At 74.5% G+C, this 113,647-nt stretch carries 104 protein-coding genes (2 of these 104 cut by a window edge); 57 read left to right on the plus strand and 47 right to left on the minus strand.

Annotated features, from left to right (window positions below):
* Positions 1–1,028, plus strand: the 3' portion of a protein-coding gene (locus tag QWY28_RS09860; protein ID WP_300952356.1) for a hypothetical protein. 517 nt of this gene lie to the left of the window's left edge; only the last 1,028 of its 1,545 coding nucleotides appear in the window; its start codon lies beyond the left edge, outside the window; the stop codon is at positions 1,026–1,028.
* Between the two features lie 95 nt (positions 1,029–1,123).
* Here the strand turns inward: QWY28_RS09860 and QWY28_RS09865 are convergent, their stop codons facing one another.
* On the minus strand, positions 1,124–1,684 hold the full coding sequence (locus QWY28_RS09865; RefSeq protein WP_300952357.1) for a hypothetical protein: 561 nt from the start codon (positions 1,682–1,684) through the stop codon (positions 1,124–1,126).
* Positions 1,685–1,724: 40 nt separating this feature from the next.
* Here QWY28_RS09865 and QWY28_RS09870 point away from each other — a divergent pair, with 40 nt between their 5' ends.
* Genes QWY28_RS09870 through QWY28_RS09885 form a run of 4 tightly spaced genes read left to right on the plus strand, consistent with a single transcriptional unit; the run spans position 1,725 to position 5,504 of the window.
* Positions 1,725–2,981, plus strand: coding sequence for an acyl-CoA dehydrogenase family protein (locus tag QWY28_RS09870; RefSeq protein WP_300952358.1), 1,257 nt, complete (start codon positions 1,725–1,727; stop codon positions 2,979–2,981).
* Positions 2,978–3,751: an SDR family NAD(P)-dependent oxidoreductase gene (locus tag QWY28_RS09875; protein ID WP_300952359.1), complete on the plus strand. Its 774-nt coding sequence runs from the start codon at positions 2,978–2,980 to the stop codon at positions 3,749–3,751. Before QWY28_RS09870 ends, QWY28_RS09875 begins: the two co-directional genes overlap by 4 nt.
* Positions 3,748–4,836: a phosphotransferase family protein gene (locus tag QWY28_RS09880; RefSeq protein ID WP_300952360.1), complete on the plus strand. Its 1,089-nt coding sequence runs from the start codon at positions 3,748–3,750 to the stop codon at positions 4,834–4,836. The genes QWY28_RS09875 and QWY28_RS09880 overlap by 4 nt, the downstream gene beginning before the upstream one ends.
* The gene (locus QWY28_RS09885) at positions 4,836–5,504 is read left to right on the plus strand and encodes a histidine phosphatase family protein (RefSeq protein ID WP_300952361.1); all 669 of its coding nucleotides are present in this window, start codon (positions 4,836–4,838) and stop codon (positions 5,502–5,504) included. The genes QWY28_RS09880 and QWY28_RS09885 overlap by 1 nt, the downstream gene beginning before the upstream one ends.
* Positions 5,505–5,655: 151 nt before the next feature.
* On the opposite strand, the gene QWY28_RS09890 is transcribed toward QWY28_RS09885, so the two are convergent.
* Positions 5,656–6,414 carry an SDR family oxidoreductase gene (locus QWY28_RS09890; protein ID WP_300952362.1) on the minus strand — a complete coding sequence of 253 codons (759 nt, stop codon included), beginning with the start codon at positions 6,412–6,414 and terminating at the stop codon, positions 5,656–5,658.
* A gap of 113 nt (positions 6,415–6,527) precedes the next feature.
* Between QWY28_RS09890 and QWY28_RS09895 the strand changes: the two genes are divergently transcribed.
* The 11 genes from QWY28_RS09895 to QWY28_RS09945 all read left to right on the plus strand — a co-directional run bounded on the left by QWY28_RS09895 (position 6,528) and on the right by QWY28_RS09945 (position 19,724).
* Positions 6,528–7,166 carry a TetR/AcrR family transcriptional regulator gene (locus tag QWY28_RS09895; protein ID WP_336622415.1) on the plus strand — a complete coding sequence of 213 codons (639 nt, stop codon included), beginning with the start codon at positions 6,528–6,530 and terminating at the stop codon, positions 7,164–7,166.
* Positions 7,163–7,960, plus strand: coding sequence for a TIGR03084 family metal-binding protein (locus tag QWY28_RS09900; protein WP_300952363.1), 798 nt, complete (start codon positions 7,163–7,165; stop codon positions 7,958–7,960). Before QWY28_RS09895 ends, QWY28_RS09900 begins: the two co-directional genes overlap by 4 nt.
* Positions 7,953–9,731: an acyclic terpene utilization AtuA family protein gene (locus tag QWY28_RS09905; protein WP_300952364.1), complete on the plus strand. Its 1,779-nt coding sequence runs from the start codon at positions 7,953–7,955 to the stop codon at positions 9,729–9,731. The genes QWY28_RS09900 and QWY28_RS09905 overlap by 8 nt, the downstream gene beginning before the upstream one ends.
* Positions 9,728–10,882, plus strand: coding sequence for an acyl-CoA dehydrogenase family protein (locus QWY28_RS09910; RefSeq protein ID WP_300952365.1), 1,155 nt, complete (start codon positions 9,728–9,730; stop codon positions 10,880–10,882). The genes QWY28_RS09905 and QWY28_RS09910 overlap by 4 nt, the downstream gene beginning before the upstream one ends.
* A gap of 32 nt (positions 10,883–10,914) precedes the next feature.
* Positions 10,915–12,492: an acyl-CoA carboxylase subunit beta gene (locus tag QWY28_RS09915; protein WP_300952650.1), complete on the plus strand. Its 1,578-nt coding sequence runs from the start codon at positions 10,915–10,917 to the stop codon at positions 12,490–12,492.
* Entirely contained in the window at positions 12,489–14,402 is a 1,914-nt protein-coding gene (locus QWY28_RS09920) for an acetyl/propionyl/methylcrotonyl-CoA carboxylase subunit alpha (RefSeq protein ID WP_300952366.1), read from the plus strand. Before QWY28_RS09915 ends, QWY28_RS09920 begins: the two co-directional genes overlap by 4 nt.
* A complete protein-coding gene (locus QWY28_RS09925; RefSeq protein WP_300952368.1) occupies positions 14,399–15,574 on the plus strand; it encodes an acyl-CoA dehydrogenase family protein in 1,176 nt (391 codons plus the stop codon). The genes QWY28_RS09920 and QWY28_RS09925 overlap by 4 nt, the downstream gene beginning before the upstream one ends.
* A gap of 991 nt (positions 15,575–16,565) precedes the next feature.
* Complete coding sequence (locus QWY28_RS09930; protein WP_300952370.1) at positions 16,566–17,138, plus strand: hypothetical protein; 573 nt, start codon at positions 16,566–16,568, stop codon at positions 17,136–17,138.
* Positions 17,135–17,443 (plus strand): hypothetical protein, encoded by a 309-nt coding sequence (locus QWY28_RS09935; protein ID WP_300952371.1) that lies wholly within the window; start codon positions 17,135–17,137, stop codon positions 17,441–17,443. The genes QWY28_RS09930 and QWY28_RS09935 overlap by 4 nt, the downstream gene beginning before the upstream one ends.
* Positions 17,440–19,215: an alpha/beta hydrolase gene (locus QWY28_RS09940; RefSeq protein WP_300952372.1), complete on the plus strand. Its 1,776-nt coding sequence runs from the start codon at positions 17,440–17,442 to the stop codon at positions 19,213–19,215. Before QWY28_RS09935 ends, QWY28_RS09940 begins: the two co-directional genes overlap by 4 nt.
* Positions 19,212–19,724, plus strand: coding sequence for a lipoprotein LppJ family protein (locus QWY28_RS09945; RefSeq protein ID WP_300952373.1), 513 nt, complete (start codon positions 19,212–19,214; stop codon positions 19,722–19,724). The genes QWY28_RS09940 and QWY28_RS09945 overlap by 4 nt, the downstream gene beginning before the upstream one ends.
* A 116-nt stretch (positions 19,725–19,840) precedes the next feature.
* Here QWY28_RS09945 and QWY28_RS09950 read toward each other — a convergent pair whose 3' ends face one another.
* The 3 genes from QWY28_RS09950 to QWY28_RS09960 form a co-directional block, all read right to left on the minus strand.
* The gene (locus QWY28_RS09950; RefSeq protein WP_300952374.1) at positions 19,841–23,194 is read right to left on the minus strand and encodes a M14 family metallopeptidase; all 3,354 of its coding nucleotides are present in this window, start codon (positions 23,192–23,194) and stop codon (positions 19,841–19,843) included.
* Between the two features lie 251 nt (positions 23,195–23,445).
* Complete coding sequence (locus QWY28_RS09955) at positions 23,446–24,618, minus strand: acyl-CoA dehydrogenase family protein (protein WP_300952375.1); 1,173 nt, start codon at positions 24,616–24,618, stop codon at positions 23,446–23,448.
* A 31-nt stretch (positions 24,619–24,649) separates the two neighbouring features.
* Complete coding sequence (locus QWY28_RS09960) at positions 24,650–25,504, minus strand: 3-hydroxybutyryl-CoA dehydrogenase (protein WP_300952376.1); 855 nt, start codon at positions 25,502–25,504, stop codon at positions 24,650–24,652.
* 128 nt (positions 25,505–25,632) lie between these two features.
* On the opposite strand from QWY28_RS09960, the gene QWY28_RS09965 reads away from it, so the two are divergent.
* Positions 25,633–26,310 (plus strand): TetR/AcrR family transcriptional regulator, encoded by a 678-nt coding sequence (locus QWY28_RS09965; protein WP_300952377.1) that lies wholly within the window; start codon positions 25,633–25,635, stop codon positions 26,308–26,310.
* Positions 26,311–26,320: 10 nt separating this feature from the next.
* Here QWY28_RS09965 and QWY28_RS09970 read toward each other — a convergent pair whose 3' ends face one another.
* The 4 genes from QWY28_RS09970 to QWY28_RS09985 form a co-directional block, all read right to left on the minus strand.
* Entirely contained in the window at positions 26,321–27,418 is a 1,098-nt protein-coding gene (locus QWY28_RS09970; RefSeq protein ID WP_300952378.1) for an MBL fold metallo-hydrolase, read from the minus strand.
* 50 nt (positions 27,419–27,468) lie between these two features.
* Entirely contained in the window at positions 27,469–27,615 is a 147-nt protein-coding gene (locus QWY28_RS09975) for a hypothetical protein (RefSeq protein WP_300952379.1), read from the minus strand.
* Between the two features lie 83 nt (positions 27,616–27,698).
* Positions 27,699–28,718, minus strand: a complete 1,020-nt coding sequence (locus QWY28_RS09980) for an LLM class flavin-dependent oxidoreductase (RefSeq protein ID WP_300952380.1) — start codon at positions 28,716–28,718, stop codon at positions 27,699–27,701.
* A gap of 14 nt (positions 28,719–28,732) precedes the next feature.
* Positions 28,733–29,050 carry a hypothetical protein gene (locus QWY28_RS09985; protein ID WP_300952381.1) on the minus strand — a complete coding sequence of 106 codons (318 nt, stop codon included), beginning with the start codon at positions 29,048–29,050 and terminating at the stop codon, positions 28,733–28,735.
* Positions 29,051–29,385: 335 nt separating this feature from the next.
* On the opposite strand from QWY28_RS09985, the gene QWY28_RS09990 reads away from it, so the two are divergent.
* The 4 genes from QWY28_RS09990 (at position 29,386) to QWY28_RS10005 (ending at position 32,307) form a co-directional block, all read left to right on the plus strand.
* Positions 29,386–30,540, plus strand: a complete 1,155-nt coding sequence (locus tag QWY28_RS09990) for an SGNH/GDSL hydrolase family protein (RefSeq protein ID WP_300952382.1) — start codon at positions 29,386–29,388, stop codon at positions 30,538–30,540.
* A gap of 80 nt (positions 30,541–30,620) precedes the next feature.
* Positions 30,621–30,875 carry a hypothetical protein gene (locus tag QWY28_RS09995; RefSeq protein ID WP_300952383.1) on the plus strand — a complete coding sequence of 85 codons (255 nt, stop codon included), beginning with the start codon at positions 30,621–30,623 and terminating at the stop codon, positions 30,873–30,875.
* Positions 30,865–31,662, plus strand: a complete 798-nt coding sequence (locus tag QWY28_RS10000) for an inositol monophosphatase family protein (protein WP_300952384.1) — start codon at positions 30,865–30,867, stop codon at positions 31,660–31,662. The genes QWY28_RS09995 and QWY28_RS10000 overlap by 11 nt, the downstream gene beginning before the upstream one ends.
* An 84-nt stretch (positions 31,663–31,746) precedes the next feature.
* Positions 31,747–32,307: a hypothetical protein gene (locus tag QWY28_RS10005; protein WP_300952385.1), complete on the plus strand. Its 561-nt coding sequence runs from the start codon at positions 31,747–31,749 to the stop codon at positions 32,305–32,307.
* Between the two features lie 6 nt (positions 32,308–32,313).
* Here the strand turns inward: QWY28_RS10005 and QWY28_RS10010 are convergent, their stop codons facing one another.
* Entirely contained in the window at positions 32,314–33,804 is a 1,491-nt protein-coding gene (locus tag QWY28_RS10010; RefSeq protein WP_300952386.1) for an MDR family MFS transporter, read from the minus strand.
* 141 nt (positions 33,805–33,945) lie between these two features.
* Here QWY28_RS10010 and QWY28_RS10015 point away from each other — a divergent pair, with 141 nt between their 5' ends.
* Together QWY28_RS10015 and QWY28_RS10020 are read left to right on the plus strand one after the other, a co-directional pair.
* Positions 33,946–34,476: a SigE family RNA polymerase sigma factor gene (locus tag QWY28_RS10015; RefSeq protein ID WP_300952387.1), complete on the plus strand. Its 531-nt coding sequence runs from the start codon at positions 33,946–33,948 to the stop codon at positions 34,474–34,476.
* Positions 34,473–35,705, plus strand: coding sequence for a hypothetical protein (locus tag QWY28_RS10020; protein WP_300952388.1), 1,233 nt, complete (start codon positions 34,473–34,475; stop codon positions 35,703–35,705). Before QWY28_RS10015 ends, QWY28_RS10020 begins: the two co-directional genes overlap by 4 nt.
* A gap of 20 nt (positions 35,706–35,725) precedes the next feature.
* Here the strand turns inward: QWY28_RS10020 and QWY28_RS10025 are convergent, their stop codons facing one another.
* Genes QWY28_RS10025 through QWY28_RS10040 form a run of 4 tightly spaced genes read right to left on the minus strand, consistent with a single transcriptional unit; the run spans position 35,726 to position 38,660 of the window.
* Positions 35,726–36,493, minus strand: coding sequence for a tyrosine-protein phosphatase (locus tag QWY28_RS10025; protein WP_300952389.1), 768 nt, complete (start codon positions 36,491–36,493; stop codon positions 35,726–35,728).
* A gap of 52 nt (positions 36,494–36,545) precedes the next feature.
* Positions 36,546–37,358 (minus strand): anti-sigma factor, encoded by an 813-nt coding sequence (locus QWY28_RS10030; RefSeq protein ID WP_300952390.1) that lies wholly within the window; start codon positions 37,356–37,358, stop codon positions 36,546–36,548.
* 1 nt (position 37,359) lies between these two features.
* Entirely contained in the window at positions 37,360–37,959 is a 600-nt protein-coding gene (sigK, locus tag QWY28_RS10035) for an ECF RNA polymerase sigma factor SigK (RefSeq protein WP_300952391.1), read from the minus strand.
* 38 nt (positions 37,960–37,997) lie between these two features.
* A complete protein-coding gene (locus QWY28_RS10040; RefSeq protein WP_300952392.1) occupies positions 37,998–38,660 on the minus strand; it encodes a fasciclin domain-containing protein in 663 nt (220 codons plus the stop codon).
* Between the two features lie 178 nt (positions 38,661–38,838).
* Between QWY28_RS10040 and QWY28_RS10045 the strand changes: the two genes are divergently transcribed.
* Positions 38,839–40,410: a molybdopterin-dependent oxidoreductase gene (locus QWY28_RS10045; protein ID WP_300952393.1), complete on the plus strand. Its 1,572-nt coding sequence runs from the start codon at positions 38,839–38,841 to the stop codon at positions 40,408–40,410.
* Between the two features lie 470 nt (positions 40,411–40,880).
* Positions 40,881–41,630, plus strand: a complete 750-nt coding sequence (locus tag QWY28_RS10050) for an enoyl-CoA hydratase family protein (protein ID WP_300952394.1) — start codon at positions 40,881–40,883, stop codon at positions 41,628–41,630.
* Positions 41,631–41,874: 244 nt separating this feature from the next.
* On the opposite strand, the gene QWY28_RS10055 is transcribed toward QWY28_RS10050, so the two are convergent.
* On the minus strand, positions 41,875–42,852 hold the full coding sequence (locus QWY28_RS10055) for a hypothetical protein (protein ID WP_300952395.1): 978 nt from the start codon (positions 42,850–42,852) through the stop codon (positions 41,875–41,877).
* Between the two features lie 168 nt (positions 42,853–43,020).
* Between QWY28_RS10055 and QWY28_RS10060 the strand changes: the two genes are divergently transcribed.
* Complete coding sequence (locus QWY28_RS10060; protein ID WP_300952396.1) at positions 43,021–45,240, plus strand: HelD family protein; 2,220 nt, start codon at positions 43,021–43,023, stop codon at positions 45,238–45,240.
* A 216-nt stretch (positions 45,241–45,456) separates the two neighbouring features.
* Positions 45,457–47,370: an anthranilate synthase family protein gene (locus QWY28_RS10065; protein WP_300952397.1), complete on the plus strand. Its 1,914-nt coding sequence runs from the start codon at positions 45,457–45,459 to the stop codon at positions 47,368–47,370.
* A gap of 82 nt (positions 47,371–47,452) precedes the next feature.
* Here the strand turns inward: QWY28_RS10065 and QWY28_RS10070 are convergent, their stop codons facing one another.
* Entirely contained in the window at positions 47,453–51,949 is a 4,497-nt protein-coding gene (locus QWY28_RS10070) for a lamin tail domain-containing protein (RefSeq protein ID WP_300952398.1), read from the minus strand.
* A gap of 139 nt (positions 51,950–52,088) precedes the next feature.
* Between QWY28_RS10070 and QWY28_RS10075 the strand changes: the two genes are divergently transcribed.
* From QWY28_RS10075 to zwf, 3 genes are read left to right on the plus strand one after another with little or no spacing between them, the layout of a single operon-like run.
* On the plus strand, positions 52,089–52,658 hold the full coding sequence (locus QWY28_RS10075; RefSeq protein ID WP_300952399.1) for an anthranilate synthase component II: 570 nt from the start codon (positions 52,089–52,091) through the stop codon (positions 52,656–52,658).
* The gene (locus QWY28_RS10080; protein ID WP_300952400.1) at positions 52,655–53,911 is read left to right on the plus strand and encodes an anthranilate synthase component I family protein; all 1,257 of its coding nucleotides are present in this window, start codon (positions 52,655–52,657) and stop codon (positions 53,909–53,911) included. The genes QWY28_RS10075 and QWY28_RS10080 overlap by 4 nt, the downstream gene beginning before the upstream one ends.
* A gap of 14 nt (positions 53,912–53,925) precedes the next feature.
* Complete coding sequence (gene zwf / locus QWY28_RS10085; RefSeq protein WP_300952651.1) at positions 53,926–55,377, plus strand: glucose-6-phosphate dehydrogenase; 1,452 nt, start codon at positions 53,926–53,928, stop codon at positions 55,375–55,377.
* 25 nt (positions 55,378–55,402) lie between these two features.
* Here the strand turns inward: zwf and QWY28_RS10090 are convergent, their stop codons facing one another.
* The 4 genes from QWY28_RS10090 to QWY28_RS10105 all read right to left on the minus strand — a co-directional run bounded on the left by QWY28_RS10090 (position 55,403) and on the right by QWY28_RS10105 (position 59,019).
* On the minus strand, positions 55,403–56,251 hold the full coding sequence (locus QWY28_RS10090) for a thioesterase family protein (protein ID WP_300952401.1): 849 nt from the start codon (positions 56,249–56,251) through the stop codon (positions 55,403–55,405).
* Positions 56,252–56,318: 67 nt separating this feature from the next.
* Entirely contained in the window at positions 56,319–56,924 is a 606-nt protein-coding gene (locus QWY28_RS10095; protein ID WP_300952402.1) for a DUF3558 domain-containing protein, read from the minus strand.
* Positions 56,921–58,324, minus strand: coding sequence for a HAMP domain-containing sensor histidine kinase (locus QWY28_RS10100; RefSeq protein ID WP_300952403.1), 1,404 nt, complete (start codon positions 58,322–58,324; stop codon positions 56,921–56,923). Before QWY28_RS10100 ends, QWY28_RS10095 begins: the two co-directional genes overlap by 4 nt.
* The gene (locus QWY28_RS10105; protein WP_300952404.1) at positions 58,321–59,019 is read right to left on the minus strand and encodes a response regulator transcription factor; all 699 of its coding nucleotides are present in this window, start codon (positions 59,017–59,019) and stop codon (positions 58,321–58,323) included. Before QWY28_RS10105 ends, QWY28_RS10100 begins: the two co-directional genes overlap by 4 nt.
* A gap of 235 nt (positions 59,020–59,254) precedes the next feature.
* Here QWY28_RS10105 and QWY28_RS10110 point away from each other — a divergent pair, with 235 nt between their 5' ends.
* A complete protein-coding gene (locus QWY28_RS10110) occupies positions 59,255–61,639 on the plus strand; it encodes a PQQ-dependent sugar dehydrogenase (RefSeq protein ID WP_300952405.1) in 2,385 nt (794 codons plus the stop codon).
* Positions 61,640–61,655: 16 nt separating this feature from the next.
* On the opposite strand, the gene QWY28_RS10115 is transcribed toward QWY28_RS10110, so the two are convergent.
* Genes QWY28_RS10115 through QWY28_RS10130 form a run of 4 tightly spaced genes read right to left on the minus strand, consistent with a single transcriptional unit; the run spans position 61,656 to position 64,123 of the window.
* On the minus strand, positions 61,656–62,528 hold the full coding sequence (locus QWY28_RS10115; RefSeq protein ID WP_300952406.1) for a fructosamine kinase family protein: 873 nt from the start codon (positions 62,526–62,528) through the stop codon (positions 61,656–61,658).
* Position 62,529: 1 nt separating this feature from the next.
* The gene (locus QWY28_RS10120) at positions 62,530–63,030 is read right to left on the minus strand and encodes a low molecular weight protein-tyrosine-phosphatase (RefSeq protein WP_300952407.1); all 501 of its coding nucleotides are present in this window, start codon (positions 63,028–63,030) and stop codon (positions 62,530–62,532) included.
* A complete protein-coding gene (locus tag QWY28_RS10125) occupies positions 63,027–63,419 on the minus strand; it encodes a phage holin family protein (protein WP_300952408.1) in 393 nt (130 codons plus the stop codon). The genes QWY28_RS10120 and QWY28_RS10125 overlap by 4 nt, the downstream gene beginning before the upstream one ends.
* 29 nt (positions 63,420–63,448) lie before the next feature.
* On the minus strand, positions 63,449–64,123 hold the full coding sequence (locus QWY28_RS10130) for a GntR family transcriptional regulator (RefSeq protein ID WP_300952409.1): 675 nt from the start codon (positions 64,121–64,123) through the stop codon (positions 63,449–63,451).
* Between the two features lie 127 nt (positions 64,124–64,250).
* On the opposite strand from QWY28_RS10130, the gene QWY28_RS10135 reads away from it, so the two are divergent.
* Entirely contained in the window at positions 64,251–65,147 is an 897-nt protein-coding gene (locus QWY28_RS10135; RefSeq protein ID WP_300952410.1) for a dimethylarginine dimethylaminohydrolase family protein, read from the plus strand.
* 21 nt (positions 65,148–65,168) lie between these two features.
* Here the strand turns inward: QWY28_RS10135 and QWY28_RS10140 are convergent, their stop codons facing one another.
* Positions 65,169–65,294, minus strand: a complete 126-nt coding sequence (locus QWY28_RS10140) for a hypothetical protein (RefSeq protein WP_300952411.1) — start codon at positions 65,292–65,294, stop codon at positions 65,169–65,171.
* A gap of 148 nt (positions 65,295–65,442) precedes the next feature.
* Here QWY28_RS10140 and QWY28_RS10145 point away from each other — a divergent pair, with 148 nt between their 5' ends.
* From QWY28_RS10145 to QWY28_RS10165, 5 genes are read left to right on the plus strand one after another with little or no spacing between them, the layout of a single operon-like run.
* On the plus strand, positions 65,443–65,772 hold the full coding sequence (locus QWY28_RS10145; protein WP_300952412.1) for an SAV_915 family protein: 330 nt from the start codon (positions 65,443–65,445) through the stop codon (positions 65,770–65,772).
* Positions 65,769–66,077 (plus strand): hypothetical protein, encoded by a 309-nt coding sequence (locus QWY28_RS10150; protein WP_300952413.1) that lies wholly within the window; start codon positions 65,769–65,771, stop codon positions 66,075–66,077. The genes QWY28_RS10145 and QWY28_RS10150 overlap by 4 nt, the downstream gene beginning before the upstream one ends.
* Positions 66,074–67,261 carry a hypothetical protein gene (locus QWY28_RS10155; protein WP_300952414.1) on the plus strand — a complete coding sequence of 396 codons (1,188 nt, stop codon included), beginning with the start codon at positions 66,074–66,076 and terminating at the stop codon, positions 67,259–67,261. The genes QWY28_RS10150 and QWY28_RS10155 overlap by 4 nt, the downstream gene beginning before the upstream one ends.
* A 13-nt stretch (positions 67,262–67,274) precedes the next feature.
* Complete coding sequence (locus tag QWY28_RS10160) at positions 67,275–68,126, plus strand: hypothetical protein (protein WP_300952415.1); 852 nt, start codon at positions 67,275–67,277, stop codon at positions 68,124–68,126.
* 10 nt (positions 68,127–68,136) lie between these two features.
* On the plus strand, positions 68,137–68,688 hold the full coding sequence (locus tag QWY28_RS10165; RefSeq protein WP_300952416.1) for a VanZ family protein: 552 nt from the start codon (positions 68,137–68,139) through the stop codon (positions 68,686–68,688).
* A gap of 49 nt (positions 68,689–68,737) precedes the next feature.
* Here the strand turns inward: QWY28_RS10165 and QWY28_RS10170 are convergent, their stop codons facing one another.
* From QWY28_RS10170 to QWY28_RS10190, 5 genes are read right to left on the minus strand one after another with little or no spacing between them, the layout of a single operon-like run.
* Complete coding sequence (locus tag QWY28_RS10170) at positions 68,738–69,040, minus strand: hypothetical protein (RefSeq protein ID WP_300952417.1); 303 nt, start codon at positions 69,038–69,040, stop codon at positions 68,738–68,740.
* The gene (locus tag QWY28_RS10175; RefSeq protein ID WP_300952418.1) at positions 69,037–69,435 is read right to left on the minus strand and encodes a hypothetical protein; all 399 of its coding nucleotides are present in this window, start codon (positions 69,433–69,435) and stop codon (positions 69,037–69,039) included. The genes QWY28_RS10170 and QWY28_RS10175 overlap by 4 nt, the downstream gene beginning before the upstream one ends.
* Before the next feature lie 4 nt (positions 69,436–69,439).
* On the minus strand, positions 69,440–70,738 hold the full coding sequence (locus QWY28_RS10180; protein WP_300952419.1) for a WXG100-like domain-containing protein: 1,299 nt from the start codon (positions 70,736–70,738) through the stop codon (positions 69,440–69,442).
* Entirely contained in the window at positions 70,735–71,043 is a 309-nt protein-coding gene (locus QWY28_RS10185) for a WXG100 family type VII secretion target (protein WP_300952420.1), read from the minus strand. Before QWY28_RS10185 ends, QWY28_RS10180 begins: the two co-directional genes overlap by 4 nt.
* Positions 71,043–71,363, minus strand: coding sequence for a WXG100 family type VII secretion target (locus tag QWY28_RS10190; protein ID WP_300952421.1), 321 nt, complete (start codon positions 71,361–71,363; stop codon positions 71,043–71,045). The genes QWY28_RS10185 and QWY28_RS10190 overlap by 1 nt, the downstream gene beginning before the upstream one ends.
* A 101-nt stretch (positions 71,364–71,464) precedes the next feature.
* Between QWY28_RS10190 and hisC the strand changes: the two genes are divergently transcribed.
* On the plus strand, positions 71,465–72,535 hold the full coding sequence (gene hisC, locus QWY28_RS10195) for a histidinol-phosphate transaminase (protein WP_300952422.1): 1,071 nt from the start codon (positions 71,465–71,467) through the stop codon (positions 72,533–72,535).
* Positions 72,536–72,601: 66 nt separating this feature from the next.
* Entirely contained in the window at positions 72,602–74,287 is a 1,686-nt protein-coding gene (locus tag QWY28_RS10200; RefSeq protein WP_300952423.1) for a ribonuclease J, read from the plus strand.
* Between the two features lie 12 nt (positions 74,288–74,299).
* Here the strand turns inward: QWY28_RS10200 and QWY28_RS10205 are convergent, their stop codons facing one another.
* Together QWY28_RS10205 and QWY28_RS10210 are read right to left on the minus strand one after the other, a co-directional pair.
* Positions 74,300–75,589, minus strand: a complete 1,290-nt coding sequence (locus QWY28_RS10205) for an MFS transporter (RefSeq protein WP_300952424.1) — start codon at positions 75,587–75,589, stop codon at positions 74,300–74,302.
* A complete protein-coding gene (locus tag QWY28_RS10210) occupies positions 75,586–76,140 on the minus strand; it encodes a helix-turn-helix domain-containing protein (RefSeq protein ID WP_300952425.1) in 555 nt (184 codons plus the stop codon). Before QWY28_RS10210 ends, QWY28_RS10205 begins: the two co-directional genes overlap by 4 nt.
* A 111-nt stretch (positions 76,141–76,251) precedes the next feature.
* Here QWY28_RS10210 and QWY28_RS10215 point away from each other — a divergent pair, with 111 nt between their 5' ends.
* Positions 76,252–77,274: a glutathione S-transferase family protein gene (locus QWY28_RS10215; protein ID WP_300952426.1), complete on the plus strand. Its 1,023-nt coding sequence runs from the start codon at positions 76,252–76,254 to the stop codon at positions 77,272–77,274.
* Between the two features lie 27 nt (positions 77,275–77,301).
* Here the strand turns inward: QWY28_RS10215 and QWY28_RS10220 are convergent, their stop codons facing one another.
* On the minus strand, positions 77,302–78,366 hold the full coding sequence (locus tag QWY28_RS10220) for a family 43 glycosylhydrolase (RefSeq protein WP_300952427.1): 1,065 nt from the start codon (positions 78,364–78,366) through the stop codon (positions 77,302–77,304).
* A gap of 95 nt (positions 78,367–78,461) precedes the next feature.
* Between QWY28_RS10220 and QWY28_RS10225 the strand changes: the two genes are divergently transcribed.
* On the plus strand, positions 78,462–79,412 hold the full coding sequence (locus tag QWY28_RS10225) for a cation diffusion facilitator family transporter (RefSeq protein ID WP_300952428.1): 951 nt from the start codon (positions 78,462–78,464) through the stop codon (positions 79,410–79,412).
* Between the two features lie 75 nt (positions 79,413–79,487).
* Positions 79,488–80,003 carry a DUF1360 domain-containing protein gene (locus tag QWY28_RS10230; RefSeq protein ID WP_300952429.1) on the plus strand — a complete coding sequence of 172 codons (516 nt, stop codon included), beginning with the start codon at positions 79,488–79,490 and terminating at the stop codon, positions 80,001–80,003.
* Positions 80,004–80,262: 259 nt separating this feature from the next.
* Here the strand turns inward: QWY28_RS10230 and QWY28_RS10235 are convergent, their stop codons facing one another.
* A complete protein-coding gene (locus QWY28_RS10235; protein ID WP_300952430.1) occupies positions 80,263–80,736 on the minus strand; it encodes an SRPBCC family protein in 474 nt (157 codons plus the stop codon).
* A gap of 179 nt (positions 80,737–80,915) precedes the next feature.
* Between QWY28_RS10235 and pdhA the strand changes: the two genes are divergently transcribed.
* Genes pdhA through QWY28_RS10250 form a run of 3 tightly spaced genes read left to right on the plus strand, consistent with a single transcriptional unit; the run spans position 80,916 to position 84,544 of the window.
* Positions 80,916–82,082: a pyruvate dehydrogenase (acetyl-transferring) E1 component subunit alpha gene (gene pdhA, locus QWY28_RS10240; RefSeq protein ID WP_300952431.1), complete on the plus strand. Its 1,167-nt coding sequence runs from the start codon at positions 80,916–80,918 to the stop codon at positions 82,080–82,082.
* Position 82,083: 1 nt separating this feature from the next.
* A complete protein-coding gene (locus tag QWY28_RS10245) occupies positions 82,084–83,091 on the plus strand; it encodes an alpha-ketoacid dehydrogenase subunit beta (protein WP_300952432.1) in 1,008 nt (335 codons plus the stop codon).
* 10 nt (positions 83,092–83,101) lie between these two features.
* A complete protein-coding gene (locus QWY28_RS10250) occupies positions 83,102–84,544 on the plus strand; it encodes a dihydrolipoamide acetyltransferase family protein (RefSeq protein ID WP_300952433.1) in 1,443 nt (480 codons plus the stop codon).
* Between the two features lie 61 nt (positions 84,545–84,605).
* Here QWY28_RS10250 and QWY28_RS10255 read toward each other — a convergent pair whose 3' ends face one another.
* On the minus strand, positions 84,606–85,895 hold the full coding sequence (locus QWY28_RS10255) for an ArgE/DapE family deacylase (RefSeq protein ID WP_300952434.1): 1,290 nt from the start codon (positions 85,893–85,895) through the stop codon (positions 84,606–84,608).
* 123 nt (positions 85,896–86,018) lie between these two features.
* Between QWY28_RS10255 and QWY28_RS10260 the strand changes: the two genes are divergently transcribed.
* Positions 86,019–87,329 carry a serine/threonine-protein kinase gene (locus QWY28_RS10260; RefSeq protein WP_300952435.1) on the plus strand — a complete coding sequence of 437 codons (1,311 nt, stop codon included), beginning with the start codon at positions 86,019–86,021 and terminating at the stop codon, positions 87,327–87,329.
* Between the two features lie 20 nt (positions 87,330–87,349).
* Positions 87,350–88,531 (plus strand): hypothetical protein, encoded by a 1,182-nt coding sequence (locus tag QWY28_RS10265; protein ID WP_300952436.1) that lies wholly within the window; start codon positions 87,350–87,352, stop codon positions 88,529–88,531.
* On the opposite strand, the gene QWY28_RS10270 is transcribed toward QWY28_RS10265, so the two are convergent.
* From QWY28_RS10270 to QWY28_RS10285, 4 genes are all read right to left on the minus strand, one after another.
* Complete coding sequence (locus QWY28_RS10270) at positions 88,522–89,994, minus strand: carboxyl transferase domain-containing protein (protein WP_300952437.1); 1,473 nt, start codon at positions 89,992–89,994, stop codon at positions 88,522–88,524. The two genes, QWY28_RS10265 and QWY28_RS10270, sit on opposite strands and share 10 nt — an antisense overlap.
* Positions 89,995–90,220: 226 nt before the next feature.
* Complete coding sequence (locus tag QWY28_RS10275; protein WP_300952438.1) at positions 90,221–91,234, minus strand: Rossmann-fold NAD(P)-binding domain-containing protein; 1,014 nt, start codon at positions 91,232–91,234, stop codon at positions 90,221–90,223.
* Positions 91,235–91,301: 67 nt separating this feature from the next.
* Positions 91,302–92,828: a M1 family metallopeptidase gene (locus QWY28_RS10280; protein ID WP_300952439.1), complete on the minus strand. Its 1,527-nt coding sequence runs from the start codon at positions 92,826–92,828 to the stop codon at positions 91,302–91,304.
* The gene (locus QWY28_RS10285) at positions 92,825–93,403 is read right to left on the minus strand and encodes an RNA polymerase sigma factor (RefSeq protein ID WP_300952440.1); all 579 of its coding nucleotides are present in this window, start codon (positions 93,401–93,403) and stop codon (positions 92,825–92,827) included. Before QWY28_RS10285 ends, QWY28_RS10280 begins: the two co-directional genes overlap by 4 nt.
* A 40-nt stretch (positions 93,404–93,443) precedes the next feature.
* On the opposite strand from QWY28_RS10285, the gene QWY28_RS10290 reads away from it, so the two are divergent.
* Positions 93,444–94,946, plus strand: coding sequence for a serine/threonine-protein kinase (locus QWY28_RS10290; protein WP_300952441.1), 1,503 nt, complete (start codon positions 93,444–93,446; stop codon positions 94,944–94,946).
* Between the two features lie 15 nt (positions 94,947–94,961).
* Here QWY28_RS10290 and QWY28_RS10295 read toward each other — a convergent pair whose 3' ends face one another.
* Positions 94,962–95,615: a hypothetical protein gene (locus QWY28_RS10295; protein WP_300952442.1), complete on the minus strand. Its 654-nt coding sequence runs from the start codon at positions 95,613–95,615 to the stop codon at positions 94,962–94,964.
* A 47-nt stretch (positions 95,616–95,662) separates the two neighbouring features.
* Between QWY28_RS10295 and QWY28_RS10300 the strand changes: the two genes are divergently transcribed.
* Positions 95,663–97,198 (plus strand): amidohydrolase, encoded by a 1,536-nt coding sequence (locus QWY28_RS10300; RefSeq protein ID WP_300952443.1) that lies wholly within the window; start codon positions 95,663–95,665, stop codon positions 97,196–97,198.
* Positions 97,199–97,213: 15 nt separating this feature from the next.
* On the opposite strand, the gene QWY28_RS10305 is transcribed toward QWY28_RS10300, so the two are convergent.
* The 4 genes from QWY28_RS10305 to QWY28_RS10320 all read right to left on the minus strand — a co-directional run bounded on the left by QWY28_RS10305 (position 97,214) and on the right by QWY28_RS10320 (position 101,067).
* On the minus strand, positions 97,214–98,191 hold the full coding sequence (locus tag QWY28_RS10305; RefSeq protein ID WP_300952444.1) for an SGNH/GDSL hydrolase family protein: 978 nt from the start codon (positions 98,189–98,191) through the stop codon (positions 97,214–97,216).
* The gene (locus tag QWY28_RS10310) at positions 98,188–99,069 is read right to left on the minus strand and encodes an SGNH/GDSL hydrolase family protein (protein ID WP_300952445.1); all 882 of its coding nucleotides are present in this window, start codon (positions 99,067–99,069) and stop codon (positions 98,188–98,190) included. The genes QWY28_RS10305 and QWY28_RS10310 overlap by 4 nt, the downstream gene beginning before the upstream one ends.
* A gap of 86 nt (positions 99,070–99,155) precedes the next feature.
* Entirely contained in the window at positions 99,156–99,788 is a 633-nt protein-coding gene (locus QWY28_RS10315) for a fasciclin domain-containing protein (protein ID WP_300952446.1), read from the minus strand.
* 82 nt (positions 99,789–99,870) lie between these two features.
* The gene (locus tag QWY28_RS10320) at positions 99,871–101,067 is read right to left on the minus strand and encodes a PucR family transcriptional regulator (RefSeq protein WP_300952447.1); all 1,197 of its coding nucleotides are present in this window, start codon (positions 101,065–101,067) and stop codon (positions 99,871–99,873) included.
* Between the two features lie 105 nt (positions 101,068–101,172).
* Here QWY28_RS10320 and QWY28_RS10325 point away from each other — a divergent pair, with 105 nt between their 5' ends.
* Together QWY28_RS10325 and QWY28_RS10330 are read left to right on the plus strand one after the other, a co-directional pair.
* Positions 101,173–102,303 carry a ferredoxin reductase gene (locus tag QWY28_RS10325; protein WP_300952448.1) on the plus strand — a complete coding sequence of 377 codons (1,131 nt, stop codon included), beginning with the start codon at positions 101,173–101,175 and terminating at the stop codon, positions 102,301–102,303.
* A 50-nt stretch (positions 102,304–102,353) separates the two neighbouring features.
* A complete protein-coding gene (locus tag QWY28_RS10330; protein ID WP_300952449.1) occupies positions 102,354–103,601 on the plus strand; it encodes a fatty acid desaturase family protein in 1,248 nt (415 codons plus the stop codon).
* Between the two features lie 15 nt (positions 103,602–103,616).
* On the opposite strand, the gene QWY28_RS10335 is transcribed toward QWY28_RS10330, so the two are convergent.
* Entirely contained in the window at positions 103,617–105,032 is a 1,416-nt protein-coding gene (locus tag QWY28_RS10335) for an MmgE/PrpD family protein (RefSeq protein WP_300952450.1), read from the minus strand.
* A gap of 172 nt (positions 105,033–105,204) precedes the next feature.
* Between QWY28_RS10335 and QWY28_RS10340 the strand changes: the two genes are divergently transcribed.
* Genes QWY28_RS10340 through QWY28_RS10355 form a run of 4 tightly spaced genes read left to right on the plus strand, consistent with a single transcriptional unit; the run spans position 105,205 to position 110,148 of the window.
* Positions 105,205–106,401: a CaiB/BaiF CoA transferase family protein gene (locus tag QWY28_RS10340; RefSeq protein WP_439117248.1), complete on the plus strand. Its 1,197-nt coding sequence runs from the start codon at positions 105,205–105,207 to the stop codon at positions 106,399–106,401.
* A complete protein-coding gene (locus tag QWY28_RS10345) occupies positions 106,398–107,219 on the plus strand; it encodes a cyclase family protein (protein WP_300952451.1) in 822 nt (273 codons plus the stop codon). Before QWY28_RS10340 ends, QWY28_RS10345 begins: the two co-directional genes overlap by 4 nt.
* Complete coding sequence (locus QWY28_RS10350) at positions 107,216–108,667, plus strand: MmgE/PrpD family protein (protein WP_300952452.1); 1,452 nt, start codon at positions 107,216–107,218, stop codon at positions 108,665–108,667. The genes QWY28_RS10345 and QWY28_RS10350 overlap by 4 nt, the downstream gene beginning before the upstream one ends.
* The gene (locus QWY28_RS10355) at positions 108,664–110,148 is read left to right on the plus strand and encodes a dihydroorotase (RefSeq protein WP_300952453.1); all 1,485 of its coding nucleotides are present in this window, start codon (positions 108,664–108,666) and stop codon (positions 110,146–110,148) included. Before QWY28_RS10350 ends, QWY28_RS10355 begins: the two co-directional genes overlap by 4 nt.
* A gap of 236 nt (positions 110,149–110,384) precedes the next feature.
* Here the strand turns inward: QWY28_RS10355 and QWY28_RS10360 are convergent, their stop codons facing one another.
* Both QWY28_RS10360 and QWY28_RS10365 read right to left on the minus strand, forming a co-directional pair.
* Positions 110,385–111,239, minus strand: coding sequence for an HpcH/HpaI aldolase/citrate lyase family protein (locus QWY28_RS10360; RefSeq protein ID WP_300952454.1), 855 nt, complete (start codon positions 111,237–111,239; stop codon positions 110,385–110,387).
* Positions 111,240–111,290: 51 nt separating this feature from the next.
* Positions 111,291–112,070: an IclR family transcriptional regulator gene (locus QWY28_RS10365; RefSeq protein WP_300952455.1), complete on the minus strand. Its 780-nt coding sequence runs from the start codon at positions 112,068–112,070 to the stop codon at positions 111,291–111,293.
* A gap of 245 nt (positions 112,071–112,315) precedes the next feature.
* Here QWY28_RS10365 and QWY28_RS10370 point away from each other — a divergent pair, with 245 nt between their 5' ends.
* Positions 112,316–113,533, plus strand: a complete 1,218-nt coding sequence (locus QWY28_RS10370) for an ABC transporter substrate-binding protein (protein ID WP_300952456.1) — start codon at positions 112,316–112,318, stop codon at positions 113,531–113,533.
* A gap of 109 nt (positions 113,534–113,642) precedes the next feature.
* Positions 113,643–113,647: the 5' end (the start) of a branched-chain amino acid ABC transporter permease gene (locus tag QWY28_RS10375; RefSeq protein WP_300952457.1), read on the plus strand. 1,009 nt of this gene lie beyond the right edge of the window; only the first 5 of its 1,014 coding nucleotides appear in the window; the start codon lies at positions 113,643–113,645; its stop codon lies off the right edge, out of view.

Genomic DNA, 113,647 nt, shown 5'->3' on the forward strand with positions numbered 1-113,647 from the left:
TCGTCGCGTGGACCTTCGAGGGCGTGCGCCGCGGCCACCACGGCATCGCGGGCGTCCGGCTGCTCACCCTCGGCCTGCTGGGGCTGGCGCTCGGACTCCAGATGGCCGACCTGTTGGTCTCCCTCCTGGACCGGCTGCCCACGCGGCGGCTCGTGCTCGGCATGCTCGGCGGGTTCGGCTGGACGTGGGCCGCGACGGTGGCCGCGCTGCTCGTCGTGCTCCTCTGCGCGGTCGCCCTGGGCGCCGTGCCCGCCCACATCGCCGCCCGTCGTACGCCGCGCGACGAGCTCCGCGTCGAGTCCGGGCGGTACGCCGCCCGCCGGCTGCCCGGCTCGGACCTGGCCGCCCTGGTGCGCACCGACCGCGGGTCGGTGTGGCGCGCGGTCCCGATGCGCCGCGGCATCGCCGTGCTGGCCATCGGGCCGGGCGCGGTCGCGCTCCTCGGCGGGCTGCCGTGGGAGACGATGACCGTGCTGCCCGGCCTCGTCGCCTCCGGTGGGGCGCTGTTATTCGGCGTGAACGCCTGGTGCCTCGACGCCCGCGGCGGGCTGTGGCGCGAGAGCCTGCCGGTGGCGCCCGGGACGGTGTTCGCGGCCCGGGCGTGGGTGCTGACCGAGTTCCTGCTCGTGGCCTCGGCGGTGACCGTCCTGCTGGCGGCCGTGCGGGCCGGCGTGCCGTCGGTCGCCGAGCTGACCGCGCTGACCTGCACCGTCGTCGTGGTGACCGTGCAGGTCGTCGCCGCGGGGATGCGCTGGTCGGCCCAGCGGCCCTACGCCGTCGACCTCCGCTCGGCCCGGGCCACCCCGGCCCCGCCGCTGACGATGGTCGGCTACTCGACCCGGCTCGCGGTCTCCACGACCCTCACCGGCCTGGTGTTCTCCGGCCTGGCCCGCGTGCCGGCGTGGGAGGTCTCGGTCCTCGTCGCCGTGCCGTTCCTGTGCTGGTCGCTCGCCCGGCTCGTGCGCGCCCACGTCCGCTGGGCCGATCCCGTCGACCGGGCGCGCGTCGTCATGACGGTCGCGGGGTGACCGGAGGGGTGTCCAGCGACCACAGGGTCGCCGCACAGCGCGCCGGAGGCGTGTGAAGCGACAACAGGGTCGCTTGAGTGGGGGCGTCCGCGCCCTCAGCCCGGGTTCGCGGCCGTCGAGCACTCGGCCTGGGCGCGGCTGAGGGCAGCGACGGCGTCGGAGTCCCAGTCGCCGCCGAGCGCGGCGACGAGGGCGGCGCGGACGACCTCGAGGTCGATCTCCTCGCGCAGGCACGCGGCGTACTCCCGCCAGTCGACCGTGCCCTTGGTGACGGCGACCTGGGCCCGCGCGGACTCCTCGAAGTAGTCGACGCAGGCGAACGTCGCGCCGATCCAGTCACCGGCGGTCTCCGGCTCGAGCAGGGGGAGGTCGGTGACGACGGCGCCGTCGACGACCACGCCGACCTCCTCGAGCTCGCCCGGGGCGATCCGCTCGAGCAGGGCGTCGGCGAAGCACTCGCCGTCGGCGGTGTCCTGCGCGCGCGGGTGGTCGCCGGCGTACAGCGCGACCAGCCCCTCCCGCACCTCCGGCGAGACGCCCTCCGACGAGCCACTCTCCGACGCTCCGCCCGACGCGCCCTCCGTAGGCTGGGCGTCCCCCGTGCAGGCGGCGAGCGGCAGGACCAGCAGGACGACGGGGATGACTGTGCGCAGCACCCGGTGAGTCTCCCATCACCTGCTGGTTAGGGTGCGCGACATGGACTTCTCCCCGTCCCCTCGGGCCGCCGACCTGACCGAGCGCGTGCGCGCCTTCCTGGCCGAGGAGGTCGAGCCGGTCGAGCCGCAGTACCACGCCGACCTCGCCGCCGCCCGCGCCCGCGGCGAGTCCTGGACGCCGCTGCCGGTCATCGAGGAGCTCAAGGCCAAGGCCCGCGAGCGCGGCCTGTGGAACCTCTTCCTGCCCCGGGAGCACGCCGGTGAGTACGCCGCGCGGTTCGGCACCGACGGCGGCGAGGGGCTGACGAACGTCGACTACGCGCCGATCGCCGAGCTGACCGGCCGCTCGGCGATCGCCCCGCTGGTCCTGAACTGCAACGCGCCCGACACCGGGAACATGGAGGTGCTGCTCCGCTACGGCAGCGAGCAGCAGCGCGAGGAGTGGCTCGAGCCGCTCCTCGACGGTCGGATCCGCTCGGCGTTCACGATGACCGAGCCGGGGGTGGCGTCCTCGGACGCGACCACGATGGAGGCGACCGCGGTCGTCGACGGCGACGAGGTCGTCATCAACGGCCGCAAGTGGTGGTCGACCGGCGTGGGCCATCCCGACTGCAAGGTCTTCATCTTCATGGGGCTCACCGACCCCGACGCGGACCGGCACCGCCGCCACTCGATGGTGCTCGTCCCGCGCGACACCCCGGGCGTCACGATCGAGCGGCTGCTCGACACCATGGGCATCCACGACGAGCCGCTCGGCCACGGCGAGGTGTCCTTCACCGACGTCCGCGTCCCGGTCACCAACATCATCAGCGGCCCCGGCGAGGCGTTCGCGATCGCCCAGGGCCGGCTCGGCCCCGGCCGTGTCCACCACTGCATGCGGCTGATCGGCCTGGCCGAGCTGGCCCTGGAGCTGGCGTGCAAGCGCGGCCTGGAGCGCACGGCGTTCGGCAAGCCGATCATCAACCTCGGCGGCAACCGCGAGCGGATCGCCGACGCCCGGATCGCCATCGACTCCGCACGCCTCCTCGTGCTCAACGCCGCGTGGAAGCTCGACGTCGGCGGCCCGCTCAACGCGCTGTCGGAGGTCTCCCAGATCAAGGTGGCGGTGCCGAACATGGCCCAGCAGGTCATCGACATGGCCATGCAGCTGCACGGCGGAGGCGGCCTCTCCAGCGACTTCCCGCTCGCCGCGGCGTGGACCGGCGCCCGCGCGCTGCGCCTCGCCGACGGCCCCGACGAGGTCCACCGCGGCGTCGTCGCGCGCCTGGAGCTCGGCAAGTACGGCGCCAAGCGATGAGCCGCGACAAGCAGCGCGTCCTGGTCACCGGCGCCGCGTCCGGCCTGGGCAGGGCCCTCACCGAGGCGTTCCGCGCCCGCGGCGACGAGGTGCTGGCCACCGATCTCGCCGAGGGCGCGGACCTGCGCCTGGACATCACGGAGGACGAGGACTGGGCGGCCGCGGTCGACCACGTCGAGCGCACCTGGGGCGGCCTCGACGTGCTGGTCAACAACGCCGGCGTCGCGGGCGGCGGTCGGCTCGACGTCGCCACCCTCGACGAGTGGCAGTGGATCACCGAGATCAACCTGTTCGGCGCGGTCCGCGGCACCCGGGCGTTCGTGCCGATGCTCAAGCGGCAGGGCTCGGGGAAGGTCGTGAACGTCGCGTCGCTGGCCGGTCTGGTGCACCCGGGCGGGATGGCGTCGTACAACGCGGTCAAGGCGGCCGTCGTCGCCCTCACCGAGACCACCGGCCACGAGCTGGCGTCGTACGGCGTGACCGCGCACGTGGTCTGCCCGTCGTACTTCCGCACCAACCTGATGAGCTCGCTGCGCGGCCACGACACCGCGCTGGGCGCGATCATGAGCAAGCTCGTCGACGAGTCGCCGACGACCGCCGAGGAGGTCGCCGCGGCGGTCCTCGAGGGGCTCGACCGCGGCGACGAGGTCATCCTCCCGGACCAGGCGGCCCGGGACGCGTACGCGCTCAAGGTGGGCGACCGCGCGACGTACGACGCCGTCATGCGCGCGCAGGCGGCCAAGCTCGACCGGATGGGGGGACAGGCGTGAGCGCCACCGACAGCGGCAACCCCGCCAAGCCGGTCCGCGAGGAGGACGCCTTCGACGCGGCCGCGGTGAGCGCCTGGCTCGACGAGCAGGGCGCGGGCGTCGGCGCGATCGACGAGGTCCGCCAGTTCAGCGGCGGCGCGTCCAACCTGACGTACCTGCTCCTCGCCGGCGACCGCGAGCTGATCCTGCGCCGCCCGCCGGCCGGCAAGAAGGCCGCGGGCGCGCACGACATGGGCCGGGAGTTCCGGATCCAGTCCGCGCTCGCGCCGGTCTTCCCGTACGTCGCCGGGATGGTCGGCCACTGCACCGACACCTCGGTGATCGGCTCGGAGTTCTACGTCATGGAGAAGGTCCCCGGGCTGGTCCTGCGCTCGGAGTTCCCGCGCGAGGTGAGCGCCGAGGAGGCCGACGCGCTGTGCGAGCGGGCGCTCGACGTGCTCGTCTCGCTGCACTCCGTCGACGTGGCGTCCGTGCCGGAGCTGGCCGCGCTCGGCCGCGGCGAGGGGTACGTCGGCCGGCAGGTGCGCGGGTGGGTCGGCCGGATGGCCGACGCGCGCACCGACGACACCGGCGACTGGTCCGACGTGGTGGCGTGGATCGAGGAGCACCAGCCCGCGGACGTGGCGCAGGTGCTCATCCACAACGACTTCCGCTTCGACAACCTCGTGCTCGACGACAGCGAGGGGCGGCTCGAGGTGCGCGCGGTGCTCGACTGGGAGATGGCCACCGTCGGCGACCCGCTGATGGACCTCTCCTCGACGCTCGCCTACTGGGTCGAGGCGGCCGACGACGAGCTGTTCCAGCTGTTCCGCCGCCAGCCGACCAACGCCCCGGGCATGTGGACCCGCGACCAGCTCGTCGAGCGGTACTGCGCGCGGATGGGCTTCGAGATCACCGCCGACCAGCGGCTGTTCTACGAGGTCTTCGGCCTGTTCCGGCTCGCGGTCATCGCCCAGCAGATCTGGTACCGCTACGTCCACCAGCAGACCACCAACGAGTCGCACGCCGTGCTCGGCCAGGTGGTGGCCTACCTCGAGGCGCGCTGCCGCCGGCTGATCGCCGAGCACGGCGCCGGGCCGGCCTGATGGGCGTCTTGCTGCTCGTCCGGCACGGCCAGGCCTCCTTCGGCGCCGACGACTACGACGTGCTCTCGGCGACCGGCCACGAGCAGGCGCGGCTGCTCGGCAAGCACCTCGCCGGCCACGGCGTGACCCCGGACGTCGTCGTCCGCGGCGACATGCGCCGCCACCGCGAGACCGCGGAGGGGATGCTCGCGGGCGGCGGCTGGTCGGCGGACGTCGAGGTCGACGCCGGGTGGGACGAGTTCGACCACCTCGGCGTGGTCGCGGCCCACCCGGACCTCGCCTCCCCGAGCCTGGACCGCCGCGAGTTCCAGCGGGTCTTCGAGGAGGCCACCGCGCGCTGGACCTCGGGCGCCGGCGACGCGACGTACCCCGAGCCGTGGCCGGGCTTCCTCGGCCGGGTCCGCGGTTCCCTCGAGCGGGCGTGCGCGCAGGCCGGCCCGGGCGGCACGGTCGTCGTGGTGACCTCCGGCGGCCCGGTCGCGGTCGCCGCCGCGACGCTCGTGGACCCCGACGGCGACCCCGCCACGACCGCCCGGCTGTGGGGCCGGTTCAACACGGTCGTGGTGAACTCGTCGTACTCCCGCGTCGTCGTCGGCTCCACCGGTGCCCGCCTGCTCACCTTCAACGAGCACGCCCACCTCGAGGGGGACACCCTCACCTACCGCTGAGCCGCCGAGGAAGGCCGCGGAGCGTCGAGGAAGGCCGCGGAGCCGCGACATCCCAAGTTCACTTGGGATGTCGAAGGTTCCCGGCCATCGCGATGGCCGCGAAGCGTCAGGAAAGGCCGCGGAGTGCGCCCGGAGGTGAGCGCCCCGGGGCTCACATCAGCTTCTTGAACACCCCGAGCGGCGCGTGCTTCATGACGACCGAGAGCGGCGCCCACGGCAGCCGCGGCACGCAGGCGGAGTCGACCTGCTTCTCGATCGCCTCGACCATCGCGCGGACGCCGACGTCGGTGGGCACCATCATCTTGGTCTGCTGGGCGACCTTCTCGTTCATCTCCGAGGCGATGTAGCCGGGGTAGAGCACGGTCACCTTGACGGTCTCGCCCAGCGGCTTGCCGTGCAGCTCGTTGCGGATCCCCTCGGCGAGGAAGGCCGCGCCGATCTTGGTGGCGGCGTACGTCGTCATCGTCTTGGGCATCCCGCGCATCGCCGACATCGAGGACACCATCACCAGGTGGCCGGCCTCCTGCTCGCGGAAGGCCTCCATGGCCGCCTCGGTCTGGGTCAGCGCCCCGACGAAGTTCGTCATCGCCGTCTCCCGGTTGGCCGCCTGGCCGCCGGTGCCGAGCGGGGCGCCCTTGCCGAGGCCGGCGTTGACGACGACGCGGTCCAGCGAGCCGAGCGTGCGGCGGAAGTCGCGGAAGGTCTCGAAGACCGCGTCCTCGTCGAGCACGTCGAGGGTCCGGACCTCGACCCGGCGGTCGGGGTGGGCGGCCAGGATCTCCGCGCGCAGCTCGGTCAGCCGCTCCTGCCGGCGGGCGCACAGGGCGAGGTCGTCGCCGCGCGCGGCGAGCTGGCGGGCCATCTCGGCGCCGAGGCCGCTGGACGCGCCGGTGATGAGAGTCGTCGTCATGGAGGGGAGTCTGCCCTGCGAGGCCGCCGTCCCGGTCCTGCGGGACCGCCACCTCGGCACGAAACAAACAGTCACGCTTGACTGTTTGTGGCACGAGGGGCCATGCTCCTCGGGTGAGCACCCCCGCCGGCACGACCCGCGTGCCCCAGGAGGAGCGGACCCGCGCGATGCGGGCCCGGCTGCTCGAGGCGACGGTGGAGTGCCTGGTCGAGCGGGGCTTCAGCGGTACGTCGACGACGCTCGTCTCCGAGCGCGCCGGTGTCAGCCGCGGGGCGCAGCTGCACCACTTCCCGACCAAGAACGCCCTGGTCGTGGCCGCGGTCGCCCACCTGTCGGAGGTGCGGCGCGACGAGCTCGCAGCCGCGGCCGCGGCGCTGCCGAGCGGCCGGCGGCGTACCCGCGCCGTCCTGCGGATGCTCGGCGACCACTTCGCCTCGCCGCTCTTCGTGGCCGCGCTCGAGCTGTGGGTCGCGGCCCGCACCGACGCCGCCCTGCTCGAGGCGGTCGCGCCGCTGGAGCAGCGGATCGGCCGGGAGACCCACCGGATGACGATCGAGCTGCTCGGCGCGGACGAGTCCCAGCCCGGCGTGCGCGAGCTGGTGCAGGCGACCCTCGACCTGGTCCGCGGCCTGGGCCTGGCCGACACGATCACCGACGACACCCGCCGGCGCGGGCGCATCCTCGACCAGTGGGCCGACACGCTCGACGCCGCCCTGGCCCGCGGCACGACCACTCCGGGAGGGGACGCATGAGCCTGCTCGACGACCTGCTGGCCGACCTGCGCGCCGAGGGCGACCAGCTGTACGCCGCCGTCGCCGGCCTCGACGCGGACGGCTGGGCCACGCCCACCCCGGCCGCGGGCTGGACCGTCGCCACCCAGGTGGCGCACCTGGTGTGGACCGACGAGGTCGCCGTGCTCTCGGCACGGTCGGCCACCGACGGCGACCCGGCCTGGGACGAGCTGCTCCAGCGGGCGGCCGTCGACCCCGAGGGCTTCGTCGACGACGGGGCGCACGAGGTCGCGCGGACCGAGCCGGCGCAGCTGCTCGGCCGGTGGGACGCGGCTCGGGGCGACCTGGCCGCGGCGCTGACCGGCCTGCCCGCCGGGACGCGGATGCCGTGGTTCGGCCCGCCGATGTCGGCCTCGTCGATGGCGACCGCGCGGTACATGGAGACCTGGGCGCACTCCCTCGACGTCCACGAGGCGCTCGGCCGCGAGCTCGAGGTGACCGACCGGGTGCGCCACGTCGCCCACCTCGGCGTCCGCACCCGCGACTTCGCCTTCGCCACCCGTGGCCTCGCCGCGCCGACCGAGGACGTCCGCGTGCAGCTGACCGCGCCCAGCGGGGAGACCTGGGCCTGGGGCGCCGAGGACGCCGCGCAGTCGGTGACCGGCTCGGCCGCGGACTTCTGCCGGCTGGTCACCCAGCGCGTGCACCGCGACGACACCGACCTGGTCGCCGTCGGCGCCGAGGCCGACCGCTGGCTGGACGTGGCCCAGTGCTTCGCCGGGCCCCCGGGAGAGGGGAGGCAGCCCCGTGGCTGACCCCACGACCACCCCGACGACCGACCCCGTCCGGATCGGCAGCTGCTCCGGCTTCTACGGCGACCGGCTCTCCGCGATGCGCGAGATGCTTGAGGGCGGCCGGCTCGACGTGCTCACCGGCGACTACCTCGCCGAGCTGACCATGCTCATCCTGGGCAAGGACACGATGAAGGACCCCTCGCTGGGCTACGCCCGCACCTTCGTGCGCCAGCTCGAGGACTGCCTGGGTCTCGCGCTCGAGCGGCGCACCCGCATCGTCAGCAATGCCGGCGGGCTCAACCCCGCCGGCCTGGCCGACAGGGTCCGCGAGGTCGCCCGCGGCCTCGGTCTCGACGTCGCGGTCGCCCACGTCGAGGGCGACGACGTCCGCGCGCTCGGCCCGCAGATCGGCGCCGAGGGCGCGCTGACCGCCAACGCCTACCTCGGTGGCTTCGGCATCGCCGCCGCCCTGACCGGCGGCGCCGACGTCGTCGTCACCGGCCGGGTCACCGACGCCAGCCTCGTCGTCGGGCCCGCCGCCGCTCACCACGGCTGGGCGCCGACGTCGTACGACGAGCTGGCCGGCGCCGTCGTCGCCGGCCACGTGCTCGAGTGCGGCACGCAGGCCACCGGCGGCAACTTCTCCGGCTTCCGCGAGCTGATCGCGAGCGGCCGGATGGACCCGACGAAGCCGCTGGGCTTCCCGCTCGCCGAGATCGCCGCCGACGGCTCCAGCGTGGTCACCAAGCACCCCGGCACCGGCGGCGCGGTCACCGTCGACACCGTCACCGCGCAGCTGGTCTACGAGATCCAGTCCACGCGCTACCTCGGCCCCGACGTCACCACGCTGCTCGACACCGTCCGGCTCGCGGAGGTCGGCGAGGACCGGGTGGCCGTCAGCGGCGTGCGCGGCGAGGCCCCGCCGGAGCGGCTCAAGGTCTGCGTCAACGAGCTCGGCGGCTTCCGCAACAGCGCCGAGTTCGTGCTCACCGGCCTCGACATCGACGCCAAGGCCGACTGGCTGCGCGAGCAGCTCGCGCCGGCGCTGACCGCGGAATCGGTCACCTGGACCCGCACCGCGCTCCCGCCGGCCGACGCCGACACCGAGGAGGGCGCCTCCTCGCTCCTGCGCGTCACCGTCATGGACACCCAGGCCGGTCCGGTCGGCAAGGCGTTCACCGGCCCCGCGGTCGAGCTGGCGCTCGCGTCGTACCCCGGCTTCACCATGACCGGCCCGCCCGCCCAGCCCACGCCGTACGGCGTCTACCGCCCGGTGTACGTCGACCGCGCGGCCGTCTCCCACACGGTCGTCCACGCCGACGGCCGGCGCGAGGTCGTGCCCGACCCACCGACGGCCCCCGCGGCCGCGGCCGAGGAGGCCGCCGACAGCGGCCGGCGGCCCTCGCCGTACCCGGCGCCGCTGGACTCCCTGACCCGCCGCGCGCCGCTCGGCACCTTCGTCCACGCCCGCTCCGGCGACAAGGGCGGCGACGCCAACCTCGGCTTGTGGGTCGCCCGCACCGGTGACGCCGAGCTGGACGAGGCGCGCACCACCTGGCTGGCGAAGCTGATCACCCCGCGCAAGGTGCGCGAGCTGGTGCCCGAGGCCGCCGACCTGCCGCACGACGCGGTGGAGGTCTACCTGCTGCCGAACCTCGGCGCGGTGAACGTCGTCATCAAGGGCCTGCTCGGGCGGGGGGTCGCCGCGTCGACCCGCTTCGACCCGCAGGCCAAGGGGCTCGGCGAGTGGGTCCGCTCACGCGTCGTGCACGTCCAGGAAGGATTGCTGTGAGCGTCGAGACCAGCGAGCGGAACGACCACCGGCAGGCGCTGACCGCGCTGGGTGCGGAGTTCACCCGGCGCGAGGTCGCCCCCCACCTCGCCGACTGGGAGGCCGCCCGCGAGATCCCGCGCGAGCTGCACGTCAGCGCGGCCAAGCAGGGCCTGCTCGGCATCAGCTTCCCCGAGGAGCAGGGCGGCGAGGGCGGCGACCTGCTCGACACCATCGCGCTGCAGGAGGGGATGCTCTCCGCCGGCGCCTCCAGCGGGCTGCTCTCGGCGCTGTTCACCCACGGCATCGCGCTGCCGCACACCTCCGCGCACGGCACGCCCGAGCTGGTCGACCGCTACGTCCGCCCGACGCTGGCCGGGGAGCTGATCGGCTCGCTCGGCATCACCGAGCCCGGCGGCGGCTCGGACGTCGGCAACCTGCGCACCACGGCCGTCCGGGACGGCGACCACTACGTCGTCAACGGGTCGAAGACCTTCATCACCAGCGGCACCCGCGCCGACTTCGTGACCACCGCGGTCCGCACCGGCGGCCCGGGCGCCGGCGGCGTCAGCCTGCTCGTCGTCGACACCTCCACGCCCGGCTTCAGCGTCGACCGCAAGCTGGAGAAGATGGGCTGGCACTGCTCGGACACCGCCGAGCTGTCCTACGTCGACGTGCGGGTGCCGGTGGGGAACCTGGTCGGCGAGGAGGACGCCGGCTTCTGGTACATCGCCGAGCAGTTCGTCGTCGAGCGGATGGCCCTCGCCGTCCACGCCTACGGCATCGCCGCCCGCTCGCTCGCGCTGGCCAAGGAGTACTGCCAGCAGCGGGAGACCTTCGGCGAGCCGCTGGTCAAGCGTCAGGTCGTGCGGCACAAGCTGGTCGAGATGCACCGCCAGGTCGAGGTGGCCCGGGCCTACACCCACGAGGTGGCGCGGCGCCACGTCGCGGGCGAGACCGTGATCGCCGAGGCGTGCCTGGCCAAGCAGACCGCCTGCGACACCGCGACGTACGTCTGCGACGAGGCCGTCCAGCTCTTCGGCGGCGCGGGCTACATGAACGGCACCGAGGTCGAGATGCACTACCGCGACGCCCGGCTGCTGCCGATCGGCGGCGGTGCCACCGAGGTCCTCACCGACCTCGCCGCCAAGCTCCTGGGCTACACCTCGTGAGCGGGCCGGTCGTGGGCACGAACCGGGAGGCGATGCTCGCCAAGGTCGCCGAGCTCGACGCCGAGCACGCCAAGGCCGTCGCCGGCGGCGGCGAGCGGTACGTCGAGCGGCACCACGCCCGCGGGAAGCTGATGCCGCGCGAGCGGATCGAGCTGCTCGTCGACGAGGGCTCGGCGTTCCTCGAGCTCTCCCCGCTGGCCGGCTGGGGCTCGGACTTCACCGTCGGGGCGAGCGTCGTCACCGGCATCGGCGTCGTCGAGGGCGTCGAGTGCCTGATCACCGCCAACGACCCCTCGGTCAAGGGCGGCGCCTCGAACCCGTGGACGCTGAAGAAGATCTTCCGCGCCAACCAGGTGGCCGAGGAGAACGGGCTGCCCACGATCTCGCTCGTCGAGTCCGGGGGTGCGGACCTGCCCACCCAGAAGGAGATCTTCATCCCCGGCGGGCGGCTGTTCCGCGACCTCACCCGCGCCAGCGCCCGCAAGGAGCCGACGATCGCGCTGGTCTTCGGCAACTCCACGGCCGGCGGGGCGTACGTCCCCGGCATGTCGGACTACACCGTCATGGTCAAGGAGCAGGCGAAGGTCTTCCTCGGCGGGCCGCCGCTGGTGAAGATGGCCACCGGCGAGGAGGCCGACGACGAGTCGCTCGGCGGCGCGGAGATGCACGCGCGGACCTCCGGGCTCGCCGACTACCTCGCCGAGGACGAGCGCGACGCCATCCGGATCGGCCGGCGCATCGTCGCCCGGCTCAACTGGCGCAAGGCCGCCCGGCCGGTCGAGCAGCGGGTCGGGACGCCGGCCGCGGTGACGTACGCCGAGCCCGACGCCGACCCCGACGGCCTGCTCGACCTCGTCCCGACCGACCTCAAGGAGCCGTTCGACCCGCGCGAGGTCATCGCCCGCGTCGTGGACGGCGTGAGCGCGCGCAACGGCGTCGCCTTCGACGAGTTCAAGCCGCTCTACGGGACCTCGCTGGTCACCGGCTGGGCGCGGATCCACGGCCGGCCGGTCGGCATCCTCGCCAATGCCCAGGGCGTGCTGTTCTCCGAGGAGGCGCAGAAGGCCACGCAGTTCATCCAGCTGGCCAACCAGGTCGACACCCCGCTGCTGTTCCTGCACAACACCACCGGCTACATGGTCGGCCAGGAGTACGAGCAGGGCGGGATCATCAAGCACGGCGCGATGATGATCAACGCGGTCTCCAACTCCCGCGTGCCGCACCTGAGCGTCGTGATGGGCGCGTCGTACGGCGCCGGCAACTACGGCATGAACGGCCGCGCCTTCGACCCGCGCTTCCTCTTCACCTGGCCCTCGGCGAAGTCCGCCGTCATGGGCCCCGCGCAGCTCGCGGGCGTGATGAGCATCGTCGCCCGGGCCGCGGCCGAGGCGAAGGGCCGCGACTACGACGAGGCCGGCGACGCCGCGATGCGGGAGTTCGTCGAGGCCTCCATCGAGGAGCAGAGCCTGCCGTTCTTCCTGTCCGGCATGGTGTACGACGACGGGGTCATCGACCCGCGCGACACCCGCACCGTGCTCGGCATCTGCCTGTCCGTCATCGAGGGCAAGCCGATCGTCGGCACCGACCGCTTCGGGGTGTTCAGACCATGACCCGCACCATCGACCGCCTCCTCGTCGCCAACCGCGCCGAGATCGCCAGCCGCGTCTTCCGCACCTGCCGCGACCTGGGCATCGAGACCGTGGCGGTGCACTCCGACGCCGACGCGGCGCTGCCCTACGTCCGCGAGGCCGACCTCGCGGTCCGCCTGCCCGGCAGCACGCCGGCCGAGACCTACCTGCGCATCGACCTCGTCCTCGACGCCGCCCGCCGCGCGGGAGCCGATGCGGTCCACCCCGGCTACGGCTTCCTGTCCGAGAACGCCGCCTTCGCGCGCGCCGCCCTCGACGCCGGGCTGACCTGGGTCGGCCCCAGCCCGGAGTCGATCGAGGCGATGGGCTCGAAGATCCGCGCCAAGGAGATCATGCGCGAGGCCGGCGTCCCGGTGCTCGAGGCGCCCGAGCAGCCCACCGAGGCCGACCTGCCGCTGCTGGTCAAGGCCTCCGCGGGCGGCGGCGGCCGCGGCATGCGCGTCGTGCGCACGCTCGCCGACCTCGACGCCGAGGTGGCCGGCGCCCGTGCCGAGGCCGAGTCGGCCTTCGGCGACGGCACGGTGTTCGTCGAGCCGTACGTCGAGCGCGGCCGCCACGTCGAGGTCCAGCTCGTCGGCTCGGTCGTCTTCGGCGACCGCGACTGCTCGGTGCAGCGCCGCCACCAGAAGGTCGTCGAGGAGGCGCCGGCCCCGGGGATCCCCGACGAGGTCCGCGCCGCGATGCACGAGGCGGCCAGCAAGGCCGCCGAGGCGATCGAGTACCGCGGTGCCGGCACCGTCGAGTTCCTCTACGACCCCGCCACCGAGCGCTTCTGGTTCCTGGAGATGAACACCCGCCTCCAGGTCGAGCACCCGGTCACCGAGCTCGTCCACGGCGTCGACCTGGTCGCCCTGCAGCTGCACGCGGCCCAGGCCAGCTGGTTCATGGGGTGGGCCGACGCGCCGCAGGGCCACGCGATCGAGGTGCGCCTCTACGCCGAGGACCCGGCCGCCGACTACCAGCCGCAGAGTGGCGTCCTGACGACCTTCGAGGTCCCGCAGGTGCCGGGCATCCGCGTCGACGCCGGCTTCGAGTCCGGCTCGGAGGTCACCACGCACTACGACGCCATGCTCGCCAAGGTCGTCGCCCACGCGCCCACCCGCGGCGAGGCCGCGCGCAAGCTGGCCGGCGTCCTCTCCCGCGCGCGCATCCACGGCGTGGTCACCAACCGCGACCTGCTCGTGGACGTCCTGCGGTCGCCGGAGTTCCTGGCCGGGGACCTCAGCACCGCCTTCCTCGTTGATCGAACGTTCGACCAAGGACCCGGGCAGGACCCCGGCGCCTCCGTCGCCGCGGCGCTGGCCCTGGCCGAGCGGGCCGGTGCCGCGCGGACCGTGCAGCGCGGGATCCCGGTCGCCTGGCGCAACGTGGTCAGCCAGCCGCAGCGCACGGAGATCGAGCACCGCGACGGCACGGTGACCACGGTCGAGTGGCTCGGCACGCGCGACGGGTACGTCGTCGACGGGTACGCCGTGGTCGCGGCCGGCCCGGAGCAGGTGGCCCTCGAGCGGGACGGCGTGCGGACGACGTACGACGTCGTGGTGAGCGGTCCGCACGGCGCCGAGGCCGTCGACGTCGACTCCGGGCGCGGGCACAGCCGGTTCACCCGGGTCCCGCGCTTCGTCGACCCGGCCGACCAGGTCGCCAGCGGCAGCCTGCTCGCGCCCATGCCCGGCACCGTCGTGCGGGTCGCGGTCGAGGCCGGCCAGCGGGTGGAGGCCGGGCAGCCGGTGCTCGTCCTGGAGGCCATGAAGATGCAGCACACCGTGGCGGCGCCGACCGCCGGCACGGTCACCGAGCTCCCGGTCACCACCGGGCAGCAGGTCGCAGCCGGCGAGGTGCTCGCCGTCGTCGAGGAGGAGCAGCCATGACCGAGACCGTCCACGCGTTCGCCGAGCCCGAGGAGCGCCAGGAGCTGCGCAAGGCGGTCTTCGCGCTCGCCTCGAAGTACGGCCACGAGTACGTCGCCGAGAAGGCCCGCACCGGCGGCAAGGTCACCGAGCTGTGGCAGGACATGGGCGCGCACGGGTTCCTCGGCGTCAACATCGCCGAGGAGCACGGCGGCGGGGGCGGCGGCATGGGCGACCTCTCCGCGGTGCTCGAGGAGGCCGCGGCCGCCGGGGCCCCGATGCTGATGATGGTCGTCTCCCAGGCGATCTGCGGCTCGGTCATCGGCCGGTACGGCACCGAGGAGCAGAAGGCGCGCTGGCTGCCGGCCATCGCGTCGGGCGAGTACACGATGGCCTTCGCCATCACCGAGGCGGACGCCGGCTCGAACTCCCACAACATCACCACCACCGCCACCCGCGACGGCGACGGCTGGGTCCTCAAGGGGCAGAAGACCTGGATCTCCGGCGTCGACGAGGCGCAGGGCATCCTCGTGGTCGGCCGCGCCTCGGACGCCCGGACCGGCAAGCTCAAGCCCTGCCTGTTCGTCGTCCCGACCGACGCGCCGGGGCTGGAGAAGCAGCCGCTCGAGATGACCTTCGACGCCCCCGAGAAGCAGTGGACGCTGTTCTTCGACGACGTCAGGCTCCCCGCCGACGCGCTCGTCGGGGACGAGGACGCCGGCCTGCTGCAGCTCTTCGCCGGGCTCAACCCCGAGCGGATCATGGGTGCGGCGTACTCCAACGGGATGTCGCGCTTCGCCCTCGCCAAGGCCGTGGAGTACGCCAAGACCCGCAAGGTCTGGAAGGACCAGCCCATCGGCACCCACCAGGGCATCGCCCACCCGCTGGCCAAGGTCAAGATCGAGCTCGAGCAGTCCCGGCTGCTGCAGCAGAAGGCCGCCGCGCTCTACGACGCCGGCGACGACATGGGTGCCGGTGAGTACGCCAACATGGCCAAGTACGCCGCCGGCGAGGTCGCCTGCAACGCCACCGACATCGCCGTCCACACCCACGGCGGCTCCGGCCTCACCCGCGAACTCGGCCTGGCGAACATGCTCGTCGCCGCCCGCCTCGGCCGGATCGCCCCCGTCAGCCGGGAGATGATCCTCAACTTCGTCGCCATGCACTCCCTGGGCCTGCCCAAGTCCTACTGAGGACGCACCCCCCCGCCAGTCGATCGGCGAGCGCCAGCACCCCGCTGGTTGAGCAGCGAGCGCCGGCGCCCCTCGCTGGTTGAGCAGCGAGCGCCAGCGAGCGTGTCGAAACCCGGTGAGGGACCTGTGACCTCGGGCCCTGCGTCGGTTGCGGGGTTTCGACACGGTCGGCGCTGGGGCGCCTCCCTGCTCAACCAGCAGGGAGCAGCGAGCGCTAGCGAGCGTGTCGAAACCCGGTGAGGGACCTGTGACCTCGGGCCCTGCGTCGGTTGCGGGGTTTCGACACGGTCGGCGCTGGGGCGCCTCCCTGCTCAACCAGCAGGGAGCAGCGAGCGCTAGCGAGCGTGTCGAAACCCGGTGAGGGACCTGTGACCTCGGGCCCTGCGTCGGTTGCGGGGTTTCGACACGGTCGGCGCTGGGGCGCCTCCCTGCTCAACCAGCAGGGAGCAGCGAGCGCCGGCGCCCCCGCTGGTTGAGCAGCGAGCGCCAGCGAGCGTGTCGAAACCCGGTGAGGGACCTGTGACCTCGGGCCCTGCGTCGGTTGCGGGGGTTTCGACACGGTCGGCGCCGGGGGCGAGCGCCGGCGTGTCCCGCTGGTTGAGCAGCGAGCGCCAGCGAGCGTGTCGAAACCCGGTGAGGGACCTGTGACCTGGGGCCTTGCGTCGGTTGCGGGGGTTTCGACACGGTCGGCGCTGGGGCGCCTCCCTGCTCAACCGGCGGGGAGCAGCGAGCGCCGGCGTGTCCCGCTGGTTGAGCAGCGAGCGCCAGCGAGCGTGTCGAAACCCGGTGAGGGACCTGTGACCTGGGGCCCTGCGTCGGTTGCGGGGGTTTCGACACGGTCGGCGCTGGGGCGCCTCCCTGCTCAACCAGCGGAAGTCGCTGGGGCGCCTCCCTGATCGACCAGCGGAGGTCGGCGTCGGGGGGCCTCCCGCCTGACCTGCGGACGGAACGCGCGGGTGTGGGCGCGTGCCGGGCCGGGTAGGCCAGGGACATGCCCAGCCCGAGCACCCAGCCGTTCACCACGGGGGACGAGGCGGCGGAGCGCGTGGCGGCAGACCCGTTCTGGTCCGTCGTCCGCCGCCGCCACCCCGACGTCGACGTCGTCGTCCTGCCGGCCGGCGACGCGGCCCCGCCCGACCCGGCCGAGGTCGCGTCCCTGCCCGAGGTCGACGCAGCCGATGCAGCCGAGGGGGCCGCACGCGGCGAGGCCGAGGCGCTGGCCCTCTGGACCGCCCTCGTGGGTGCCGAGCCGGGCACGATCCGGACCCGCTGGGCCGCGGGCCGCGCCTCGGGCACCCACCGCCTCGAGACGACGCTGCGCCTCGACGACGTCGACCCGACCGCGGCCGTCGCGGCGGTCGGGCGTGCGGAGGACGCGCTGGCCGCCGACGGATGGCACGTGCTCGCGCCGGGCGACGGGCTGCCCCGTGTGCTCGCCGGGCGCGGGGAGGGTCTGGGCCGGGCCGAGCTGCAGCTGGTGCACGCGCCCGCCGAGGCGCGGCTGGTGCTGCGCGTCCGGGCGGGCGACGTCCGGCTCGGGACCCCCTCGGAGGTGGACGCATGAGCGTGCTCGGCGCGGAGTACGACCCGCTCGTCGCCACCGCCGAGGACTGGCGCTCGCTGGCCTCGCTGATGACCGGCACCTCCCGCGACCTGGCGGGCCAGGGCACCGGCTCGCTGCCGCCGAGCGTGCAGGGGGCGGCCTCGTCGTTCCTCTCGGCATGGTCGGGGTACGCCGAGGAGAGCGCGGCGATCGCCGAGGGCGTCGCTGCCTCCGTCGACGCGCGGGTCACCGACTACAGCGGCACCGACGACGGTTCGCGGGACCAGATGACCGACCTCGACGGACGCCTGGGGCCGGCCCGATGACCGTCACGATCGACGTCCCGCCGTCCCAGCCGCCCCGGGTCGTCAAGCCCGAGGGCGACGCCACCGGCGCGGACGAGCTGGCCGAGACGCTCTACACCACGGCCGGCCGCTACGAGGAGGTTTCCGACGAGGCGGCGCAGATCCAGTACGTCCAGGGCTGGATCGGCGACGCGGCCGACGCCTACCGCGGGGCGACGGCCACGGCCGGCTCCGAGCACGCCGCGATGGCGACCACGGTCCAGCGCGTGGGGCGGGCGGTGACGGCGTACGCCGACACCCTCCGCGACCTGCTGCGGACCTACGACGAGCAGGTCGACCGCAAGGAGGCGCTCGACGCCCGGCGGACGGCGCTCATCGCCGACATCAACGCCACGGCCGAGGCGACGCCCGACGTGGTCGCCGCGCTGCGCGAGCGTGCGACAGAGCTGCGGATCGACTACTCCGACCTGGTCACCGACCACGACGACCTCCAGCGCCGGGTGCGGGAGGCGGAGGCGCTGCTGCGCCAGGCGTTCGTCGCCGGCACGTCCCTGGACCGGGCGCTCTCGGAGGACGGCGGGGTGCCGCAGTCCGCACAGGACGCGATGGACCGCCCCGGTGCGCCCGGCTCGGGTGCGAGCCCCGAGGACGTCCGCGACTGGTGGGAGGGCCTCAGCGAGGCCGAGCGCGAGGCCGTCGTCACGGCGTACCCCGAGCTGGTCGGCTCCGCCGACGGCCTCCCCGCCGCCGTGCGCGACGACGCCAACCGGGTGCTGCTCGACGACGACCTCGCGACGCTGCGCTCGAAGGAGGCCGACGGCACGATCTCCGAGGACGAGGATCAGGTGCTGGCCAACGCCGAGGAGGCGGAGAGGGCGCTGCAGGAGGCCGACACCTTCGAGGACCCGATCAGCGGGGAGCGGCCCGGCGGCCTGCTCTACCTCTACGAGCCGGGCGCGTTCGACGGGGACGGCCGGGTCGCGGTCGGGGTCGGCGACCTCGACACCGCCGACGACGTCGCGGTCTTCACCCCCGGCATCACGACCGACATGGGCGACACGAGCCGCTACACCGGCCAGATGGTCGACCTCTACGAGGCCACCCGCTACAACGGCGACGGCTCCAGCGTCGCGACGCTGTTCTGGCTCGGGTACGACGCGCCCGACGAGTTCTACGACCCCGCCACCCTGACCGAGGGTCGCGCCGAGGACGGCGGCCGCCGGCTCGCCGACGCCGTCGACGGCCTGCGTGCCTCGCGGCCCGACGACCCGGCGCACCTGACCGCGATCGGGCACAGCTACGGCTCCACCACGACGTCGTACGCCGCCGGCGACCACGACCTGCGCGCCGACGACGTCGTGCTCATCGGCAGCCCCGGCGCCGGGCCGGCGGACGAGGCCGGCGACTTCAGCGTGGGGGAGGACCACGTGTACGTCGGGCGGGACAGCCGCGACTTCGTGGCCACGCTCGGCGACGAGGGCTGGGTCGGCAAGTTCGGTGCGGGCCTCGGCACCGACCCGTCCTCGGAGGACTTCGGGGCGACCCGGTTCGAGGCCGAGCGCACCGACCGGGAGTGGCACACCGGCGTCGGCGACGCGCACGGCTCCTACCTGCGCCACGACACCGAGTCGCTCTACAACATCGGACTCATCGTCGACGGGCACGGGGACCAGGTGAACGGTGCGGACCAGAGCTACGACCCGTGGTACGGCGGGCCGGTCGACCCCGAGGCGGACCGCGAGCCCAGCAGCGGTGTCGAGGGTGAGTCCAAGACGCAGCAGCCGGGCCCGTGAGGGGCCGGGCGAGGGCGGCCGCGCTGGCGGCGTCGTTGGTGGTCGGAGGGGTGCTGATGGGCGGGTGCTCGGGGTCGGACGCGTCGCCGGAGGAGGCGGCCGCGGACACGGAGTCGTCGCGGGCGAGCGTCGAGGACGCCGTCCGCTCGGTCGCCGGGGTCGCCGCCGGTGTCGACCTGGAGCTCGGCCCGCTGCGCGGCGAGTGGTCGGTGTGCACCGCCGAGCCGCCGTCGTTGCAGTACGGCGCGGGCGGGTCGGGCCGGCCGGACGGATCGATGGCCGACCAGATCGCCGCGCTCACCGACGCGCTCGAGGCCGACGGGTGGACGGTCGAGAACGCCGGCACCGAGCCGCGTGCCTACGCCGTTCTCGTCCGTGACGACCTGCGGGCCACCCTCGGCGAGTCCCGCCGCCACCCGGGCCAGGTCGACGCCGGCGTCGCCGGCCCGTGCGTCGACACCACGCCGGAGCAGGACGACCTGCTCACCGAGACCTACGACATCGAGTGACGTGGCGGTGGGGCACGAGGCGGGGCCCGGCGGTGTGAGTGCGCCGGACGGTCGGTAGCTCGCACAGGGGGCCGGCACCCTGACGGATGCCGGCCCCCTCGATCACGTGGACCGCGTCAGCGGACCCGGAACGTGACCCTGTCGGTGCTGGGTGCGACCAGCGCCGACCCCCGGAGCCTGGCCAGGAGCGAGTGCTTGCCCTTCCCGAGGCGCAGCGTCACGACCTTGCGGCCGTCGTCGGCCGCGGTGAGGCGCACGACACGCTTCACGACACCGAAGTCCTTCAGCACGATCGTGCCGACCGGCGCGAGTCCGGGGAGCCGCAGCACGAGGCGCACGGTCACCGGTGCCGCTCCGTCCTCGACCCCGCCGACGGTCGGCGCCGAGATCGAGACGTCGGACTCTGCCTTGCGCACCACGATCCGCACGGTGCTGCTCGAGGAGGCGTAGGTCTCCTCGGTCGGCGTGAAGACCGCGACCGCGGTGGTCGTGCCCGGGCGGAGGCCCGGCACCCGCAGGGTGGCGCGACCACCTGAGGTGGGAGCGCTGGCGACGACCCGGTCACCGACCATCAGGTCGATCGTCCCCTCGGCCGCACCCTCGGCGGCGCCGACGGACACCGTCACGGAGGCGACCCCGGGGTAGGCGACCGGTGCGACCGGCGCGACGGTCAGGTCGGTGGTCACCGGCTCCGGCGTCGGGTCGGTCGGGGTCGGCGGGGTCGGGTCGGTCGGCGTCGGGTCGGTCGGGGTCGGCGGCGTCGGGACCGGCGGCAGCGGCGGCGTGGGCGCCGGCGGGGTCGGCTCCGGTGCGACGAGCTCGTCGCCCTCGGGCCCGGCCCAGAACAGCGCACGCGCAGCCTGGCTCAGCCCGCCCTTGGGGTGGGTGCGGAAGAACACCGAGGTGCCGAAAACCAGCGCCTTGGCCCCGGTCGTGGGGTTCTCCGAGGAGACGACGGAGGCCTGGCCGGCGGCCTGCGCGGGCCCGTTCGTGGGCGTGGTGCCCCGCCAGTGACCGGCGAGGAACGGCTTGGTCGCGTCGTACGTCTGCTCGATCTTGGTGCCGGCACCGAGGCCGCTGAAGGAGTACGCCGGGTAGATGAACGACGTGTCCTGGGCGTAGGGCTCGAGCACCGAGCCCTCGGGGGTGTCGACGGCGACGATGCCGTTGCCCGAGCCGTTGCCGCTGGTGACCGTGCCGCTGAGCAGCCCGAAGGACACGGCCGCGTTGAACGCCTGGTTGGTCCGGCCGAGCAGCGCCCCGCCGCGGGCCAGGAAGCCCTCCACCGCGGTGCGGGCAGCGGTGCCGGCGGCGGGGGCGAAGGACGAGGCGACCCACAGCACGTCGACCGCGTCCAGCGCGGTCGGCGTCGCGTTGAGCGTGGCCACCGACAGGGGAGCGATGTCGTCGAAGCCGAGCTGCTCGAGCGAGAGCCGGTCGTCCTGGGTCCCCACGTAGCCGATGGTGAGGTCGTCCAGCGGCTTGGTGTCCTCGTCGTCGAGAGCAGCCAGGTCGTCGGTGGACGCCTCGTCCAGCTCGACGCCGAGCTCCTGCGCGGCGGCGAGGGCCGTCGAGCGTCCGGCGCCGTCGACGACGACCGAGCCGTCCTCGAGCATCGAGACCTTGACGCCGTCCTCCAGGAGGGCGTTGAGGAGCTGGTAGTCCGGCACGCCGGCCACGTCGAAGCTGAGGAACCCGTCCGAGGCACCCGGCAGGGCGACGGCGGGGACCTCGCTGATCGGCAGCACGTCGCCGAGGGGCGCCTCGCCCACCAGGCCGACCTTGTCGACCGTCGCGCCCCAGGTGTAGCCGAGGCTCCACGCCGAGATGTCGTACATCGACGGGACCTTCGCCGAGATGTCCTCGCCGAGGTCGAGCAGGGCGTTCGCGAGCCCGCGCAGCGGCTGGTCCATGTCGACGACGTAGGAGCCGGCCGGGTAGGTCGTCCCGCCCACCGTGGCCGCCGAGACGAGCCGGCCGACCTCGATGTCGTGCTGGAGCAGCTGCTCGACCAGGCGACGGGCGTCGCTGGCGGAGCGCTGGCCCTCGCCGACCGGGACGACGTACGCGCGCGGCAGCGTCACCGGCTCCTGGTTGTCCGCCACGTCCCACAGGCCGCGCCACTGCGTCGGGCCGGGGACGCTGGAGACGTCGTCGACGGTGAGGGTCCTCTTCGGCTCCCCGGAGAGGCCGCGCCGGAACGCCTCGATCTGGTTGCCGATCATCTCGCGGGCGTTGGTCGCGACGTTCATGTAGCCGACGATGCTCTGCATCGTCTGGTAGGCGACCGCCGTGTTGACCTTCGCGCGCTCCGGGGTCTGGCGTCCGCCGGCGGCGCCGCGGGTCAGCGGCAGCTCCACCGTCGCGGACGCGGCGCCGTAGAACGCGGCGTACTGCGCGGTGAAGATGGGCGGGAAGTCGTCCCAGCCGTCGGGGGTGTCGCGGTAGGGGATCTTGATGTGCGCGGTCTCGGGGCCGGTGTTGGCCGTGACGACCCGACCGGTGGTCGTGTTGAGGTACGTGTTGCCCGGGATGGCGGCGTCGACGACGTCCTTCTCGACCTTGAGGGCGAGGGCGTAGTTGTGCGGCATCGTGAGGTCGTACTCGTAGTTCGAGCCGTGCGGCGGCCCGCACGGCTCCATCTGCAACACGTTGGTGTAGCCGTGGAAGTCGGCGGCGTAGATGGGCTGGATCGCCTGCGCGGTCCGGATGAACGAGCGGGTCTCCGGAGTCGTGTTGGTGATCATGTCGCGGTTCGGGTCGAGCCCGAGCGCGGTGGCCCGCGTCGCGTTGGTGCGGCCGTCGGGGTTGAGCGACGGGGAGAAGTAGAGCCGGTTGTTCGCCAGGACGCTGCGGACCTCGGCGATCGGGGCCGTGGCGAGGTACTCGATGTACTGCATCGCAGCGTCGGTCCCCTCCCACTCGTTGCCGTGGATGTTGTTGCTGATCCACACCGGGGTCTTGTAGCGGGCGGCGAGGTCGGGGTCGGCCGCGGCGGCGACCGGGTCGTTCTTGATCAGGCCCTTCCACTGCGCCTGCTGCGCCGTCTCCGCCTCGGTCTCGGGCGCCGTCACCGTCACGAGGTAGAGGTCGCGGCCCTCGGTGGACTGCCCGACGACCTGGACCGAGATCCGGTCGCTCACCGCCATCAGGTCCATCAGCTTGGGCGCGAGGTCGGGGTGCCCCAGGAGCGCGGCGGTGTGCGCGGCGTCGTCGGCGTTGGGACGGTAGATCCGCAGGGAGGGCTGGTAGGGGTACGACGTCGGCATCGCGATCGGCGTCCCGACGGCCGGCGCGGCGGCCGCGGCCCGGGCGACCTTCGCGCGGGTGACGGGATCGACGCTCTTCGCGGTCGAGGGCCCGCGACCCGGCTCGACCGCGGACGGGGCGGCGGTCGTGGGCGCGGCGAGGGCCGTCGGCACACCGGCACCGACGACCAGGGACGACGCGGTGAGGGCGAGACCGGTCACGCCTGTGAGGGCGCGTAGTTTTCTCACGAGAACTCGTTTCTGTGGGCACGGAGCTGAGCCGGCGGGACGCGCCGGCGGTTGTCAGGATGTCTGACAAGCGGGCCCTGCTCAGTCGCGGTAACGAGTCGTTTACAGGATCGACTCGCACGCCCAGGGGGCCGGGATCCTGGCCTAGACCAGGGTCCCCGTCGACGACCGCCCGGCGGCACCCTCGCCCGCGGCGCCCCGGCCGGCGGCGTGACGAGTGGCGGTCAGAGGGTGGACTGGACGCCGGCGAGGAGCTGGCGCGCCATGACGATCCGCTGGACCTGGTTGGTGCCCTCGTAGATCTGGGTGATCTTCGCGTCGCGCATCATCCGCTCGAGCGGGTAGTCGCGGGTGTAGCCATAGCCGCCGAGCACCTGCACCGCGTTGGTGGTGACCTCCATGGCCACGTCGGAGGCGAAGCACTTCGCGGCCGCGCCGAAGAAGGTGAGGTCGTCGTCGCCGCGCTCGGAGCGGCCGGCGGCGGCGTACGTCATCTGGCGCGCGGCCTCCACCTTCATGCCCATGTCGGCGAGCATGAACTGCAGGCCCTGGAAGTCCGCGATCGGCGTGCCGAACTGCTGGCGCTCCTTCGCGTACGCCAGCGCGTGGTCGAGCGCGCCCTGGGCGACGCCGACGGCCTGGGCGGCGATGGTGACGCGGGTGTGGTCGAGGGTCTTCATCGCGGTGGCGAAGCCGGTGCCCTCGGCGCCGATCATCCGGTCCGCGGGGATGCGGACCTTGTCGAGGTAGACCTCGCGCGTCGGCGAGCCCTTGACGCCGAGCTTCTTCTCCGGCGCGCCGAAGGAGACGCCCGGGTCGGACTTCTCCACGACGAACGCCGAGATCCCCTTCGAGCGCTTCTCGGGGTCGGTGACGGCGAGCACGGTGTAGTACTCCGAGACGCCGGCGTTGGTGATCCAGCGCTTCACCCCGTCGAGCACCCACCCGTCGCCGTCGCGCACCGCACGGGTGCGCATCGAGACCGCGTCCGAGCCGGCCTCGGGCTCGGAGAGGCAGTAGGAGAAGCCGCCCTCGCCCCGGGCGAGCGCGCCGAGGTAGTGCTTCTTGAGCTCCTCCGAGCCGGCGATCTGCACCGGCAGCGAGCCGAGCTTGTTGACCGCCGGGATGAGCGAGGCCGACACGTCGGCACGGGCGACCTCCTCGATGACGATCACCGTCGCGAGCGCATCGGCGCCGGCGCCGCCGTACTCCTCGGGCACGTGCGGGGCGTGGAAGTCCGACGCGAGCAGCGCGTCTGCCGCCTCCTGCGGGAAGCGGGCCTGCTCGTCGACGTCCGCGGCGTACGGCGCCACCTTGGCGTCGCAGATCGCGCGGACGGCCTCGCGGACGGCGCGGTGCTCCTCGGAGAGGTCGTAGAGGGGGAGGTCGGTGCTCATCGGTGCGTTCTCCGGTGGTCCTGGGTGGGGGTCAGTAGGTGTAGAAGCCGCGGCCGCTCTTGCGGCCCAGCAGGCCGGCGTCGACCATCCGCTGGAGGAGCGGCGGGGCGGCGTACAGCGGCTCCTTGAACTCCTCGTAGAGCGACTCGGCGACGGCCTTGGTGGTGTCGAGGCCGATCAGGTCCGCGAGGGCGAGGGGGCCCTGCGGGTGCGCGGCGCCGAGCACGAGGCCCTGGTCGATGTCCTCGGCGGAGGCGAAGCCGGACTCGTACATCCGGATCGCGGAGAGGATGAACGGCACCAGCAGCGCGTTGACGACGAAGCCCGCGCGGTCCTGGCAGTCGATCGCCTGCTTGCCGAGGCGGTCCTGGACGAAGGCGCGGCTGCGCTCGGTGGTCTCCGGCGCGGTCAGCAGGCTCGGGACGAGCTCGACGAGCTTGAGGACCGGCACCGGGTTGAAGAAGTGGATGCCGAGGACGTGCTCGGGGCGCTGGGTGACCACGCCGAGCTTCATGATCGGGATCGAGGAGGTGTTGGAGGCGAGGACCGCCTGCTCGTCGGTGAGCGTCCGGTCGAGGGTGCGGAACAGGTCGACCTTGGCCGCCTCGTCCTCCACGATCGCCTCGACGACGAGCTGGCGGTCGGCGAGCGCGTCGAGCTCGGTGACCGGCCGGATCCGCGCGAGCACGTCGTCGGCGGACCCCTCGGCCGCGGTCAGCTTGCCCTTCGCCTCGGCGCGGCGCAGCGACGCCTCGAGCCGCGAGCGGCCGCGGTCGAGCGCCGCCTGGTCGGCGTCCACGACGACGACGTCGAGGCCGGCGCGCGCGCTGACCTCCGCGATGCCGGCTCCCATGAGCCCGAACCCGACCACTCCCACGCGCTCCATGCCTGCGTCCCTCCTTCGCCCGGGCCTGGGTGGCACCGGATACCGCGATCACGGTACTGGGTACCGTCTAGGCTTCGGGCGGCAGGTCGGGACCCGGGGCGCCCCGGGCGGAGCGGAGGTGGCGAGCGGTGGCGGAGCCGAGCGCGCGGGAGCGCATCGTCGACGCGGCGTTCGAGCTCTTCGCCGAGCGGGGGTACGACGCGACGACGGTCGAGGACATCGCCGCGCGGGCGGGGGTCGGGCGCACGACGTTCTTCCGGCAGTTCCGCTCCAAGGAGCACGTGGTCTTCCCCGACCACGAGCAGCTGCTGACCGCGATCGCGGCCCGGCTGGCGACCGCGACGCCGCGGACCGCCGTGGTCGGGGTGTCCGAGGCGGCCGGGCTGGTGCTGCAGCACTACCTCGACGAGGGCGAGCGGGCGCGCCGCCGCTACCGCCTGACCCGCACCGTGCCGGCGCTGCAGGAGCGCGAGCGCGCCGGGATCCGGCAGTACGAGCGGACCTTCACCCGCCACATCCACGGCTGGCTGGGCGGTACGCCGGAGAGCCTGCTGCGCGCGGAGCTGATCGCCAACGCGGTCGTCACGGGGCACAACCACGTGCTGCGCGCCTGGCTGCGCGGCCACCTGGCCACCGCGGGCGAGGCGCGCCGGGCGTTCCGCGCGGCGATGGCGGAGGTCGAGTCGCACGTCGACCTCCCGGGCCGGGAGGGTGCCGCCGCCGATCCGCTGCCCGCGGTGCTGGTGGTCCGGGACGCCGCCGACCTCGACCGGCTGCTGCCGCAGATCCGCGACCTCCTCGCCTGAGCGGCCCCGGTCAGGGTCGGAAGGTCAGCCGGCGGGCGTCGAGGTAGTCGCGGGTGTCCCGGACGAACCGCAGCGCCGGGCGTCGCGCCTCCGGGATCGCGGCGAGTCCCTCGCGCAGTGCCTGCTCGTACGCCGAGGCGGGGGCGGTGATCGGCGGCAGCCAGTTGTCGTGGTGGCTGGGCACGAAGACCCGCGACCGGACCGCCTCCGCGTAGTCGAGCGGGTCGCGCAGGCCGTTGGTGTACTGCCCGAAGCCCTGCACCGCGCCGACGTGCACGTCCGAGCGCGGCCGGCGCGCGAGCCGGTCGAGCACCCGGGAGGGGTCGTCGCGCAGCGGGCCCGCGGTGTCGTTCCAGGTGAGCGAGAAGCCGCCGAGCTCGAAGCGGTAGAGCAGCGACCCGCCCTCCTGGTCGCCCTGGTGCAGCAGCGTGTGCAGGCCGTCCTCGAGGCTCGGCGGGTCGGTCAGGACGGGCGTCGGGTCGGGCGGCGGCAGGAACGGCGGTACGTCGCCGGCCGGGGCCTCGACCGCGGAGTGGACGTGCCGCAGCGCGGTGACGCGCACCCGCCGACCCAGCCGCAGCTCCGCCTCGTCGCCGACGTCGGGCACCGCCAGGGGTCGGGTCCGCACCGGGCCGAGTCCCGCGGCGGCCGCCTGCGCGGTGACCTGGCTGCAGTGCTCGGGCGTGCCGACGACGACCGCGCCGGTGGCGGCCGCGACCGGCGCGGCGTCGGCCGCGTGGTCGAAGTGGCCGTGCCCGAGCAGCACGTGGCTCGGCCGCAGCGCGACCAGGTCGCCCGTGGTGACCGGCACGCGGCGGGCGTAGGTCCCGCGCGGCACCCAGGCGTCGAGCAGCACCACGCGGCCGCCGATCGCCATCGCGAAGCTGGTCACCCCGAACCACGACAGCAGCACCCGGTCGGGCCGCACCCGGCCGTCGGCCGCCACGTTGGCCCGCCCGAAGAAGAGCCGCCGGGCCGCGACCGTCCGGGCGCGGCCCGGCGCGGCCGCGGCCGCCGTGCCCCCGAGCGCCGTGCCCCCGAGCGTCGTACCGCCGACGACGGCGGCCGCGCCGGTCGTGAGCAGTGCCCGGCGGGTGAGGTCGCACATGTCCGGCCCAACGAGCGGGCTCGGGCGAGGTCACCCGCCGGGGTCTTCGGTCAGCCGTGCCCGGCCACCGCCCCGGCCGTCTCCTCGAGCACCGTCGCGGCGTGGTGGTGGCGCGGCTCGCGGACCGCGGTCAGGACGAGTGCGGCGACGACGGCTGGTCGCGGCTGACGGTGCCGCGGGTCCTTCTGCAGCGGCACTGTGGTCGCTCCACACGGCGCAGGACGCGTATGGAGCGACCACAGGGCCGCTGAAGATGGGTCGAGGGGTGGGCGAGCAGGGGTCAGCGCCAGCCGAGCGCGGGCGCGACGTGCTCGACGACCGCCTGGAGCACGTGGGCGTTGTAGTCGACACCGAGCTGATTGGGGACGGTGAGCAGCAGGGTGTCGGCCGCGGCGACCGCCTCGTCCTCGGCCAGCTCGCGGACGAGCTGGTCCGGCTCGCCGGCGTACGTCTTGCCGAACCGTGCCCGGCCGCCGTCGATCATGCCGACCTGGTCCTGGCTGCGGGACTCGTGGCCGAAGTAGGCGCGGTCGGCGTCGCTGATGACCGGGAAGATGCTGCGGCTGACCGAGACGCGCGGCTCGCGAGTGTGGCCCGCCGCGGTCCACGCGGCGCGGAACCGCTCGATCTGCTCGGCCTGGAGCCGGTGGAACGGCACGCCGGTGTCCTCGGTGAGCAGCGTCGAGCTCATCAGGTTCATGCCCTGCTCCGCGGTCCACTCGGCGGTGGCGCGGGAGCCGGCGCCCCACCAGATCCGGTCGCGCAGGCCGGGGGAGTGCGGCTCGAGCCGCAGCAGGCCCGGCGGGTTCGGGAACATCGGCCGCGGGTTCGGCTCGGCGAACCCCTCGCCCTCGAGGACCTGCAGGAGGACCTCGGTGTGCCGGCGCGCCATGTCGGCGTGGTCCATGCCCTCGGGCGGCTCGTAGCCGAAGTAGCGGAACCCGTCGATGACCTGCTCCGGTGACCCGCGGCTGATGCCGAGCTGCAGCCTGCCGCCGGAGATGAGGTCCGCGGACCCGGCGTCCTCGGCCATGTAGAGCGGGTTCTCGTAGCGCATGTCGATCACGCCGGTCCCGATCTCGATCCGGCTGGTGCGCGCGCCGACCGCCGCGAGCAGCGGGAACGGCGCGGCGAGCTGCCGGGCGAAGTGGTGCACCCGGAAGTACGCGCCGTCGACGCCGAGCTCCTCGGCCGCGACGGCGAGGTCGATCGACTGCAGGAGGGCGTCGGCCGCCGACCGCGTCTGCGACTGCGGCCAGGGCGTCCAGTGGCCGAACGACAGGAACCCGATGTTCTTCATGACTGGTTGAACATTCACGCGTCGTCGGGTGTTCCGCCCTCGCGCCGCTCGTGCAGCCGCTGCTGCGCCTCGGCCAGGAACTCCAGGCACGGCGCCTCGGCGCCCGGGTGCTTCTCGACGAGGTGGAAGGACCAGCGGTCCATGGCGGCGAGGTAGCCGTTGTCGGCGCCGGGGCGGTACGCCGACCACGCCTTGCCGCCGCGGACGGTGCACGCGCTGCAGGAGATCTTGTAGACCAGCTGGTCCTCGGCGTCGACGTCCACCGTCACCCGCGAGAGGGGACCGGCCTGGGCGGCGGCCCGGCGGCCGCGGGCGGATCGGCTGGCGGTCATCGGGGGAGCGTACGCGGACGGCCGGGGCGTCCCCGGCAGGGGAGCCCGGGGACGTCCCGGGCGGCGGTGACGCGCACGAGCCGTTCCACCCGACGAACCAGCCGCTGCGCAGGTCCGGGTCGGACGGCACGTGCGCGCTCCGCCGTGCCCGGCCACCGGCACCGGCCGCTGCTCCGGATGGGTGACCAGGAGCCACGCTAGGCCGCCGGAGGGCCGCGACACGGGAGAACGCGGGGTACTAGGACCATCGGGCACGCGCGGCTCCCGGCGTACCGTGACCGCACCCGGCGCCCGCCCGGACCGCCGGCGGTCCGACCAGCAGAGGAACTCCCGCCATGCCCCGCCCGCTCGTCACGCTCGCCACCGGCCTCGTCGCCGGCGGGGCCTCCACCCTCGTGGCCGGCCTCGCCGGCCCCTCCGCAGCCGCGCCCCCGACGCCGGCCGGGCCGACGTACGTCGCGCTGGGGGACTCCTACGCCTCGGCGGCCGGCGTGGAGCCCGTCGACCCGACGGCGCCCCCGGAGTGCCAGCGCTCGCTGCGCAACTACGCCCATGTGGTCGCCGAGCGCACCGGTGCTGCGCTCACCGACGTGACCTGCGGCGGCGCGGACACCTCCCACTTCCGCACCTCCCAGCACCCCGGCGTGGCGCCGCAGCTCGACGCGCTCTCGGCGGGGACCGAGCTGGTCACGGTGACGATCGGCGGCAACGACGGCGGCGTGTTCGGCAGCGCGATCCGCGACTGCAGCATCGCCGGCTTCTCCACCGGCGGCGCGGGCAGCCCGTGCCGTGACGAGCACGGCTCGTCCTACGAGGACACCGTGCGCCAGGCGACGTACCCCGCGCTCGTGCAGGCGCTCACCGACGTCCGCGAGCGCGCGCCGCGGGCCCGGGTCGGCGTGCTCGGCTACCCGTGGATCCTCCCCGCGGAGGGCAGCTGCTTCGGCCGGATGCCGGTCGCCGAGGGCGACGTGCCCTACCTGCGCTCGCTCCAGGCCACCCTCAACGACGCGGTGCGGCGCGCGGCGGAGGCGACCGGCGCGACGTACGTCGACCTCGCCGGCGTCTCCGAGGGCCACGACGCCTGCCAGCCGGCCGGCACCCGCTGGATCGAGCCGGTCTTCGGTGGCACGAACCCCGTCGTCGTGCACCCCAACGCCTTCGGCGAGGAGCAGATGGCGGCCGCGGCGATCCGCACGCTCGGGCTGCCCGAGGTTCCGCAGCCGTCCGCCGGCGACCGGGTCCTGCGGCGCTACGACGGCCTCGTCGCGCACCAGCGCATCCCGGCCGCCCAGGCGCGCGCGCTGCGCCGGCCGGTCCGGGCGGTGGTGCGGTACGCCGCGCTGGGCCTCGACACCGACGCGGCCCTGCGCCTGCAGCTCCTCCGCGACCGGGTGACCGGCGAGCGTCGCGCCGGCGACCTCACGCGGCCGCAGGCGCGTGCCCTGAAGCGGTTCAGCCGGCGGGCGGCGGAGTGGCTCGACCTCTGACCCGCGTCGGGCCTCGCCGCTCGGGCGGCTAGCGTGCAGGCGGGCGACCAACGACGAGCGGGCGGCAAGAGGTGGACGGCATGGCGAGCAGCGCGGAGGACGCACGCGCGACCCTGAACCTCTGCGGGCTGGTCGGGAGCATCCTCGCCGTCCTCGGCGGGGCCGTCCTCGCCGTCGGCGGCGCGGGTGGCGAGGGGTACGGCGTCGGGTCGCTGCTCGGCCTGGCGGCGTTCGCCGTCGGCGGGCTGCTGGTGCTCGTGGCCGTGATCGGCTGGGCGGTCAGCCTCGGCGTGCGCGCCGCCGCCCACGACGGGGAGGACGCCGGTGCCCGCTGAGCTCGGCACCGACGAGGTGCTCGCGATGCTGCAGGAGGTCGCCGACGAGGTGATCACGCCCCGCTTCCGGCGGCTCGCCGAGAGCGACGTGTCGTCGAAGTCGCACCCCGGGGACCTGGTGACCGTGGCCGACAGGGAGGCGGAGGTCCTCATCACCCGGCGGTTGACCGCCGCCTACCCCGACGCGCTCGTCCTCGGCGAGGAGGCCGCCTCGGCGGACGCCTCCGTGCTCGACCGGTTCCGCGCCGCCGACCACGCCTTCACCGTCGACCCCGTCGACGGCACCCGCAACTTCGTCAAGGGTTCGCCGGACCACGCGGTGATGGTGGCCGAGCTGCGCGGCGGCGCGGTCGTCCGCAGCTGGATCTGGCAGCCCCAGCACCACGCTGCGTACGTCGCCGAGCGGGGCGCCGGCGCGTGGCGCAACGACGTGCGGGTGCACCGGCCGCCGGTGGGCGACGGGCTCCTCGGCGTCACCTCGCGCCGCGGCTGGATCGGCCGGGCGCTCGGCACGCTCCGCACGCTGGAGCTGTCGTGGCGCTGCTGCGGGGTGGACTACCCCGCGGTCGTCGACGGCCGCGCCGACTACGCGCTCTACAAGAAGACCAAGCCGTGGGACCACGCCCCCGGATCGCTGCTCGTCGCCGAGGCCGGCGGGCACGTCGGCACCTTCCGGGGCGAGCCGTACCGGCCGCAGGGCCCGCCGCCGTCCGGGCTGGTCGTGGCGGCCGACCGGGCGACGTACGACGTCGTGCGCGGGCTGGTGCCGGCCCTTCCCGGGCTCTGAGGACCGGCGCATCCTGGGAGGCAACCCGGGAGGCGCCTCGTGCGTCCCCCTGGTGACGGTCCCCCCACCTGAGGAGCTCCTCCCATGCGCACGTCCCTGCCCACCGCCGCGGCCGCGGCGACCTGTCTCGCCACCGCGTCCCTCCTGCTCGCGACCACCGCGCACGCCGCGACCTCGGCCTTCGCCGACGAGGCCGGCGACGTCGGCCCCGGCGTCGACCTGCGCTCGGTGAAGGTCGTCAACGGCGAGGAGAACCTGCGGGTCGTCACGACCCACCGCGACCTCGTCCCCGGCTTCCGCTCCCAGGCCGGCGGCAAGGTCTTCCTCGACACCGACCCCGAGGACAAGGGGCCGGAGTACGTCCTGGTCGGCGGCTACTTCGAGGGCACGGACTACGCCCTGGTCGCCGTCGACGGCTGGAGCGACCAGGACGGCGAGCGCGTCGAGTGCTCCTACACCAGCCGGCTCGACTACGACGCCGAGACGGTGCGCTCGCGGTTCTCCCAGGACTGCTTCGACCGCGACGACGCGACCACCGACGTGCGCGTCGAGGTCCGGGTCAGCGGGGCGCGGAAGGGTGGCGGCACCGCGGTCGACTGGCTGGGCACGCCGCGGACCTTCAGCGCGCCCGTCCCGCAGGGCTGAGCCCGCTCAGCCGACCGGCTCGGCCACCGGCTCCCCGGCCGGCTGGTCGGCCGGCTGGGTGGAGGCGGTGCCGCGCACGAGGAGCGCGACCAGCACGCCCACGGCGGAGATGACGCCGCCGTAGAACAGCGCCGCGTGCACGCCCTCGGCGGTGGCCTGGACGACGGAGGCGCCCGCCTCGGTCTCGCTGACGGACCGGCGCGTCATGACGGTGACGAACAGGGCGGTGCCCGCGGCGCCCGCGACCTGCTGCAGCGTGGAGACGGTGGCGCTGCCGTGGGAGTACAGGTGCGGGGGCAGCGAGCCGAGCGCCGAGGTCATCAGCGGGGTGAACATCAGCGCGAGGCCGATGCTCATCAGGACGTGGATGCCGACGACCGTCCCCTGGCTGGTGCCGGCGTCGAACGTCGACAGGCACCACAGCGCGACCGAGGTGACCGCCGCGCCGGGCGCGACGAGCGGCCGCGGGCCGACGCGGTCGAAGAGGCGACCGACGAACGGCGCGAGCAGGCCCATGGTCAGGCCGCCGGGCAGCAGCACCAGGCCGGTCTCGAGCGTGGTGAGGCCGAGGACGCCCTGGAGGTAGATCGGCAGCAGGATCAGCGTGCCGAACAGCGCCATCATGCTGACCGCCACCAGCAGCACAGCGACGCTGAAGGTGCGGGTCGCGAAGGTCCGCAGGTCCAGCAGTGCCCGCTCGCGCAGGGTGAGCTGGCGCGCCACGAAAGCGGCCAGCGCCGCGCCGCCGACGACGAGCGGCAGCCAGACGGGGACCGGGGTGTGGCCGGCGGCGGACTCGCCGATGCTGCTCAGGCCGTAGATCAGGCCGCCGAAGGCGAGCGCGGAGAGCACGACGGAGAGGACGTCGACCGGGATCGCGCGGGGCTCGGTGACGTTGCGGACCCACGCGGTGCCGAGCGCCAGGGAGACGACCGCGACCGGGAGGACCAGCCAGAACATCCAGCGCCAGTCGAGCTGGTCGAGCACGATGCCGGAGATCGTCGGGCCGATCGCCGGAGCGACGGAGATGACGATCGAGATCGTGCCCATCATCCGCCCGCGGCGCTCGGCCGGGACGATGGTGAGGATCGTGGTGATGAGCAGCGGCATCATCAGCGCGGTGCCGACGGCCTGCACGACCCGGGCCGCGACGAGGACGGCGAAGGTCGGGGCGAGCGCCGCGATCAGCGTGCCCGCCGCGAAGGAGATCATCGCCGCCATGAACACCCGGCGCAGCGGGAAGCGGGTCAGCAGGAACCCCGTGACCGGGATCACGACCGCCATCGTCAGCAGGAACGCGGTGGTCAGCCACTGGGCCGTCGCGGCCGGCACGGCGAACTCCCGCATCAGCTCGGGCAGCGCGACGCCCATGATCGTCTCGTTGAGGATGACGATGAACGCCGAGCCGACGAGCAGCGCGATCAGGCGCCCCGGTCGCTCGACGGTCGGCGCGGCCGAGGACGGCGGCGTGGTCGGGTCGGCGGCGGTGGCGGTCACGAGGCGGAGCTCCCAGCGGTTCGAGTACGGCGTGCCGGTGAGGAACGCGGCAGCGGCATCGGTTGTTCCCGGCAACCAAGGTCGCGCCAACCATCGGGGGCCCGCCGAGCGTTACCGTCACGACGGCGAGCGAGGTGGGACGTGGACGAGGCGGAGCTGCTGGGCTTCACCGAGTGGATGGTCGGGTGCGAGCGGGCGCTGCTGCGCTCGGCGTACCTCCTGACCGGCGACCTCCACCGCGCCCAGGACCTGGTGCAGGAGGCCCTGGTGAAGGTGGCGCTGCGCTGGCCCCGGCTGCGCGACGGCGACCCGTTGGCCTACGCCCGCCGGGTCGTCGCCCGGGACCACGTCAGCTGGTGGCGCCGTCGCCGGCGCGAGACCGGGATGGCGGAGGTCCCTGAGGTGCCCGGGACGCCGGGGGCGCACGGGCGCGGCACGGCGGCCAGCTCGGACCCGGAGACCGCCCTGGTGGTGCAGCGGGCGCTCGCCCGGCTGACCCCGGCGCAGCGGGCCGTCCTCGTGCTCCGGCACTTCGACGACCTGACCGAGCGGCAGACGGCGGAGGTGCTGGGCGTCAGCACCGGCACGGTCAAGAGCCAGAACGCCGCGGCGCTGGCCCGGCTGCGGACCGGTGCACCCGAGCTGCTCGACCTGATCGGGGAGACGCGATGAGCGACCACCTGGGGCCGGTCCTGCACCGCGCCACCGACGAGCTGCCGGCACCGGGGCTCACGCGCGCTGTGCTGCGGGAGGCGGCGCGCCGACGCGCCCGACGGCGGGCCGCCGGTGCCGTGGTGGCGGCGGTGCTCGCCTCGGTGCTGGTGGTCGGCGGCGCCACCGTCCTGGTCGAGGTGACCGGCGACGGCACGGCGACCCCGCCGGCGACGAGTGGCACCACGGGCTCGGGCGGCACCCCGAGGTCGGCCGAGCCGTCTCCGAGCGGTGGCCGCGAGCTCGTCGAGGGCACGCAGCCGCGGTGGGACCCGCGCCGTGTCGACGACCTGCCCGCCGCCGGGCCGGGGACGGTCGCCTCCCTGCCCCCGGTCGTGACGGTGCCGAGCCAGGCCCCGGCCCTCGCCGGCGCGCCGGTCCCCGCGGCCGTCCTGGCGGTCCGGCGCGGTCCGCAGGCGTACCTCCTCGCGCCGGACGGCTCGTGGCGCAGCGTCCCGGTGGCCGACCGGTACCCGCGGCTGGCGCTCAACCCGTCCGGCACCGCCCTCGCCGTGTGGGCCTACGGGGACGGCGCCGACGACCGGGTCGTCGTGCACGACCTCGCGTCCGGCACCACCACGACGGTGGGCTACCCCTCGGGCTTCGTGCCGTTCGACTTCCAGACCTGGCGGTGGACCGACGACGACACGCTGCTCCTCGACGACGGCGGAGGCGGGTGGCTCGTCGACGTGCGCGGCGGCGCGGCGGCGCGGGTCGCGGGCCCCGCGGAGGGTCCGTGGACCACGGACCCGCGCGGTGAGGTGGTGGAGGTGACCGACTTCGGCCGCCCCGCCGAGCTGGTCGACCGCGCCGGTGGCGGGGAGCGGCGCGTGCCGCTGACCGCCTCCGGCCGGCTCGGCTCGATCGAGGCGGACGCGGGCACGGTGGCGGGCACGTCGTACGACGAGCGGCCGTTCTCGGTGCTGGTCGTCGACCGGGCCACGGCTCGGCCGCGGGCGGTCCTGCCGATCGTCGACCCGCAGGCGAACTACGGCAACGGCGGCCTGGGCGTCCTGGCGCTGCGCGAGGACGGCACGGTGCTGCTGCGGGTCACGGTGCCGGGCACGGGGACCTCCCGCGTCGTCCACTGGGACCCGCGCTCGGGCGCCCTCGCGCTCGTGGCCGCGCTGCGGACGGAGCTGGAGGACATGGTCACGTTCGCCGATGCCCGGCTCCGGGGCGAGGGCTGAGCCGGCCCGGCCCGACCCCCTCAGCCGCGCAGGCGGGCCAGCAGCGCGTCGAGGTCGGCCGGCGCGACGCCCAGCCCGTCGAGGACGTAGGTGCGCAGGTCGCCGTACGTCGCCGCGACGGCGTCCCACGCCGTGCGGAGGTAGGCCTCGTCGGCCACCATGACCGCCTCGTAGACCGCGACCTTCTCGGGGCCGAGGTGGTCGCGGATCAGGCCGAGGTACTTCTCGCGGGTGGCGGTCGAGAAGGTGTTGGTGAGCAGGTAGTCCTCGAGCACCACGTCCTCCGGGACGCCGAGCAGGCCGAGCACGACGGCCGCGGCCCAGCCGGTGCGGTCCTTGCCGGCGGTGCAGTGGAACAGCTGCGGCCCCTCGGTCGTCGCCAGCCGGGTGAGCAGGGCGCCGAACGACGCGCGGGCGTCGGCGTCCTCGACGAACGCGCGGTAGACGCGGTGCATCGCCGCCAGCGACTGCTCGCCGGTGGTCAGCGCCGCGACCTCGTCCATCGGTATCCCGCCGACGGCGAGGTGGTGCCACGCCGCGCCGGGCACGGGTACGTCGGGGTGGGCCTCGACCTCGTGGTGCCCGCGCAGGTCGTAGACCGCGGTGATGCCGAGGCCGCCGAGCGAGTGGGCGTCGGCGTCGGTCAGCTGGAGCTCGTTGGAGCGGAACAGCACGCCACGGCGTACCCGTCCCCCGTCGGCGGTGGGGTGACCGGGGCCGGCCACGTCACGGAAGTTGTCCGCCGACGCGAGCCGGACCAGCTCCTCGCCGACCTGCGGTTCGCTCACCAGCGCAGGATAGGGGCCGCTGGTGGCCGGTCGGCGAGGAACGGGTCGGGCCTCAGGTGAACTCCACGAGAAGGACCGGCTTCTCGTCCGGGACGACCGACCCGCCTGCGGGCTCGACGGTGATGCCGAACCCGTCGGCGGTCGCCGGGTCGCCCTGCAGCGGGACCACGTTGTCCGGTCCCTCGGGCATCAGCCCGGCGGAGACCATCGTGTCGTCGTGCTGCAGCCAGGCCTGGTAGACCTTCCCGTCCGGCGCCGGCCCCATGTCGTGGGTGACGACGACGGCCTCGTTGAGCGAGGCGGAGCGGTAGAGCACGGCCTCCGCGCCGTCGGGGAAGCGGTGCCGGAAGGTCTGGACGTCGGCGGCGGCCTTGATCCGCTCGACCGCCGAGGGCCGCGGTGCCTGCGAGCTGTCGTCGGACCACGGCTGCTGGGCGACCACGGTGCCGCCCACGCCGATCGCCACGACGGCCGCGGCCGCCGCGAGGAGCGGGGTCCACCGGCGGCGCGGGGCGCGCCGGCCCGAGGCGCCCGCGATCGTGACGGGCCCGTCGTGGTCGGTCGCGCCCTGGTCGGTCGGGTCGGTCGCGGCCCGGTCGCTCGCGGTCGCGTCGGTCGCCGGGGCGGGCACGACGGGCGGCAGCGGTCGCACGGTGGCGATCCCGGCGAGCACCCGGTCGCGCAGCTCCGCGCTCGGCGTGGTCATGGTCGTCTCGGCCAGGAGGGCCGAGGTCTCCCGGAGTCCGTCGACCTCCTCGCGGCAGCTGTCGCAACCCGCCAGGTGCCGCTCGAACTGGGCGCGCTCGAGGTCGTCCAGCGCGTCGACGGCGTAGGCGCCGGACAGGGCGTGGATGTCGTCGCTCATGTCAGCTCCCTACTCCCATCGTGTCTCGTAGTCGGATCAGTCCGTCACGGATCCGGGTCTTGGCGGTGCCCACCGGCAGCTCCAGCATGGTGGCTACCTCGGTATGGGTGTACCCCCCGAAGTACGCCAGCTCCAAGGCCTCGCGCTGGACCGGTGTGAGGCTCCCGAGCGCGGTGCGCACCCGGTGGGCCTCCAACGAGGCATGCGCGGCCTCGGCGGTGGCGTCGTGCGCCACCGGCTGGTTCTGGTGGTGGTAGTTCTGGTCGCGCCGCGTGGCGGCCTCGGCCGAGCGGACCCGGTCGACGGCCTTGCGGTGCGTGATCGTGAGCAGCCAGGACAGCGGGCTGCCCCGGTCGGGGTCGTACCGGCTCGCGGTGCGCCAGATCTCGAGGAACGCCTCCTGGGCGACCTCCTCGGCCTGGGCGGGGTCTCGCACGACCCGGACCGCCAGCCCGACCACCCGCGAGGAGGTGGCGTCGTACAGCTGCGCGAACGCTTGCTGGTCCCCCCGCCCCGCCGACCGCAGCAGGTCGACGAGGTCAGGCGCGACGGGCGACCCCTCGGTGGGGTCGCCCGCCGCCACGGGTCTCAGGTGTTCCACCCGATGATCCTGTCAGTCGTCCGGATGAGGAGCGAGGATCAGGCCGGGGGCATGAGCACCTGGTCGATGACGTACACGGTCGCGTTGGCGGTCGGGATGTTGCCGCACAGCACGTTCGCGCCGTCGACGGTCATGCCCGAGGTGTCGCCCTCGACGGTGACCATGTCCTTGTTCAGCGTCTCCTGCTTGCCCACGACGGCCTCGGGGTCGAGCTGGCCGGCGACGACGTGGTGCGACAGGATCGCGCCGAGCTGCTTCTGGTCCTTGAGGACCGCCTGCAGCTGCTTCTCCGGGATCGCACCGAAGGCGTCGTTGGTGGGCGCGAAGACCGTGAGGGCCTCGGCGGAGTTCAGGGTGTCGGCGAGGCCGTCGACCGCGCCGACGGCGGTGACCAGGGTCTCGAGGAGCGGGTTGTTCGAGGCGGCGGTCGCGACCGGGTCCTGGACCATGCCGTCGAACGAGCCGGGGCCGTCGGTCGGGACGGCCGAGCACGCGTCACCGAAGGTCTGGGCCGCGGCGCCCTCGGCGGCCGCGGTGGTCTCCTCCTCGGCGGGAGCGCTCGTCTCGGCGCTGCTGCTCGAGCTGGAGGTGTCCGAGGCGCTCTCGGAGCTGTCGTCCTCGCTGCTGCAGGCGGCCAGGCCGAGGGAGAGCGAGATCGCGGCGGCCGCGACACCGGTGCGGCGCAGGGTCTGGAGCTTCATGGTGGAGCCTTCCTGGGAGGGTCACTGCGCACCGTCGAGGTGCGCTGTCGGGGGGTTGTTCGGCCCCGCTCCCACATCGGATTGGTGCGACCTGGACCACGCCTCGCCGGCCGCTCCTCCACTCCTGTCCTGTCGCCCCGGCCAGTCCGGACCCCCTGTCCGCTCCGAACGACTTCGCGTGAACAGACTCCTCGCCGCCCTGTCCGGCATCCTCGCGACGCTCGCCGGCGTCGCGGCCGGTCACCTCGCGGCCGCGCTGCTGGACCCCGCGACCTCGCCGGTCCTCGCCGTCGGGTCGCAGGTCATCGACCTGACGCCCACCCCTGTGAAGGAATGGGCGATCAGCCAGTTCGGCACCCGCGACAAGCCGATCCTCATCGGGTCGGTGCTCGTCGGCGTGGTGCTGCTGGCCGCGGTCGCCGGGCTGCTGGCCCGCCGGCGCTTCGCGTACGGCGCGGGGGTGTTCGTCCTGCTCGTCGCGGTGCCTGCCGTCGTGGCCGTCACCCGTCCGACCGCCGGCGTGTCCGCGGTGGTCCCGAGCCTGGTGGCGCTCGTCGTCGGGGTCGCCGCCCTCGCGTGGCTCGTCCGGTCCGCGCCGTCCTCCGCCTCCGCCTCCTCCCCGCAGCGTCCGCGCCAGGTGCGGTCCGACGACGAGTCCCTGGGGGGCGCCTCGGCGGCGGGCGGCTCCGGGCCCTCGCGTCGGGGCCTGCTCGTGGCGATGGGCGTCGTCGCGGGCGCCGCGGCGGTGCTCGGTGGCGCCGGCCGCTGGGTCGCGTCGTACCGCTCGCGCGCCGTCGACATCGACCTCCCCGCCGCCGCCAAGCCGCTGCCGCCGCTGCCCGACGGCCTGGAGAAGCGGTTCCCCGACATCACGCCGCTGCAGGTGCCGAACCGGGACTTCTACCGCGTGGACACCCGGCTCGACGTGCCGATCGTCGACGTCGACAGCTGGACGCTGACCATCGACGGCGACGTCGACGAGGAGGTCACCTTCACCTTCGACGACATCCTGGCGATGGACCTCGTCGAGAAGGACATCACCCTGACCTGCGTCTCCAACAGCGTCGGCGGCGAGTTCGTCGGCGGCGCCCGCTGGCTCGGCGTACCGCTCAACGACCTGCTCGACCGCGCCGGCGTCGGCACGCGTGCCGACCAGATCCTCTCCACCGACGTCGACGGCATGACGATCTCGACCCCGCTCGCGCTCGCCACGGACGGCCGGGACGCGCTGCTGGCGGTCGGCATGAACGGCGAGCAGCTCCCGCGCGAGCACGGCTTCCCGGCGCGCATGGTCATCCCCGGCCTCTACGGGTTCATCAGCGCGACCAAGTGGGTCACCCGGATGACGCTGACGACGTACGACGAGGAGCAGGCCTACTGGACCGAGCGCGACTGGGCCACCGATGCCCCGATCAAGCCGTCCAGCCGGATCGACACTCCCCGTGCACTCGCCGGCCTCGACCCGGGCGAGGTCGTCGTCGGCGGTGTCGCGTGGGCCCAGCAGAACGGCGGCGTCGGCACCGTCCAGGTCCGCATCGACGGCGGCGCGTGGCAGGACGCCGAGCTGGGTCCGGACGTCGGCAACGACTACTGGCGCCAGTGGTTCTACCGCTGGGACGCCAAGCCCGGCCAGCACCGGATCGCCTCCCGCGTCGTCGACGGCGACGGCGACGCCCAGACCGCCGTCCGCGCCAACCCCTTCCCCGAGGGCTCCAGCGGGATCCAGGAGCTCATCGTCACCGTCGGCTGAGCCGGCTCGCTGTCGGCGCGCTCGGGTCCGCCGCTGGTCGAGCAGCGAGCCCCGGCCGCGCTGGTCGAGCAGCGAGCCCCGGCGAGCGTCGTCCGCGCTGGTCGAGCAGCGAGCCCCGGCGAGCGTCGTCCGCGCTGGTCGAGCAGCGAGCCCCGGCGAGCGTCGGCCGCGCTGGTCGAGCAGCGAGCCCCGGCGAGCGTCGTCGAGACCCGGCGAGGTGCGCAGGGCGCCGCTGTGGCCGAGGTGGCCTCGGCTGGTCGAGGAGCGCGCTGACGCGCGTCTCGAGACCTGCCGCCCGTGGAGCGGACGCGCCGCGTCGGTGTCGGGGATGGCCGTCGGGTCGGGCGGGTCGCACGAGCTCTCGGCGAGTCGGCCGAGGGGCGCGGGACGTCATGCGAGTCGTGCCAGGGGTGGCTCCGTCCGCATGACGCCCGCACCGCCCGCGGGGGCGGGTCGGGCAGGATGACGCCATGTCCGACGAGCTGGTCCACTATGCGGTCGCCGACGACGTCGCGACCATCACCCTCGACTCCCCCCACAACCGCAACGCCCTGTCCGGGCAGCTGGTGCGCGAGCTCGGCGAACGTCTCGAGCGGGCCGAGGACGACCCCGAGGCCAGGGTGGTGCTGGTGCGGGCGGAGGGCACGGTGTTCTGCTCGGGCGCCGACCTGTCCGAGGCGTCGGCCGCCGGGTCGGAGGACGCGCCCCGGGGGATCGTCCGGCTGCAGCGCCTCATGGTCGGCTCGACCAAGCCGGTGGTGCTCCGGCTCCAGGGCGCGGTCCGCGCGGGCGGCATCGGCCTGGTCGCCGCCGCCGACGTGGTCGTCGCGAACGAGGAGGCGACCTTCGCGCTGACCGAGGTGAAGCTCGGCCTGGCCCCGGCGGTGATCTCGCTGACGGTGCTGCCGCGGCTGACGTCGCGCGCCGCGGCGTACACGTTCCTGACCGGGGAGACCTTCACCGGCGCCGAGGCCGAGCGGATGGGCCTGGTGACCCGCGCGGTGCCGGCCGACGCGCTGGACGCCGAGGTCGATCGTGTGTGCGCCTCGCTTGCCACCGGCGCCGTCCAGGGCCTGCGCGAGACCAAGGCGCTGCTCGCGCACGACCTGCTCGAGCGGATCGACCGGCTCGGCGACGACGTGGCGGCGCAGAGCGCGCGGCTCTTCGGCTCGGCCGAGGCGCGCGAGGCGATGACGGCGTTCCTGTCGCGGAAGAAGTAGGCGCAACGGTCCCAGGAACGACGAAACCCGTCCGGCGGTCCCCCAAAGGCGCCGGACGGGTGTCGACGGGCGAAGACGCTCGGCGCCCCCCGACGCCGCACGCGAGCCATCCCCCCGGTGGCCCGTGTCGTTCTTCGCTTGCCAGGCAGGTCTCCCTGCCGAGAAGGACGCTACGAGAGCGCGGGCAACACGACGTCCACGGCCGGGCCAGCGTTCGGTAACAGTTCTTTACCGAGCCTGTTCCTCACGAGCCGGTGCCCGCCGCGAGGCCGGCGAGGGCGGCGGCGAGCGCGGGGGACGCGCCGATCCGCTGGCCCTCCAGGCCGACCGCGTCGCACTCGTCGCCGGCCAGCCCGAGGTCGTACGCCGCGCCGTCGCGGCCCGCGAGCAGCACGACGTACGCCGCGGCGCCGGGGTCGGGCGTGCACGCCGGCGGCGACGGGTCGAAGGCGCCGAGGGCGAGGACCCGCACCCGCTCGGCCTCGGTGGCCCGCAGGGTGGTGGCGGCCGGCTCGGCGCCGGGGTAGTCGTAGCGGCACACCAGCGCCTCGGCCACGCCGGTGGCGGTCAGCCCGGTCACGGGACGCCGGGTGGTCGAGGAGGGGATCGGGGGCGGGGCGGCGGGGCAGGCGAGCGTGCCGGGCGTCACCGACCCGGTGGGGTCCGTGCCGGTCGCCTCGAGCGCGAGGGCGGTCATCAGCTCGCGGTACACCTGGCCGCCCGCGACGACGCGGGACCCGGGCGCCGGCCGGGTGTAGGCCGCGCAGGCCGACGTCTCGCCGTACACCTCGGCGACGGTGCCGTCGTCGAACCCGACCTGGACGGCGAACTTCGTGGCCGAGGGCGTCGGTCGGCACGGCCCGCCGCGGCCCTCGGTGCGCTGCCACCCCCGGACCAGCGACGCGGCCCCCTCGGCGAGCACGGTCTCCGGGACCAGCGCAGAGCCGATCGGGCGGGGGTAGGAGCCGCCGACGACGCAGAAGCGGACCCACGCCGCCTCGCCGAGCAGGAAGTCGGCGTGGTCGAGCCCGCCGTCGGCCCGCGACCGGCACTCGGTGGAGACCTCGACGGTCCCCGGGTCGGCCAGCACCGCCTCCGGCCGGGACGACTCCACCCAGCGGGGCGCCAACGGCACGGCGACGGCGACCGCGGCCACGACGGCCACCGCCGCGGCCACCCGGGCGCGAGGCAGCCAGCGCGCGCTCCCCGACCCGGCCGCCATGCCGGGCAGGATCGCACAGGGCCGCTCGGGCAGGCCCCGGATGTGACGTTCTGGTGAACCGGTCGGCGGTCGTCGGCGGCCCCGGTTAGGCTTGTGGACTTGCCGCTCCGGGTGCGACGACCGGGTGGCGGAGCCCGCGGGGACGTCGCACGAGTGGAGATCCGAGCGTTGTCCGAAGCAGCCAGCCAGCACGACCAGCAGGACCAGCACGTCGCGGACCGCGAGGTCGCGACGGAGCAGGGGTTCGTCGACCGCGTCTACCGCCAGCTGACCGAGTCGGCCGCCGCGGCGCGCCAGCTGGCCCAGGAGGGCCACCAGCGCGGCCGCCTCGGCCACGAGGGCGGCCTCGTCGAGCGCGACGCGATGGTCTTCCAGGCCGCCAAGCGGATCGCCCAGCTCGACGCCGCCCACGAGGGGCTGGTCTTCGGCCGGCTGGACCTGAGGCCCGAGCTCGACGCCGCGCCGCGGTACGTCGGCCGGATCGGCCTGCGCGACGCCAACCGCGACTCGCTGCTGATCGACTGGCGGGCGCCGGCGGCGGCGGTGTTCTACCAGGCCACGGCCGCCGAGCCGCACAGCGTCATCCGCCGTCGGGTGCTGCGCTGCGCCGGCCCGGAGGTCGTCGGCGTCGAGGACGAGCTGCTCGACGCCGAGGCGCTCGAGGAGTCCGGCCTGGACCTGCCGATCGTCGGCGAGGGCGCGCTGATGGCCCAGCTCTCCCGCGCCCGCGACCGGTCGATGCACTCGATCGTCGCCACCATCCAGGCCGAGCAGGACAAGGCGATCCGCGCGCCCGGCAAGGGCGTCGTGACGATCTCCGGTGGCCCCGGCACGGGCAAGACGGTCGTCGCGCTGCACCGCGCGGCGTACCTCCTCTACACCGATCGGCGCCGCTACGAGACCGGCGGCGTGCTCGTCGTCGGCCCCAGCGGCGTGTTCATGCGCTACATCGAGCGCGTGCTTCCCAGCCTCGGCGAGACCGCGGTGGCGCTGCGCTCGCTCGGCGAGGTCGTCGACGGCGTGCGCGCCACCCGCCACGACGAGCCGGCGGTCGCCGACGTCAAGGGCGCCGCGCGGATGGCGGAGCTCGTGCGGCGTACGGCGCGGCAGCAGGCGCCGGGCAGCCCGACGGAGTTCCGGATCTTCTGGCGCGACGACACGATCGTGCTCGACCGCGGCCTGCTCGGACGGCTGCGCCGCCAGCTGATGTCGCAGGGCCGGCGCAACAAGCAGCTGCCCCGGGTCGCCCCCACGCTGCTCGACGCGATGTGGCGGCAGGTGCGCGGCGAGCGCGGCCGCGACCGTGGGCGGGAGTCGTTCGAGGAGGAGATGCTCTCCGACCAGCGGTTCGTCGACTTCGCGGTGGCCTGGTGGCCGCCGCTCGACGCCCCGACCGTGCTCGGTTGGCTGCGCGAGCCCGACTTCCTCGCCCGCGTCGGTGAGGGCGTCGTGACCCCCGAGGAGCAGCGGCTGCTGCTCAAGTCGTGGGCCGGTGCCACCGACCTCTCGGTCGCCGACGTCGCGCTGCTCGACGAGCTGCGCTACGCCCTCGGCGACGTGCCGGCCAAGCCCGAGGACGAGCGCGACGACCCGCTGGCGGTCATCGAGGGCGCCGTGGACCTGCAGGAGCTCACGACCGCCTCGGACCGTGAGTACGCCCCGTCCGGGCGCGCCTGGGCTCCGCCGCAGCACCGGATCGAGGACGACGGCTTCGCCCACGTGCTCGTCGACGAGGCCCAGGACCTCACCCCGATGCAGTGGCGGATGGTCGGCCGGCGCGGTCGCACCGCCTCCTGGACGATCGTCGGCGACCCCGCCCAGTCGTCCTGGCCGGTCCGCGAGGAGGCCGAGGCCGCCCGCGCGGAGGCGCTCGAGGGCAAGCGGATCCACTCCTTCCACCTGTCCACGAACTACCGCAACTCCGCGGAGATCTACGCGTACGCCGAGGCCTACGCCCGGCGCGTCGGCCTCGACGCCGACCTGCCCACCGCGGTCCGCTCGACGGGCGTCGAGCCGGTCGAGGTCACCGGGGTGACCGACCTCGAGGCCGCCACCCGGGAGGCCGTCGTCGACATCGCGGGCCGGGTCGGGGGCACCGTCGGCATCGTCGTGCCGGTCGCCCGCCGCTCGGAGGTGAACTCCTGGCTGGCCTCCTGGCCCGAGCTCGCCGCCGACGCACCGAGCGCCCGCGCCGCGGTCGACTCCTCGGTGACGCCGTCGGGGGAGGACCGCGTCGTGGTGCTCACCGGTCTCGACACCAAGGGCCTGGAGTTCGACGGCATCGTCGTGGTCCGGCCGCAGGAGATCGAGGACGAGTCGCTCACCGGCCGCGCCACGCTGTACGTCGTCCTCACCCGCGCCACGCAGCTGCTCACCACCATCGGCTGAGGCGGCGCGGGCCGGCGAGCCCGTGCCGAGACCCGGTGACGGTGGTCGGGGCCCTGCGCCGCTCGCGGGGTTTCGACACGCTCAGGCCCTCAGCGGGCCTTCGCTGCTCAACCAGCGGTGCGGGCCTTCGCTGCTCGACCAGCGGTGCGGGCCTTCGCTGCTCAACCGGCGGTGACGGGGGAGGCCCAGCCGCGGGCGACAACTAGAGTTCGCGCCATGACGAGCACGCCGAACGCCCGGGACGCCATCGCCGCGCTCCAGGGGCACGAGGCGTGGGCGATCATCCGCCGGTCGACGCGGGCGGGGGACCGCGACAGCGTCGGCCTCGTCGGCGGCCGGCGCTCGGTGGTGGAGTCGCTGCTCGACGTACCCCTCGAGGAGGGGCCGCCGCAGGCCGGCCACATCGCCGACCGGCTGCTCGCGGTGCCGTTCCGCCAGGTGGCCGAGCGCGGGTTCGAGGCCCACGACGACGGCACGCCGCTGGTGGTGGTCGACGTGGAGACCGAGCTGGAGTTCTCCGTCGCCGAGGTGGTCGAGGCGATCGACGAGGTCGCGGTCGAGTTCAGCGACCGGGGCGGCTTCGAGACCGACGACGAGGAGTACGGCAAGCTCGTCGAGGCGATCATCCGCGACGAGATCGGCCAGGGCGAGGGGGCGAACCTCGTCGTCGGCCGGCACTACCGCGCCCAGGTCGCCGACTGGGGTGCCGACAAGGCGCTGGCGGTCTTCCGCCGCCTGCTCGAGCGGGAGCGCGGGGCGTACTGGACCTTCGTCTTCTTCACCGGCGACCGCTACCTCATCGGCGCCAGCCCCGAGCGGCACGTGTCCATCCACGGCGGCGACGTCCGGATGAACCCGATCAGCGGCACCTTCCGCATCCCCCGCGACCCCGCCGCGGACGTCCGCGGCGAGCTGCTGGAGTTCCTGCGCGACGAGAAGGAGATCTACGAGCTCTTCATGGTCGTCGACGAGGAGCTGAAGATGATGTGCGACATCTGCAACCAGGGCGGCCAGGTGCTCGGGCCGTTCCTGAAGCCGATGAGCCGCCTCGTCCACACCGAGTACCTCCTCGCCGGCCGCACCGACCGCGACCCGCGCGAGGTGCTGCGCGACACGATGTACGCCGCCACCGTCACCGGCAGCCCGGTGGAGAACGCCTGCCGGCTGATCAAGGCCTACGAGACCGAGGGCCGCGGCTACTACGGCGCCGCGCTGGCCGTGCTGGGCCGCGACGCCGAGGGCGGGCCGGTCGTGGACAGCCCGATCGTCATCCGCACCGCCGACGTCGACCTCGAGGGCAACCTCAAGGTGACCGCCGGCGCGACCCTCGTGCGCGACTCCGACGCGGCGTACGAGGTCGCCGAGACCCACGCCAAGGCCGGCGGCATCCTCAGCGCCTTCGGGCTCGTGCCGGCGGCGCCGACGCCGGAGGTGAACGTCGCCGAGCTGGTCAACGACGAGGACGTCCTGCTGGCGCTCAACGCCCGCAACCGCCGGCTCTCGTCGTTCTGGCTGACCGACCAGGGCGGCTCGGCGCCCGACCCGCGGCTGGCCGGCCGCAGCGCGGTGATCCTCGACGGCGAGGACGACTTCGTGAACATGCTGCGCCACGTCCTCGGCGTGCTCGGCATGACCAGCGAGGTCGTCCGCCACGAGGAGTACGTCGCCGGGTGCCTCGACGGGTACGACCTGGTGATCGTCGGGCCGGGCCCGGGCGACCCCCGCGACGACGCCGACCCGAAGATGGCCAACCTGCGCGCCGCCGTCGCGGGGCTGATGGAGAAGCGGGCGCCGTTCCTGGCCGTCTGCCTGGGCCACCAGGCGCTCTGCCACCAGCTCGGGATCCCGCTGACCTACAAGGACATCGTCTTCCAGGGCACCCAGTCGCCCGTGCCGCTCGAGGGCCGCACCGAGCGGGTCGGGTTCTACAACACCTTCGTGGGGCGCGTCGGCGAGGGCGACGCGGTGCCCGACGGCGTGCGCGTCGACACCGACCCCGCGACCGGCGACGTGCACCACCTGGCGGGCCCGCACTACCGCGGCATCCAGTTCCACGCCGAGTCGATCCTCACCGAGCGCGGCTACGACCTGCTGCACGACTACGTCGTCGCGCTGCTGCTGGCCGACTGACCCCCGGAACGGCACCACACGACACACGGCACAGCGGCCCCCACCCCGGACGGGGGTGGGGGCCGCTGCTGTCAGGACCCGGTCAGCGCACCCGCAGGCGCACCACCGGGGCCCGGTCGCCGGCGGCGACGTCGCTGCCGCCGTAGGTCGCGAGGACCCGGTAGGAGCCGCGCACGAGCCGGGGCAGCCGCAGCACGGCCCGGCCGTCGACGAGGGTCGCGGCCAGGGTCCGCACGCGGCCCCCGCCCCGCACCGTGACGGTGACCGTGCCGGTCGGGACGAGGCCGGTAGCGCTCACCGCGACCTCGAGCCGGCCGCGCTCCCGGGCCCCGACGGGGCCGTCGAGCAGCCGGGCGCGGGCGGTGGTCGACGCGCGCTGGACGACGACCGTCGTGCTCGCCGAGGTCGACGGCGCGACCGCGGCCGGGTCGGCCGGGACGTAGGTCGCCGTCAGCTCGTGCCGCCCGACCGGCAGGTCGCCCGGCAGCAGCACGGTCGCGGAGCCGCCGGTCAGCGGCGCCGAGGCCACCAGCACGCCGCTCCGCCGGACCTCGACGGTGCCGGCCGCACCGCGTGCGGAGGCGACGGTCGCGGTCAGCGAGACGCGGCGGGCCGGCTCGGCGGCGTACCGCTGGGTGCGGCCGGACGCGGTCAGCGTGGTCGTCGACCGGGCGGCCTCCGGCGCCGAGACGGTGACCGTCAGCGGCTCGGAGGTCGACGCGGCGTGCGACGACCCGGCGGCCGGCTCGAACCGGGCGAGGACCCGGTGCGTCCCGACGGGGAGGTCGGGCAGGCGCAGCTCGGCGCGGCCGGCGGTGACCGTGGCGGTGCCGAGCGGCCGGCCGTCGGCCGTGAGGAGGAGCGACCCGCTGACCGGACCGGTGCCGCCGCTCGCGGCGACCGTCGCGCGGACGAGCACCCGCTCCTGCTCCGGCGCGCCGAGGACCTGGCCGGCGCGGTCCGCGCCGAGGGTGGTCGTCGTGGCGGTGGCGCCGGGCGTGCCGGGCCCACCGGGGCCGCCCGTGCCGGGACCGCCGGGCGTGCCCGGGCCGGTCGCGGTGCCGACGGTGACCGGTGCGGAGGCGACGACCTGGCCGGTGGGGTCGGTGACCCGGGCGACCACGACCGAGCCGCGGGCGACGCCGGCCAGGTCCACCCGGGCCGGGCTGCCGGCCGGGACGGTGGCGGTGCCGACCTCGGTGGACCGGGAGGTGAGACCCCAGCCCTCGGTGGCCACGCTGCGCCGCGCGAGCAGGTCGATCTTGGCGACGAACTCGTCGTCGCGCGCGTCGTAGCGGGCGTTGGCGCCGCGGAAGGCCGGCTCGTCGTACTTCCACGCCTCGAAGGTGTCCAGGTGCGGGGAGTAGGCGTTGACGGCCATCAGCTCGGCGTCGAGGTCGAGCTGGAGCAGCCGCTGGAAGCCGGTGTCGCGGTCGAGGGTGTCGGCGCGCGGCTCGGGCTGGGTGGAGCGGTAGCCCTGGTAGTCGGCGAGCATCTGGACGACCCGGCGCCCGGTCTCGCCGACGTTGCGGACCGCGACCACGTCGCCGGCGATCTCGGTGGCGTCGACCTGCTCCCCGGTGACCGGGTCGCCGTACTTCGTCGCGACGCCGTGGTAGTGGCCGCCGAGGACGAGGAAGACGTTGTCGCTCGGGGCGACCAGGTCGGACCAGATGTCCTCGCCGCGGGCGGTGTAGCGGCCGTTGCGGTTCTCGATGTCGCCCTCGGTGTTGAGGTAGCTGTGCGTCACCAGGACCACGTTGTGGCGCGGGTGCGCCGCCGCGACCGCACGGCCCCAGTCGATCTGCGCCTGGGTCGGGGCGTAGGGCAGGCTCAGGACGAGCAGGTCCAGGCCGTCGACCTCGACGAAGTCGTAGTGCGCGGAGTTGTCGTCGGGGCCGTAGGAGGCGCCCCACCAGGACTCGCCGGAGTACATCGAGGGCCCGAAGTACTCGTTGTAGAGCCGGTTGTCGCGGCCCCACAGGTTGTCGTGGTTGCCCGGCAGCACGCCGTTGGGCACGTCGGCGTCGTTGAGCAGCTGCATGATCCGCTTGGCGGCGGCGAACTCCTTGCGGGCGCGGACCGGGTCGGCGTTGCCGGCGATCCAGTTCTCGATGATGTCGCCGCCGTTGGTGCTGTAGCCGATCTTGCGGGCGTCGGCGTTGGCGACCACCCAGGTCACCATCCGGCGGAAGACGTCGCGGAAGCCCTCGGAGAGGAACTGGGTGTCGGTCATGTGGTTGAGCGCGACGTCGTACTGCCAGGGGTCCAGGAACGCCTGGTCCTCGACGCCGACCTCGTCCACGGCGCCGCCGCGGGTGCGCGGCCCGTCGATGACCAGCACGTTGGCCCGCCCGTCGAGGACCGACGAGGCGGGGACGTGCGCGACGAGCGTCAGGTCGCCGTCGGCGCTGGGCACGGCGGCGTCGGCGAGCTGCCACGCAGTGCCGTCCCAGGTGTAGGCCTGCACCTCGTCGCGGCGCGGGGCGGTGCCGGTCCAGGTCAGCTCCACGCCGTCGGCCGGGACCTCGGCCACCGGCACCTCGAAGCGCTGGAAGGGGTACTCCGAGCCGGCCGACTCGGTGGTGAGCCCGGATGCCGCGTCGGCCGGCCGTTCGCCGTCGATCGACAGCGTGGCCGGGACCTTGCGGGGGGTCGTGCCGGTGAGGACACGCGCGCCCGTCGTCGGCAGCGGCTGCGCGGCGCGGACGCTGACCTGCAGCTCACCGCTGTCGGCGTCCTCGGTGGTCACGGTCGCGCGGTGGCCGGCGCCGGTCTCCTCGGTGGTCACCTGCGGCGTCCCGGGGGCGGTGACCCGGTCGACCGAGACCGGGTCGAGCTCGCCGGGCAGCGGCTCGGTGGGGTCGACCCAGGTGTGCTCGGCGAGGACACCGGGGGTGCGCTGGGCCACGACGAAGTTCTCCTCGTCGTCGGCGGTGCTGCGGGCGCGCTGGTAGGACTCGCCGAGGTCGGACTTGGCGAAGCCGCGGAGCGTGGAGCCGAAGGCGTTGCACGGGGAGTGCTCGACGGTCTCGTAGACCGCGACCGCGTCGACGAAGCGGCCCTGCGCGTCCGCGACGTACGCGCCGTACGTCGTGTCGGCGAGGCCGGTGCCGTAGACGGCGTCGGCGAGCGCGCGCAGCTCGGCGGGCGCCCCGTCGTCGGTGGCGAGCCAGACCTCGCCGGGCGCGAGCGTGACGTCGCCGAGGTCGGCGACCTGGGCGGGCGCCCCGCCCTGCCCGGTCGCGTAGCAGCGGGTCAGCGACCAGCCGTCGAGGTCGACCGGGGTGTCGCCGTAGTTGGCGATCTCGATGATCTCGTCGTTGTCGCCGGCCGGGCCGCCACCCGCGAGCTCGCTGATGCGGATCGGGCCGCGGACGTTGGGCGCCGGCGGGGTGAGGTCGGCGCGTGCGGAGGCGACCCGCGGGCTGCGCTCCTGGGCCAGGAGGAAGTCCTGGGCGTTGTCGCCGGTGTCCGCGACGCGGTGGTAGGCCTCGCCGCGCAGCGCGTCGAGGTCCTCGGTGACCGGGTCGCCGTCGGTGCAGATGCTGTTCCGGTCGGCGTAGAACCCGACGCGGTCGACGATGCGGTCGTCGCGGCGGGTCAGCATCACGCCGAAGTCCCGGAAGTGCATGCCGGTGGTGTACGTCGCGTCGACCGCGACGCCGGGGCCGAGGCCGGCGGAGGTGTGCGCGACGAGGTACGACGCGCCGGGCGCGAGGAGGCCGCGGGGCAGCGAGCCGTTCTGCAGGTAGGTCGTGCCGTTCTCGCCGCACCGGTAGAGCTTGTAGCCGGTGATGTCGACCGGCTCGGTGCCGGTGTTGGTGAGCTCGACGTACTGGTTGACGTTGTTGCCGAGGACGCCGTTGGTGACCTCGGTGATCTTCACCGGGCCCGGCGCCTCGGTGTCGGTGAGCGGGCCGGTCGCGTTGGGCGCGTCCGGGGTGCGCGTGGCCACCACCCAGTCGACCTCGGGGTCGCCGGTCGTGGCGACCCGCTGGTGGCTCTGGTTCAGCCGGTGGTCGAGCGGCCGCTCGAGCGCGCGGTCGTCGCGGCCGCAGTCGCTGAAGACGCTGTCGTGGTAGAACCCCACGCGGTCCACGACCTGGTAGTCGGGCGTCTCGAGCCAGGCGCCGAAGCCGAACTCGTGCAGCGTCGACCCGCTCGCGTCGTAGTCCGCGTCGCGCTTGACGACCGCCTTGTTGGTGCTCGTCGGCGACCCCACGGTGTAGGTCTCGCCCGGGGCGAGCACGGTGCCGGCCGGCAGCACCTTCTGCGGGCCGTAGGCGTCGCCGGTCTGGCCGCAGCGCAGCAGCCGCCAGCCGGAGACGTCGACCGGCGCGGTGCCGAAGTTCGCGATCTCCATGAAGTCGTCGTTGGAGACGCGGTTGGCGTTGCTGGTCGCGCCGGCGCCTCCGTTGGCGATCTCGCTGATGAGGATCGAGGAGGTGGGGCCGGGCGGGGCCGCAGGGGCCGCGGAGGCGGCCGGCGCCAGGGGCGTGGTCGCCGGCAGCACGGTCGCGGCGAGCAGCGCGGTCAGCGCGCTGGAGGCCAGGACCAGCGGTCTGGGTGGGGTCACGGGTGTTGCCTTTCGCGATGGACGCTCCCGCGGGCGCGGGGCAGCGCAACGCTCGCGACGCCGGGTGACCTCGGCGTGTCCGCTCGCGGCGCCGTCGGTGGCGCCGGCGTGAACACGCGGCGGCACTAGCCTGGATCCCGTGCTCGCGGACGTGGTGGTGGTCGACCACCACGACTCCTACACCTGGAACCTGGTCGACCTGGTCGCGCAGGTGACCGGCGTGCTCCCGACGGTCGTGCAGCACGACGAGGTGACCGCGGACGAGGTGCTCGCCCACGACCGGGTGGTCCTGTCACCCGGCCCGGGACGTCCCGACGACCCGGTCGACTTCCGCGTGGGCCGCGAGGTGCTGCGGGCCGGGACCCGGCCGGTGCTGGGCGTGTGCCTCGGCATGCAGGGCCTGGTGGCGGCGTACGGCGGTCGCGTCGAGCGGGTCGACCCCGCCCACGGGGTGGTGGCGCACGTGACCCACGACGGCCGCGGCGTGCTGTCCGGGCTGCCGCAGGGGTTCGCGGCGGTGCGCTACCACTCGCTGGCCGCCACGGTCGTGCCCGACTGCCTCGAGGTCAGCGCCCGCGCCGAGGACGGGACGGTGATGGGGGTGCGGCACCGCACGCTCCCGCTCGAGGGCGTCCAGTTCCATCCCGAGTCGGTGCTCTCCGAGCACGGCCTGCGGATCGTCGCTGCCTTCCTCGGGGGCCCGGGGTGACCGGGGAGACCGGGGCGGCCGAGCGGGCCTTCGCCGAGGTCGCTGCCGCGCACCGGCGCTGCTTCTGGCTCGAGGCCGGGTCGGTGCTGGGGTGGCTCGACCACGACGACGTCTCCCTGTCCTACGACGCCGCGAGCCGGACGGTGACCCGGCACACCGGTGGCCGCGCCGAGGTGGTCGGCGAGGGCGCGGACGTCTTCGCGGCGCTCGAGGCCGAGCTCGCCACGGGCTCGGCGGACGACCGCTGGTTCGGCTACCTGGGCTACGCGTGCCGCCCCGACCTGCCCGCCCGCGCGGCACAGGGGGTCCCAGACGCGGTGTGGATGCGGCCCTCGCACGTCCGCCGGGTCGCGCACGCCGGGCCGGCGCCGACCGCCGCGCGCATCGCCGCGCCGGTCGTCCCGGCCGCGCCCGGGTGGTACGCCGAGGCGTTCGACCGTGTCCAGGAGGCGCTGCGCGGCGGGCACAGCTACGAGGTCAACCTGACCCACCGCGAGCAGGTGACGAGCGGGCTCGACCCCGTGGCGGCGTACCTCCGCCTGCGCCGGCTCAACCCCGCGCCGTACGCCGGGTTCCTCCAGCACGACGTCCCGGGCGCGCGGGCCTGGCTGCTCTCCAGCAGCCCCGAGCGGTACGCCGCCGTGCAGCCCGGCCCGGGCGGCGGCCGCACCGTGGAGACCCGGCCGATCAAGGGCACCACCGCGCGCGGCACGACGCCGGCCGAGGACGCGGCGGCGGCCGAGCGGCTGCGCACCGAGCAGCGCTACCGGGCCGAGAACCTCATGGTCGTCGACCTGCTGCGCAACGACCTGGCCACCGTGTGCGAGCCGGGCTCGGTGGAGGTGCCGGTGCTGATGGACGTGGAGTCCTACGCCAGCGTGCACCAGCTCGTCTCGACCGTCCGCGGCCGGCTCCGTCCCGAGATCTCGACCGTCGGTGCGCTGCGCGCGCTGTTCCCGGCCGGTTCGATGACCGGCGCGCCGAAGCGGCGGACGATGGAGGTCGTCGACGCGGTGGAGGCGACGCCCCGCGGCATCTACGCCGGCGCGTTCGGGTGGGTGGCCGCCGACGGGAGCGCCGACCTCGGCGTCGTCATCCGGAGCCTGGTCACCGCCGGTGACGGTCGGTGGGAGCTGGGTACCGGTGGCGGCGTCACCGTCCACTCCGACGCAGACTCCGAGCACGCCGAGGCACGATGGAAGGCGGAGCGGCTCCTCGCCGTCTTCGCGGACCCAGGAGGTAACCCCACGTGAGCACCGTCGAGAGCATGGCCAAGCCGCACGTCATCGTGCTGTTCGGCGCCACCGGCGACCTGTCCCGCCGCAAGCTGCTGCCGGGGCTGCTGCACCTGTTCGAGGCGGGCCTGCTGACGGACACCCGCATCGTCGGGACCTCCCTGGAGGACGTCGACTCCGCCCACTTCGAGACGTTCGCGCGCGAGGCGTGCGAGGAGTTCGGCGACGGCACGATCGACGACGCCCGCTGGGCGCCGTTCGGGAACCTGCTCAGCTACCTGCCGCAGTCCGCCGGCCCGCAGGCGCTGGCCGACGAGGTGGCCCGCGCCGAGGAGACGCTCCCGGGACCCGACGAGCGCAAGCGCCGGCTCCACTACCTCAGCGTGCCGCCCAAGGCCGCCCTCGACGTGGTGCACCAGCTCGACAAGGCCGGCCTGGTCGAGCGGTCCCGGATCGTCATGGAGAAGCCGTTCGGCACCGACCTGGAGTCGGCGGTGAACCTCAACGCCGAGCTGCACGAGGTCTTCGACGAGCAGCAGATCTTCCGCATCGACCACTTCCTCGGCAAGGAGGCGGCGCAGAACATCCTCGCGTTCCGCTTCGCCAACGGCCTCTTCGAGCCGATCTGGAACCGCAACTTCATCGACCACGTGCAGATCGACGTCCCCGAGACGCTCGGGCTCGAGGGGCGCACGAAGTTCTACGAGTCCACCGGCGCCTACCGCGACATGGTCGTCACCCACCTGATGCAGGTGCTGGCGTTCATGGCGATGGAGCCGCCGACGTCGCTGGAGCCGGACCCGATCAGCGACGAGAAGAACAAGGTCTTCCGCTCGATGAAGCCGATCGACCCCCACGACGTGGTGCGCGGGCAGTACGCCGGCTACCGCGGCAAGGAGGAGGTCGCCGACGACTCCGACACCGAGACCTTCATCGCGCTCAAGGTCGAGATCGACAACTGGCGGTGGGCCGGCGTCCCGATCTACCTGCGCACGGGCAAGAAGATGGCCGAGAGCGCGCGGATCATCTCGATCGCGTTCAAGGAGCCGCCGCTGTCGATGTTCCCGGCCGGCTCGCAGGCGGGGATGCAGGGGCCCGACCACCTGACCTTCGACCTCGCCGACCAGTCGCGGATGTCGCTGTCGTTCTACGGCAAGAAGCCGGGTCCAGGCATGAAGCTGGAGAAGCTGTCGATGCAGTTCGCCACGCACGAGACGTCGTCCTCGACCGGCGTGCTGGCGGCGTACGAACGGCTCATCCACGACGCCATGCGCGGCGACCACACGCTGTTCACCACCGCCGAGGGCATCGAGACGCTCTGGGACAAGTCGACGGCGCTGCTCGAGACGCCGCCGCCGGTGCGGACGTACCAGCCCGGCACGTGGGGTCCCAACGCGATCCACCAGCTCGTCGCGCCGCACGCGTGGCGGCTGCCGTTCGAGCGGGCCTGGCGGCAGCCGGCGCAGGACGGCACCGACGCCTGAGCCCGCGGGCGCCTGGTCCTGCGGCTCAGGCGCCCGACGTCGTACGTCGCCCGTCGTCCTCCCACTGCTCCTTGCCGAGGTCGACGGTGCGGCGGGCGTTGGCGAGCGAGGCGAGCACGATGGTGCCGAGCGCGCCCCGGCGGTCGAAGACGGTGGCCGTGCCGACGGCGATCCCGTCCTCCTCGAGCCGGTCGACGGCGTGCAGGCCGATCTCGGTGCCGGCGGGGCGGCGGACGAGGGTCAGCGTGATGTCGGTGTTGATGTGCTCGACCCCGCGGGTGCCCCAGTTGGTCACCAGGCTCGCGCCGTCGGCGATGGCGGCGATGGCCTGGAACGGCGTGGCGGCCTCCCCGGCCACGACCGGGACGGCGCTGTTCCACGACGTCTTGCGCGAGGCGTTCTGGTGCTCGCGGAAGTCCTGGGACCACCCGGCGTCGCTGTGCAGGAACGGCACGTGCGGCTCGGTGGTCGGCGGTGCGACGTCCTCCGGCGGCGGGGACGGGTGGGTGCCGGGCATCCACACCTCGCCCTCGGTGTCGCCGGTCGGCTTGAGGAAGAGCCCGCTCGCGCGGGCGACCGGCGTGCCGTCCTGGAGGGCCACGACGTCGAGGAGCGCCAGCCGCGGCCCGGCGCGGACCACCTCGGTGGTGAACGTCAGCGGCCGCCGGCTGGCCGGGCGGAACAGGTCGGCGGTGTAGCGCGCCGGGCGCAGGTCGGTGCGGCCCTCCGCCTCGATCCGATGCTCCAGCGCGCGGGCCATCGCCCCGCTGACCGCGACGCCGTGCAGGTGGTCGGCACCCCAGCTGCTGACCGCGAGGTCGGTGGCGACGAGGCTCTCGCCGTCGTCGTCGGACGTGAAGAAGGCCAGCTCCATGGCCGCATCCTGGCAGGCGCCCCGGCGGGCGGCCCGCGGGGTCGGTCCGCGGGGTCAGTCCGCGGGGTCAGTCCGCGGCCCGCTCCGGTGCCCGCTCGGAGAGCAGGCGCAGCACCTCGCGGGTGGCCCGGACGAGGCGGTCGCGCTGGGTCGGGTCGAGCACCAGCGCGTTGACCGACTCGATGAGGCCGCCGGTCTGCACGAAGCCGGTCACGAGCACGGCGTCGTCGGTGACCTGCTCGACGGTGCGGGCGGCGTCGGCGGTGGGCAGGTCGACGTCGCGGACCGTGCCGGCGATGTCGGTGCCGATGCTGTCCCACGCGTCCTCGAAGGAGCCGTCGAACCACAGGTAGTTCACGTCGAGCGTCGCCCCGCCGTCGGCCACCGGCAGGTAGGAGCAGCGCATCGCGCCCGGCTCGCCGTCCTCCTCGGTGACCTCCTCGCCGAGCACGCGGCCGACCTCGGCGGGGTCCAGGTCGTCGCAGGGGTTCCACGACGCGACGGTCGGGGAGGAGCCCGGCGTCGCCGTCGCGTCCGCCGCCCCGTGCGGGGAACCGGCGGAGGCCGGCGCCGCTCCGGGGTCGTCGGTGTCCTCGGGGCCGTCGCCGGAGCAGCCGGCGAGGAGCGCCAGGGAAGCCAGCGACGCCAGGGGTACGGCGAGTGCGCGCCTCATCCGCGGGCGCCCGTCCGGCCGGGGCCCGCCGCGGGGGCCGGGGCGGGCAGCGAGAGGACCAGCCGCGCCCCGCCCGCGGGGGACCGGTCGACCTCGACGCGGCCCGCGTGCCGGTCCGCGACCCGCGCCACGATCGAGAGGCCCAGGCCGGAGCCCGGCATGCTGCGGGACTCCTCGGCGCGCCAGAAGCGGTCGAACACGTGCGGTCGGTCCTCCTCGGAGATGCCCGGTCCCTCGTCGTCGACGGTGAGCACGCCGCCGGCCAGGCGGACGGTCACGGTGCCGCCGGGCGGGCTCCACTTGGCGGCGTTGTCGAGCAGGTTGGTCACCGCGCGCTCCAGCGCGGCGGAGTCGCCGACGACCTCGAACGGCTCCGCGACGACGTCGAACACGAGGCCGGGCGCCCGGCGGCGTACCCGCGCCAGCGCCTGGTCGACGACCTCGGCGAGGTCCACGGGGGCGACCACGTGGGCCGCCTCGTCGTCGCGGGAGAGCTCGACGAGGTCGCCGATGAGGGTGGTGAGCTCCTCGATCTGCGCGCGGACGTCGGCGAGCAGCTCGGCGCGGGCGCCCTCGGGGAGGCCGCCGTCGCCGCCCGGGCCGGTCGCCTCGGCGTCGGCCTGGGTGAGCAGCTCGATGTTGGTCCGCAGCGAGGTCAGCGGCGTGCGCAGCTCGTGCCCGGCGTCGGCGACCAGGCGGCGCTGCCGGTCGCGGGAGGCGGCGAGGGCGGTGAGCATCTCGTTGAAGGCGGCGGCCAGGCGCGCGACCTCGTCGTCCCCCTCCACCGCGATCGGGTCGAGGTCCTCGGTGCGGGCGATGGCCTCGACCTCCGAGGTGAGCCGGCGCACCGGGCGCAGGCCGTTGCGGGCGACCGCCCAGCCCGCCACGCCCGCGGCGACGACGCCGAGGAGTCCGAAGACCAGCATGACCACGCCGAGCCGGGCCAGCACCTGCTGCTGCGGCTCGAGCGACTGGGCGACGACGAGCGCGCCGCCGTCGCCGGCCGGGACCGCGACGACGCGGTAGTCGCGCCCGCCGGCGTAGATCGTCCGCGCCGTCCAGCTCCGCTCGCCGGTGGCGACCGCGGTCTCGGTGCCGAGCTGCATCGGCGGCAGCTGGTCGTAGGTGCGGTAGCTGCCGTCGGCGTACACGAAGGCGATCCGGACGTCCGCGGCGCCGAGCGCCCACGAGGGGAGCTGGTAGTCGTTGGTCAGCTCGGAGAGGAAGGGGTACTTCGCGGCGGCGTGGGCGCGCTCGAGCAGCGAGTTGTCCAGCGTCGACTGCAGCTGCACCCGGGCGGTCATGAACGCCCCGACCGCGACGAACGCGACCGCCAGGCCGACCGCGATGGTGGTGAGCAGGGTGACCCGGCCGGCGAGCGAGCGCAGCAGCCCGCTCATGCTTCCTTCAGCACGTAGCCGACGCCGCGCACGGTGTGGATCAGCCGCGGCTCGCCCTCGGCCTCGGTCTTGCGGCGCAGGTAGCCGACGTAGACCTCCAGGGAGTTGGCGGTCGTGGGGAAGTCGTAGCCCCAGACCTCCTCGAGGATGAACGAGCGCTCGAGCACCCGCCGGGGCCGCCGCAGGAACATCTCCAGCAGCGTGAACTCCGTCCGCGTCAGCTCGATCAGCCGCTCGCCGCGCCGCACCTCGCGGGTCGCCACGTCCATCGACAGGTCGGCGAACGACAGCACCTCGTCGGGGGCGTCCTCGGCCGGCACCACCCGCCGCAGGAGCGCGCGCAGCCGGGCCAGGAGCTCGGCCAGCGCGAACGGCTTGGTCAGGTAGTCGTCGGCCCCCGCGTCGAGACCCTCCACCCGGTCGCCGACGGCGTCGCGGGCGGTGAGCACGAGGACGGGTACGTCGTTGCCGGCCGCGCGCAGCGCCCGGGTCGCCTCGATCCCGTCGAGCCGGGGCATCATCACGTCCATCACGACGACGTCGGGGCCGACCCTGCCGATCGCGGCCAGCGCCTCCGCACCGTCGGTGGCGACGTGCACCTCGTACCCGTTGAACTCCAGCGACCGCCGCAGCGACTCCCGCACGGCCTTGTCGTCGTCGACGACGAGGGCGCGGGGCTTGACGGACGCTGGCACGACGTCATGGTGCCAGTCCGGCCTGAGGCACCGCTGAGAACTCCGCGCTCGGAGCCGGACCCGTCCGCGCCTGCCGGTCCGCGGCGGGGGCGGGCTCCTCCGGGCGTCGACGGTCGTTCAATTGCGCGGTTGTAGCGGTTCTACCGACCGGTAACCGGCCAGAACCGCGCAATTGAACGATTGTGGTCGCGCCCGGACCGGACCCGCCTAGGCTGCGGGCAACCTGGGGGGTCTCATGCCGCACCGCGTCCACGTGCTCGTCCTGCTCGTCGTCGCCTGCTCGCTCGCACTGGCCGGCCCCGTGGTGGGACTGGCCGGGACGGCGTCGACGGCGTCGACGGCCGGCCCCGACGAGCCCGGGCGCCGCTCGGCCGCGCACCAGCGGGTGGTGGTGCCGCAGGCCGCGGCCGAGCCGGTCCTGCCCGACCGGTTCCAGGAGGAGGTCGTGCTCGACGGCCTCGACCAGCCCACGGCGGTCGACTTCGGGCCGGGCGGCGAGATCTTCGTGGCCGACAAGGGCGGCGTGGTCCGGGTGTGGGAGACGCCGGACGCCGAGCCGGTGCAGGTCGTCGACCTCAGCACGAACGTGCACAACCTCTACGACCGCGGCCTGCTCGGCCTGGCCGTCGACCCGGGCTTCCCGGAGCGGCCCTACCTCTACGTCCTCTACGCCTACGACCACATCCTCGGCAGCGAGCAGCCGGCGCCGCAGTGGGGCGTCCCGGGGGTGGCGTACGACGAGTGCCCCGACCCCGAGGACGGCGGCCCGGGCGCGGAGGACATGGGCTGCCTGGCGAGCGGGCGCCTCTCGCGCCTGGCGCTGGCCCCCGTGCCGGGCGGCTGGCAGGCCACCGGCGAGGAGGAGGTCGTGCTCGAGGACTGGTGCATGCAGTACCCCTCGCACGCGACCGGCTCCCTGCACGTCGGCCCCGACGGCCACCTGTGGGCCAGCGGCGGCGAGGGCGCGCACTACCTCGAGGTCGACCGCGGACAGCTCGGCGCGCCGTACTGGCCCGGCGGCAACGCCTGCGGCGACCCCGTCCGCGAGGGCGGCTCGCTGCGCGCGCAGGACGTCCGCACGACCGACGACCCGACGGGCCTGTCCGGCTCGGTCATCCGCATCGACCTCGAGACCGGCGCGGGCGTGCCGGGCAACCCGTTCGCGGGCCGCGACGACGTCAACGCGCGGCGGATCGTGGCCTTCGGCATGCGCAACCCGTTCCGCTTCGCCTTCCGGCCGGGCACCGGCAGCGACCCCGAGGTGTACGTCGGCGACGTCGGTCAGGGCGGCTGGGAGGAGATCGACCGGCTCCGGGCGGGCGGGCCCGCGGAGAACTTCGGCTGGCCCTGCTTCGAGGGACCCGACCGCAACGCCGGCTTCGACCCGCTCGACCTGCCGCTGTGCGAGTCGCTCTACCGCGACCGGAGCGCGACGAAGCCGTTCTACGCCTACCCGCGCACCGGCGCGATCGCGGGCGAGAGCTGCCCGACGGGGTCGGCGTCGATCTCCGGGCTGCAGTTCGGCGCGAGCGCGGACTACCCCGCGGCGTACCGCGGTGCGCTGTTCTTCTCCGACTACTCCCGCCAGTGCATCTGGGTGATGGGCAAGCGGGCCGACGGCTCGCCGGACCCGACGCGCGTCCGGCCGTTCCTGGAGGGCGCGGCGAGCCCGGTCGAGCTGCTGACCGGGCCGGAGGGCGACCTGTACTACCTCAGCCTCGGCGTCGACCAGCAGGGCTACCCCGCGGCCGGCGCGGGATCCCTGCGCCGCGTGCGGTACGTCGCCGGGAACCGCGCGCCCCGGGCGCGGGTCGAGTCGCGCACCCCGACCTGGGGCCCGGCGCCGCTCGACGTCGTGCTCGACGCCTCGGGGTCGACCGACGCCGAGGGCGACGTCCTCGGCTTCCGCTGGGACCTCGACGGGGACGGCGAGTTCGACGACGCGGACAGCCCCGAGGTCTACACGACCGTCACCAGGGACGCCGACGTGACCGTCCGCGTCCGGGTCACCGACGGCAACGGCGGCGAGGACGTCGCGGCGATCGTCCTGCACCCGGGCGACGCGGGCCCGCCGACGTTGAGCATCGCCGAGCCGTCGCGCGACCTGCGCTGGTCGGTCGGCGACCGGATCCCCCTCGCGGCGACGGCCACCGACCCCGACGGCACCGAGCCGACCGTGACCTGGTCGGTGGCGCTCGCGCACTGCCCGGGCGAGGTGTGCCACACCCACCCGCTGCAGACGGCGGTGCCGGGCGACACCGAGGTGCGCGGGCCCGACCACGAGCACCCGTCGTACCTCCTCGTCTCGGCGACCGCGACCGACGGCCGCGGCCTCAGCACGACCGAGTCGTTCCGGCTCGAGCCGCGCACCGTCGAGCTGCGGTTCCGCAGCCGGCCGGGCGGGCTGCCGCTGTCGGTGGCCGGGACGCGCCGCGCCCGCACCTGGACCGGCACGTTCATCGTCGGCTCCCGCGTGACGGTCACCGCGCCGAAGCGGCACCGCCGGGACGGGGCGACCTACACCTTCCGCCGCTGGTCCGACGGGGTCCGCCGCACGCACACCTACGTCGCCCCCGCGCGGCCGGCGACGCTCACCGCGGTCTACCAGCGCCGGACGTAGGCGCCGCCGGGAGGGATCAGCGGTAGCGGGCCGCCGCGGCCGCGGCCCGCGCGCCGTACCCGCCGCCGAACAGGCAGGCGTGCACGAGCAGCGGGAAGAGCTGGTGCAGCGCCAGCCGGTCCTCCCAGCCGTCGGCGAGCGGCGTGACCTCGGCGTACGCCTCGAGGACCTTGGGCAGGTGGGGCAGCCCGAAGAGCGAGAGCATCGCCAGGTCCACCTCGCGGTGCCCGCCGTACGCCGCCGGGTCGACGAGGTGCACGCCGTCGACGCCCCACACGACGTTGCCGTTCCACAGGTCGCCGTGCAGCCGGGCCGGCCCCTCCTCGGGCAGCAGCGCGGGCAGGCGGCCCACGACCGACTCCACCGTGGCGGCCTGCTCGGGCGTCACCGCGCCGCGGTCGCGGGCCAGCTTCAGGTAGGGCAGCACGCGCCGCACGGCGTAGAACTCCGCCCAGCTCGGCGCGGTCCGGTTGGGCAGCGGCAGCCGCGCGACGTAGCCGTCGCGGTGCTCGCCGCCCGGCCCCGCGCCGTACGCCGCCGCGCCGGCCGCGTGCGTGGCGGCCAGCGCCCGACCGAGGTCGGCCGCGGCGTCGGCGCCCTGCTTGCCGGGCTCGACCCAGCGCACGACCAGGCACTCGGCGTCGACGGCCAGCACCTCCGGCACATGAGCGCCGCCGTCGACCTCGGCGAGCCAGCGCAGCCCGCGGGCCTCGGTCTGGAAGAAGTCGGCCGGAGCGTGCGGCATGGTCTTCATCAGCGCCGTGGTGCCGTTGCTGAGCCGGAGCTTGGTCGCCGTGGCGGTGTCGCCGCCGGCGACGGGGGCCGTGGCCACCACGGCAGCGCCGAGGAGCTCCTCGGCGCGGCGGGCGACCAGCGGCTGGCGGGCCATCTCAGGGGCGCCCCAACAGGCGCTGCAGCGAGCCGGTGAGGGCGGCGGACGTCCGCTCGACCATCTGCAGCACCTCCTCGAAGCCGTCGTCGCCACCGTAGTACGGGTCCGGTACCTCCCCGCCGGGGTCGACCGGGTCGAAGGTCCGGAACAGCGCGACCCGTTCCCCGGCACCGCCGAGGTCGGCCAGGTTGGCGTGGTCCATCGCGAGCACCAGGTCGTGCTCGTGGAGCCACGACGGCGTGAGCTGCTGCGCGCGGTGCCGCGTCGCGTCGTACCCCGCCGCGGTCAGCGTGGCGGCGGCGCGCTCGTCCATCGGCTTCCCGACGTGCCAGTCGCCCGTGCCGCAGCTGAGGACCCGCACGACGCCGGAGAGGCCGGCCTCGTCGAGGCGCTGCTCGAGCACGACGTGGGCCATGGGGGAGCGGCAGATGTTGCCCAGGCAGACCAGGGCGACCGCGTAGCGGCCGGGCGTGCGCGGCGCGGGGAGGGCGGCGGTCACCGGCGGTCGTCCCCGACGACGCGGTCGACGACCCAGGTCATCACCGTGATGACGACGGCGCCGAGCACGGCCGCCCAGAAGCCGTCGACGCGGAAGCCGAGGTCCAGCTGCTCGGCCAGCCACCCGGTCAGCGCCAGCATCGCGGCATTGATGACCAGGAGGAACAGCCCGAGCGTGACGATGATGAACGGGATCGACAGCAGGGTGAGCACGGGCTTCACCACCGACGTCACGACGCCGAGGATGAGCGCGACCAGCAGCAGCGGGAGCCACTTGTGCTCGAGCTCGGCGGTGCCGCTCGAGGGTCCGGTGAACCGCACGCCGTCGACGAGCCAGGCGGCCGTCGCGAGCGCGACCGCGGTGGTGAGGAGCCAGGAGACGAAGCGCACGCCGCCATCCTGGCAGCCGGGCGGCTGGCTCAGTCCTCCAGGCCGAGGGCGTCGATGATCGCGACCTCGGCGTCGGCGAGGTGCCGGTCGAGGAAGGCGGAGGCGGCGGGGAGGTCGCCGGCCTCGAGCAGGTCGAGCAGCGCCCGGTGGGAGTCGGCCTGGTCGTGGGCGTTGCGGCGGATCCGGTCGACCTGGGCCAGCGCGAGCTTGAGCTCGGTGACGAGGTGCTCGGCCATGTGGACCAGCCGCGGCGAGCCGGTGAGGCCCACGAGGGAGACGTGGAAGGCGAGGTGACGCTCGTTGAGCAGCTGGTACGACGCGCCCTCGGCGACCGCGGAGGTGTAGGCCACGAGGGTGGTCCGGACCAGGTCGCGCGCCGCCTCGGGCGCCTCGGCCCAGCGGCGCACGCCGGCGCCCTCCAGCACCGCGCGGGCCCGGCAGACGTCGCGCACCGACGCCGGGTCCGGGCTGGTGACCGAGACCCCGCGGTGGGGCTCGCGGGTGGCCAGGCCCTCGGCGACCAGCACCGTGAGCGCCTCGCGGACGGTGGGCCGGGAGACCCCGAGGGAGGCGGCGAGGGCGACCTCGCGCAGCGCGGTGCCGCTCTCCAGCTCGCCCTCGAAGACCGCGCGCCGCAGCTCCTGCGCCACCCGGTCGACGGTGGAGGAGTGGTCGAGGCTCAGCGTGCCGAAGGGCTCGGACATGCGGCTCATCCTCCCCCATCGCGCGCCGACTTGTGGATGACCCGTTCCTGCCCCACACTCCCCGTTGTCAGGTTGTCTGACAATCGTCGTGGCGGACGTCACGCGGACCGGATCGGGAGGTGGGCTCGTGGAGCAGCTGCAGTGGGGTCGTCACTACGTCGCGGTGGAGCCGACGCACTTCCGCGTCGAGTACGCCATCAACCCGTTCATGGACCCCGCCGTCCAGCCCGACCCCGAGCGCGCCCTCGCGCAGTGGCGCACGATGGTCGCCACCCTCGAGGGCCTCGGCGCCCGCGTGGACGTGCTGCCGCAGCGGCCCGACGCGCCGGACATGGTCTACGCGATGAACCTCGGCCTCGGCCTGGTCCGCGAGGACGGCTCCCGCCACGTCGTCATGTCGCACATGCGCTACGTCGAGCGCCGGATGGAGACCCTCTCCGCGCAGCCGTGGTTCGCAGCCTCCGGCGCCACCACGTCGTACGTCGGTCGCGACGGCGTCGGCGCGCACCTCGAGGCCGGCGACGCGTTCGCGTTCGGTGGCGACCTGGTCGTCGGCTTCGGCCCGCGGACCGAGGAGCTCGCGCTCAAGCACCTGGCCGCCGAGCTCGGCCTGCGGGTACGCGGCCTGCGGATCACCCACCCGGGGATGTACCACCTGGACCTGGCGTTCTGCCCGCTCGACGAGCGCCGGGCGCTCGTGTGCCCGGCAGCGCTCGACGACGCCTCGGCCGCGGCGCTGCTCGAGCTGGTCCCCGAGCCGCTGGTGCTGACCGAGGAGGAGGCGCTGACGACGTTCTGCGCCAACTCCGTCGTCGTCGGCCGCACGGTCCTCATGCCGGCCTGCCCGCCGCGGGTGCGCGCACGGCTGGAGGACTGGGGCTTCGAGGTCGTGCTCGTCGACGTCGCGGAGTTCCACAAGGGCGGCGGCTCCATCCGCTGCCTGACCAACCCGGTCGACGTCACCCTGGGCCGCGACCTGACGGTCGTGCCCGGCGGCGAGGTCGTGCTCCCGGCCCAGCTGTAGAGGGCCGGGCGCCCCGGCCGCTCAGCGGCAGGCGGGCGAGGTGCAGGTCGTGGTGGTCGTCAGCTCGGGCTGGGGCGCCTGCCCCAGGGCGAGGACGGCGAGGCTGCTGAGGAGCAGGCCGAGACCGAGCTGACGAGCGATGCGCACGGCAGAACCGTAGGGCCCGCGGACCCGCCGCGGACCGGTTCAGCGAAGGATCCTCCGATCGGTCGGCCGGCCTCTCACCCGGACGGGTTTCGACCGGAGCCGGGAGGGTCATCCTCCGCGCGTCCCGCCCTCGACGACCGGAGCGTCCGTGACCACTCCCGCCGGCCCCCGCCACGAACCCGCCGAGCCCACCCGGCCGCGGGGCGACAAGCCCGTCCCGCCGGTGCTGTACCTGCCGGTGCGGCCCGGCTCGAGCGAGCAGAGCCCCGAGGTCGAGATGCGCCGCCTCGACGACGGGCGGGTGGCGCTGATGGTCTACACCGCTCTGGACCGGCTGGTCGGCTGCTGCGGCCCGCACCAGCCGTGGGTGCTCTACCGCACCGACCAGCTCGGGGAGCTGGACCGGGTCTCGCCCTACGACGTGGTGGCGATGGACCAGCCGGTCCCGCGGGAGCTCTGGCACGGGGCGCCGGCATGAGCGACATCGAGATCAGCGACGCCGACGCCCGGGCGATCGCGCAGCTGCACGACTCCGCCGCCGAGGGCATCGAGGGCACCGCCGGGTCCGTCCCGGGGTCGGTGGACGGCGGGCTGGCGGCCGCCGTGCTCGGCCGGATCCTGGGCAAGCTGGTCACCGACGCCGACGACCTCGCGATCGCCCACCGGGGCACCGCGGGGGTGATGCGGTCGGTCGCCGACGACTTCTACTCGACCGACGCCGCCGTCGGGTCGGCGTTCGACCAGATGACCACCGACGTCGACCCGGGTGGTGCGCACCCGTGATCGACACGACGGTCGACGGCAGCGCCGCGTCGGTCCGGTCGGCGGCGACGTACCTCGGCGACACGCTCGAGAAGCAGGTGGTCGACGCGGGCGACGACGCGCAGTCGGCCCGCTCCCGCGCCCTCGCGTCCTGGGACGGCGACGCCGCCTCGGCGTACCGCGACTTCGGCCGGCGGCTGGTCGAGGCGGCCGACGAGCAGGAGGACCACCTGCGCGAGGCCCGCGAGAAGTTCGACGCGTACGCCGGGCGGCTGGAGCGCATCAAGGACCGGATGCGCGAGCGGCGGACCGAGGCCAGCGGCGTCGGCCTGGTCGTCGACGGCATGGTCATCGAGCGGCCCGCCGACGCGGTCGCCCCGGCCGCGCTCGGCGCCGAGCCGACGCCCCGGCAGGCCGACGCCCACGCCGCGGCGACGGAGGCCTTCGAGGCCCAGAAGATCAAGGTCGAGACGTACAACCGGCTCGTCGGGGAGGTCCAGGCCGACCACGACGACCACGCCGCGTGGATCCGGGAGAACCTCGACACCTTCTGGTCCACGGTGCACGGGCCGAGCCTGGCGACCGTCGCCTCCGACGTGCTCGGCAAGCTCCCCGCCGCCCTCACCGGCCTCGCGGTCGACCTCCGGGGCCGCACCCTGCGCGAGCGGGCCGCCGACGCACGCGAGGAGAGCCGACGGCTGCGCGACGAGGCCCGGGAGGCCCGCGACGCGCGGAGGTCGGGCAACCCCGCGAGGAGGGCGGCCGGCGAGGCCGTCGACATCGCCGACAACCGGGGCACCGCCCGCGCCCTCGACGCGCTCGCCGAGGGTGGTGAGCGGGTCGCGCGGCGGCTGCCCGTCGTCGGGGCGCTGGCCACGGTGGCCTTCGCCGGCAGCGACATCGCCGGCGGGGACTCCCCCTCGACGGTCATCGTGGGGGAGGCCGGTGGCATCGCCGGTGGTGTGCTGGGCGGCGCGGCCGTCGTCGGCGGGGCGGCGCTGCTCGGCGTCGGGGCGCCGGTGATCGCGGTCGCGGCCGGCGCGGCCGTCGTGGGCGTGGGCGTCGGCCTGGCCGCGGAGTACGCCTACGAGAACTGGGTGCCCGACGAGGTGCGCGACAAGATCGACGAGGGCCTGCGCGACTTCGGCAACGGGGTGGCCGACGTCGCCGGCGACGTCGGCGACGCCATCACCTTCTGGGACTGAGACCATCGACGCCGTGGACGAGCAGATGACCGAGCCCGCGCGACGACGCACGGTGCGCCTGGCCGGCGGTCGTCCCGCCCCCCGGGCGCCCCTGGGGCGGGCCGTCCGCACGCACCTGCTCATCGCGCTGGCCGTCGGGCTCGCCGGTGCCGGCGTGTGGCTCGCCGCGCCCGGCGGCGCCTGGGGCGTGGTCCTGGCCCTCGAGGTCACCGCGCTCCTCCTCGGCGGCTGGGCGCTCGTGCTGCTGGGCTCGACGCTGACCCGCCGCGGGCGGCTCGTGGTGGACGAGGCCCCCGGCCGGGTGGTCGTGCCCGGCTCGCGGCCGCTCGGCGCCCTCCTGGTGGCGCTGCTCCTGCTGAGCCTGCTCCTGCCGGCGACCGTGCTGGCCTCCTGGGCCGCGGGCGAGCCGCTCGGCGGCTCGGTCGTCGCCCTCGGTGCGGCGGTGCTGCTGCTCCCGCTCGGCCTCCCGGTCCTCGTGCGGCTGCTCACCGGCCGGGTGCGGCTGCCCTCGCTCGTGCTCGACGCGACCGGGGTCACCTGGCACAGCTGGAGCAGCGAGCAGTCGATCGCCTGGGCCGACCTGGCGGACGTGCGGCTGCTGGCCGACCCCGGCCGCCGGCTGGTGCTGCGCGCCTCCGCCCTGCCGACCCGCAGGAGCCCCCGGCGCACGCCGCGCACGGCAGCCGGCGACCGGACGGTCGGCGGGCCCGCGGTCGCCCCGGAGGAGGTCTCGGTGCCGGTCGGCTTCCTCGCCTCCGACGCCGCGCTGGTCGCCGACCTGGTGGAGGCCTGCCGCACCGACGCGTCGCGGCGCGCCGCGCTCGGCACCGACGCCGCGCTCCACGGGCTCGGGACCCCCGGCTAACGTCCCGCACGTGTTCCCGGTCGGCGGCGTGGGCGTGATGCTCCTGGGCATCGTGCTGTCCGGAGCGGTCTGCCTCCTGCTCCACCTGGCGCTGCGCGGCCGGCTGGGCCCGCTGACGTCCGGCTCGCTCGCCGCGTTCGTGTGGTCACTGACCGTCATCGGCTTCATCACGCTGATCCCGGCCAACGGCGCGCCGGGGATCGTGCCCGCCGAGGGCCGGATGGAGTCGTGCTCGTGGGACATCGGCGGCCCGGCACCGGACGGGTTCTGGATCTTCTCCGGCGGCCAGCGGCTGCTCAACACGGTGGTGTTCGTCCCGTCCGGGGCGTTGCTGGTGCTCGCCGCGGCCCGGCGCACGCGGGGCGCGTTCCTGGCCGTGCCGATCGGACTGGCCGTCCTGGCGGCGTACTCCGTCGGCATCGAGCTCACCCAGCTCGTCCTGGCCCGCCTCGACCGGGCCTGCGACGTCACCGACGTGGTCGACAACGTCCTCGGTGCCGCCATCGGCGTCGGGATCGGTCTCGTCCTCGCCCTCCTGCTGCGGCCCTGGCGCTCGCGCTAGCGGTCACGAGCCGCTCGACGCCTCGGGTCACTGCTCGGTCACTGCTCGGTCACTGCTCGCGGAGGCGTTGCCTCTCCTCCGGTCCGAGCTCCTGCCACGCGGCGTGGGCATCCGACATCCCGGCGAGTGCGAGTGCCTGGAAGCCGGGGTCGTCGGCCAGCTCCTGCACGCTGGCACGACCGTCGAGGACCCGCCCGACCGCCTGCTCGAGCCGCCGGACCGCGGCCTCGTCGCCCACTGCCGGCCAGTAGGGCCACGCGGGGTCGCGCCGGGCGAGCAGGCGGCGCAGGCCCTCGAGCTGCGAGTGGACCAGCCCGGCGCCCTCCTCGTCGAGCCGACCGCGCGCGCTCACGAGCCCCCCAGGCTCGAACGGCCCAAGGTGAACTGGTCCCAGGCGTCGACGTACGCCCGGGACTCCGGTCCCAGGACGCCGGCGACCAGGCCGGGATCCAGCCGGCCCGCAGACACCGCGCCGGCAACGGCCTCGAGGAAGCCGGTGGCGACGCCGGTGCTCATCGACTCGGACCCGTGGACCAGGTGGTGCTCGACGGTTGCGAAGACGGCGCCCGCCGCGTCGGCAGACATGCCCGGCAGGCACGTGGCGACCGCGCGGCCGACGAAGCCCAGCCACAGGACGGGGATCTCCAGGTCCGGCGCGATGTCCTCACCGAGCGCCCGCAGCGCGTCCTCTACCTCGGGCGCGGCATCCAGCACGGCGTCGATGAACGACTGGTGCTCGTCGGCCATCACGTCACCGGCCCGCGAGCGCGTCGCGCATGTCGCGGATGACGTTCTCGGCGGCGGCCCGGTCGCCGGGTGTCGCCTCCGGGTTGTTGCGCAGCCAGCGCTCGAGGGCCGTGATCATGTTCTCCGCCTTCTCCGTGTGGAACTTGCCGCCGACCGGCAGGCCTGTCGCGAGCTCGTGCCGCACCGCGGCTGCCGTCGATCCGCTCCCGACGCTCGCGCCGTCACGGTAGAGCTCGTCCATGAGCCCGCTCAGCCGCGGGTCGCGCACGCTCGGCTTCTCCATGGCGGCGCGGAGCTCGGAGACGAACCGCTCGTGGCGGGCCCGGTTCGAGGCCTCGCTGATCCGGCGGAGCCGGCCACGCAGGACCGGCACCTTCTGGGCGACCCGGACCAGCTTGGCGACAGCGGCGCCCCGCACGGCGGCCTTCATGGCGCTGAAGGCCGCGATCACCTTGCGCGCCGCGGAGGAGAGGCGCCACCCGGCGACCGCCGCGCCACCGCCGGCTGCGGCCCCGCCGCTGAAGATCGAGGCGATCCCGGCGACCACAGCCGTGGCACCGATCTCGATGGCGAGGTCCCGCATGATGCCGCGAACGGTCTCGCGGACTGCCTCCACCTGGGTCGCGTAGTCCTCGCACGCGGTGGCGATGTCCTCGCAGTGCAGCGCCAGCTGCTGCACCTGGAGCCGCAGGTCCTCGGTCACCCCCGCGGCGAGCTCGACCTCGGGCGAGCGTTGCGCGCGCAGCTGGCCGAGTGCGGAGTCGAGGTACGCCGTGGTCTGGCGCTCGACGTTGGAGCCGAACTGCCGCCAGACTCCGGCCGCCTCCCGGAGCTTCCCCGTGTCGGCTCCCGGCCACGTCCACCCTTCGAGGTAGTCGGTGATCATGTCCCAGAACTGCGGGGTGTCCGGGTCGTCCCCGCCCACCGCGCTGGGTGGGGTGTAGGACGACACGCTGACCGTGGTGTCGGGCAGCGCGTCGTGCTGGTCGCCGTCGTAGACGGGCGGGTCGGCGCCGTAGACCGAGCTGGCATTGGCGCCCCGGTGGTTGGCGCCGGTGGCCGCGGTCAACCGGGCCATGCCGGCCAGCGCGCCGACGAGCTCCTGCGCCGCACCGACCGCCTCGGCAGCGGCGGTGTCGTAGTCGCGGGCGAACTCGTCGGACGTCTGGTCGTCGCCCGCCATGGATCCGTAGCCGGCCAGCGCGGACGTCAGTCCGCCGTAGAACTGCGCCACGACCCCGTTCGCCGTCGCGAACGCCTCGGCCGCCGTGTCGAACCCGGCGGCGTCGACGGTGACGGTCATGCCAGGCCCTCCCACATCGAGACGTTGGCCTCCACCGCGCGGGTGTAGTTCTGGTGCGCTGTCCGGCCTGCGGCGCGCATCCCGGCCAGGGCCTCACGCATGGCGCGCATGCCGGTCTCCCACTCGTCGTGGGCCTCGCGCTGGGCCGCTGCGGTCAATCCGTCCCACTGGCTCTGCAGGCGCGCGATGTCGCGTGCGAGGTCGTCGACCATCTCGTCCAGGTCGCGCTCGAAGTCCTCGAGCCGGCCCACGACCGAGTCCAGCTCGGCCGCGTCGACGCTGTACCGGTCGGCTGCTCCGCTCATCAGCCGAGCCTCTCGACGATGCGACTGGCAACGGTGTGCATCGCCTGCTCGGAGCCGGTGTCCTGCTCGACCATGTCGCGATGGACCGCGTCGAGCAGCTGGGCGGTCGCGTCGAGGCCGGCGCGGACCTGCTCGGCGGCCGCGCGCCAGTCGTCCCAGGCGGTGCGGAACGAGTCCGCGGCCACGCCCGACCATGCCCCGCCGAGAAGCGCGTCCACCTCTCCTTCGGCCTTGGCCTTGCCTCGCTCGAGCCGTTCGCGGGCGCGGTCGACGTCCCTGATCGCGTCCCTCATCGCCGCGTGGGCCATGGTGATCGACATCGGCCGCTCCTCGCATCCGGTCTGGTCGTCGTCCCGATCGCCGGGCCTGTGGATCCTCGCCGGGTCCGGCCGCGCTCAAACCTGCGCCTAGCCTGTGCCGCGTGAGCACGCCGCAGCCCCGCCCGAACGTCGCCGGAATCCCGCCGTACGTCGCCGGGAAGCCGCCGACCGTCCGGCCGGGGATGGTGTCCTACAAGCTCTCCAGCAACGAGAACCCCTACCCGCCGCTGCCGGGGGTGGTCGAGGCGGTGCAGGACGCCGTCGGGCAGATGAACCGCTACCCCGACATGGGCTCGACCGCGCTCTACGCCGCCCTGGCCGAGACCTTCGACGTGCCCGCCGACCACCTCTCGGTCGCGACCGGCTCGGTCGGGCTGATCTACCAGCTCGTGCAGGCCTTCTGCGAGCCCGGCGACGAGGTCGTGCTCGCCTGGCGCTCCTTCGAGGCCTACCCGATCGCGGTCACCGCCGCGGCCGCGACGGCCGTCCGGGTGCCGCTCCTGCCCGACGGTCGCCACGACCTGCCCGCCATGGCCGCGGCGGTCACCGACCGGACCAGGGTGGTGCTGGTCTGCACGCCGAACAACCCCACCGGGCCGTCGGTCACCCAGGCCGAGCTCGACGCGTTCCTGGCGGCGGTCCCCAGCCACGTGCTGGTCGTGGTCGACGAGGCCTACCTGGAGTTCGTGCGGATGGCCGACCCGGTCGACGGCCTGGCGACGTACCGCCGGCACGCCAACGTCGTGCTCACCCGCACCTTCTCCAAGGCCTACGGGCTCGCCGGCTTCCGGGTGGGGTACGCCGTGGCACCGGCGCCGATCGCGGCGGCGCTGCGGGCGGTGTCCCTGCCGTTCGGGGTCTCGACGGTGGCCCAGGTCGCGGCGATCGCGAGCCTCGAGCGGCGCGCGGAGCTGCTCGAGCGGGTGGAGACGCTCGTCGCCGAGCGCGCCCGGGTGGTCGCCGGCCTGCGCGAGCGCGGGTGGGCCGTGCCGGAGGCCCAGGGCAACTTCGTGTGGTTCGAGCTGGGGGACCGCACGGCCGACTTCGCGCTCGCCGCGGACGAGCTCGGGATCGTCGTCCGGCCCTTCGCCGGGGAGGGCGCGCGGGTCTCGATCGGGGAGGTCGAGGCCAACGACCGCCTCCTCCGGCTCGCAACCACGTTCCCCCACTGACACCATGGGGGCCGCAGGACGCGTCGGTCCCGACGTGCGACACCGCAACCCGAACGGAACCACCTCGTGAGCCACCCGCACCCCGAGCTCCAGAAGCCCCCCCGACTGCCCAAGAACGGCCTCCGCGTCGTCGGGCTGGGGGGACTGGGCGAGATCGGCCGGAACATGACCGTCTTCGAGCACCGCGGGAAGCTGTTGATCGTCGACTGCGGCGTGCTCTTCCCCGAGGAGCACCAGCCCGGGATCGACGTCATCCTCCCCGACTTCAGCTGGATCCGGGACCGCCTGGACTCCGTCGTCGGCCTGGTGCTGACCCACGGCCACGAGGACCACATCGGTGGCGTGCCGTACCTCCTGCGCGAGCGTGCGGACATCCCGGTCATCGGCTCCCGGCTCACGCTGGCGCTGATCCGCGAGAAGCTCAAGGAGCACCGGATCACCCCGGTCCTGCACGAGGTCGCCGAGGGCGACCGGAAGCCCTACGGCTCCTTCGACCTGGAGTTCCTGGCGGTCAACCACTCGATCCCGGACGGCCTCGCGGTCGCGATCCGCACCGACGCGGGGACCGTGCTGCACACCGGCGACTTCAAGATGGACCAGTTCCCGCTGGACCGCCGGATCACCGACCTGCGCGGGTTCGCGCGGCTCGGCGAGGAGGGCGTGGACCTGTTCCTCACCGACTCGACCAACGCCGAGGTGCCGGGCTTCACGATGTCCGAGCGCGACCTCGCGCCGGCGATCGAGCAGGTCTTCCGCACCGCCCCGCGCCGGATCATCGTCTCCAGCTTCGCCAGCCACGTGCACCGCATCCAGCAGGTGCTCGACACCGCGCACGCGCACGGCCGCAAGGTCGCGTTCGTGGGCCGCTCGATGGTCCGCAACATGGGCGTCGCGCAGGACCTGGGCTACCTCAAGGTGCCGCAGGGTCTGATCGTGCCGCTGGACCAGCTCGAGCGGCTGCCGGCGCACAAGGCCACGCTCGTGTGCACCGGCTCCCAGGGCGAGCCGATGGCCGCGCTGGCCCGGATGGCCAACCGCGACCACAAGATCCGGGTCGGCGAGGGCGACACGATCCTCATGGCCAGCTCGGCGGTCCCCGGCAACGAGAACGCCATCTCCGGCCTGATCAACAACCTCAGCCGCTGGGGCGCGCAGGTCGTTCACAAGGGCAACGCCAAGGTGCACGTCTCGGGCCACGCGAGCGCCGGCGAGCTCGTCTACTGCTACAACATCGTCAAGCCGCGCAACGTGATGCCGGTCCACGGCGAGTGGCGCCACCTCAAGGCCAACGCCGACCTGGCGGTGGCCACCGGTGTCGCCGAGGACCACGTGGTCATCGCCGAGGACGGCGTCGTGGTCGACCTCGTCGAGGGGCACGCGAAGATCGTCGGCAAGGTCCGCGCCGGCAACGTGTACGTCGACGCGCAGACCGTCGGCGGCGCCACCGAGGCCACCCTCAAGGACCGCCGCACGCTGGCCGAGGAGGGCGTCGTGACGGTCCTGGCGATCGTCGACGCCGACACCGGCACGCTGGCCGACCCGCCGGACTTCCTGGTCCGGGGCTTCGTGCACGAGCCGAACGCCTTCGACCCGGCCGTCCAGGTCATCGAGAAGACGCTGGCCCGCGCGGCCGCCGAGGGCATCGGCGACGCCCAGCAGCTCGAGCAGATGCTCAGCCGGGAGATCGGCCGCTGGGCGCACCGCGCCTTCCGCCGCAGCCCGCTGATCATCCCGCTGGTGATCGACGCCTGACCCGGGTCCCGGTCACCCTCGCTCGGCCGCGTGGGCCGGGGCGGGCGCGCTGGGGTCGGGGCGGCGGTCGATCTCGCGCCAGCGCGGGTCGAGCGCGGGGAGCAGCGTGACGGCGCCGTACGCGATGCCGCACACGAGCATCGCCGTCCCCAGCCCGCCCGCGCCGACCAGCGCGCCGCCGACCAGGCCGCCGAAGGGCATGAGCGCGAAGCAGCACGCCGTGGTCAGCGACGAGACGCGGCCGACGAGGTGCGCGGGGATCCGCTCGAAGATCACCGCGCCGATGACCGGGTTGAGGAACCCCGACGCGAACCCGCCGAGGCCGACGACCGCCAGGACCGCCGCGAGGGGCGAGTCGAGGGCCAGGACGAGGTAGCGCGGGGCGCCGCAGACCAGGAAGGCCACGAGGTACGTCGCGCGGCGGGGCAGCCGCGCCCCCCACGCGGCGGCGCAGACGGCGCCGACCGCCGACGTGCCGCTGAAGACCGCGAACAGCAGGCCCACCCGGGCGGCCGCGCCGTCCCCGCCGGCGGTCTCGGTGCCCCACACCGGGACGAGCACGCTGCTCCAGGCCAGGTCGAGCAGGTTCGTGAGCGCGATCATCGCGGTGATCGTGACCAGCACCCGGTCGCGGCGCAGGAAGTCCCACCCCTCGCGGAGCTGGCGGCGGTAGGGCTCCGGCTCCATCCCCGGCGCGGTGGCGGCCGCGGCTGCGGCCGCGGGGGTCGGGACCGGGCGCATCGACGTGGTCGCCCAGCCGAGCAGGGCGGCGGCGACGCCGAAGCTGGCGGCGTCGAGCAGCAGCGCAGTGGTCGGCCCGACCGCGGCGACGAGCAGGCCGGCGAGCGCGGCGCCGAGCATCGAGCTGGTCCGCTCGACGGTGGAGTGCAGGCCCGTCGCGCGCTCCATCGGCACGCCGGCCTCGGCCACGAGGGCGGGGACCATCGCGTGCTTCGCGCCGTCGCTCGGGCCGCGCAGGCCGCCGGCGACGGCGACCAGGGCGAGGAACGCCCCGAACGACAGCAGCCCGGCCTCGTGCAGCAGCGGGATCGCACCGATCACCACCACCGAGGCGAGGTCGCAGGTGATCGCCACCCGGCGTGCGCCGACCCGGTCCACCAGCGGCCCGGCCAGCACCTTGAGCACGACCAGCGGCAGCATCTCGGCCAGCGCGACCAGGCCCGTGCGCAGCGCGCTGCCGCTCTCGGCGAGCACGAACAGCGGCAGCGCCACCATGGAGACCCGGGTGCCGGTGAGCGACACCGCCTCCGCGGCCAGCCAGCCGTACAGCGGGCGCCTCACCGGCGCACCCGCCCCGGCAACGGGTAGGCGTTGACCCGCACGACGAGCTCCGCGACGTCCTCGCCGCCCGCCTCCTCGTCGTCCTCGCCCTCCACCACCGCGGTCAGCGCCTCGACGAGCGCCTTCGCCCGAGCCGGCGTCAGCCGGACCACCCAGTCGCTGAAGGTCGACGCCTCGCGCCATGCCTCGGGCAGCAGGGGGCGCTCCTCGACCGCCTGCTGGAGCTGCTCGGTCGCGAGCACGACCACGCTCTGCAGGAAGGCGTCGAGCGTCTCGGGGTCGACCTCGCCGCGCACGTTCGTCGCCGCGTGCGCCGCCCGCCACCAGCGGTCCCGGCCGTTGCCCCGCTCGACGTCCTCCTCGACGAAGCCGTGCTGGGCGAGCTGGCGCAGGTGGTACGACGTCGCGCCGGTGTTCAGCCCGAGCTCGCGGGCCAGCGTCGTCGCCGTGGCCGGCCCGTCGACGCGCAGCCGACCGAGCATCCGGACGCGGGCGGGGTGGGTGAGCGCCTTGAGCTGCTGCGGTGTCGGGACGACGGTCGAGGAGGCCACGCGCCCAGCGTGGCACTGCAAAGAAACATTTGCAAACAACTCTTTGGCATTGCCGTGCGCGGGTGATCGACGGATCGCAGCACTGGTTGAGTCTTCACCTACGCTGGTGGGATGGCTCCCCAGGACAGCGACGCCGACAGCGGCAGGCCGACGTACACCGAGAAGGGCAAGGCCTTCGACCGGGACATGTCCTACATCCCGGACCGGATCACGAAGGTCGTCGACGGCGCGCCGCGCACCCCCGAGCACGGCCCGGTCGAGGGCGAGCTGTGGCCGGTGGAGCCGGGGCGCTACCGGCTCGTCGCCGCCAAGGCCTGCCCGTGGGCGAACCGCTCGATCATCGTCCGTCGCCTCCTCGGCCTCGAGGACGTCATCTCCCTCGGGATGCCCGGCCCGACGCACGACAAGCGCAGCTGGACCTTCGACCTCGACCCCGGCGGCAAGGACCCCGTGCTCGGCATCGAGCGGTTGCAGGAGGCCTACTTCGCGCGCTTCCCCGACTACCCCAAGGGGATCACCGTGCCGGCCGTCGTGGAGGTCGCGACCGGGAAGGTCGTCACCAACGACTTCCCGTGGATCACCCACGACCTCTCCTCCGAGTGGCGCGAGCACCACCGCCCGGGCGCCCCGGACCTGTGGCCGGACGACGTCCGCGAGGAGATGGAGGCGGTGATGAAGCGGATCTTCACCGAGGTCAACAACGGCGTCTACCGCTGCGGCTTCGCCGGCTCCCAGGAGGCGTACGAGGACGCCTACGACCGGCTCTGGACCGCGATGGACTGGCTCGAGGAGCGGCTGGCCGACCGGCGCTTCCTCATGGGCGACACCGTCACCGAGGCCGACGTCCGGCTGTTCACGACGCTGGCGCGCTTCGACGCGGTCTACCACGGCCACTTCAAGTGCAACCGGAACAAGCTGACCGAGATGCCGGTGCTGTGGGCCTACGCCCGCGACCTGTTCCAGATGCCCGGATTCGGCGAGACCATCGACTTCGACCAGATCAAGGCGCACTACTACGTCGTCCACACCGACATCAACCCGACCGGCGTGGTGCCGAAGGGGCCGGACCCGGACGTCTGGCTGACGCCCCACGGCCGGGAGGCGCTCGGCGGGGAGCCGATCCGCCCCTGGTGATCGGCTGACCCGCCGGTCGCCGCCGGGCTACCGGCCGCGCAGCAGCACGACGACCGGCCGGCCCTGCCGCCAGCGCAGGTGCCCGGCGAAGAGCGAGCGCTGCGGGGCCAGGCCCGGGCGCCGCTCGAGGTCGCGCCGCGGCGGGCACGCGCGGGTGGTGCGCCAGCACGTCCAGCCGTGGAAGTAGGCGAGGTTCGCCGCGCCCGCCCGCTCCAGCACGTCGAGCCCGCCGGGGCCGCAGATCCCCTGACGGGAGCGGCGCAGCAGCGGCTGCCGGCGGGCGTGCTCCCACCGCCACAACCGGGTGGTGCGGCGGTACGTCGTCCGGTAGCCGCAGTCGCCGAAGTAGCCCTCCGACGTGAACAGCACCAGGTGCCGCCCGCGCCGCACCAGCTCGGGGTTCTCGGTCACCCCGCGGCGCCGGAGCAGCTCGTGGCTGCGCTGGCCGCGCATCACCCGGCCGCCGCCGACGGTGAGCTGCACCATCCGGATCGTCGACGGCGCGGTCTGGGTCTTGTAGAGCAGGTACCGCTTCCCGTCGCGGTCGCGGAAGCCGGACGGGTCGATCACCCCGCGCCGGGCGTGCACGTGCCGCACCCCCCGGACCGGGTCCTGCGCCCGCGGCGTCAGCGCCCGGCGCGGGCAGACCAGCGGTCGTCGGCCGACCGGCTCGAAGGACCCGAGCAGGTCGTCGGCCCGGGCCACGCCGATGCAGCGGCCCTCGCGCCCCAGCCCGCGGACCGGGGCGGAGTAGTAGAGCAGCCAGCGCCCGCCCGCCCGCACGACGTCGGCCGCCCAGATCCGCGGCGAGGCGGCCCACCCGGGCAGCCGGCCGAGGGCCGGCCGGACCGGGGTCCACGGGCCCGTGGCGCTCGGCGCGGTGGCGCGCGGCGCGTAGGGACCGGTCGACACGGCGACGTACCCCCCGGCGTGGCGGACCACCGCCGGGTCCGCGAAGCCGCGCTCGAGACCCACCGGCTCGGCGCGCCGCGCCTCGCCCGACCCGGGCGCGACCAGCGCCAGCAACGTGGCCGTCACGACCACCACCACGACCCGCACGAGGGCGCGCGGCACCCAGCCCACCAGCACCATCCGAACCGTCCCTCCCGAACGCCGGTGGAAGGATCGCCCGCCGTCACCGGGACCGGAGGCGGCGTGACCGAACCGTGACCCGGCAGGATGGGGGCGTGGGACACGGGCACGGACACGGGCACGGCCAGGGAGGCGGCCACGGGCACGCGACGGGCCGAGCCGAGGACCGGAAGCGGCTGCGCGTCGTGCTCGCGATCACCGCGACCGTGCTGGTCGTCGAGCTCGTCGGGGCGTGGCTGACCGGCTCCCTGGCGCTGCTGGCCGACGCCGGCCACATGGCCACCGACGCGGCCGCCGTGGTGCTGGCGCTCGGGGCGTCGTACGTCGCGGCGCGCGGCGGCGGCCCGCGGTCGACGTTCGGGCTGCACCGCGCGGAGATCCTGGCCGCCCTGCTCAACGCGCTGGTGCTGCTGGGCGTGTGCGCCTACCTGGCCTACGCCGGGGTGGCCCGCCTGCTCGACCCCGGCGAGGCCCACCTCGAGGCCGGGCCGATGGTCGGGTTCGCCGCGGTCGGCCTGGTCGCCAACCTGGTCGCGGTGCTGGTCCTGCGCGGCTCGACGAGCGGCTCGCTGAACATGCGCGGCGCGGCCAACGAGGTGCTCGCCGACACCGTCGGCTCGGTGCTCGCGCTGGGGGCCGGCGTGGTCGCGTGGACCACCGGCTTCGACCGCGCCGACCCGATCGCCTCGCTGCTGATCGCCGTGCTCATCGCGCCGCGCTCGTGGGTGTTGCTGCGCGACAGCGTCGTGGTGCTGCTCGAGATCGCCCCGGCCGGGCTGGACCTCGACGACGTGCGCCACCACCTCGCGCACGTGCCGGGCGTGGTGGACGTGCACGACCTGCACGCCTGGACGATCACCAGCGGCATCCCGAGCCTCTCGGCCCACGTCACGGTCACCGACGAGGCCCTCGCCGACCGCGGCGTCGGCCCGGTGCTCGACGACCTGTGCGGCTGCGTCGCCGAGCACTTCGGCGTGCGGCACGCGACGTTCCAGGTCGAGCCGGTCTCCCACGGCGCCCACGAGGACCTCGGCGAGGTGCACTGAGAGAAGGGCGCCGAGCGAGCGGGCTCACCCGGCCGGGTGCGTCTGGGACGCGGCCCTCCTGGTCAACGGGGAGCCATGACCTCCACGCACAGCCACGCCCATCCGGTCGGCCGGCTCGTCGACGGCTACGACCCCGAGGGGGACGTGGCGCTCGGGGGGTACGCCGGCAGCCTGACGACGTACGGCCTGGTGCTCGCCGGCATCGCCGCCGCGGGCTCGGCGTCGGGGCACCACCTCGTCGAGCGGTACGACCTCGCCGACATCGCGCTCGGCGGGATGGCGGTCCACAAGTTCACCCGGCTGGTGTCGAAGTCGTCGGTCGCGGCGCCGGTGCGCGCGCCGTTCACCCAGTTCGAGGAGGCCGCCGGCTCCGGTGAGCACGTCGAGAGCGCGCGCGACGAGGGCGGGATCCGCGGCACCATCGGCAAGCTGATCACCTGCCCGTTCTGCCTCGGCGTCTGGATCGGCACCGCCTACATCGCCGGCCTCAACCTCGCCCCGCGCCCCACCCGCACCTGGGCCGCGCTCTTCGCCGTCACCGCCGTCTCCGACTCCCTCCAGCACGTCTACGCGCGGCTGCGCGGCGACTGAGCCTCCGGGCTGCTCGGGCGCCGGGGCTCGGGCGTCGGGCGTCGGGCGTCGGGCGTCGGGCGTCGGGCGTCGGGCTCGGGCGTCGGGCGTCGGGCGTCGGGCGTCGGGCTCGGGCGTCGGGCGTCGGGCGTTGGGCGTCGACGATCGTTCAATTGAACGATTGCGACGGGTTGAGAGCGCTTCCACGCGCAACAACCGCGCAATTGAACGATTGTCGACGCGGGAAAGCCGGAGCCCGCCCGCCCACCCGCCCGCGAGCTCAGGCGCCGGCGTCCGCCTCGGCGGCGGCCTTCAGCTTCGGCAGCGTCCCCTCGATGCCGCGCCGGTTGCGCGCGGGCATGCCGAGGCGCTTCATCACGGCCCGGCCGATCGCGGGGTAGTACGTCGCGTCCCAGGTCTCGGTGACGCGGGTGCCGGGCTGCCCGGCGAGGTCGACCGGCTCGAGCTCGTAGCGCCAGCGGTGCGACCCCAGGTGCTTCCAGGCGATCCGCCGCCCCTCCTCGTGCTCGACGACCTTGTTGCGGATGAGGTACGGCGCCCCCATCCGCATGTTCATCGCGAACCTCGAGCCGAGTATAAGCCGCTCGGGTCCGGAGATCGAGCCGCGCACGGTGCCCGAGCCGTCGATCCGCGGGTGCTGGCGCGGGTCGGCCAGGATCGCGAAGACCGTCTCCGGCGGCGCGGCGATCGTCGTGGAGGCGGAGACGCGGAGCTCGTTCGTGGGGTCGGCCATGGCTCCGACCGTAGCGAGCGGGCCCAGGTTGGCGCCGCGACGCGAGCCCCCGGTACGTTGGTCCGCACCACGCATGTGGTCCCGGTCACAGGCGCACCACCCCTCGCGCCGCCGGCCGGGACTCGCCACCCGGCGACCGGCGACCCCGGAGGCCGGTGACCCCGAAGGAGAGTGCGCCCGTGAGCCACACGTCCGGATTCGGCCCCGACCTCGCGGAGGTCTTCGGGCCCTCGCAGCGCGACGGCGGGCCAGAGCTCGTCCAGCTGCTGACGCCCGAGGGCGAGCGGGTCCACGACCTGCCCCCGGAGTTCGAGCAGTTCGACCTCGACTTCTCCGCCGAGCAGCTGCGCGGGTTCTACCGCGACATGGTGCTGACCCGGCGCATCGACACCGAGGCCACCGCGCTGCAGCGGCACGGCGAGCTCGGCATCTGGGCCCAGCTCCTCGGCCAGGAGGCCGCGCAGATCGGCGCCGGCCGTGCCCTGCGCCCCCAGGACCACGTCTTCCCGACCTACCGCGAGCACGGCGTCGCCTGGTGCCGCGGGCTCGACCCGCTCCGGCTGCTCGGGCTGTTCCGCGGGGTCGACCAGGGCTCCTGGGACCCCGAGGAGTTCCGCTTCGGGCTCTACACGATCGTCATCGGCGCCCAGACCCTGCACGCCACCGGCTACGCCATGGGCATGCAGCGCGACGGCGTCGTCGGCACCGGCGACCCCGACCGGGACGCCGCGGTCGTCGCGCACTTCGGCGACGGCGCGAGCAGCCAGGGCGACGTCAACGAGGCCTTCATCTTCGCGGCGTCGTACAACGCTCCCGTCGTCTTCTTCTGCCAGAACAACCAGTGGGCGATCTCCGAGCCGATCGAGCGGCAGACGCGGATCCCGCTCTACCAGCGCGCCCTCGGGTTCGGCTTCCCCGGCGTGCGGGTCGACGGCAACGACGTGCTGGCGACGTACGCCGTGACGCAGGCGGCGCTGCAGCGGGCGCGTGAGGGCCAGGGCCCGACGCTCGTGGAGGCCTACACCTACCGGATGGGCGCGCACACGACCACCGACGACCCGACCCGCTACCGGCTCTCTGACGACGTCGAGCACTGGAAGCTCAAGGACCCGATCGCGCGGCTGGAGGTCTACCTCAAGCGCAACGGCCTGGCGGAGGGCTCGTTCTTCGACGACATCAAGGACGAGGCCGACCAGCTCGGCGCGACGCTGCGCGAGGGGTGCCGGGCGATGCCCGACCCGCGGCCGCTGGCGATGTTCGACCACGTGTACGCCGAGATCACCGAGGAGCTCGCCGCCCAGCGCGACGGCTTCGCGGCGTACCTCGCCCAGTTCGAGGAGGCCTGAGATGAGCGCCCTGCCCGCGACGCAGACCAGCACCCAGAAGGTCACCCTCGCCAAGGCCCTCAACATGGGCCTGCGCGCCGCGATGGAGCACGACGACAAGGTCCTCGTCATGGGCGAGGACGTCGGCAAGCTCGGCGGAGTCTTCCGGATCACCGACGGCCTGCAGAAGGACTTCGGCGAGGACCGGGTCATCGACTCCCCGCTCGCGGAGTCCGGCATCGTCGGCACCGCCGTCGGCCTCGCGCTGCGCGGCTACCGGCCGGTGGTGGAGATCCAGTTCGACGGGTTCGTCTACCCCGCCTACGACCAGATCGTCTGCCAGGTCGCGAAGATGCACTTCCGCAGCCAGGGCCGCTCGAGGATGCCGATGGTCATCCGGATCCCGTTCGGCGGGGGCATCGGCGCGGTCGAGCACCACAGCGAGTCGCCGGAGGCGCAGTTCGCGCACACGCCCGGCCTCAAGGTGGTCGCCTGCTCGAACCCGGTCGACGGCTACTGGATGCTCCAGCAGGCCATCGCCTGCGACGACCCGGTGGTCTTCCTCGAGCCCAAGCGGCAGTACCACGCCGACAAGGCCGACCTCGACGTCGACGCGACCCCCGACCCGCTGTTCACCTCGCGGGTCGTGCGCCGCGGCACGGACCTGACGGTGCTCGCCTACGGGCCGACCGTGAAGACCGCGCTCAAGGCCGCCGAGGCCGCCTCCAACGAGGGCCGCTCGCTCGAGGTCATCGACCTGCGGACGCTCTCGCCGCTGGACATGGCGCCGGTCTACGACTCGGTGCGCCGCACCGGCCGCGCCGTGGTGTGCCACGAGGCGCACGTCAACCTCGGCATGGGCGCGGAGCTCGCGGCCCGGATCACCGAGGAGTGCTTCTACTCCCTCGAGGCGCCGGTGCTGCGGGTGGGCGGGTTCGACACGCCGTACCCGCCCTCGCGCATCGAGGAGGACTTCCTGCCCGACCTCGACCGCGTCCTCGACGCCGTCGACCGCTCGCTCGCGATCTGAGGAGGAACGCATGCCCGAGTACCTCCTCCCCGACGTCGGCGAGGGCCTGACCGAGGCCGAGATCGTCTCCTGGAAGGTCAAGGTCGGCGACGTCGTCGACGTCAACGACGTGGTCGTCGAGATCGAGACCGCCAAGTCGCTGGTCGAGCTGCCCTCGCCGTACGCCGGCACCGTCACCGGCCTGCTCGTCCCCGAGGGCGAGACCGTCCCGGTCGGCACGCCGATCATCGCGATCGGCTCGCCCGAGGAGGCTGCCGGCACCCCCGCAGCACCGTCCGGCGGTGCCGGCGGTGACATGGTCATCGACCTGTCCAACCCCGCGGCCAGCGGCGGCGGGGAGGGCGAGAGCCTGGTCGGCCGCAACAAGGCCGAGCGCGGACCGATGCGCCGCCCGCGCAAGGGCTCGGCCTCGCCGTCGACGGAGTCGGCCGCCGCGACCCAGATGCAGGTCCAGGGCGCGTTCGCGCCGGGCGGTGCGCAGTCCGACCCGGTCGTCGAGGCGGACGAGCCGGCCGTGCCCGCCACGACCGCCCCGCCGCTGCCGGTCGACGAGCAGGTGCTCGCCAAGCCGCCGGTGCGCAGGCTCGCCAAGGACCTCGGCGTCGACCTGGGCTCCGTGCGGCCGACGGGTCCCTACGGCACCGTCACCCGCGACGACGTGCTGGCGGCGTCCGGCTCGGGTGAGGGCCGGGCGGTCGAGGAAGGCGCGCCGGCGCCTGTCTCGGGACCCGCCCGCGCCTCGGGCGACGCGAGGGAGACCCGCGAGCCGATCAAGGGCGTCCGCAAGGCGATGGGCGCGGCGATGGTGCAGTCGGCGTTCACGATCCCGCACGTGACCGAGTGGGTCACCGTCGACGTCACCCGCACCACCGAGCTGGTCGAGCGGCTCAAGGGGCACCGCGAGCTGCGCGACGTCAGGGTCTCCCCGCTGCTCGTCGTCGCCCGCGCGGTGCTGCTGGCCATGCGGCGTACGCCGGAGGTCAACGCGGTCTGGGACGAGGCGGCGGGCGAGGTGGTCTACAAGCACTACGTCAACCTCGGCATCGCCGCGGCCACCCCGCGCGGGCTGGTCGTGCCGAACGTCAAGGACGCCCAGGACCTCACGCTCCGCGAGCTCGCCGAGGCGCTCGGGGCGCTGACCGCGACCGCGCGCGAGGGCCGGACGCAGCCCGCGGAGATGGGCGGCGGGACGTTCACGATCACCAACGTCGGCGTCTTCGGCGTCGACGCGGGCACGCCGATCATCAACCCCGGCGAGTCGGCGATCCTCTGCGTCGGAGCGATCTCCAAGCGGCCCTGGGTCGACGAGGCCACCGGCGGGATCGTCGCGCGCGACGTCACCACCCTGGCGCTGTCCTTCGACCACCGGCACATCGACGGGGAGAAGGGCTCGCGGTTCCTCGCCGACGTCGCCTCGATCCTCTCCGACCCCGCCTCGGCGCTGCTCTTCTGACGCCTCGTGATGCCCAGCGAGCGCTCCGGCGCACGCTGGGCATCACGAGACGCGCCGGAGGTCAGCCGCAGGCGCGGAGCAGGGACAGCACGAGCGTCTCGGTGACGGCGACCAGCTCGGGGACGGGCACCGCCTCGTGGGGGCTGTGCGCGAGGCGGACGTCGCCGGGCCCGTAGTGCAGCGTGGGGGTGCCGGCGGCGGCATAGAGCCGCAGGTCGGAGCCGTACGGCGCGCCGCGCTCCCGCGGCCGCGGCCCGCCGGTCACGTCGACGTGCGCGGCGGCGACCAGGTCGTGCAGGGCGCCCGCGTCGCCGGCGTACTGCCCGGCCCCGAACTGCCCACCGGTCCACGCCACCACCGGGGCGTGGTCGCGCAGCCACGGGTCGCGGGCGGCCGCCTCGGCGACGGCCTCCTCCAGCGCGGCCCTCGCGTCGGCGGCGTCCTCGCCCAGCGCCACGCCGAGCCGGCCCTCGGCGACGAGCAGGTCGGGGACGGTGCTGGCCCAGTCGCCGGCGCGGAGCCTGCCGACCGAGATTGGGTAGGCGACGGGGTACTCCGCCATCAGCGGGTGCACGTCGGCGTTGCGGCGCCGCTCGAGGTCCGCGAGCGCGGCGTGCAGCGGCAGGTAGGCGTCGATCGCGCTGTGCCCGGCGTACGCCGTGCTGCCGTGCGTGGCCGCGCCCGGCACGCGCAGCTCGAAGGTGAGCGCGCCGGCGTTGGCGGTGGTGATCGTGCCGCTGGTCGGCTCGGTGATCACGCACGCCCTGCCCCGGTGGCCGCGGGCCAGCGTGGCGAAGGCGCCGAGGCCGCCGTCCTCCTCGCCGACGACGAGGTGGAGCGCGTACGGCCTGGCCAGCTCGATGCCGGCGGCGCGGATCGCGCGGACGGCCGCGATGTTGGCGACCACGCCGGCCTTCATGTCGCAGGCGCCGCGGCCGTGCAGGGCGCCGGCGGCGTCGACGTACGGCTGGAACGGCGCGGTGCGCCACTGGTGCGGGTCGCCCTCGGGCACGACGTCGACGTGGCCCTGGAGGACCAGCTCCGGCTCCGGGCCCTCGCCGCCGGCGACCGGGCCGCTGCCGGCGACCAGGCCCCACGCCTCCACGCGCGGGACCTCCATGCCGGGGAAGCCGGGGTCGGCGGACAGGGTCGGCAGGTCCAGCTGCCACAGGTCGACGTCGAGGTCGAGCTCGCGCAGCTGCTTGGCGAGCAGGTGCTGCACGTCGCACTCGGCGTCGGACCCCACGACGCTGGGGATCGCGACCAGGTCCAGCAGGTCGCGGACGAGCTCGCGCTCGTCGACGAAGGCGAGGGCACGCAGCTCGAGGTCGGAGAGGTCGCGGTGGCTCACGCGCAGAAGGTAGGGATCGGCCGCGGTCGTCAGCAGGCGATTTACCACGTTGTTACCGGGGCTTGTCACAGGCCTGGAGCGGGCACCGACTAGACGGGACCACGGGCGGGTAAGCAGAACACCGTGACGGACCAGGCGAGTGGTGAGGGGTACCCCGAGGTCGGCGAGCGGCTCGGGCCGTACAGCATCGGCGCCCGGATCGGGACCGGCGGCATGGGCTGGGTGTTCGAGGCGCTCGACACGAGGCTGCACCGCCAGGTCGCGGTCAAGGTGATCGCGCCGCAGCTGGCGGGTGACGAGGGCTTCCGGGAGCGCTTCGTGCGCGAGGCGCAGGCCCAGGCGTCGCTGGACTCCCCGCACGTGGTGCACGTCTACGACCACGGCGAGGTCGACGGGCGGCTCTACCTCGTCACCCAGCGCGTCCCCGACGGCGACCTGGCCGAGGCGCTCCGGGCGCGCGGCGTGCCGCCGCGCGAGGCCGCGGTCGACGTCGTCGCCCAGGTGGCCGCCGGGCTGGCCGACGTCCACGCGGCCGGGTTCGTGCACCGCGACGTGAAGCCGGCCAACGTGCTGCTGCGGCGCCACGAGGGCGGCGTGACGGCGTACCTCGGCGACTTCGGCATCGTCCGCCAGGCGCAGGCCGAGCACACCGCGACCTCCGCCGGGACGGCCGGCACCCCCGACTACATGGCGCCCGAGCTGCACACCGGCGCGAAGGCCGGCCCGCGCACCGACGTCTACTCCCTCGGCTGCCTGCTGTGGGCCACGCTCACCGGCTCCCCGCCGTACTCCGGCGCCTCGGAGTGGGAGCTGGTGACCGCGCACCGCGAGCAGCCCGTGCCGCAGCTGCCCGGCGAGGGCGCGATGGTCGAGGGCGTCAACCGGGTGCTGGCCAGGGCGATGGCCAAGGACCCCGCGGAGCGGTACGCCGACGCGACGCCGCTGCGCGACGACCTGCGCGACCTGCTGCGGCTGCCGGCCGAGGGGCACGTCGTCCCGCTCTCGACCGTCGACCCGCCCCCCGCCGCGCCGCTCCCGGCACCGCCGCACGCCCGCCGTCGGATCGCCGTCATGGTGCTCGTGCTGCTCGCGCTGGCCGTCGCGGCCGTCGTGGTCTGGGCGCTCACCTGGGGCGACGACGAGCCGTCGCAGTCCGGCGGCACCGGCACCCGGGTGGACCGTGACGCGGCGGTGGCGAGCGTCGCGTCGGCCTTCGAGGAGCAGGGGGTCGTCCGGCCGGGACTGGCGACCTGCATGGCCGAGCACTGGGTGGCGGACGCCGGGCTGGATCGGATGCGCGAGGAGGGCTTCCTCGACGCCGACTCCACCTTCGTCGACCGGCCGTCGGCCGAGCTGTCGGAGGCCATGCGTGCCGCCGTCGCCGCGGCGGTCGGCGCCTGCACCGGCGACGCGAACGGCGCCGGCGCGGAGTGACCGCGACGTACGCTCCCGGCGTGCGCCGCCTCCTGCCGGGCGAGCGGGTCGTCGGGACCGACGGTGACGACGTGATCGTGTCGAACGGTGCGCAGAGCGTGGACGCCGGCGACGACCTGATCTATACGACCGGCAGCCGACCGGTGCCGTACGGCACCGCCGTCGTCGTGCTCGCCGGCGAGGGCGACGACGTGCTCGACAGCACCGCGGACACCACCGCCGCGGCCCACCTGGACGCCGGCCCGGGCAGCGACCGGGTCCTCTCCGGGCCCGCCCGGGACCTGGTCTCCCTCACCGACGACACGCTGGTCGGCCGAGGACCCGACCACGTGTTCGTGGGCACCGAGGGCGAGCCCGACACCTCACGGGTCGAGGTCGGCGCGGGCGGCTCGGTGACCTTCAGGGGGCTCCTGCCGTTCCGTGGCGTGCTGCGCGGCGAGGGAGCCGGTTGGCTCCACCTGGACGCCGCCTCCTGGCCCGAGGGCAGTCGTCGGGCGGTCGTCGACAACCGGACCGGGGAGCTCCGGGTCGACGACGAGCCGGTGCTCGCCTGGACCGGCTTCACCGGGTTCCGGCTGCGGGGTCCGGAGAGCCTGCGGGTCTCCTTCCGCGGCGGGGCCGCCGGCGAGCGGGTGGTCGTGTCGGATGCGCGGTGGGGCTCCTTCGACCTGGGGGCGGGGGACGACTCGCTCTCGCTCCCCTCGGGTCCCGCCACCCGGAGGACGATCACGGGCGGGCCCGGCCGCGACGAGCTGTCGGCCTACGAGTCGGGCCGGTCGCGGACGCTCGTGCTCGACCTGGACCTCGGACGCCTGGAGACGGTCAGCGGCGACGAGCGGCGGCTGGTCGCCCGCCCGACCGGGTTCGAGGACGCATCGCTCCAGGCCTGGTCGATGCGGCTGCACGGCACGAGCGGCGCGAACCGGCTGCAGTGGTGGGGCTGTCGCGGTGGCATCGACGCGGGCCGAGGCGGTGACGTCGTGACGTGGACGGACCCGGACGGGCCGGTCTGCGGCCGCAACGCCGACATCGCCGTCCGCGGCGGGCGCGGAGACGACCACCTGGTCGGTGGCTACCACGCGGACCGGCTGTACGGCGGGCGCGGCCGTGACGTGGCCGAGGGCGGGGGTGCGCCGACGTGGGGCGCGGACACCTGCGTCGCCGAGGTGCGGGTCGACTGCGTGCGCCGCCCTCAGACGTAGCGCCGGGCGCGGTCGGCCGGGCTGCCCGGGCCCGCGTCGAGCAGGGCGGCCAGCTCGTGCTCGAGGACCGCGCCGACCCGGCGGCAGAACTCCTCGGCCTCGTCGGCGGCGTCGGGCCGCTCGGCGACGATCCGGTCGACGATCCCGAGCCGGTGCAGGTCGAGCGCGCGGACCTGCTGCCGGCGGGCCATCTCCGGGGCGTGGTCGAGGTCGCGGTGGACGATCGCGCTGGCGCCCTCGGGCGGCAGCGGGGAGAGCCAGGCGTGCTGGGCGGCCACGACCCGGTCGGCCGGCAGCAGGGCCAGCGCGCCGCCGCCGTTGCCCTCGCCGAGCATCAGGCACAGGGTCGGCGCGTCGAGGGTCACCAGGTCGGCGAGCGAGCGGGCGATCTCGCCGGCCAGGCCGCCGTTCTCGGCGTCGGCGGAGAGCGCCGCGCCGGGGGTGTCGATGACGGTCACCAGCGGCAGGCCGAGCTCCGAGGCGAGCCGCATGCCGCGGCGGGCCTCGCGCAGCGCGCCCGGGCCCATCGGCCGGTCGGCGGTCTGCCCGCGGCGGTCCTGGCCGAGGAAGACGCACGGCGCCTGGCCGAACCGGACCAGCCCGATGAGCAGTCCCGGGTCCTGCTCGCCCTGGCCGGTGCCGTTGAGCGGGACGACCTCGGAGGCGGCGTACCGCAGCAGGCGGCGCACTCCCGGCCGGTCCGCGCGGCGCGACCGGGTGACCGCGTCCCACGTCTCCACGTCGGGCACCTCGCCGTCGTCGGCGGCCGTCACCGGGACGATGCCGCGGCGCGGGGCCAGGATGACCGACAGGGCGCGGTCGAGGATGTCGGCGATCTCCTCGGGGGCGACGACGGCGTCGATGATGCCGCGCTCGTGGAGGTTCTCGGCGGTCTGCACGCCCTCGGGGAACGGCTTGCCGTAGAGCGCCTCGTAGACCCGCGGGCCGAGGAACCCGACCAGCGCGCCCGGCTCGGCCACGGTCACGTGGCCCAGCGAGCCCCAGGAGGCCATGACGCCGCCGGTGGTGGGGTGGCGGAGGTAGACGAGGTACGGCAGGCCGGCCGCCTTGTGCGCGGCGACCGCCTGGCTGATCCGGACCATCTGCACGAACGCCGGCGTGCCCTCCTGCATCCGGGTGCCGCCGCTGACCGGCGCCGCCAGCAGCGGGAGCCGCTCGCGGGTGGCGCGCTCGATCGCGGTCACCAGCCGGTCGGCGCTCGCGCGCCCGATCGACCCGGCGAGGAACCCGAACTCGCCGACCACGACGGCCACCCGGCGGCCCCGCATGAGGCCCTCGCCGCTCAGCACTGACTCGTCGACGCCGCTCTTCTCCTCCGCGCGCCGCAGCTCCGCGGCGTACTCCTCCGACACGCCGGTGCGCTCGGGCGGGGTGTCCCACGAGGCCCACGAGCCCTCGTCGAGCACGAGGTCGATCAGCGCGGCAGCGTTCGGTCGAGCCATGGGGGGAACCTAGCCGTTGCGGCCGCCGTGTCCGCGACCTCCTCGACCAGCCGGACGACGCCGCCCGCAGGTCGGCGGTCGGCTCACGGGGCTCGACGTCGTCGGCGCTGGCGCGCCTCCTGCTCGACCAGCGGGGGCTCGGGGTCTCGGGGTCTCGGCCAGCGGAGGGCTCGGGGTCTCGGCCAGCGGAGGGCTCGGGGTCTCGGCCAGCGGGGCTCGGCGCTCCTCAACCAGCCGTGGGGCCGAGCGAGGCGAGGATCTCCGCCTCCTCGGCGAGGGTGAGACCGGTGACGGGCGCGTCGGGGGTGGCGCGGAGCCAGGCCAGGGTGTCGCGGGCGGTGTCGGCGAGCGGACGGAGGTCGAGGCCGGCGGCGATCGAGGGGCCCGGGTCGTGGGCGAGCATGCCGTCGTGCTCCGGGCGCGGCAGCCACAGCGGCACCGAGCGGTCGCCCGACCACGGCGCGACGTCGCGGGCCTCGAGCTCCGCGGCCGGCACCCACCGCAGCAGGGCGTCGCCGGCGCCGAGGGCAGCGGTGCCGACGGCGACGGCGGCGAGGAGGTCGCGGAGGGCGGTGGGCGTGCCGACGCCGTCGAAGGTGCCGGGGGTGCGCCGCTCGGCGAGGGTGACGACCCAGGCGGCGAGGTCGCGGACGTCGATGACCTGCACGACGTCCTCGGGGTCGCCGGGGGCGAGCACCGTGGGGTGGTCGGTGGTCGCGGCCAGGCGTGCCGGCCAGTAGGTGAACCGGCCCGTCGGGTCGCCCGGACCGGCGATCAGGCCCGGCCGCACGACGCTCGCCGAGGCGGCGCCGTCCCGGACGATCGCCTCGCAGGCCACCTTCATCGGCCCGTAGGCGTCCGGGTCGGCCGCCAGGTCGACGTCGTCCCACACCGGCTCGCGCAGCGGCAGCGAGGCCGGCGTGCCGCCGGGCGTCGACTCGTCGGCGTACACGTTGACCGTCGAGACGAACACCCAGTGCGCGTCCGGCACCGCCGCGACCGCGGCCCGCACCCAGGACGGCTGCCGGGCCACCTCCACCACCGCGTCGTACGTCGCCGCGCCGGCCGCCAGCGCCTCCGGCGGCGGCTGGGTCCGGTCGAGCTCGCGGTGGGTGGCCCCCTTCGGCACGGGGCCCGACCGGCCGCGGCACGCGCAGGTCACCTCGTGCCCGCGGGCGAGGGCCTCCTCGGCGACCGCGCGCGAGAGGAACACCGATCCGCCGAGCACCAGGAGCCGCATGGACCCACGGTGCCCGCCGGCGGCCGGCCGCGGAACCCGCGTTCGCCGACGGCGGACGACGGCAGCCCTAGCGCGGCGGCGTCGTCGCGCCCGTCAGCCACCCGTCGAAGAAGGCCGACAGCTCCAGCCCGGTCTCCTCCTCGATCCAGGCGAGGTACTCCTCGCGGTCGGCGGTGCCGTTGTCCTGCGCCGCCGGCCAGTCGCGCACGAGCGCCCAGAACGCGTCCTCGCCGCCCGGCCGGGCGGCCATCCGCTCCCGCAGCTCGTGCCACATCAGCGCGGGCCCGTAGTAGATGTTCGACTCCCCGAACGTGGCGGGGTCGTAGTCGCCCGGCGGGCCGGCGGCCGCCCGCTCCTCGGCCTCGCGCACGGCGTACCCGTCGAGCGCCGCCTCGAGGTCGGCCCCGTCGCGCTCGACCTGCCAGAGGATCTGGAGGTACATCGCCATGCCCTCGTTCATCCACACGTCGCGCCAGTCCGCGGGCGTCACCTGGTCGCCGTACCAGTGGTGCGCCAGCTCGTGGACGATCACGGCCGGCGAGAGCGTGTAGTCGCTGATCCCCAGCGTGATCATCGTCTGGGTCTCCATGCCGCTGACCGACTCCACGAGCACGGCGCCTGCGGTGTCGTAGGGGTAGGGCCCCAGCCGCTCCTCCAGCCACGCCAGCTCGTGCGCCATCGTCCGGGCGCCGGAGCCGAGTCGCTCCTGGTCGCGCGGCACCCACCAGGTGACCGGCACGCCGCTGTCGGAGGTGGCCTCGACGCTGACGTAGTCGCCGGTCGCGAGGGTCATGAGGTACGCCGCCGCCGGCTCGGCGAGGTGCCAGCGGGTGACCGTGCGGCCGTCGCGCTCCTCGCGCGAGACCAGCTCCCCGTTGCTGACGCCGGTCCACGGGCTCGGCACGCTGACCGTGACGTCGTAGAGCGCCTTGTCGGAGGGGTGGTCGTTGACGGCGTACCAGGTGTAGGCGCCGTAGGGCTCCTGCATCGTCCAGGTCCACCCGTCGTCGGTGGTCGTCCACCCCGTGGTGCTGAAGTCGCTGCGGGTGGTCGGCGCGGCGGCCGGCCGCGGGGTGCCGGTGTAGGAGACGACCACCTCGTACCGCTCGTCGGCGACGACCTCCTGGCGCAGGTAGAGGTCCTTGCCGGCGTGGCGGAAGTCGACCTTGTCGCCGTCGACGCTCACCGACCGCACCGTCAGCGCCGGGGAGAGGTCGAGCTGCAGGGTGTCGTCGTCCTCGGTGGCGCGCAGGAGCACCTGCTCGCGGCCGTCGAGCACCCGCGTCGCGGGGTCCCAGTCGAGCGAGAGGTCGTAGTGGAGCGCGTCGACGCCGGGGTCGCCCACCGCGGGGTAGACCGAGTCCTCCCGCGGCTCGTTGACCGCGAGCTCGAGGGCGTCCTCCTCGGGCGGCTCGGTCGGGGCGGCGTGGTCGACCGGCTCGCGGGCGGTGGTGCTCCCCGCGGTCCCCACGGCCGGGCCGGGCGGCGGGGCAGGGGCCGGGTCGGCGTCGTCGGTGCAGGCGGCCGGCAGCAGGAGCAGCGGGCAGAGCAGGGTGGGGACGAGCCGGGCGCGGTGGGCCGAGAAACGGGTCACGCGTCACCGCGCAGCAGCGGCCGCACCAGCTTGCGGCCGTGGTGGATCTGGGCCTTGACCGTGCCGGTCGGCGCGCCGAGCAGCGCGGCGATCTCGTCGTACGGCAGGCCGTAGACGTCGCGCAGCAGCAGCGGCTCGACCATCTGCGGGTGCTCGCGCTCGAGGGTCTCCATCGCCTCGAGCAGGTCCAGGCGGGTGCCGGCGATCACCGAGGTGGTGCGCGGGTCGGGGCGCTCGGCGGGCAGGACGTCGCTGGGGACGGCCTGGTTCTTCATCCGGCGGTACGTCGACCGGGCGCTGTTGACGGCGACCACGTGCAGCCAGGTGGTGAACCGGCCCCGGCCGCCCCACGACCCGATCTTGCCGGCTACGTTGAGCAGCGCCTCCTGGCAGGCGTCCTCGGCGTCGGCGGGGTGCGGCAGCACGCCGCGGCAGACGTTGAGCGTCCGCGGGCGGACCGCCGCGAGCAGGTCCTCGAGCGCGCCGCGGTCGCCGCCCTGCGCGCGCCGCGCGAGGTCGTCGATCTCGTCCGGTGCCAGTGCCTGCACGCCGTCGTCGCCCGAGCCAGTCGCCATGTCAGGTTTCCTCCCCCGTCGGCTGCAACATAATGCCGGGGTGTCTGCCCCCGCCCGTCTCGGCCGCTACGCCGTGCGCCGACGACTGGGCTCGGGCGGCTTCGCGACGGTGTGGCTGGCCTACGACGAGCAGCTCGACAGCCCGGTCGCGATCAAGGTGCTCGCGGACAACTGGACCGAGGACACCCACGTGCGCCGGCGGTTCGTCGAGGAGGGCCGCTACCTGCGGCGGGTCGAGTCGCCCCACGTCGTCCCGGTGTACGACGCCGGCGAGCTCGACGACGGCCGGCCCTACCTCGTCATGGCCTACGCCGACCAGGGCACGCTCGCGGACCGGCTCGACCCCGAGGCCGGCCCCGGGACCGCTGCCACCGGGCTGGCCGTGCCGCAGGCCGTCGAGGTGCTCCGCCAGGTCGGTGCCGGGCTGGCCGCGCTGCACGGCCGCGGCATCCTCCACCGGGACGTGAAGCCGGCCAACGTGCTGTTCCGCACCGTCGACGGCACGGTCCGGGCGATGCTCGGCGACCTCGGGCTCGGCAAGGCGCTCGACGTGTCCTCGCGGCTGACGATGGTCGCGGGCACGCCGACCTTCGTGGCGCCCGAGCAGGCGCAGGCCGAGCCGCTGGACGCTCGCGCGGACCAGTACTCCCTCGGCGCGCTGGCCTACCTGCTGCTGGCCGGCCGCGCGCCGTACACCCACACCACGCTCGGCGCCGCGGCCGCCCCGGCCGCGCCGCCGCCGCTCTCGACGCCGGAGCGGCCGTTCCCCGGCGCGACCGACGCGGTGGTGCGCCGGGCGCTGGCGGTCGACCGCGAGGACCGCTTCCCCGACGTCTCGTCGTTCGTGCAGGCGCTGGAGGCGACCCTCGAGAGCGCGGCGGGCGCCGCCGACGCAGCCCTCGCGGCCCCGTGGCTGCCGGTCGACCCCGACCTGACCCAGCCGGGCGCGCGGCCGACCCCGCTCCCGGCGGCCGCCCCCCTGCCGGACCCGCCGGTGCCGGCAGAGAGTCGCTCGGGCCGCGGCCGGTGGGCGCTCGCGACGCTGCTCGCCGTCGTGGCGCTGGCCGCGGGCGGGCTGGGCGGCTACGCCTGGCAGGCCGACCGGCAGGACGAGGTCCGGCTGACCGACGACGAGGGCACGCTGAGCGTGGCGGTGCCCGGCGACTGGGAGCGGGCGGTCGCGGCCGACGGCTGGACGCCGCCGGAGCAGGACGCGACGTACCCCGCCCTCTCGGTCGGCACCGCCGAGGACTGGCACCGGCCGACGACGGCGGCCGAGGGCGTCTTCGTGGGGCTGCTGCCGGGCACCGAGCTGCCGACGACGATGCCGCAGCACCCCGAGTGCGCCGAGGCGCAGGAGCCGGTGACCGAGACCGCGGGCGACCCGTCGCGGACCGTCGTGCACACCGGCTGCCCCGACGGGGTCACCGTCGAGCGCGTGGTCCAGGTCGCGGGCAACCGGCTGCTGTGGGTCCAGGTCCGCAGCGCCGACCGCGCGACCGCCAACCGGGTGCTCGACAGCGTCGAGACCCACGGCATCTGACGCCGGCGGGACCGCTCAGGCGCTCGTGGCGCGGCGGACGATCCGCTCCGCGAGGTCGGCCATGCCGAGCCGGTCGCGCTCGCGGCCGACCACGGCGACGGTGGCGTACGTCGTGCGCCCGTCGAGGGTCAGGAACCGCTCCATCGCCACCCGGCGGTGCTTCTGCGTCACGTACGTCGCGGTGAACCCGTCCGCGTCCTGCGCCTCGACGACCAGGTCCTCGACGTCCGAGGCCCCGGCGAGGGCGTCCAGGCGCGCACGCAGCGCCGACTCGAGCGGCTGGAAGCCGGTGACGAGCCGGACCCGGAGGAAGTAGGCGTTGTCGGTCGGCTGGCCGGGCGGGAACCACTTCCACTCGCCGAGCAGCGAGTCGCTGCGGCGCCACCCGACCGGGACCGGGAGCCGCAGGCCGAACGGCGGCACGCCGAGCTCCACCGGCCGCAGCGGAACACCCGTGGCCAGGCCGGGGGTGTCGGGGTCGGGCTCGACGAGCGGCGGCGGGTCGACCGGGTACGACGGCGAGACGGCCGCCACGGGCCGGGCCGTCCCCAGGACCTGCGCCTCGTCGGCGAGCCCCGCGGCGAGGAGCGCCCCGGCCGCGAGTCCCACAGTCCCGGCGACCGCGGCGACGACCGCCAGGGTCACGGCCCCCGGTCGTCGCGTGCTCATGGCGCCCGAGGGTAGACCGCTCCCGGCCCGCCGCTACGTTCTGCCCCATGACCAGCCTCCTGCTCCGCAACGCCCGCCGCGTGCCGCTGCGCGCCGAGGACGCCGCAGGCCCGGCGGCTCTCGGGGCCGAACCGGTCGACGTGCTCGTCGAGGACGGAACCGTGACCGCGGTCGGGCCCGGTCTCGAGCGGCCCTCCGGCGGGTCCGGGGAGGTCGAGGAGGTCGACGCGGCCGGCCGCTGGCTGGCGCCCGGGCTGTGGGACCAGCACGTCCACATGGCCCAGTGGACGCTGGCCTCCCAGCGCCTCGACCTCGGCGCGACCCGCACCCCCGAGGACGTCACCCGCGCGGTCGCCGAGCGCGTCGCCGCGCAGCCCGACCACCCGGTCATCGGCTGGGGCCACCGCTCGGGCGGCTGGGACCGCGAGGTCACCGTCTCCGAGCTCGACGCGGTCTCCGGCCACACCCCCGTGGTGCTCATCAGCGGCGACGGCCACCACGCCTGGCTCAACACCACCGCGCTGCTGCACCTCGCGATGCCGGTGCGCGACTCGGTGGTCCGCGAGACCGAGTGGTTCGCGGTCTACCCGCGCCTGGTCACCCTCGTCGGCAACGACGGCACCTCGCCCGCGGCCTACCGCCGCTCGCTGGAGACCGCGGCCGCGCTCGGGGTGGTCGGCATCGTCGACTACGAGTTCGGCCACGGCCCGATGGACTGGGCCGAGCGCTGGCACGCCGTCCCGGGCCTGCTGCGCGTGCGGGCGGCGACGTACGCCGAGCACCTCGACGACGTCATCGCCCTCGGGCTGCGCACCGGGCAGCCGTTGCCCGACTGCGGACCGCTGCTGACCATGGGCTCGCTGAAGATCATCAGCGACGGGTCCCTGAACACCCGCACCGCGTGGTGCTGCGAGCCGTACGGCGACGCGCACCGCCTGGAGTACCCCGCCGGCCAGCCCAACCTCTCCGGCGAGGAGCTGCGCGAGCACCTCGCCCGCGCGCACGCCGCCGACCTCCAGGTCGCCACCCACGCGATCGGCGACGCCGCCGTGGCCGAGGCGCTGGCGGCGTACGCCGCGACCGGGGCGCGCGGCTCGATCGAGCACGCGCAGATGGTCGGTCGCGACGACGTGCGCCGGATGGCCGAGCTCGGCATCCGGGCCAGCGTGCAGCCGGCGCACCTGCTCGACGACCGCGACCTGACCGAGAAGATCTGGGGCGAGCGGTCGGCGCGGTGCTTCGCGTTCCGCTGGATGCTCGACGACGGCGTGGAGCTCGTCCTCGGCTCCGACGCCCCCGTCTCGCCGCTCGACCCGTGGCTGGCGATGGCCGCGGCGGTCCACCGCAGCGCCGACGACCGCGACCCGTGGCACGGCGAGCAGGCGCTGACCGCGCAGGAGGCCTTCGCCGCCTCCGTCGACGGCCAGCCCACCGTCGGCGTCGGCTCCCGCGGGGACCTGGTCCTCCTCGACGCCGACCCGCTCGCCGAGCACCCGTCGTCGGCCGAGGCCGGTGCGGCGCTCCGCTCGATGTCGGTCGCCCTCACCGTCGTCGACGGGACCGTCGTCCACCGCGCCCTGTGAGGAGCCGCAGGCCGGTCAGTCCTCGGCGAGCTTCTCCAGCACCAGGCCGGCGACCGCCTCCTGCTCGACCTTGAGCGGGTGGTAGGCCAGCGCGGTGGCGGCGCTGGTGACCCGGCCGTTGATCCACGGGTCCTCGGAGCAGACGTCGTGGCCGTCGCTGGCGGCGTAGGTGTCGACGTACGGCACGTCCGCGCGCTCCGCGGCGCGCTCCTGCACGCGGGCCAGCAGCCGGCCCATCGCCGCGGCGAACGGGTAGTCGCCCTCGGCCAGCGGCAGCAGCTCGGGGCAGGTGCCGTCGGCCGGCACGATCTCGGGGTAGCCCACGACGACCACGTCGGCGCGCGGCGCCCGCTGGCGGACGCCTTCGACGACGGCCACGAGCCGGTCGCCGACGGTGCGGATGTTCTCCTTCAACGTGGCGACGCCCTCGGCGCCGAGCGCGGCGCGGCAGGGCGCGCCGTCGAGGTCCTCGGACGCGGCGCGCACGCAGGTGCCGGTCAGGGTGCTGTAGATCCCGAAGTCGTTGCCGCCGATGCCGACGGTCACCAGCCGGGTGTCCGGGCCGAGGGCCTGGAGCTGCGGCGGGACGACACCGCCCTGCAGGACCCGCTGGCTCCCGACGAGCGCGGCGGTGTCGGCCCCCGTGCAGCTGACGTCGGTGAGCTCGGCGCCGAGCGCCTCGGCGACCTGCGCGGGGTAGTTCTGCGCCGAGCGCAGGCACTGCTCGTCCGCGGTCGGCCCGGCGAGCGGCGCGGCGGTGAAGGAGTCACCGATGGCGACGTACGTCGGGTAGCGGCCGGGACCGGGCGTGGCCAGCGGGCTCGGCCCGTCGGTGCGCGGGATCGTCGAGGACGGGCTGACCGGGCGGGTGTCGGGCTGTCCGGTGACACCGGCGTCGTCGTCGCCCGAGCACCCGGTGAGCAGGGTGCCGAGGAGCAGCGGCACGGCCGCCAGGGCGACCCGCGCGCGGCGGGTCGTCGTCGTGTGGTTCACAGCATCTCCAGCAGCGCGTCGGCCACCGCCTGCTCGTAGCTGGCGAAGGGGTGGAACTCGAGCGCTGCGTCCTTGTCGGTGTGCTGCCCGTTGACCCAGGGGTCGGCCGAGCAGATGTCGTGTCCCTCGCTCAGTGCCCGCACGTCCAGGAAGTCCACACCCGCGTCCGCGGCCGCGTCCCGCATCGCCTCGTCCAGTGCGGCCAGCAGGTCGTGGGTGAGGTCGAAGTCACCCAGGGCGAGCGGCAGGCGCTCCTGGCAGGCGGGGGTTCCGCGCGGAGGGAAGATGTCGGGGTAGCCGACGCTGATCACCCGCGCGTCGGGCGCCCGGTCGGCGATCTCGGCGTAGATCCCGTCGAGGTTGCCGCGGATCCGCTCGACGAGGTCCTCCAGCGCGGCGCCGCCCCCGAGGGTGCCGGCGCGCTCGGTGCACGGGGCGCCGGTCGGGTCGGCCTGCGCGAGCTCGATGCAGCCGTAGACCATCGTGGAGAACAGCGCTTGGTCGTTGCCGCCGATGCTGAGGGTCACCAGGTCGGTGTCCTCGTCGAGCGCGTCGAGCTGCGGCGGGACCGCGTCGCCGCGGACCTGCTGGGACCCGGTCAGGTCGCTGGTGCGCGCCCCGGAGCAGGAGACGTCGGTCAGCCGGACCTGATGGTCGCCGCCGTCGAGCGCCCGGGCCAGCACCGAGGGGTAGTTGCCCGTCGAGCGCAGGCACGGGTCGGCCTCGTTGGTCTGCGGGACGTACGGCGCGGCCGTGAACGAGTCGCCGAGCGCGACGTACCGCAGCACCTCGTCCTCGGACCCGGCCGTGCAGGCAGCCGCCGTGAGCGTCAGCGTGGTCGCGAGGCCCGCGGCGCCGAGACGGAGCGCGGCATGCATGCGGACAACCTACGGGCGGGACGGACGCGTGCGTCCGCCCCGCCCGCGGGTGCGAGGAGCCGGGGCCCCGGTCCGGGGTCCCTCGATCAGAGGTCGACCGGGCGCAGGACGCGGTCGATCGCGTGCCCGACCTGCTTGTTGCCCCGGTTGATGTCGAGCACGACGACCCGCGGGTTGCGGTCGTCCTTGTCGGCGTCGAGCAGGGTGACCTTGCCCTTGATGACGTGGACCTTGATCGAGCCGCCCTGGGCGGTGGCGACCTTCTGGCCCTCGGCGGCGAGGACCTTGTCGGAGGTCAGCGTCCTGCCCGCGACGACGTGGTAGAGCAGCACGGTCTCGATCGTGTCGACGCCGAGCTTGGCGACCTGCTTGAACGTCTTGGCCTCGGTCGTGGGGGCGAAGCCCTTGAGGTCCTTGACGAGGAGCTGGAAGGCGCGGTCGGTGGGGATGAACGCCGTCGCCCGCTTGCCGCCCTGGGTGAGCAGCCCGACCGGGCTGTCCGGCTTCGCGTCGAGCACGGCGAGCACCGCGGCCTCGGTGAGGTCGAAGTCCTTCCAGCTCTTGTCCAGCTTCGTGCCGTCGGCGGCCAGGACCTCGGCGAGGCTCGTGGTGCCGGGCTTCGCGGCGGGCGCGGCGGCCTGGGCGGGCGCGAGCGCGCCGGCGAGGACGGCCGAGGTGGCCAGGGCAGTGACGGCGGCGGTGGCGGTGCGGTGCTTCATGGTTCTCCCTCGGTTGCGTGTCGGACGGATGGTGCGGAGGGAGTTCGGCACCCGCGGGTGGCCAGATTGGATGAATCTTCTATCAGTTCTCGGGCACCTGAGGTGGTTGGTCGACCCCGAGCGCCAGGGTCAGGCCGAGCACCGTGCGTGGGTCCTCCAGCCGGTCGCCGTACAGCTCGCGCAGCTGGCCGAGTCGGTAGCGCACGGTCTGCGGGTGGACGAACAGGTCGGCGGCGACGTCTTCGCGGCGGCCCTGGTGCAGCAGCCACGAGCGCAGGGTCTCGGTCAGCTTCTCCGCGGTCGCGGGGCGCACGTCGGCGAGCGGGGCGAGCGCCTGGGCCCGCAGGTCGGCGAGCGCGTCGGGGTCGGCGGTGAGCACGAGCGCAGGCAGGTGGTCCTCGGTGTCGTCGTGCAGCCCGAGCGCGTGCGCGCGGCGCGCCCGGCCGTAGGACGTGCGGACCTCCAGCCACGGCCGGGCGGGTCCCACCACGGCGCCGCGGCCGCGCAGCGAGCGCAGCAGCGCGCCCCGCCCGCGCCCGTGCGCGTCCGGCACGAGCAGCACGCCGAGCTCCTCGACGCCGGTGAGCTCGCCGGCCTCGAGGGTCGCGGCCGGCACCGTCCCGAGCGCCGGCCGGACCTGGGAGCGCGGCACGAGCACGGCCGTGAGCGTCGTCGGCGGCGTCCAGTCGGCGCGCTCGGCGGCCTCGAGCACGGCCTCCTCGGGCGAGCCGTCCAGGAGTGCCCGCGCCAGCCGCTCGAGCAGCCGCGCCCGGACCCGCCCGGTGCTGGCGAGCTCGTCCTCGTGCCCGGCGACGCTGGCCGCGGAGAGCTCGTCGATGTAGGCGAAGACGAGTTCCGCGAACGCCGCGAGCGTGCCGCCGTCCACGCCGGCGTCGACCGCGCGGCCGGACATCTCCCGCCAGGAGACCCGCGCCCCGATGCGGTACGCCGCGAGCAGGGCGTCGGTGGTCCGCTCGCTGCGCGCCTCGCCCCGGCCGAGCTGGTAGGCGCCCTCCATCGCCGGCGCGGGGGTCCGCAGGTCGACGCCGCGGCGACCGGACGCGAGGGTCAGGAAGCCGCCCAGCGCGAGCTGCACCGCGTTGCGGATGGTCTCGCCCATCGAGCCCTCGAAGGCGGCGACGTAGCTGGGTACCTCCTCGACGATCGCCTGCACGACGTGCTCGGCGACCGTGGGGAGGTCCTCGCGCATCGCTGCGACCGCCTCGGGGGAGAGGCGGAGCGCCGGTGCAGGGAGCTGGCGGGGGGCACGACGGACCACCGGAGACCTCCTGGAGCAGTTCTTATCATCCGTGAACAACGAACCCGGACCGGTTCACGTCACGCGGACAGGACTTTAACCGGCTCATCTAGGACAGTGGAGTACATGAGCATCGCTGCCGATCCGATCGTCCCCACCCGCGGGCGCTCGCTCCGCGGTGTCCTGCGCCGGGTCGCGGAGTCCGCGGTCACCCCGCTCGAGCTCGACGACGTGCTCGACGTCTTCCACCCCCTGCGCTCGGGCGCCGAGCTGCGCGGCCGCATCGTCCAGGTCGTCCCCGAGACCCCCGAGTCCGCCACGATCGTCCTCAAGCCGGGCCGCGACTGGGCCGGCCACGTGCCGGGGCAGTACGTCCGGGTCGGCGTCGACGTCGAGGGCGTGCGCCTGTGGCGCACCTACTCGCTGACCCACGGCCCCCGCCCCGACGGCTGCATCAGCATCACCGTCAAGGCGATCCCGGGCGGCGTGGTCAGCAACCACCTCGTCCACCGCGCCCGCAAGGGCCAGATGCTGCAGCTGGCCCAGGCCGAGGGCGAGTTCGTCCTCCCGCAGCCGGTGCCGGCCAAGCTGCTGCTCGTCACCGGCGGGTCGGGCATCACCCCGGTCATCGGCATGCTGCGCAACCTGCACTCCAAGGCGGCCGCGCCGGCGACCGACATCGTCCTGGTCCACGTCAACGCCACGGAGTCCTCGGCGATCTTCCGCGCCGAGCTGCGCGCGCTCGACGCCGCCGGCCGGATCCGGCTCGTCGAGCGCTTCGACGACACCCACGGGCTGCTCGACGTCGCCGTCCTCGCCGAGCTCGTGCCCGACCTCGACGAGCGCCTCAGCTACGCCTGCGGGCCGGCCGGCCTGCTCGACGCGCTCGAGGCCCACCACGCCGAGCGCGGCCTGGACCTGACCACCGAGCGGTTCCGCCCGGTGCTCGTCGAGGCCGCCGACGGCGAGGGCGGCGGCACCGTCACGCTCACCGGCGCCGCCGGCTCCGGCACGACCCTCGAGGTCGACGGCGCCACCCCGATCCTCGACGCCGCCGAGCAGGCGGGCGTCCTCATGCCGAGCGGCTGCCGGATGGGCATCTGCATGGCCTGCGTGCTGCCGATGCGCGAGGGCGCCGTGCGTGACCTGCGCAACGGCGCGCTCACCGTCGCCGTCCCCGGCGAGACCGGCCCGCAGGGCGTGCCGATCCAGACCTGCGTCAGCACCGCCGCCGGTGCCTGCTCGATCGACCACTGACCTCCACTGACACCCGATCCGTTCGACCACCCGCACCGAAGGAGATCGCCATGACCGCCATCACCCGCAAGGCCGAGAACCCCGTCGCCCACCTCACGCCCGAGGACGTCGAGCAGATCGGGATCGAGCTCGACGCCATCCGCCAGGAGGTCATCGACAGCCGCGGCGAGGGCGACGCGGCGTACATCCGCCGGATCGTCGACGTCCAGCGCAAGCTCGAGCTCGGCTCCCGCGCCGTCCTGCTCGTCAGCGTGCTGCCCCCGGCCTGGATCGCCGGCACCATCGGTCTCTCGGTCGCCAAGATCCTGGAGAACATGGAGATCGGGCACAACGTCATGCACGGCCAGTGGGACTGGATGCGCGACCCGAAGATCCACTCGACCACCTGGGAGTGGGACAACGCCTCCACCGCCGACGGGTGGAAGCACTCGCACAACGAGATCCACCACACCTACACGAACATCGTCGGCAAGGACAACGACCTCGGCTACGGCATCATGCGCGTCGACGAGGACCAGCGCTGGCACCCCTTCCACCTCGGCCAGCCGCTGTGGAACTTCATCAACGCCTGCTTCTTCGAGTACGGCATCGCGGCCTACGACCTCGAGCTGGGCAAGAACCTCGCCATGCCCAAGGAGAAGCGCAGCGCGGAGTTCAAGGCCAACCTCGGCAAGACGCTGCGCAAGATCCGCAAGCAGGCGACCAAGGACTACGTCGTCAACCCCGCGCTGGCGCTGCCCACCGGCTCGTTCGTGCCGACGCTGGCCGCCAACTTCGTGGCGAACCTGGTGCGCAACCTGTGGTCGCACTCGGTGATCATGTGCGGCCACTTCCCCGAGGGCGTCGAGACCTTCGAGAAGGCGGCGCTGCCGGAGAAGGAGACGCGCGGGGAGTGGTACGTGCGCCAGATGCTCGGCTCCGCCAACATCTCCGGCTCGCGGTTCATGCACCTGATGACCGGCAACCTCTCGCACCAGATCGAGCACCACCTCTTCCCGGACCTGCCCTCGAACCGGTACGCCGAGGTCGCGCCCAAGGTCAAGGCGCTGTTCGACAAGTACGACCTCAACTACCACGAGGCGCCGCTGCCGCAGCAGGTCGCGAGCGCCTGGCACAAGGTCGTCCGGCTCTCGCTGCCCAACGGCTGGCTGGCCACCACCACGCCCGCCAACGCGCCGAAGCAGCTGGCGATGCTGTGGAAGATGACCACGGGCGACCGCAGGACGCGCCGCGCCGCCCAGGCCCGCCTCGACCAGCTCGCGCGCCGTCAGCGCACCGAGGTCGCCGCCGCGGCCTGATCCTGCGACGGCGCGTCAGTGCGCGCCGACGTACGGCAGCGCGGCGTACGCCGCGACGACGTCAGGGGCGTCGACGAGTGCCCGGACACCGGCCAGCAGGTCGGCCGCCCGGGGCCCGTCGGCGCCCCTGCTCGCGTCGGTGGCGCGGTCCGGGCCCGCCGCCAGGAGCCGATCGATCTTCGCGACCACGTCCGCCTCGCCCAGGGGGAAGTGGGCCGTGTCCCCGATCGGGTCGGGCTGGGCGAGGGCGACGGTCCGCCCGTCGGCGAGCTCGACGACCACCTCGGTCACCCGCCGGCGGGGCAGGTGGGCGTCGAGGTCGGCGCGCACCTCGACCACCACCCGGTCGCTGAAGGCCGCGGCACGCTCGAACGCCGCCGTGCCGGGCTCCATCGTGCTCGGGTCGACGGCGTCGGCGGTGCAGGCCACGGCCACGACGAACGGCATCGAGAACATCCCGCCGAGCCGGGTGACCGGGTCGCGCTGGAGGAGCGGTCGGGCCAGGCCGTGGGTGGCGACGTGGACCGAGGCGACGTCGTCGCCCGACCAGCCGTCGGCGCGGCGCAGCGACTGCACGAGGTCGACCGCCGGGTGGGTGTAGGAGCAGGCGGCGTGCTGCTTGAGGTAGCCCTCGGCCACCAGCCACCGCTCGCCGAGGTCCTCGACCAGCACCTCCGGGTCCAGCGTGCCCAGCAGGTCGAACGCCGCCGCGGCCCCGCCGCGGTTGACCGCCAGGCCGGCGCGGGCCAGCCGGGCGGCCAGCAGCCCGCCGACCGCGGCCTGCCCGAGCCACAGGTTGCGCGCGAAGTCGCCGGCGAGCACCGAGGTCCAGGGGGTGACGGTCATCAGGTCGGTGCTCACGTCGATCGCGGCGGCCAGCTGTCCGACCGTGCAGCCGTGGACGACCGCGGCGGCGGCCGCCGCCCCGGTCACGCCCCAGTGGCCGTGCGTGTGCCATGCGGGGTCCCGGCGCAGGGCCCGGCCGAACCGCGCGGCGACCTCGTAGCCCACGGCGACGGCGGTCAGCAGCCGTTCCCCGGTGACCGGCGTGGGCGACTCGTGCGCGGCGGCCAGGGCGGCGGGCACCACGTGCGCGGCCGGGTGCCCGGCGGCGTGCTTGTTGCCCTCGTCGAGCTCCTGTGAGCAGGCTGCGGTGGCGAGCAGCCGCGCGGCGGTGTCGGGGTCCGTGCGCCGCTCGCAGCCGACGAGCGGGTGCGGTCCGGCCGGCGTCGGCCACACGTCCAGGAGACGCCGGAGCTCGGGCGTCCGCATGCCGGCGACCGTGACCCCGAGGAGGTCGGTGAGCACCACCGGGAGGCGGTCGGCCACCGGTCGCACGTCCCCGTGCCGGTAGTCGTGCAACGTGCCGGCCAGGCGGTCGATCGCCGACCGCGTCTGTTCCGCCAGAAGGAACGAATCTGTCGTCGTCACGCCGCGACGGTACGCCGGGCGCGGGGTTCCGGCAATGGGCGTTCAGCCTCGCTGCGGGCGCAAGTTGGCCGGTGATCGTGAGTATTCGACCGGCAGAGTCTTCTGTTCCGGCGGGTGGTGTGGTTAGAGTGAGGCCCTGTCAGATGTTTCTGCAAGCGGAACGGATGGGCGCGTGCCAGAGCCGATGCCACTGGAGGGCCTGCGGGTCCTCGACGTCTCGACGATCCTGGCCGGCCCGCTGTGCTGCCAGATCCTGGGCGACTACGGCGCCGACGTCGTCAAGATCGAGCACCCCCGCCACGGCGACAACATGCGCGGCCACGGCCGCAGCAAGGACGGCGTCCCGCTGTGGTGGAAGGAGATCAGCCGCAACAAGCGGACGGTCGCCCTCGACCTCAAGCACCCCGACGGCGCCGCGATCTTCCGCCGGCTCGCCGCGACCGCCGACGTCGTCGTGGAGAACTTCCGCCCGGGCACGCTCGAGCGCTGGGGGATCGGCCCCGACGTGCTCCAGGCCGACAACCCCCGGCTCGTGGTCGCCCGGCTGACCGGCTTCGGACAGACCGGGCCGTACTCCTCGCGCGCCGGCTTCGGCACCCTCGCCGAGGCGATGAGCGGCTTCGCCGCCGCCACCGGTGAGCCGGACGGCCCGCCGACGCTGCCGGCGTTCGGCCTGGCCGACAGCATCTGCGGCATCGCCGCCTCCTCGGCCGTGCTCATGGCGCTGCGCCACCGCGACGCCACCGGCCGCGGGCAGGTCGTCGACCTCAGCATCCTCGAGCCGATCATGGCCGCCGTCGGCCCGGGGCCGACGGTCTACCAGCAGCTCGGCGAGGTGCCGCAGCGCCAGGGCAACCGGTCCACCAACAACGCCCCGCGCAACACCTACCGCACCTCCGACGACCGCTGGGTCGCCATCAGCACCAGCGCGCAGCGGATCGCCGAACGGGTCATGGAGCTCGTGGGTCATCCCGAGGTCATCGACGAGCCGTGGTTCGCCACCGGCGCCGGTCGCGCCGAGCACGTCGACCTGCTCGACGAGATGGTGGGGGGCTGGATCGCCCAGCGCGACCGGGAGACCGTCCTCGACGCCTTCACCGAGGCCGGGGCCGCCATCGCGCCGGTCTACGACGCGCGCGACATCACCGAGGACCCCCACGTGCGGGAGACGGAGATGCTCGTCGAGGTCGACGACCCCGACCTCGGCCCGCTCCTGCAGCACAACGTGATGTGGCGGATGAGCGAGACGCCGGGCCGCATCCGGTTCACCGGCCGCGCGATCGGCGCCGACACCGACGAGGTGCTCGGCGAGGTCGGCCTGGACGCCGACGAGATCGCCACCCTGAAGAAGAAGGAGATCGTGCGATGACGGACGCCCTGCTCGGGGCCGTGCAAGCAGGCGTGGAGGTCGTCGACCTCGGTCGCCAGCTGCGCGTCGGCATGCCGCAGTCGCCCAACCACCCGGCGTTCTGGCACACCCTGCCGCGCCGCCACGGCGACATGGTGCGCTCCGACGGGAGCAGCGCCGCCAACGACATGATCACGACCGGCACCCACGTCGGCACCCACATCGACGCGCTCGCGCACGTGTCCTTCGACGGCAAGATGCACGGCGGCGTCGACGCCGTCGCGGCCGGCGTCGGGGGCAAGTACGACGAGCTCGGCGTCCACACCATCGCCCCGATGGTCCGTCGCGGGGTGCTCCTCGACGTGGCCGGACACCTCGGGGTGGAGCACTGCGAGGGCGGCTACGAGATCACCGTGGCCGACCTGGAGGCCACCTCCGCCCGGCAGGGCGTCGAGGTCGGCGAGGGCGACGTGGTGCTGATCCGCAGCGGCTGGGGCTCGCGCTTCGCCGAGGGTGCGCCGTACGTCGGCGGGCCCTCGGGGGTGCCCGGCGTCGGCGAGGCCGGTGCCCAGTGGCTCGCCGACCGGCGGGTGCACGCGGCGGGCGCCGACACCATCGCCTTCGAGCGGCTCGCCCCGGGAGGCGGGCACGCGCTGCTGCCGGCGCACCGGGTCCTCCTGGTCGAGGCGGGCATCTACATCGTCGAGGCGCTCGACCTCGAGGGTCTGGCCGCGACCGGCTGGGCGGAGTTCACCTTCGTCCTGGTGCCGCTCAACATCTACGGCGCCACCGGCTCGCCCGTGCGTCCGCTCGCGATCCGCTCGGCGGCGACGGCATGAGCGAGCGGACCCTCGCCCAGCAGCTCGGCGACTTCGCCGCGGCCACCGGCTACGACGACCTCCCGCAGGACGTCGTCGACAGCGTCCGCAAGCGCGTCCTCGACACGCTCGGCATCGCCGTGGCCGCCTCGACCCTGGAGACCAGCCGGGCCGCACGCTCCTGGGCTCGCTACCAGGGCGGCCGGCCGGTCGCGTCCGCGGTCGGCGTGCCGGAGCGGCTGCCCGCCGCGCTGGCGGCGTTCGTCAACGGGGTGCTCGCGCACTCCCTCGACTACGACGACACCCACCTGCCCTCGGTGCTGCACCCGAGCGCCACGGTCGTCCCGGCGGCCCTCGCGGCCGCCGAGCGGCACGGCGCCGACGGTCGCGAGCTGGTGCGCGCCACCGCCATCGGCCTCGAGGTCTGCGTCCGCCTGGGCATGGCGGGCTACGACGAGGCGGCCAAGAACTCCACCTTCTTCGAGCACGGCCAGCACGCCACCTCGATCTGCGGCGCGATGGGCGGGGCGGTCGCCGCGACCGTCCTGGCCGGCGGTGACGCCGACGCGGTCGTGGACGCGCTGGGCGTCGCGGCGTCGATGGCGTCGGGGATCATCGAGGCCAACCGCACCGGCGGCACCGTGAAGCGGATGCACTGCGGCTGGGCCGCCCACGCGGCGGTCTCGGCGGCGGAGCTGGTCGAGCACGGCTTCACCGGCCCGCCGACCGTCCTGGAGGGCCGCTTCGGCTTCTACCAGGCGTGGCTGCACGGGCAGTACGACGCCGCCGCGGTGACCGACGGCCTCGGCACCGACTGGGCGGTGCCGGGCATCTTCGTGAAGCCGTACCCGGCCAACCACTTCACCCACGCCGCCGTCGACGCGGCGGGACGCCTCCGCGAGGCGGGGATCGGTCCCGACGACGTCGAGCGGCTGGTCCTCGGCGTGCCCGCGCCCAACCTGCGCACGATCGGGGAGCCGATCGACGTCAAGCGGGCCCCGGAGACCGGCTACATGGCGCAGTTCAGCGGGCCGTACGCCGTCGCGGTCGGCCTGCTCGGCGGCTCCGGCCTCGGGGCGGGCGTGGACGACTACACCGACGAGCTGGCCCGCGACCCGCAGCGCCGGGCGATCATGGCCAAGGTCGACGTGGTGCCGGACCAGCGCTGCACCGACATCTTCCCGCGGCAGTTCCCGGCGGTCCTCACCGCGCACCTGACCGACGGCCGGGAGGTCGTGCACGAGGTGCTGACGACCCGCGGCGGCCCGGAGCGGCCGCTGTCGTTCGAGGAGCTGACCGCCAAGTTCGACGCCAACGCGTCCCGGGTCCTCGAGGCGGCCGACGCGGCCGCCCTCGCGGAGGCCTGCCGGACGCTCGAGACCTGCACCGACCTGTCCGCCGTCCTCGCGCCCCTCACGCGCGTCGACGCCGGCGCCATGCGAGACAACGAGAAGGGTGACCGACCGTGAGCAACGCCAGCGAGACCTCGGGGTACGACCTCGTCATCAAGAACGCCCGGGTCGTCCGCCCCGGCCAGGAGCAGCCGGAGGACCTCGACGTCGCGGTCCGCGACGGCCGGTTCGCCGCGTTCGAGCCCTCGATCGACGCAGGTGGTGCCGAGGTCCTCGACGCCGGCGGGAAGCACCTCTTCCCCGGCGTCGTGGACGTGCACCAGCACTGGGGCATCTACAACGAGCTCGGCGAGGACGCCGACACCGAGAGCCGCGCGTCCGCCCAGGGCGGAGTCACCTCCGGGATCACCTACATCCGCACCGGCGCCTACTACATGAACCGCACCGGGCCTTATCGCGAGGTGTTCCCCGACATCCTGGCCGCGACCGACGGCCGCGCGTACGTCGACTACGCCTTCCACGTCGCCCCGATCCTCCAGGAGCACATCGAGGAGATCCCGATGATGATCGAGGAGCACGGCGTGCCGTCCTTCAAGATCTTCATGTTCTACGGCAGCCACGGGCTGCACGGGCGCTCCGCGGACCAGGGCTCGTTCCTGATGCTGCCCGAGGACGAGTCCTACGACCTGGCCCACTTCGAGTTCATCATGCGCGCGCTGCAGAAGGCCCGGGCGGACGAGCGCTTCGCCGAGGACCGCGACGCCATCTCGCTCTCGCTGCACTGCGAGACCGCCGAGATCATGCGCGCCTACACCAAGCTGGTCGAGCAGGAGGGCAAGCTCACCGGGCTCGAGGCGTACAGCGCCTCGCGTCCGCCGCACTCCGAGGGCCTGGCGATCACCATCGCCTCCTACCTCGCCCACGAGACCGAGCTGCCCACCATCAACCTGCTCCACCTCACCTCGCGCAAGGCGATCGAGGCGGCGATGATGATGCAGCAGACCTTCCCGCACATCGACTTCCGCCGCGAGGTCACCGTCGGCCACCTGGTCGCCAACTACAACACCGCCTCGCTCGGCGGCAAGGTGAACCCGCCGCTGCGCTCGCCCGAGGACGTCGACTCCCTGTGGGAGCACGTGCTCGCCGGCAACTTCTCGTGGGTCACCTCCGACCACGCGTGCTGCCGGGAGGAGACGAAGTTCGGGGAGCCCAAGGAGGACGTGTTCCTCGCGAAGTCCGGCTTCGGCGGCACCGAGTACCTGCTGCCCGCGCTGGTCACCGAGGGCCGTCGTCGCGGCCTGTCCTACACCCGCATCGCCGAGCTCGTCTCCCGCAACCCCGCGGAGCGCTTCGGCATGAAGGACAAGGGCGACCTGGCCGTCGGCAAGGACGCCGACTTCTGCCTGCTCGACGACGACGTCACCTACGAGGTGCACGCCGAGGACTCCCTCTCCACCCAGGAGTACACGCCCTTCGAGGGCTTCGAGCTGACCGCCAAGGTGACCGACACCTACCTCCGCGGCGAGGCCGTCCTCCGCGACGGCGACATCGTCGGCTCCCCGCGCGGGCAGTTCGTCCGCCGCTCCGGCCGCCGCTGACCCACTCCCCAGGCCCGGACTCCCGGAGGGGGTCCGGGCCTGGTCCTGTCCGCACGCTGCCGCTCGCGCAGCGAGCCGGGACTGCCGGTCGAGCAGCGAGCCCGCGCTGGCGGTCGAGGGCGAGCCCGCACTGCCGGTCGAGCAGCGAGCCCCGGCGAGCGTCGTCGAGACCCCCGCCGGAGCAACCGGCCGGCCCGGGACAGGCCCGTCCAGGTGCCTCGAACCAGGGGGTCGGCTCAGCCGGCCCGCTCGGCGCGGGCCAGGACCTCCCGCGCCTCGCGGACGACCGCGGCGTCGATGAGCCGGCCGCGGGCGTCGGTGGTGACGCCCCCCTCGGCCGCGTCGAAGCGGGCGACGAGGTCGCGGGCGTCGGCGACCTGTTCGGCCGTGGGGGTGAGGACGTCGTGGACGACCGGGACCTGGGCGGGGTGCACGGCGGTCCGGGAGCGGAAGCCCAGGTCGAGGAGGGCACGGGTCGACTCGGCGAACGCGTCGAGGTCCCGGAAGTCGGTGGACGTCGGGGCGACGGGCGCCTCGAGGCCTGCCGCGGCGCTGTGCACGACGACTTGCGTGCGCAGGTGGGTGACCGCCGCGTCGGTGGCTGGGCCGCGCGACATCCGGAGGTCGCCGAGCAGGTCGACCTCCCCGATCCCGAAGGCGGTGAGCCGCTCCTCGGCCGCGGACTCGGCGAGGGACAGCAGCCCCTCGGCGCTCTCGACGAGCCCGACCACGCGGACCGACCCCGGGACGAGCCCGCGCTCGGCCTCCAGGCGGGCCAGCAGTGCGGCGACCGTCCGGACTGCGGCCGGGGTGACGGTCGCGAGCAGGAGGCCGTCGAGACCCTGGCGGACCGCCGCGTCGAGGTCGTCCTCCAGTGCGGTCGGGCTGACCCGGACCCAGGTCTCGCCCGAGCCGGGTGCGGAAGCACCCGACCCGAGCCGGTCCCGTACGGCCTCCCGCGCGGCGGCCTTCTCGGGCAGCGGCACCGCGTCCTCGAGGTCGAGCACGACCGCGTCGGCGGGGCCGGCCGCGGCCTTGGGGAACAGGTCGGGCCGGTTGCCGGGGACGTACAGGAACGAGCGGGGGAGCATGGCGGGTCCTTCCGGGTGCCGGGCCGGTCCGGGGACCGGCCGGCGCGGTGGCTAGCTGGGCGAGAGCCGGGCGGTGATGTCGCGGGCGGCCTGCACGACGAGACGGGTGTGCTCCTCGTCGGTCTCGGCGTAGCGGAAGACCGGGCCCGAGGAGCTGACCGAGCCGGCGACGTTCCCGGCGGAGTCGAAGAAGGGTGCCGCGATCGAGGCGGCGCCCGTCCCGCGCTCGTTGAGGGACACGGCGTACCCCTGCTCGCGGATCCGTGCGAGGTCGGCCCGGTAGGCCTCGACGTCGAGGTCGGGCCGTGCCGCCTGCAGCTGGCCGACGGCCTCCCCGACGAACGACTCCGGCAGGTGGGCGAGGATCGCGCGGCTGGAGGCGCCGGAGTGCAGCGGGAACCGCGGCCCGATCTCCACGACCATCTTGATCTCCTGCGGGCTCTCGATCTGGTCGAGGTAGATCCGCTGGTTCCCGACCAGCACCGACAGCGTGGTCGTCTCGCGGGTCTGGTCGCGCAGCCGGCGCAGCACGGGCGAGGCGACCGAGCGGACGTCGAGCTGGCTCCAGGCGCGCGCGGCGAGGCCCGCGGCCGCAGGCCCCAGGACGTACGCCGAGCCGCCCGGGAGGGGCTGCACCAGGGAGCGCGACGCGAGCGACTGCAGGATGCGGTGGACCACGGCCTTGCTGAGCTCGAGGGAGCGGGCGATGCGGGAGACGCCCAGCGCGTCGTCGGAGCGGGCGAAGAGCAGCAGCACGTCCGCGACCCGGTCGGCCGCTTCCGTCCCGCCGGGGGTCTCTCGCGGAACGGATCCGCTGATCCCTGCGCCCATGCCGTATCTCCGTTTCGAGGTTGTTTCGCCTAGCGGAACTGTATCGGCCGCGGTGCTTTGCCGTCGAGCCCCTAGAAATCGTGATGAGATCCGTGCCATACTCGCCGAACCCCGCAACTTGCCCCATCCGTGGCGTCCCGGGCGCCTGCAGTCGCACCGCTCAGCGGAACGGCCAGAAAGCATCGGCCGTTCCTTCTGACGGAACACACCCACTGTGCCTTGGCACGAAAGGTTGGTCCAGCACGATGAAGAAGGTCTCACTCGCGGCGATGCTCGCCGCAGGCACCGTGGCGCTCGCCGCCTGCGGATCCGGCTCCTCCGGCAGCGGCTCCGACGGCGACATCATGATCGGCTCGGTCCACCCGCTGACGGGCGCGCTGGCCGGCGTCGGCGCCCTGATGAACGACGGCGCGAAGCTCGCGGTCGAGGACGTCAACGCCGACGGCGGCATCGAGTCGCTCGACGGCCGGAAGCTCACGCTGGGCGAGGGCGACAGCAAGGGTGCCGCGGACACCGGCCAGAGCGAGGCGCAGCGGCTCATCAGCGACGGCGCGGTCGCGCTGGTCGGCACCTACCAGAGCGACGTCACCGCGAACGTGTCCGCCGTCGCGGAGCGCTCCCGGGTGCCGCTGGTGATCGACGTGGCCGTCGACGACTCGATCCTCGAGCAGGGCTACAAGAACACCTTCCGGATCCAGCCCGACGCCACGAGCATGGGCGCCGACGGTGCGGACGACCTGATCGCGCTCGCCGAGGCCAACGGCAAGCCGGTCGAGACCGTCTCCTACATCCACATCGAGGGTGCGTTCGGGCAGAGCGTCTTCGACGCCTTCAAGGAGCAGGCCGAGAGCCAGGGGGTGCAGGTCCTCAAGGAGGTCACCTACCCCGGCACGAACTTCACCGACGCGACCACGCAGGTCCGCGAGGCCGCCGCCGGCAACCCCGACGTCATCGTCGCCACCGGCTACTACCCCGACCAGCTCCTGGTCGCCCAGGCGGTCAAGGCGCTGGACCCCGACATCGACGCGCTGTACGGCGTCGCGAACGGCGCCTTCGACGACGGCTCCTTCCCGAACGACGCGGGTGCCGCGGGCGAGAACGTGCTCTCGGCCAACTACCACTACGGCGCCACGAACGACGAGGTCGCCGACATCCGCAAGCGCTTCGAGGCCGAGTTCGGCCGCCCGATGGAGACCGCCTCGGTGCTCTCCTACCAGGCCGTGATGGTCATCGCCCAGGCGCTGGAGGAGGCCGGGTCCGACGACCCGGAGGACGTCCGCGACGCGATCGCCGAGATCGAGGTCGAGGACCCGCTGCTCGCCTTCGACGGCCCGATCACCTTCGACGAGACCGGCCAGAACGAGAACGCGACGGTCATCGTGATGCAGACCAAGAAGGGCAAGGTCGAGCAGGTCTTCCCCGACGAGTTCACGACCTCCGAGCCGGTCTACCCGGCCAAGTGACCTCCGGGCCGGTGGCGGGGTGACCCGCCGCCGGCCGGCAGGCGCGGCCCGCGGCCGCACCGCCGCAGCGACGTACCCCAGCCACGACTCCGCCACGAAACGGACGGCCATGAC

The sequence above is a fragment of the Nocardioides oceani genome (genome assembly GCF_030412965.1).
In the GTDB taxonomy this organism is placed as follows: Bacteria; Actinomycetota; Actinomycetes; order Propionibacteriales; family Nocardioidaceae; genus Nocardioides; species Nocardioides oceani.

What these genes read in the sequence shown, in the direction of transcription:
- QWY28_RS09985 (WP_300952381.1), bottom strand. Translation starts at nt 29,050, where the DNA reads ATGACCGCCAGCCGATCCGCCCGCGGCCGCCGGGCCGCCGCCCAGGCC.
- QWY28_RS09925 (WP_300952368.1), top strand. Translation starts at nt 14,399, where the DNA reads ATGACCGAGACCGTCCACGCGTTCGCCGAGCCCGAGGAGCGCCAGGAG.
- QWY28_RS09935 (WP_300952371.1), top strand. Translation starts at nt 17,135, where the DNA reads ATGAGCGTGCTCGGCGCGGAGTACGACCCGCTCGTCGCCACCGCCGAG.
- QWY28_RS10300 (WP_300952443.1), top strand. Translation starts at nt 95,663, where the DNA reads ATGACCAGCCTCCTGCTCCGCAACGCCCGCCGCGTGCCGCTGCGCGCC.
- QWY28_RS10180 (WP_300952419.1), bottom strand. Translation starts at nt 70,738, where the DNA reads ATGACCGTCACCGTCGACGCCGCCGGGTTCGACACGGCGGCCGAGGCG.
- QWY28_RS09940 (WP_300952372.1), top strand. Translation starts at nt 17,440, where the DNA reads ATGACCGTCACGATCGACGTCCCGCCGTCCCAGCCGCCCCGGGTCGTC.
- QWY28_RS09870 (WP_300952358.1), top strand. Translation starts at nt 1,725, where the DNA reads ATGGACTTCTCCCCGTCCCCTCGGGCCGCCGACCTGACCGAGCGCGTG.
- zwf (WP_300952651.1), top strand. Translation starts at nt 53,926, where the DNA reads ATGGCCAAGCCGCACGTCATCGTGCTGTTCGGCGCCACCGGCGACCTG.
- QWY28_RS10220 (WP_300952427.1), bottom strand. Translation starts at nt 78,366, where the DNA reads ATGGTGCTGGTGGGCTGGGTGCCGCGCGCCCTCGTGCGGGTCGTGGTG.
- QWY28_RS10345 (WP_300952451.1), top strand. Translation starts at nt 106,398, where the DNA reads ATGACGGACGCCCTGCTCGGGGCCGTGCAAGCAGGCGTGGAGGTCGTC.
- QWY28_RS10350 (WP_300952452.1), top strand. Translation starts at nt 107,216, where the DNA reads ATGAGCGAGCGGACCCTCGCCCAGCAGCTCGGCGACTTCGCCGCGGCC.
- QWY28_RS09990 (WP_300952382.1), top strand. Translation starts at nt 29,386, where the DNA reads ATGCCCCGCCCGCTCGTCACGCTCGCCACCGGCCTCGTCGCCGGCGGG.
- QWY28_RS10020 (WP_300952388.1), top strand. Translation starts at nt 34,473, where the DNA reads ATGAGCGACCACCTGGGGCCGGTCCTGCACCGCGCCACCGACGAGCTG.
- QWY28_RS10050 (WP_300952394.1), top strand. Translation starts at nt 40,881, where the DNA reads ATGTCCGACGAGCTGGTCCACTATGCGGTCGCCGACGACGTCGCGACC.
- QWY28_RS10130 (WP_300952409.1), bottom strand. Translation starts at nt 64,123, where the DNA reads ATGTCCGAGCCCTTCGGCACGCTGAGCCTCGACCACTCCTCCACCGTC.
- QWY28_RS10055 (WP_300952395.1), bottom strand. Translation starts at nt 42,852, where the DNA reads ATGGCGGCCGGGTCGGGGAGCGCGCGCTGGCTGCCTCGCGCCCGGGTG.
- QWY28_RS10065 (WP_300952397.1), top strand. Translation starts at nt 45,457, where the DNA reads ATGACGAGCACGCCGAACGCCCGGGACGCCATCGCCGCGCTCCAGGGG.
- QWY28_RS10285 (WP_300952440.1), bottom strand. Translation starts at nt 93,403, where the DNA reads ATGGCGACTGGCTCGGGCGACGACGGCGTGCAGGCACTGGCACCGGAC.
- QWY28_RS10110 (WP_300952405.1), top strand. Translation starts at nt 59,255, where the DNA reads ATGCCGCACCGCGTCCACGTGCTCGTCCTGCTCGTCGTCGCCTGCTCG.
- QWY28_RS09970 (WP_300952378.1), bottom strand. Translation starts at nt 27,418, where the DNA reads ATGTGCGACCTCACCCGCCGGGCACTGCTCACGACCGGCGCGGCCGCC.
- QWY28_RS10245 (WP_300952432.1), top strand. Translation starts at nt 82,084, where the DNA reads ATGAGCGCCCTGCCCGCGACGCAGACCAGCACCCAGAAGGTCACCCTC.
- QWY28_RS10005 (WP_300952385.1), top strand. Translation starts at nt 31,747, where the DNA reads ATGCGCACGTCCCTGCCCACCGCCGCGGCCGCGGCGACCTGTCTCGCC.
- QWY28_RS09995 (WP_300952383.1), top strand. Translation starts at nt 30,621, where the DNA reads ATGGCGAGCAGCGCGGAGGACGCACGCGCGACCCTGAACCTCTGCGGG.
- QWY28_RS10235 (WP_300952430.1), bottom strand. Translation starts at nt 80,736, where the DNA reads ATGGCCGACCCCACGAACGAGCTCCGCGTCTCCGCCTCCACGACGATC.
- QWY28_RS10215 (WP_300952426.1), top strand. Translation starts at nt 76,252, where the DNA reads ATGGCTCCCCAGGACAGCGACGCCGACAGCGGCAGGCCGACGTACACC.
- QWY28_RS10030 (WP_300952390.1), bottom strand. Translation starts at nt 37,358, where the DNA reads ATGAGCGACGACATCCACGCCCTGTCCGGCGCCTACGCCGTCGACGCG.
- QWY28_RS10095 (WP_300952402.1), bottom strand. Translation starts at nt 56,924, where the DNA reads ATGAGGCGCGCACTCGCCGTACCCCTGGCGTCGCTGGCTTCCCTGGCG.
- QWY28_RS10190 (WP_300952421.1), bottom strand. Translation starts at nt 71,363, where the DNA reads ATGTCGATCACCATGGCCCACGCGGCGATGAGGGACGCGATCAGGGAC.
- QWY28_RS09955 (WP_300952375.1), bottom strand. Translation starts at nt 24,618, where the DNA reads ATGAGCACCGACCTCCCCCTCTACGACCTCTCCGAGGAGCACCGCGCC.
- QWY28_RS10270 (WP_300952437.1), bottom strand. Translation starts at nt 89,994, where the DNA reads ATGGCTCGACCGAACGCTGCCGCGCTGATCGACCTCGTGCTCGACGAG.
- QWY28_RS09980 (WP_300952380.1), bottom strand. Translation starts at nt 28,718, where the DNA reads ATGAAGAACATCGGGTTCCTGTCGTTCGGCCACTGGACGCCCTGGCCG.
- QWY28_RS10325 (WP_300952448.1), top strand. Translation starts at nt 101,173, where the DNA reads ATGAGCATCGCTGCCGATCCGATCGTCCCCACCCGCGGGCGCTCGCTC.
- QWY28_RS10275 (WP_300952438.1), bottom strand. Translation starts at nt 91,234, where the DNA reads ATGCGGCTCCTGGTGCTCGGCGGATCGGTGTTCCTCTCGCGCGCGGTC.
- QWY28_RS09930 (WP_300952370.1), top strand. Translation starts at nt 16,566, where the DNA reads ATGCCCAGCCCGAGCACCCAGCCGTTCACCACGGGGGACGAGGCGGCG.
- QWY28_RS10360 (WP_300952454.1), bottom strand. Translation starts at nt 111,239, where the DNA reads ATGCTCCCCCGCTCGTTCCTGTACGTCCCCGGCAACCGGCCCGACCTG.
- QWY28_RS10250 (WP_300952433.1), top strand. Translation starts at nt 83,102, where the DNA reads ATGCCCGAGTACCTCCTCCCCGACGTCGGCGAGGGCCTGACCGAGGCC.
- QWY28_RS09885 (WP_300952361.1), top strand. Translation starts at nt 4,836, where the DNA reads ATGGGCGTCTTGCTGCTCGTCCGGCACGGCCAGGCCTCCTTCGGCGCC.
- QWY28_RS10365 (WP_300952455.1), bottom strand. Translation starts at nt 112,070, where the DNA reads ATGGGCGCAGGGATCAGCGGATCCGTTCCGCGAGAGACCCCCGGCGGG.
- QWY28_RS10310 (WP_300952445.1), bottom strand. Translation starts at nt 99,069, where the DNA reads ATGCATGCCGCGCTCCGTCTCGGCGCCGCGGGCCTCGCGACCACGCTG.
- QWY28_RS10230 (WP_300952429.1), top strand. Translation starts at nt 79,488, where the DNA reads ATGACCTCCACGCACAGCCACGCCCATCCGGTCGGCCGGCTCGTCGAC.
- QWY28_RS09915 (WP_300952650.1), top strand. Translation starts at nt 10,915, where the DNA reads ATGCTCGCCAAGGTCGCCGAGCTCGACGCCGAGCACGCCAAGGCCGTC.
- QWY28_RS10100 (WP_300952403.1), bottom strand. Translation starts at nt 58,324, where the DNA reads ATGAGCGGGCTGCTGCGCTCGCTCGCCGGCCGGGTCACCCTGCTCACC.
- QWY28_RS10295 (WP_300952442.1), bottom strand. Translation starts at nt 95,615, where the DNA reads ATGAGCACGCGACGACCGGGGGCCGTGACCCTGGCGGTCGTCGCCGCG.
- QWY28_RS09875 (WP_300952359.1), top strand. Translation starts at nt 2,978, where the DNA reads ATGAGCCGCGACAAGCAGCGCGTCCTGGTCACCGGCGCCGCGTCCGGC.
- QWY28_RS10150 (WP_300952413.1), top strand. Translation starts at nt 65,769, where the DNA reads ATGAGCGACATCGAGATCAGCGACGCCGACGCCCGGGCGATCGCGCAG.
- QWY28_RS09920 (WP_300952366.1), top strand. Translation starts at nt 12,489, where the DNA reads ATGACCCGCACCATCGACCGCCTCCTCGTCGCCAACCGCGCCGAGATC.
- QWY28_RS10175 (WP_300952418.1), bottom strand. Translation starts at nt 69,435, where the DNA reads ATGGCCGACGAGCACCAGTCGTTCATCGACGCCGTGCTGGATGCCGCG.
- QWY28_RS10330 (WP_300952449.1), top strand. Translation starts at nt 102,354, where the DNA reads ATGACCGCCATCACCCGCAAGGCCGAGAACCCCGTCGCCCACCTCACG.
- QWY28_RS09960 (WP_300952376.1), bottom strand. Translation starts at nt 25,504, where the DNA reads ATGGAGCGCGTGGGAGTGGTCGGGTTCGGGCTCATGGGAGCCGGCATC.
- QWY28_RS10315 (WP_300952446.1), bottom strand. Translation starts at nt 99,788, where the DNA reads ATGAAGCACCGCACCGCCACCGCCGCCGTCACTGCCCTGGCCACCTCG.
- QWY28_RS10090 (WP_300952401.1), bottom strand. Translation starts at nt 56,251, where the DNA reads ATGGAGCTGGCCTTCTTCACGTCCGACGACGACGGCGAGAGCCTCGTC.
- QWY28_RS10185 (WP_300952420.1), bottom strand. Translation starts at nt 71,043, where the DNA reads ATGAGCGGAGCAGCCGACCGGTACAGCGTCGACGCGGCCGAGCTGGAC.
- QWY28_RS10115 (WP_300952406.1), bottom strand. Translation starts at nt 62,528, where the DNA reads ATGGCCCGCCAGCCGCTGGTCGCCCGCCGCGCCGAGGAGCTCCTCGGC.
- QWY28_RS10040 (WP_300952392.1), bottom strand. Translation starts at nt 38,660, where the DNA reads ATGAAGCTCCAGACCCTGCGCCGCACCGGTGTCGCGGCCGCCGCGATC.
- QWY28_RS09890 (WP_300952362.1), bottom strand. Translation starts at nt 6,414, where the DNA reads ATGACGACGACTCTCATCACCGGCGCGTCCAGCGGCCTCGGCGCCGAG.
- QWY28_RS09900 (WP_300952363.1), top strand. Translation starts at nt 7,163, where the DNA reads ATGAGCCTGCTCGACGACCTGCTGGCCGACCTGCGCGCCGAGGGCGAC.
- QWY28_RS10370 (WP_300952456.1), top strand. Translation starts at nt 112,316, where the DNA reads ATGAAGAAGGTCTCACTCGCGGCGATGCTCGCCGCAGGCACCGTGGCG.